The sequence below is a fragment of the Aquibacillus koreensis genome (assembly GCF_025154055.1).
GTDB lineage: Bacteria > Bacillota > Bacilli > Bacillales > Amphibacillaceae > Aquibacillus_C > Aquibacillus_C koreensis.
Genome location: NZ_JAOALK010000063.1, coordinates 1 through 115,343, shown reverse-complemented (window position 1 = coordinate 115,343; position 115,343 = coordinate 1). Strand labels below are relative to the sequence as shown.

Here is a 115,343-nt window from a genome sequence, read left to right as displayed (position 1 = left end):
GAAACGCTTCTCTGAAATGGAATCAGAATTGCCAGTGAGTGGTAGATTATTATCAGAGCGTTTGAAAATGCTAGAAAAAGAAGAAATAATCGAACGTAGAGTTTACTCCGAATTTCCTGTTCGAATTGAATATATATTAACAGATAAAGGCCGAGCATTAGAACCTGTGATCAAGGAAATACAAACATGGTCAGAAGGTTGGATAACGGAACAAGAATTGGAAGATGAAAACACGAAACCGTAACCGCTCCTGAACAAAAAGTGAGCGGTCTTTTCATTTTAGAAGGTGGGCTACAATATGGACAATTTTCTGTCTGAACTAGAACAACAAGTATTAAAACAAAAATCAATCATGGACCGAAAACAAAAAGGGCAATTCTTCACACCTTCTTTTATTTCAGAAATTCTCGGATTATGGCTCACCACTACATCTTCTCCCATAACAAATGTGTTAGACCCTGCGATCGGGTACGGTTCTTTAGTATCCCCTCTTCCACATGTATTACCTGTTGATGGCTATGATATCGACGAGGAGCTACTTCAATTTGCCGAAGACGCATTAAGTGATCATTCTTCCCTAAACTTAATCCACAAAGACTATCTTACTAGTGACTGGAACAAACAATATGACGGTATTGTATGCAATCCTCCCTATATTCGATTTAGAGAATTTAAAGACAAACAGAAGTACCTTAATTTATTTCAGGACAAACTTGGGTTAAAGCTATCCGGTGCAACTAATCTGTATGCCTTTTTCCTAATCAAAGCATTGCACCAGCTAAGTGAAAAAGGTCGGGCTGCTTTTATTATTCCTTCTGACTTTTTACATGCAGATTATGGTGAGATTATAAAAGAATATATGTTAAAGAAAGCAAACCTACACCTTGTAGTGATTGCAGACTTCCATTTAAATTGGTTTGATGACGCAGTAACAACCTCCGCGTTATTTTTCTTTGACAATGCCAAGCAAGTGGAGGAAACCGAGTTTGTTCATCTAACCAATCAAACGGAACTACCTATACTAAAACAGCACCTGATTAACTACTACGAGAATAAACCGATCGGAACTAGTATTCCATCTATTCAAATAAAACCCAATAAAAAATGGCGTATGTATTACCAAACACAAGGAAATACCATCTATAAAAACACGAAACCATTGTCTACCTTCGCCAAAGTAAGCCGCGGAATTGCAACGGGAGCCAATCACTTTTTTTGTTTAACAGAAGCTGATCTTGAAACATGGCATATCGATCAAAAATATGTATCGCCTTGTGTAACAAAATCACATCAACTTGCGAAACATTTTTTCACACAAGATGATTTTGAGGAATTAGTACAAATGAATGCCCCGATTTACTTGCTTGATATAAAAAAAGAGGATGCAGATGATCCCCATGTTCACACATACATTCAACACGGGGAACAGCAAGGATACCATGAGCGTTTCTTAACAAAAAAACGTAGGCCATGGTACAAAAATGAAAAGAGAAATCCTGCTGACATCTTGGTAAATGTATTTAGTCGCGGGAAAGTAAAGTTTATTCGAAATGAGGCAAATGTGCGGAATTTAACTGCTTTCCACTGCATTTTTGTACATCCTCAATATCGTGATGATCTTGAAGTACTTATGGCGTTTTTCATGACGGATATTTGCCAAAGCTTACTTGAGCAATATCATCGAGAATATGGGAAGGGTCTGAAGAAATTTGAACCAAATGATTTAAATCAGTCTGAGGTTGTTGATTTAGACATGATTCCCTCTGATATAAAAAACGCTATTAGAGAATTGTATCAACAGATTAGAATAAAACATATCCATCAGACAGAGAAAGATCACACTAAAGCGGTTGTTGAACTTAATCTAATATTTACCGATTTATTGATGCGTGGTTAAAATTTTTTTCAAGTTCCAAAAGGCTGAATGACATTAGTATCCCATTTAGCCTTTTGTCTAGTTCTATATGATTCTTTGCTTCTCTATTAATACATATCACCAATTGTAGACGCTCTATGAAAAATCATGTTTTAAAATCAACCTAATTCCTGTGGTGGACCGCTAACAACTGCGCTACTAGTGGATCTTTCTCCGTGGAACCAATCCTTTTTACTTTACATCCCTAGCATTGGCAGATGCTTTCGAGTATGGTAAGTGAGTGCCAATGAAATACACTGTTTTAATTCAACGACCGGAATTTCATCATTTTCCGAAAATACAATTGCTCGATTCCCTTCATAGCTGAATAAATCTGGATAAACGTCTCTAAATGTATCAACTAGGTTGGTATTGCAAATAAAGTACATAGCATATTGATCCGGTTTTGACGGTTTCCAGCCTATTCTAATCGTACTCCCATTTTTTGCAATATAACTAGGCTCACCCCATTTTAGTGCTTCTTCCACTTTTCCAACTCCTGCAGTCTCTATTGCTGTATCCAGGATAAATTGACGAAGTTTTAATAGCTTTGATTGAATGCCTACTGGATACTGTTCAAATACTTTCTGCACCTTGCTATTTGCACTCATTATGATCATCCCTTTTTAAAAAAGCTGAACGAGATTAATATCCCTTTCAGCTTTTTCTCTAGTTTGTTACATTTTAATAAACGTTACGCGACATCGATCGATCCTTATCACAACAATTATAATCGCGTTTTTTCATTCCAAGGAAAGGCCGTTCCGAAAGCATTAGCCATTTTCCAAGAATTTTTCCTGCGTTCTTTTCTTATTTCTGCTCGTCTCTCCGCTCCTGCAAAGAGCATCTTTTCCTCTTCTGATTCAGGATAAACACCAGGAACTGTCGTTGGTTTTTTATTTTCATCTAGTGCAACCATCGTGATAAAGGCCGTTGCACATACTTTACGCTCACCAGAAATCAAGTGCTCCGTCACTGCTTTGACAAACACTTCCATTGATGTTTGATGTGTCCAGGTAACAATTGCTTCTAGATAAATCGTATCTCCTTCTTTAACTGGGTACAGAAAATCAACGGAATCCGTTGATGCCGTTACTACAGTCTTTCTCGCATGCCGTGTTGCAGCTATTGCCGCTACCTCATCTATGTGCGCCATTAATTTCCCACCAAATAAGGTGCCATAGCTATTCGTGTCTGGCGGAAGTACATATGAATTTTTCACGGTTAATGATGCAACACATGGTTTCTTCTCCATTTAACCCCTCACTTTCTCCTATTACAATATTGGCGAGATCAGCCTTGAGACCGATTCCTTAAATCGAATCATTAATGACCGTTGTTTATATAGTGGTAGGGTTAATTGGGATGAATACATAATATCTGTTTTAAATTCCTTGACCAGGTCATTTGCAAGCTTCTCACTATATAAAAAAGCATTGACCTCGAAATTTAACCGAAAACTACGTACATCAATGTTGGCTGTACCTACCGAAGCGATTTTTCCGTCTACCACAATCGTTTTTGCATGTAGAAATCCATTTTGATAAATATATGCGGATGCACCAGCCTTTAATAATTCTCCTATGTAAGAATAGGTTGCCCAATAGACAAATGGGTGATCAGGCTTGTTAGGGATCATAATTCTTACATCAACCCCAGAAAGACTTGCAATTTTCAGCGCGTCAGCCAAGCTTTCGTCAGGAATAAAATACGGTGTTTGAATATAGACATATTCTTCCGCTTCCATAATCATTTTAATGTAGCCATTTTTTATTTGTTCCCATTCTGAATCCGGACCACTTGATACAATTTGCATACCCACATCGCCGGAAGGTTCAGCTGCATAATATCGTTCGTCATAAAAGATATCATTACGGGATGCTTGATTCCAGTCTAAAATAAACCTTGTTTGCATATGATGTACCGCACTCCCTTTTACACGTAAGTGCGTGTCACGCCAGTATCCAAAACGATGATCGAAGCCCAAATACTCATCCCCGATATTAAATCCACCAATATATCCAACTTTCCCATCAATGATTGCTAGTTTACGATGATTCCTATGGTTAATTTTTAAATTCAATTTTGGAATTAGTGGTGGGAAAAATGACTCCACTTCCGCTCCAGCATTCCGGATTTTTTTAATAAACTTTTTCTTTAATCTTCTCGAGCCCATATCATCAAATAAAACACGGACCTGGACGCCTTCTTTCGCCTTTTTAATTAAGATTTCCGCAATCCTTTCCCCTAATTGATCATTGCGAACAATATAGTAAAGTAAATGAATATGATCGGTTGCCTGCTCCAAGTCGGTCATCAGTGCATGGAATTTCTTTTGTCCATCCGTAAATAATTCCACTTCATTATCTTGCGTAAGAATCGCATCATCATTTCGTAAATGCAAATAAAACAAGTCTTTATACTTATTTAGATTCGGCTCTTTGATCTGCAATGTCCCATTTTCAATGGCTCGGAGTTGCATCTGTACAGCTTTCTTAACACCAAGTCTACTTTTGGTATCCCATGTGAAAATAGTTTTGTTACTAAGTTTTCTACCGAAAATCAAATATAATACGAATCCGACTACAGGAATAAATAATAAGACCATTAACCATGCCCATGTTGCTGTAGCATTTTTTCTTTCTAAAAAAACGATTGCCAATGCTAATAAAATGTTAAAACATAAAATAAAACCTAAAATATAAGGAAGTATATTCAATTGGTTTACCCCCTAAAGATGTGTGAACCTTACACTAATATAGCACAAATTGGACACAAAACTGTCATATTGGTTTCTGACTCGTGTTGAAACGACTTAATTGTATATGTTATATACTCCGCGCTTACCCTTTATATACGTCTTCAGTTAATAAAATGTTTCGTATTGTGTCGTAGGCTAATATTCTAAACTTAAAGACATACTATATGTGTTAAGGAGGGAATATAAATGAAATCCAATTCCAACAATCCAAACAATGCATCTCGTGAAATGTCTTACAATGAGGCAAAGGCGTATATTGCTCGCACCACTGGTGGGCATAATACAAGACAATATAGTACAACAGACATTGAAAAAGTAAGAAATGCATTGAAAAACCAATCTTAATTCCTTAAACCGCGGCAACTTGTTTGCCGCGGTTTTCCTCTTATATAGGAACATTTACCTTATAATAAACCTATCAAAACTTTATCGTTGCTTTTTTTAGCTATCAACTCTACACTTAACCATATTCCACACAAAAAGAAGGTTAATATATGGAAAATAAAACTTTGAAAATAGGGATCGCCTATGCAGCAGGCGCCTATATATTGTGGGGGTTCTTGCCAATTTATTGGAAGTCCATTCACGACTTTTCTGCGGGTGCCATCCTTGCTCACCGTATTGTTTGGTCATTTGTGTTTATGGTTTTCCTTCTACTTGCAAGCAAAAAGTGGCATGCCTTTATGCAGGAGTGTAAGCTTATTGTTCGTGATAAGAAAAAACTTTTCGGAATCACGATGGCATCTATCGTCATCAGTGTGAATTGGCTTATTTTTATTTGGGCAGTCAATAGTGACCATGTTATCCAAGCAAGTCTCGGTTATTACATTAATCCTCTTATCAGTATTGTGTTAGGGATGCTAGTGCTAAAAGAGAAACTTAACGCATGGCAAATCTTTTCATTTATCTTAGCAGGAATCGGTGTCATCTATCTTACATTTAACTTCGGTGTATTTCCGTGGATCTCCATCGTTTTAGCCTTCTCATTTGGCTTATATGGTTTATTGAAGAAAATCGTTGATATTAATTCCGTATTTGGCCTAACGATTGAGACACTCATCGTTTTGCCTATAGCTGTTATTTATTTAATCGTGAATCAAATCAATCTTGGTGGATTACCGCAAACTTGGACGATGAACCACCTACTTTTACTCTTTTCTGGGATTGCGACCGCTGTTCCCTTGCTGTTATTCGCTAGTGGTGCAAAGCGCATTCCATTATCGATGGTAGGGTTCTTGCAATATTTCGCTCCTACTCTTATGTTGATTCTTGGTGTTTTCCTATATCATGAAACATTTACACAAGCACATTTAATTGCATTTATCTGCATTTGGACAGCGTTATTGATTTATACTTTCTCCAGAACAAAGTGGTTTAAACAAATGGAAGCAAAGTATATGGTTAGAAGGAAGTCGTTGGAGCATTGATCTGATTTTCGTTGATTAGTAATTTGGTGACGTAGACACTACTTAGAAGCATAAATACCAGTGCACATAGTAAAAAGAACACTTGGATTTTTTAATCTAAGTGTTCTTTTTTATTGTTTGTTTCCTTTTGTGAAAAATAAAGATAGATATTAAGGCTAGTATTCCAATACTAATACCAAGGGGAATATATGATTTAGTATCATAAGTGATGAACGTATCCTTGTTTGCCTGCTCATCCATAAAACGTTGATAGACTTTTTTTGATTGTTCATCTATATGATCCGTTACTTTCCCATCCATCACCGGCACAACCCCGGTCCTCGATACAGGTGTTAAGTAATCTACATCATCTCTTTGTTCGAGAAATAACAAATATTCTCCACCCTCACTTTGATGTTGCTCGAATCCACCATCAAAATAATTATATCCAGCAATAATCACTTCTGAAGCTTCTCCTACATAAACGTTACGCACTTCGAATCTAGTCGCCATACTAAATTCACTAGATGGGTCACTTATTTGTTCTTCATAAGAAAAATCATATTTCCCTAGTACAACAACTTCCGCCTTTTCTATCACTTCCGTTGGATAAAGTCCAAACGAACTAGATGCTGTTAGACTAATACTTGTAAAGATAATTATTGAGAAAAATGCTAAGAACACTTGCCATACTTTTTTCATACAAGCCTCCCATCGAAATCGTATATATTTTTCCACCTTCAACTAGCTTAGTCGTTAATAAATGAAAGAATATCCAACCGCAATTTCTTTTATCTTTGAATAGCTCCACGCTTGTTTCTGCAATCAAATAGCAAATGAATAAGACTTTCGTAGTATGGGAGAAATTCTTGATGTTTGATCATCGTCAAAATTTCTTCCTTGTTTGCCCATTTCACGTTTTGAACCTCTTCATACTGCAAAGTGAGCATATGTAATTGCACATCTTTTTGGATTAAGTAAATGTCATCAAATCCATTGTCAAAGTTAATCGTTAAGTGAGGGCGTATATGCTGAAAGTCTATGTTTAAACCAATCTCTTCATACAGTTCTCTGTGCGCAGCAGTTTGACTTGTATCCCCAGCTACGGCACTCCCTCCTGCAGTGAGGTCCCACAGGTTAGGCCAACCCTCTTTGAAGGACTGCCTTTGTTGAATGAGCATTTCTCCTTTTGAATTAAAAATACATACATGAATAACTAAATGAAAATCCCCAGGTTCAAGCTCTTTACCGCGAACCCATGTACGATCTGTCTTGCTTCGATTTATATCATACACATCCCATAATTCCATCAATGTACCTCCAATTTGTAGTAATCATTCAGATTAATCCAGTTAAACTTTATTATATATCAAAAAAGACCATATCTAATTTTAGTATATGGTCGAATTATTTCAGTAAGTTTTATTTCGTTTTCACCTGGAAAAAGAATGGCTAAGATACATTACATAAAGTCCTTCTTGGACATAGAATTTAATAATTCAGAGGTAGTCATGCCACGTTTACTTTCAAACTGCTCCTGACTTTCTTTCAACATACGTTTAAGTTCAGGGTTTTCTTCAGCTTCAAACTGTATGGATTTTTCATCATCTTCTTGTAAAACAAGTGTAGACATTCCTTTACCAGGGATAGAAAACTGGAATATAGAGTTATCACTATTCATGGTCGAAATATATTTCATAAGTTCTTCTGAAGATTGAATTTTCCCATACTAACAAATCACCACCGTTGATTTTCTTGTTGTTATAATATCATATCAATTCACTCATGTAACGAATCAAAAATATACTTATTGTGGTAGTGCTCCGTTACTTTAACAAGCGTTCTTATCGGTGTTCTTTTTAAATTTTTACAATTCCCTAATAGAAATAATAAGAGACCAAACCATATGCGATTTGGACTCTTATTCGAATGCTATCTCTCATGTATCTCCACTGAAAAGAGACTACTTATCCATTAATCTATATCTAACTGGTGATCTGAGCGAGGTTTCTTAGGACCACGGATATCTAAGACACCATTAGCATATTTGGCTTTTGCCGTTTTTTTATCAACGGTATATGGCAAATGCACTGTACGCTCTGATTTGCGATAGCGTCTCTCCCTATGATAATACTCTGATTTCTCATCATATTTTTCAAGCTCTTGATCGTCCGCTATTTTAATTTTAAGACGATCTCCAACAACATCTACATGGATATCTTCTTTACGTAAGCCTGGTAAATCCACCTTAACAACCCACTCATTATCTGTTTCAAACACATCTACCGGAATTCTCGTTGGTGATGAACTGTTATAGAAAAAGGAATCAATCGAATTTAATATGTTTTTCGTTGGCTTGCTAGAAAAAAAGTCATCCATCATTCGCATTAGATCAGAACCCGCTTCATTTTCCTGCTTCTTTTTATGGTGTTTTGATTTTTCGTCCATCTTCCCTACCTCCTTAAAAATAGCTTCTATTGTAGAGTATGATGAAACCGCACAGGGTGTTATAGGTAATCGCGTATTTCTTTCATAGGCCCCGCCCGGACGCTTCGAATGGAGTTCTTTCTTACGCGTTAGCTCAAGGTTTTCGGTCTGACGCGGTCGAATGAACCTCTTTCTTACGCGTTAGCACAAGGTTCACGTTCTGACGCGGTCGAATGAACCTCTTTCTTACGCGTTAGCACAAGGTTCACGTTCTGACGCGGTCGAATGGACCCCTTACTTACGCGTTAGCTCAATGGTCCAGTGCTAACGCGGTCGAATGGACCTCTTTCTTACGCGTTAGCTCAATGGTCCAGTGCTAACGCGGTCGAATGAACCTCTTTCTAACGCGTTAGCTCAAGGTTCCGGCTATGACGCGGCCGAATCGACTCTTTTCTTACGCGTTAGCTCAAGGTTCCGGCTATGACGCGGTCGAACCACAACCTTTCTTACCCGTCATCTATAATTTTGATAAATGTTCCCCGAAATTACTGCGCATTTTCTTTCCGCCACGCAGTAGGATGAGATCTAAAGCATTCAAACATCCCACAAACTTGTCAGAAAATTTAACTAATACCTGTTGACGTTTCCTTTTTATTCCTCTATAATCCATCATAAGATCACATATCTCTTATCAAGAGCGGCAGAGGGAATAGGCCCTATGAAGCCCAGCAACCATCAAGACCAACTTGAAAAGGTGCTAAATCCTACAGGTGAAAAAGCCTGAAAGATAAGTTGAGGACTACGTATTTTACACCCTCTTCTTAGAAGAGGGTGTTTTTGTTTACAACCTCTCTTTCATCACATCCTGTGATAAGAAAACATCTAAGACAAATCCCATTCACTTCAAAATTATTTAGGAGGAATTTCTACAATGACAAAACCATTTGATTTTCAAGGAACTGAAACACTTTTACTTCACGGGGGACAAACACCTGATCCAACTACTGGTTCAAGAGCTGTTCCAATCTATCAAACTACTTCATACGTTTTCCGTGATACTGAACATGCCCAAAACCTGTTTGCCCTGGCTGAGCTTGGGAACATTTATTCACGCATTATGAACCCTACGGTTGACGCTTTTGAACAGCGCATGGCCTTATTGGAAGATGGCGTAGCAGCAGTTGCAACTTCTTCAGGTGCATCAGCTATAACTTTATCAATCTTAAACATTGCTGAAGCTGGTGATGAAATTATTACCGACAGCAACTTATATGGTGGTACATATAACCTGTTTAATAATACACTTCCGAAATACGGCATTACTGTTAAATTTGTGGATGGAACGGATCCGGAAAACTTCCGCAATGCGATAACACCAAAAACCAAAGCAATCTATGCGGAGACAATTACAAATCCGAGCTTAAATATTTTTGATATTGAAACTGTGGCAGATATTGCACACGAGAACAATATTCCATTAATTATTGATAATACATTTGCTAGCCCTTATGGATGTAAGCCCATTAGTTGGGGTGCCGACATTGTCATTCATTCCGCAACGAAATGGATTGGTGGACACGGAACATCGATCGGTGGGGTTGTTGTAGACGGCGGGCGATTTAATTGGAATAATGAGAAGTTCCCTGGATTTACGGAACCAGATAAGAGTTACAATGGCATTCGTTTTGGGATTGATATCGGCCCTCCTGCATTTGCTATTAAATTACGTGTACAATTACTTCGTGATATAGGGGCATGCTTAAGTCCTCAAAATGCATTCTATTTCTTGCAAGGGTTAGAGACATTAAACCTAAGGATTGATCGCCACAACGAAAATGCAAAAGAAGTTGCGTATTACTTGCAGCATCATCCGCAAGTAGAGTGGGTTAACTACCCAGGATTAGAAAATCATCCATCACATGAACTTGCTCAGAAATATTTAGGTGGTGGCTATGGCTCTGTTATCACATTCGGTATTCAAGGCGGACGTGAAGCGGGTAGAAAAGTAATTGATAACATTAACTTATGGTCCCATGTTGCGAACGTTGGGGATGCCAAGTCCTTAATTATTCACCCAGCATCCACGACACATCAACAGTTAGATGAAGCAGAACTAAAAACAAGCGGCGTAACAGAAGAACTAATCCGCCTTTCTGTTGGATTGGAAACCGTAGATGACATCATAGAAGACCTAGATCAAGCAATTGCTAAAGCGACAGACTCAGCCCCTAGCCTTACCAAAACGAAGGACCTAGCGATTGAATGGGCGTTAAGCTCTCCATTTGCTCGAGAAGATGGCCAACTTAGACAAAAAACCATAGCAGTTGCTGGCTTAACGAATGACTTAAGCAATGAACATTTCCATGCTGTGAGTCGATTGCAACGCCTTGGATTCAAAATTGTACCAATTAACCATAATGAGGAAACTATTTTAGGTGAAACAGCTTATCCTTCCGTAAGCGCAGTTCCAACGGATGTAGACATTTTCTATGTTTTAGACCCAGAGTTAGCGTTGCAGATAGAAGAGAGCAATACAAAGATTCTATGGCTAAACACATCCGTTGACGCTAATGAAGTGAAACAAAAAGCATTAGCCAAGGAAATTACGGTAGTTGAAAACCTAAATCCATATGATGAAGCAGATCGATTACGAAGAAAAGTTTCTAAAGTTGCAGTAAAAATTTAATTTAGATGAAGGCATACCTCCACGATAGGTATGCCTTTTCTGATTTCAAGCATACTTCTTTTTGTTTCTCATAATATAAAATAGAGCGGTCTCTCCAATCGTGTCCTCCTAAATATTTCATGATCATACAAAAGAATTCTATTGCTATTCTGCTATAAATTCCATACAATAAAGCATACTGTCTACTAAAATAATTACAAGGCTATTAGCCTTCTTTTTTTATCTGAAACGCTGGCTCTCATTCTATGAAAAGATGATGACTGGTTTGTTTGATCTTCTTATTTTCAGGGAAATAGATAGTATCTTTTGTGCTACTTTTTTATTTTTTGAATTAACGACAATTTTAAATATATATAATGGGTGATGTAAATGAACGGTAAAAAAACATTCTTAATCACTTCGGGTATTCTTTTATTCATCCTTGTGTTAGCAATTATTTTTATTAAATATCCTACTAGTAGTCCAGATCATGATGGAGCAACAATGGAGGAATCGGAACAAACGGATGATCAGGATATTGAAGAGGTTACAGAAGAAATAGAAGAGGAATTACAAGAGGAAGTGAATGAAAGCCACCACATAACAGACGAAATAAAGAAATCTTTTATTGAAATTATTGATGAAACAATAGATTTTTTCGTTAAAACAGAATTAGATATTGTTGCCATCGGTGATTCTTTGACAGAGGGTGTTGGAGATACAACAGATAACGGCGGTTATGTTGGTATTTTAAATGACAAACTTCATGTCTATAATAGTAAAACAACGCTTACGAATTACGGAAAACGCGGGAACCGATCAGATCAACTACTGAAACGATTGGAAGACGAAGAGATAAGCCAGTCCATGAAAGAAGCTGATATTGTTCTCATTACAATTGGCGCGAACGATATCATGAAAGTGTTACAAGATAATTTTATGAATTTGCGTGAAGAGCCTTTTAGGGAAGCGAGGAAGGATTACGTAATCCGACTTCGTACTATCTTTGATACGATCTTAGAACAAAATCCAGATGCCCATATTTTCTTAATCGGTTTTTACAATCCTTTTGAGCAATATTTTAGTGATATTAAAGAATTAGAAGTAATCCTTGATAATTGGAATCGCTCTGGTGAAGAGGTCACAAAAGAGTTCAAAGAAGTTGATTATATCCCTATGAAGGATCTATTTGAACAGGCTGATGAGAACCTATTGGCGGAAGACAATTTTCATCCGAATCCTAATGGATACGAAGTAATGGCAGCACGCATTTATAATCATCTACACTTATATATCGAACAAACGGAAGCCCAATTAGACCAGTCGGATGCAGAAGTTGAAGCAGGAGCAGAGCAACTAGATCCGGCTTCAGAACCGTTACAGAATGAATGAAACAAAGTAATTTTTTAGAAATGAAAGGTGACGAAATAATGATGGATAATCAAGGGAAAACACGCTTTAAGCAATGGAAACTTTTATTCTTAACCTTGTTAGGCCTTAATATATGTGTGTTCATTTCCCTATTGTTGCTTATCTTTTTCCCAACTTCCTCCGATGAGATCATACCTGAGAAAGAATACATTGAAGAGGAACCTGGAGCCGAATTTACCGTTCAATCTAGTAAGCAAAACTTAAACGAACTTGTAAACGGATATGTAGATAAGCTTCTAAAAGATGATGATGGGAATAAATATTCCGTTATATTGGATGAAGATGTGCAATTAATTGGCTCGATCAAGGCCTTTAATACCGATGTACCGATATCGATTCGCTTAGAGCCCATTGTGCAGGATAATGGCGACCTCATCTTAAAGCAAAAGGAAATTTCTTTAGGATTACTGCAGTTACCTAACGAGAGAGTCTTAAGTTACCTAAAAAAATCGTTACCAACCCCAGAGTGGGTAACGATCAACCCTAAAGAGGAAAATATATATGTGGAAGTAACGAAAATGGAGATGAAAAGTAATTTTAGAGTACGCGTACAGCAATTTAATCTTGCAGATGATAAGATTTCTTTTCGGATAAAAGTACCTAATAAAACACTCGGGTTGTAATCTTACCTTCACCCAAAAGGGTATTCACGCACTGCGTGAATACCCTTTTTATATAACAGTCAATTTCCAGAAACTTTGATTTCACCAATATCTGTTACTACCTCTAGCACTGGACCACCACTACCTATTTCTACAAATAAATCTTTACCCGTTGAGTCTTGAAAGCCGTTTATATTTTTCACACTGACATCTCCAATGTCACTTTGCAAATCTAACACAAAGTTGGTCGGTGACTCATGTAAGGATACATCAACATCTCCTATGTCAGACTGGATGTGGGTATTTCCTTTCAAAGCTAGCAAGTCTAATTCTACGCTTCCAGTATCCGTTTCAATCGTATATCCTCCCTGACCTGCAACAACATCAACATCTCCTACATTCGAATAAATTGATGCTTCTTCACTTTCTAGACGTTCTAGAGTAATGTCACCAACATCTGACCTAGCCATAAAATTCTTTACTGCCAATGCATTGATTGTCTGATCACCAACATTGGACCTTATGTCTACTGTTTCGTACATCTTTTCTGGGACTTTCACTTCCAAGTCTAATCCGCCGAATCCATTAAAGTTAAATAAGGATGGAATAGAAAAATCAAAATCCTTCTTACTTTCCACTGTAATAGATAGTATTTCATCCTGTTGCTCCACGTTAAAATTTAGATTCTGGTAGCTGGATTCAATAGCTTTTCCGCGAAGGTGTACTTCAATGTCTTTTCCGTCCGTGCTCGTAACTGTGACATCAGCCACGTCAACATCAATGTCAATACCGGTGATCTTACTACCTTCTATTGTCTTCGATTGGTCAACTGAATCCTTCTCCGATTCAAACGAAAATACTTGATGTCCAAAAGCGATCGTTCCAACTATACCAACAAGGAAACATACCAGTGCAACTAGTGCTACTTTTTTCATCACTTAATCTCCCCTAACGAAACGAACATTAAATTTAATATAAGAAACGAGTATGCGATACAAAAACTTACCAACATAGATCATACCGATTGTAATTAATACGCCTAAGCTAGATAGGCTTAGAATAATGAAAAATTCTCCTAGTATGCTTGTTGACTGTCCAAAAATAATAGAAGCAATCCAAGCAAGTGGGGTTAGTGAGAAACTAATGCCCACTGCTATAAATGCAAAATATGTGCCAATAACTGCAACGATTGGTCCTAACATAATGATTAGATTAAAAAACAGTAGTGCAATAGCTACTATAATTGCTCTTCCTACATTTGTTACAGAGGAAGAAGATTTTACTGTACCAGCGGCAGTATAGCCTACCACAGGTTCACTTGTCTTGAACTCTTTTAAAAAATCATTGGCAATTATTCTCGGACTACCTAACTCTAAAGCTACTTCTTCCTCTGTCTTATCATCAATGAATCCTAGTTGGAATTTATCTTCATAGGTTTGTAAAATTTCATTTTTTTCTTGATACGGTAATTTACGAAGATGGTATTCTAATTCCTTTAAAAATTGTGCTTTATTCACCGAAACCACCCCTCCTTTAATGGTACGTAACACATAAAATCCCTTTGCTGTTACGTATGTAAAATCCTAACTCTCCACCAACCCATGCTTATATGCATAGATCGCTGCTTGGGTTCGATCTTGCACCTCTAATTTACTGAGGATATTACTCACATGTACTTTTGTCGTTTTTAATGCGATAAACAATTCATCTGCAATATCTTGGTTCGTTTTACCGTCTGCAATTAATAATAAAATTTCCATTTCACGTGTTGTTAGCGTTTCGTGTAATTCTGTCACTTTTCGCTTTCGCATTTGTGATATAACTTTGTTGGTTACTTCCGCTTCAAATACGGATTCCCCATTATAGGTATCACGAATAGCATTCGCAATTACGCTTGCTTTGGATGTTTTTAAAATATAACTTGTAGCTCCAGCCTCTAATGCTGGGTACACTTTTTCATCATCAATAAAGCTTGTCACGATGAGTACCTTTGCTTCTGGCCAGGATTGAATGATTTGTTTCGTTGCTTCAATACCATCCATTTCATCCATTACTAAATCCATTAAAATAACATCTGGACGTAAATCCAATGCCAATTCCACTGCCTTTTTCCCATTTTCCGCCTCTGCGATTACATCAATATCAGGCTGGGTAGATAAAAAAGAACTTACACCAATCCGAACCATTTCATGATCATCAACAAACAATACTCTAATCATGCGCTTCATCCTCCGCATCTATAATTGGAACTCGTACTTCAAGCCGCGTACCTTTGTTTGGCACACTAATAATTCTTAACGTCGCACCGATCTCTGCCGCTCTTTCTTTCATGTTGGAAAGTCCATAAGAACTAGCTTGATGTTCTTCTACTTCAAATCCAACTCCATCATCTGCAACACGTAAGATAACAAAGTTGTCTCTTTGCATGAGTAAAATATCAAGGCTATGTGCTTTGGAGTGTCTTAGTGTATTCGATACAGATTCCTGTAATATTCGGAACAAATGGTCCTCCACACCTCGACTTAAGGATACTTGTTCAATCTCCCATTGAACTTCTATTGGAACCTTTTGTTTTAACTCCCCGAGTAACTGCTTCATGCCTTCTTTTAGTGTTTTATCTTTTAGTGGGACTGGTCGTAGGTGAAGTAGTAAAGCTCTCATTTCTAATTGAGCTTGCTGGATCATCGTTTCTACTTGTTTTAATTGCTTTGCAGTTATATCACTTTGATTGGGTAGCATTTCGTTAATGGCAGAAACCATCATCGAGGCTGCAAAAAGTTCCTGACTTACGGAATCATGAAGCTCTCTCGCCAAGCGATTTCGTTCTTGCGATACTACCTTTTCAATCTCTTCTTCTTGATTCTTCACACGTTCACTTATTAGATTTTGGCTACGTTTGGTTTGTTCAAGTATATAGTCCTTTACGCGTTTTAACTTATTAAAAATAGGAAGAAGTTCTGGATTCGTTGCTATGGGTCCTTCTAGTTTGGCATTCGTCCCTTGCTCTAACGTTCGAACAGCTTCTTCTATAATCTGGAGTTGTTTTTTCCAATAGAGACTAATGAATATACCAATCATTACTGCAAAAAGTACCGTTATGATTAAGATAATGATGACAAACGGGACTTCAAAAAGTTTTCTATACCATAACTCCCTCCAATGGTTGAAGGGAAACAAGGTAAATACAACAACCATGTTGAGTAACATAAATATAAAGAGGGTAAATAAACTTGCAAAAAGAGAGCGCCGAAAGATTCCATTCATCCTCTTTTCACCTCAAGCTTTCCAGTTAGGGTAGAGGTGAATAGCTTTACTTTCTGTTTGGATGATTGATAATCAGGCGATTCTAAATGAATAACTTGGTTCCACGTATTTTCAATCACATGGTCAAGTACTTCGATGGAGCCGACTAACACGGAGTGATTTACAGATACTTCCACATCATAAGGGACGATAATACGCACATTCCCGACGATACTGCGGACAATAATAACTGCTTCCTCTTTTGGTATAACCGTATAGGTTAGGTCAATAATGGTGTCTCCAATCGCATTTTGAATGTTAACATCTTGCCATTCATAAGCACGTTGTTGCGTAGACTGTCTTCCAAACCATTTATTAGCAAACAATCTTTTTTTGGAATGTAAAGATGCTTGTAGATCCTCTTTCACTTCAAAATCTGGTTGATAGTAAGAGGCTTCCTTGTTCGCTTTATACCATTTATATAAAAAGAAGACGACGATCGATACGAGTAAAAATTTAAATGCAAGTGTATTCATAATGGATAGCGCTAGTATGAAAACTCCAATCCAAAACATCGCTTTTCCGCGCGGCCTGTAATAGGACTGCTTACCAAAATATAATAACGCCGCCCCGATCGCAGAAAAGATAAGGAGTCCTTTTGCAATAAATATAAATTCAAATAAAAATAAAATTACAGTTACCACTAGAAAAATATCCACGATGTCCATCTTATTTTTACTCATAATCGGTCTCCTCTTTTTTCTTAATAGATTTAGTAGGACGAAGGACCAAAAGCGACTATCATCGCCTTTGACCCCTACCCCTTAAGATTACCATATTATTTGGCAGTAGCTACACTTTTTTCTAGTCCAGCAAGCCTTGCATCTAAGGTATGCAAACGGTAATCTGTCTTCACTTGTGTTTCTAATCTTTCAATGTAGCTTACCATTTCAGCAAACTTAGAAACACTCTTTTCTACTAAATCCGTTTGCAAGACTTTATTCATACCATTGTGCGCTCTTGCTACATTCTCTCTGGATCTTAATTCCAGGCGCTTTACGTAAAGGTCTTTTAACTTATGACGCATTTGCACATATTTCGATTCTAGCGTTTCAAGGTCATTTACCGTTTTATCGTTTAAATCTGTTAACTGTTCTACTCGTGTTTCATAATGCTTTACTTCTTCCATCGCTTGTTCATGCAACTCTTGCTCATTTGCTTCTAATGCTAGTTTAGCTTGACGCGTACGTTTTTCTAACATCACTCTCGCTTGATTTAACTCACGGGTAAACTCTTGTTTCATTGTGTATTGTTTTTCTACTAAGAACTTCATTTTCTTCACTTCATTTTCACACTCACGTACATATTGATTCAGGTGTGTAATTGGGTTCTTCTGCTCTTTCTGATCTAATACGCCATGAAAATCTGCTACAACCGTGTCTTTGATTCTAGTAAATAAATTTGCCATTGTTATTACTCCTTTATTATGATTATTTTTAGGTTGAAATCGATATATACGTTGTATGAGTTTTGCTCCTGAAGTGTTGATTCACCCTTCCTTTTGATGAAGGTCCAACCCGATGACATGCATAAAGTTATTCTTGTCTTTATGCATGTCATCGGATTGGAAGATGTTTTCGAGTCTCATACAAAATCTAGTTGGGGGTTACTTATTCGTCATTAGGAATTCATCTTCCGAGTAATGCTCTTTTCTGTCCTCTTTCCATTTCTTGTACGCATAGTACAAAATGACGAAGGAAGCAACACCGATTAACGCTGGTACATTTGATAGTGACAAAGATATACCGATTAGGATTACGAATCCCCAAAGGATCTTTTCTACCACTGAATCCGTCAAGATAAATTTTTTCACCGCATAGTACGATACAATAATGCTGACTGCCAGTAGAATCATGGGGCCTAGATTAGCTAGGATAATAATCCCGGCAACTACTGCTAGTGCAACGAGTAGGAATGTTTTCATTTTCACTCCCTCCTTTCTTGATACAATCATAATATTTATCCGGTTTCCGATTAACAGGCTAGCGCTATATTTTAGACTAAGACCTGAGGCTTATCTTGGTGTAGGTCTTGGTTTAGTGCGGTTGTTTATTGGGGGATTTGTATAAAGTGCGATGTAACTTAAACATCAAGAACTGGCGACAATGGCCATGCTAAGCGGACATTTTTTCCGCTATGTTTGCTAAAATGATCATTTTGAAACTTCTCGAGGACATTTTTTCCGCTATTTCTTCACTATGATGCATTCTTCTTACGTAATCTATGAAATAACGGAAAAAATGTCCGCCAGAAGGCTGGATCACTAAGAAATTACTAAGATAGCGGAAAAAATGTCCATTCAATTACTTTTTTAGACACAAAAAAAACTCGGCATGCAATATGCCAAGTTTAGCCAACTACCTTTTCATAACTTTGAATAATTTTATTAGTGCTTTCTTCATGAGATAAAAATGGATATTTGCTTAATTCACCTTGATACACCAATTGGAGTTGGTGCCAATCCATAAGGTCTTGCGGTTTGGTCAGGCAGGACGGTTTACTATTTTGATAGATCCCACATTCACTAAGGATTGTCGCAATAAATTGAGAACAGAAATATGCATTCTTTCTTTCTAACTCTTTATTTAGTGCTACCCCAAACAATCCTATAAAATTATAGCGATACTCATGCCTATGTTTTTCCATTTCTTTAATTCTGTAGAGCATCTGGTCGTAATCTGCCTCGGTTATTGTGAAGCTATACACCGCGCATCTCGCTTTGTGGAAAATTTTTGTCTGCAAATTCTCCCTTACAAATCCACCAATAAAAGGATTGTGCGGACGTTTTCTGCCAAAGCTATATACTTCTGTAAGCTCTAAATCAAATGCGATGGAAGCATGATTCAATGTTGTTTTTGTATATAGATTGATACATTTTGTAAGTAATGATCCAGTATCTGAAAACAAAAGGTAAACCTTTTTATTTCTCAATCTCATTCCCCCTTACCAACAAAAAACCCTTCACTTAATAAAGAACTTATTCGACGACATAAAAGTGTATTCTGCTATTTTGTATGTCAAATTGGAATCATAAATGTAAAAAAAAAGAAAAAATTCAACTTCTTAACTGTTTTAACTATATTATATACGATGGATAATGGCAAGGTATCTTTAAGTATAGTATTTTTATTATTCGAAATATTTTTAGCATATATTCTAGAAATTTATATGGATATGGAAATAAAAACACCCCTATTCATAACGTAGAATAAGGGTGTTAGAAGTAGCCTTATTTATTTTTCAATTTAGCCAGTGCTTCTGCCAAAGCAGGGTTAGTAAATTCTTCCTTGTCCTGTTTCTTAAGGTATTTATTCACATCATGCTTGGAAGCTTTGTTGTGCTTTTCTTTTTGTTTCCGTTTATTGAAAGTTGATAGCTTTTCGCGATGTCCACAACTACATGTAAAGGTTTGACCTTCTCCTTCGCCACGTAATTCCAACTTCTTATGACAATTTGGACAACGTGCATTGGTTTTCTTCGCAATATTTTTCTTTTCTCCACAAGATCGATCCTGGCAAACAAGCATACGTCCTTTTTTACCGTTCACTTCTAACATATGCTTTCCACATTCCGGACACTTAGTTCCCGTAATATTATCATGTTTAAAGGTAACATCGCTGCCCTTAATATCTTGGACAACCGTCATCGTGTATCCTTTTATTTCTTTAAGAAAGCTTTCCTTCTTTAACTTGCCATTGGAGATTGCCGCTAGTTTTTGCTCCCACTCAGCTGTCAAAGCCGGCGATCTTAATTCTTCTGGAACAAGCTCTAACAGCTGCTTTCCTTTTGAAGTTAAGTAAAGGTACTTCCCTCTTTTTTCCATGTAAAAAGTATTAAATAGTTTTTCTATAATGTCTGCTCGAGTGGCAACTGTTCCTAGACCACCCGTTTGTGACATTGTTTTGGTAAGGTGCTTGTCTTGTTGGTCCATGAATTTAACTGGGTTTTCCATCGCCTGTAGCAAACTACCTTCCGTGAAACGTTCTGGTGGTTGGGTTTGGCCATTTGTTAGCTTTAGCTTTAGATCAGTTAACTTATCACCTTTATTGAGGTTCGGTAATGTTTGGTCATTATCATCTTGATCATCATCAAAACGATTGTTATAAATAGCTTTCCATCCCTGTTTCTTTATATTTTTACCTCTGGCAGTAAAGGTTTCTTTTCCAATGTTTGCGATGATTGTAGTCTGTTCATATTCAAACGCGGGTGATAAAACTGCTAAGAATCGTTTTACAACTAGATCATAGATTTTGCGTTCTTTATCATCTAAATCAGATAAGATGACCGATTGTTCAGTAGGAATAATTGCATGGTGATCGGACACTTTCGTATCATCAACAAATGCTTTGTTTGCTTTTATCGGACTTTGGGCAATTTTTGTTGCAAAACTAGCATACTGATCGACACCGCAAGCATGCAAACGATCTTTTAACGTAGGAACAATATCCGTGGAAATATATCTCGAATCGGTCCTTGGATAGGTCAATACCTTATGTTGTTCATACAACTTTTGCATGATTGATAACGTTTGTTTCCCTGAATACCCAAACACCTTATTCGCTTCTCTTTGCAACTCGGTTAAATCGTATAATTGAGGTGCGTAGCTTTTCTTATATTTTTTATCAATATGCACTACAGTTGCTGGCATATTTTTCAACTCATCTACGAGGCTTGTTGCTTTTTCTTTTGAAAATAAACGTGTTTCCTTTTTATCGTTTTGCCATGTTAGTGTAAAACCTTTGTTTGTTTTGGCTTGGATGCCGTAAAAATCTCTTGGCTTAAACTGTTTAATTTCTTCTTCTCGTTTTGCAATCATCGCAAGTGTCGGTGTTTGCACACGACCACTTGAAAGCTGTGCATTAAACTTTGTTGTTAGCGCACGCGTTGCATTAAGGCCGACGTACCAGTCAGCTTCAGATCTTGCCACGGCTGATGCATATAGATTTTCGTAATGCTTTCCAGGTTTTAAATTTTTAAATCCGTCACGAATCGCTTTATCGGTAACAGATGAAATCCATAATCGTTTCACTGGTTTGTTGATCCGTGCTTTCTCAATAATCCAACGAGCTACTAATTCACCTTCACGACCTGCATCTGTTGCGATTACGACATCACTTACATCTTTTCTGGTTAATTGAGATTTCACCGCGCTGAACTGCTTACCCGTTTTTTTAATAACCACTAGTTTTAGATTCGGAGGCAGCATCGGCAAATCCTCTAGTTTCCACGTTTTATATTTATCATCATACGCTTCTGGGTCGGCCAAGGTAACAAGGTGACCCAGCGCCCATGTGACTATATATTTTGACCCCTCTAAGTAGCCATTACCTTTTTTGGAACAGTTTAATACTTTGGCAATATCTCTGGCTACAGACGGCTTCTCTGCTAATACGACTGTTTTACTCAATATCGAACATCCCTTTCTATTTCGCTCTTTCTACTTTATCATACTTTTGTTAGAAAACTTAAACACTGGCCTCAAGTGGGATATAAGAACCTCGCAATATACGGATTTGTTGCTAAATAAAGCGCATTTACGGCTTATCCATAGACTCCGCAGTAACTAATTTATTTTTTGGGGATTGGTGATAGGCCACCGCTACGGAAGAATGTTCCGCTTTCCACGGGCACGGCCTCAGCTAACTCAGAAGCGCACTTTGCTTCTGAGTTAGCTGAAGCCGTGCCTGCAAGAGGAATCTGAACTTAGAAAAATCAGGGGCTTGGGATTTTTCGTGATTCCTCCTCGGAAAGGGAGCCAATTGCACTTGCGGAGCGGCGTATTAGCTCTCATCTTTAACGGGTCAAAATGAGAAAATTAATGAATAAATGTTAAGTCGCATTTTCTATCAACTCTGAATTAAAATTATTCCCTTACAAAAAACCTGAGAGAAGAACTCTCAGGTTTTTGATGGCAACCATTAGGAATCAAAATCATAAAAACGTAATAAATCCCCGTAGACAATTTTATCTGAATAGTTTAATTCATTTTCCACTTGTTCTTTAATTGGTTTACATTTATTTTCGCCTTGGTCAGATGTTCCTAAGATGCCACTACCTTCTTTAGCAATCAACTCTCCTGTTGCGCGCTCATAGCATTGATCTTTTGTGTAAATATATTTTTCACTAATAAAGCTTCCATCACGTAAAGCGATAAAATCCTTTCGTGCTTCTTCACTAAACAAATCTGTTCCGAAAGCTATATCTTTTTCAATCTCAATACCTAATAAGTTTAACAAGGTTGGTTTTACATCTATTTGGCCTGCAACTTCAGATATCGTCTCACCTTCATGTCCAGGAATGTGAATGAGTAAAGGTACACGTTGTAGTTGGACATGATCATAATCATTAATTGTTTCCTTATCTAGATATTGGGACATTGCTTTATTATGGAAATTACTTATCCCATAATGATCTCCCATAATAATTAAAATCGAATCTTCATATATACCTGACTGCTTTAATTGTTGAATGAACTGCTCTAGTGCTTCATCCGTATAACGAACCGTTTGAAAATACTTATTTAAGGTGTTCGAGCTTGAATCAAAGCGATCAATGGATGCATCTTCTTCATCTAAGTCAAAAGGATAGTGATTCGTTAACGTAATAAACCGTGAATAGAAAGGTTGCGGAAGGGATTCTAAGTGTTCCATTGATTGTTCAAAGAAATCTTTATCTTTCATCCCCCAACCAACTGAATTTTCATCTGATATATCATAAGACTCTTCATCAAAGTACTTGTCATACCCAGTATTATCGTACATCACATCTCGATTCCAAAAACTCTTATTATTTGCATGAAAAACAGTAGAATAATAATCTTTTTCCCCTAATAGATTCGGTAAAGCATTGTACTCATTGTTTCCATGTGTAAAGTAAACCGCGCCTCTTGGCAATGGGTACAAAGAATTATCGATCATAAATTCGTGATCGGATGTTTTTCCCTGTTCTGTCTGATGATAAAAATTATCGAAGTAATAACTATCCTCTAGAAAATCATTTAAAAAAGGAGTAACTTCCTTGCCGTTTACTTTGTTGTTAATGACAAAGCTTTGAAAGGATTCAAGTGAAATAAGAATCACATTTTTTCCTTCTGCAACACCAAACAACTTGGAATTCTCTTTTTTCGGTTGGTTTTCTTGCACATATTCCTCAATCTCAGGCACTTCTTCCCCATTCGCAAAAACACGTTGGGTTTTCGTCTTGGACTGAAGCACTATATCATAAATGTGAAAGTTAAATACCCCAATGTTTTTCACTAAATATTCCCGATCAAATGCTCGTTGAAGCAATTGAGGACGTTCAATCTCTGCTAAACCGAGATTTAATATTAGTAGAGAAATGACTGTGATTAATGCCCTTTTTCTCACTCTTTTTTTATTTTCCGGTACGATAGCACCGACTCCACGTTTACTTAAATACCAAATAATTGCTACATCTAGAAAAATAAACAGATCAGTGACATAAATAAGTGCTAGAATACTAGATCCTAAATCAGCAGCATTACTTCCTTGGAACAATACCGGGATTGTAATAAAGTCTGTAAAATTCCGATAAAATATTAAATTAAAATAGAGAATAACGGTACCGACTAAGGCTGAATACCGAATAAATCCCATCTGGGTTTTCTTATTTTTAAATAAAACACTAATAGCAAATACAAAAAAGGCAGAAGCGAAAGGGTTTATAAATAAAATGATCTCTTGTAGCATATTCTCTATAGAAATGTTAAAAAGAAAGCGATATACAAGATACGTTTTTAATCCAAATAAAGCGCCTGCTATCGCATATAGCGGGATATTTCGCCTATCATAGTCCACGATGCTTCCTCCTATTCTTTAATTAAAAATAAAGGTGTTCAATTTCCATTTATATACCACTTATGTAAATATGTAAACCATTCTAAGCGAATTGTAAATAAAATGAAAACTGCATGTAAAGGTGTAATCTTTTGATATATGGAATAGTGTAACCTTGTTCAGTTGTGTGGGTATTATGCGGAGCTTAGTTTATTTAAATGAAAGCAGTTCAGTTAGTGGGAATGAACTACTTGTATCCTGTGATTTAGTTGCCTACTAAAATCGCGTAAAAATAGATGGCTTATCTTTGTGAATTGGCTCCCTACCCATTTTCTTAAACACGATGATGACCACGATTAAACCAATCACTTCTCCTAATGATGATGCAAGTGAACCATTTAATCCATTCCACTCTGGCACCATATTAACGAGAAATAGTAAAGCGATAACCACAGTAGTAAGATTTAAAACTTGCGCAATCAGTATTTTCTTAGTTTTTCTTCGTAACATAAAAAAGCCATTAATGAAATCCACCCAAGGAAAGATAAGTGTTTTTACAATAAATATCTGCAGGACAGTGATCGTTGCTCCCGCTAAGGCTTCATCAGCTCCCATCACAACACCCATAAACCAAGACCCAATTGGGGTAAAACAGAGAATACTAAGTAATATAGAAGGTATAAAGCTGATCACAATGGTAAACCTAGCTACCTTTTTACTATGCTTTTCATAAAATTGCAGGACTAATTGATGCGTGTACGAAAAGAAGCTTAATACCATTCCAGTAATACTAATCGCAAGTGCAAAGGAAGCTATAGCCAACTCCTTATCATTTGTTTTAGATAAAAATACATAAATAATAGGAACCAGCAAGGTTTGAGAAATGAAATAAAACAATAGCGGGAAATAAAACCGTGTTATTCCCTTCATTCTTAATTTGGATCGGTTCTTTTTTTTGTGATTAAGCAGTGACTGTCCTTTCCACACGCTAATGACCGATTCTACTGCCATACCAATTAAGAAAATCATCGCTCCAGTAAGGCTTGTGATATATCCAGACGCAACAAATAAATAAGAAACAATAAACATAGTTGCAAGTCTTACTACAACCATAATCGTTAACCACTTTGTTTTCTGCTCCCTAATAATTACTCCCTCGTAGATCCCTCTAATTCCAGAAAGGACCATAACGATGGATAGTATTTTAAATGTGTTTGATACCGTCTCAACCATATCAGATTCAGCATTAAACCATTGAACAAATACCCAATCCCCAATTGATGTGAAGCCTAAAATAAAACAGACAAGCAAAATAAAAGACATCACATAGAATAAAAATAGAAAAAGTACCTTAAACGACTTCTTATCCTTCACCAATGCAGAACAAGTTTGCCTAAAGATGATTAACGGTTTTTCAACAATTCCAAAGATAGCCATCGCAACCGCATAGCAGGCAATAATGAATGCAGCATTATCTCCTCTACTCATCGTCCCATTTATAATCACATGTGTAATAGCTGTTAAACTTGCTGAAAATCCTAAAGGAATAAAGAATGCCAATAGTTGATTATAGGAAAGATGTTCCTTACTTCGCAACGTCTATTCCGCCTTTCGAATTCACTCTCTTTATTGCTAACGTTAAGAAGTTATTGTACATCATGCTCTAGTTTTTATTCCTTATTCGTTGGATATCTCTACTTAACTTCACTAATATACAATAGAATTATTTTTCTGGGCGCATCTCTATAATTCGAACACATCCTACCTCTTTATTAGCACTTACATTTAACTTGTCATCTTTGGATTGATAAGTTAAATACATATCATTAAAAATGCAAAATACTTTTTGGCATGTTTTTTGTCGTTATTCGTGCAGCATAAGGACTGAAGTAATTGATTTCAATATCTCCCAGAATAAGCACTCACCACTTCCTCAATACCGAATTTATATCATATGGTATATTCACCCATTTAGGTGGAAATACTTGGATAACTATTATACACACAAGGATGATTTCATTGATAAAATCTGATAAGAACTTATTTATAGCAGCTTTTGTTCTTGGGTTAGGCCTACTTGGAGCAATTGATGGCATTGTATTTCACCAATTATTGCAGTGGCATCATATGATTGTTAGTCCGAATATAAAGCTCGAAATTATAACAGATGGATTGTTTACCGCAGCCTTTACAACCTTGCTTATCTGGGGTGGAGTGAAAATTTTTAAAGATGCTCGAAAAAATGAGCTTGGTGGTAGCTGGAGGGTTTTCTTCGGTGGCATCTTTATTGGTGGCGGTGTTTTTAATCTCGTAGAAGGAATCATAGACCATCACATCCTTCAGGTACATCGAGTGAAGCCTATGGCGGAAAACCCTTTACTGTGGGATTTAGCCTTTTTAGCGTCGGGTGTTTTACTAATCATCATTGGTTACGCCATCATGCGGATGTACAAAAGCACGAGGAACTATTCATGAGAAAACTAGTGGAGTTCACCTGTTTTTCTCTATTGTTTATAGGTCTATTTTTTTATTTTATCCATCAACATCCAGATATTAATGCAATTGTTGCCCCAGAGAAATACAATGCAACAAAGATGAATCATCATGCCGGAATGATTTATCAAGGATCAGCAGACGTGCCTGATTCGCTAAGTGTCGCGGATGATCCTACGTTTCCCATTGGCACCCAAGCTATTAGTATAGCCGACCATATGGGAGGGATGATGGATAACATCGACGTTACCATTGTTGGTGCTTATGAAACTACTGCTTACGCTACTACATTTACTTCTGCAATGAACGGGGAAGTAGTACAAAACCATAAATGGATTGTCCATGAGGAATTAGTTGGAGTAGGAGACGAAATTTTGTCACCAGGGACTAAGGTGGTCACTACCGCTGCACATATGATGGGTATGAAAGAAGCAACGCATACGATCAACTTTTCTGAAACAACAACGGTATATATGGTAGACTTCTTCGCAAGTAACGGACAACAAGTTACCAATCATAAGTGGGTAACAGAAGAAGAATTGCGGTGAATTGTCTAGAAAAACGAAACATTGAAAAACATTCTTTCTCTTCTTCGTTCGTATTTTGGTATAGTGAGTATTAAAGAGATAACATGATAAAGTATGGAATGAGGGAGATTAATGAAAATTGTTTCACCAAAAATTACAGAGGATTTACCTATAAAGCATTTCAATGATATTTTTAGCGAAGAAGATCTTGAACTAGAAATGTGCGAAGTGATTGATTCTATATTTGAAAACGAAACATTGGAAAGAGTGCGGTTATCCAATATGGTTATTAAAAATTGTAGCTTCTACAATACTGATTTTGGCCATATGGATCTGACAGATGTAAGGTTTGAGAATTGCGATTTTTCTAATGCGAACTTAAGAAAGTCTTCCATTCATCGCGTAACCTTTCAAAAGTGCAAATTATTAGGGGTGGATTTTACAGAGTCTCGCTTTGGCAATGTATCTTTCCATGATTCTAAATTGAACCTAGCAGCATTTGGGGAATCTAAGGTAGAAAAAGTACTATTTGAAGAGAATACACTAGAAAGTGCAGATTTTTATGAATGTAAATTTAAATCCATTGAATTTCAATATTGCAATTTAAATGATGCTAGCTTTGAACAAACATCGCTAAAAGGAATAGATATGAGCACGTCAACATTTGAAACACTTCGCGTATCTCTGCAAGATTTAAAAGGGTGTAAAGTATCTACTTTACAAGCCCTTCAGTTTGCGAGTCTACTGGGGCTTATTATAAAAGAATAGATGCTAACCATTACTTCTCTATGACTTAGGAACCTATCTAAAGTATTTTATCAACGAAGCGGCATTTATCTAACAAGCATATTCACATTCATTAAAAAGTCTTGTAAAAGTGTATTACTTTTACAAGACTTCTTTAGCCCTATTACTAGTTAGATTGATTTTAAGATAGCATCTGCAGTTGCTTTTGCGTCTCCAAAACACATACTGGTATTCTCTTTAAAAAACAGTGGATTTTGTACCCCAGCATAGCCAACACCCATCGAGCGTTTTAGCACAACAACGTTTCTTGCTTTCCACACTTCCAAAACTGGCATTCCACCAATCGGGCCATTTGGATCTTCTTGCGCAGAAGGATTGACTGTATCATTGGCTCCGATGACGAGCACTGTATCTGTAGCAGGGAAATCTTCATTAATCTCATCCATTTCCAATACAATATCATAGGGCACATTCGCTTCTGCTAAGAGCACATTCATATGACCTGGCAAACGTCCGGCAACTGGATGAATAGCGAAGCGAACTTCAATACCTTGATCACGGAGTTTTTTTGTCATTTCTGCAATCGGATATTGCGCTTGGGCTACGGCCATCCCATACCCTGGTGTAATAACAACTGAGCTAGACTCTTTTAGCATTTCCGCTACATCTTCTGCACTGATTTCACGGTGTTCACCTTCTTCACCACTGGCAGTTGCACTCGCACCAGAATCACCAAACCCTCCGGCAATCACAGAGATAAATGATCGGTTCATTCCTTTACACATCACATAAGATAAAATCCAACCAGACGATCCAACTAAAGCTCCCGTGATGATTAACAAATCATTGGAAAGCATGAATCCAGCTGAAGCTGCTGCCCATCCAGATAAGGAGTTTAACATCGAAATAACAACCGGCATGTCCGCTCCACCAATCGACATCACCATTTGCCATCCCATAAATAGAGCAATCGCAGTCATGATGCTAAGATAAATTAGAGCGTTTTGTGATCCTCCATCAATAATAAATAAAAACATAAGTACAACAGCTGCTACGATCAAGATTAAGTTAATCGTTCCCTTGAATGCATAAGAAAGCGGTTTTGATTTAATCATTCCATGCAATTTTCCAAAAGCGACAATAGATCCAGTAAAGGTTATCGCACCAATTAATACACCAAGATATATTTCCGTCAATTCAATATTTAAATGAACATCACGTACTGGCTCATGTGTCAAAATTTCGATAAAACTATTAAAACCAACTAATACAGCAGCTAAGCCGACAAAGCTATGTAAAGCGGCGATTAGTTCTGGCATTTCAGTCATTTTAACTCTTCTTGCTAAAATAGTACCAATCAGGGCACCAGCGACTACCGCTACTAAGATGTAGATCCAAGCCTCGAGATCAAGGTCTACACTTAAGACGGTTGCGACGATCGCAATCGCCATGCCAATAATCCCACACACGTTTCCATTCTTAGCAGTTTCTTGTTTCGATAGACCAGCTAAGCTTAGGATAAATAGGATACCTGCTATGATATACGCTACTGTAACTAACCCTTGAGACATTCCTTACACCCCCTGATCTTTTCTAAACATCTTTAACATACGGTGGGTAACCGTAAATCCACCAAATACATTTATAGATGCTATGAAAATACCGATGAATGATAAAATTTTAACTATGGCTATGTCACTGTTTATCTGCAATAACGCCCCTACTACGATAATACCTGAGACTGCGTTCGTAACGGACATTAGCGGTGTATGCAAGGCGTGCGTTACTTTCCAAATCACGTAATAGCCAACAACGATCGCAAGTGCAAAAACGGTGAAGTGCGATAAAAACTCTGGTGGTGATACTTGACCAATCCATCCGAATAAAATAATAGCAGCTATTCCGAAAGCATATTTCAGTCCAGATAGGTTTTTTGACTCTTCGGTATTTGTTTCTATCTCTGCTTGATTTGTTTGTTTTTTTACAGGTGCAGCAGACACGCTTATTTCAGGCGGTGGAAATGTTACATTGCCTTGTCTGGTGACCGTCATGTTGCGTATAATGACATCCTCAAAATCAATGTCAATGTTTCCGTCTTTTTCTTTACATAACAATTTTGTTAGGTTAACCAAGTTTGTTGCGTACATATCTGATGCTTGTGCTGGCATCCGACCCGGTAGATCAGTGTAACCAATAATTTTTACACCAGATTCTGTCACAACTAATTCATTTGGAACGGTGTACTCGCAATTACCCCCTGTTGAGGCAGCTAAGTCGACGATTACCGAACCTGGCTTCATGCTATCAACCATGTCTTTCGTTATAAGCTTCGGTGCTGGTTTCCCCTGAATTAATGCGGTTGTGATGATAATATCAACTTCTTTTGCTTGTGCTGCAAACAATTCCATCTCTGCTTTAACAAAAGCTTCAGACATTTCCTTTGCATAGCCGGATGCAGTAGATCCATCTTCATCGAAATCTAGCTTTAAAAACTGTCCACCCATGGATTCAATTTGTTCAGCAACTTCAGCACGTGTATCAAATGCTCGAACGATCGCTCCAAGCGATTTACCAGCACCAATGGCAGCGAGACCTGCTACCCCGGCACCAATAACTAAGATTTTTGCAGGCGGCACTTTACCTGCTGCCGTTATCTGTCCATTTAGAAAGCGACCAAAGGCATGTGTTGCCTCCATAACCGCACGATATCCTCCAATGTTTGCCATAGATGATAACACATCAACAGCTTGTGCCCGAGAAATTCTCGGCACCATATCCATGGCTAACACATTGATTTTTTTCTCAGTGAGACTTTTTATTATTTCTGGGTTTTGGCGTGGATAAATAAAGCTAACTATCGTTGCGCCTTCTTTCATTTTGGCGATCTCTTCCTCGTTTGGCGAATTTAATTTGTAAATGATGTCCGATTGCCAAACGTCTGCATCAGTTGTGACGATCGCTCCTGCTGTCTTGTATTGTTCATCTGTGAAACTTGCCTGCTCACCGGCTCCTTGTTCCACCGAGACATCAAAGCCGAACTTTTTAAGTTGTTCGACAGTTTTAGGAATTGCTGCAACGCGGGTTTCACCGGCGTAGCTTTCCTTTGGTATGCCTATTTTCATCGTAGTGCTCCTTCCTGCTTTATTTAATTATGTGAAGTATTTCACAAGTTTATGTATTGATATTCTCTTGATGTCTGTTTGTTTGGAACTGAATTTCCTTTTCATTATTTAGTTATAAATATGTTTATAAAATCAGTATATGCAATCTTAGTGTATTTTCATATGGACAATTTATGTCTATATGTAAAATATGGGTGAAATTCATAATTTTCACTCGCTATACTGGTGTATAAAGTACTTCATTCAATTTGCCTCTTGATTTCTTCGTTCATCCTATCAAGTTCATAATAAGTGTTTTTTCCACCTCTAACACAATGGAAGTTATTCATTAGCAATCTACTTATGGAACGATCAGAGATTGTTTGATTACACCAATCATAAATACTGCTTTTTGTTAATTTTTTCTGAGAGAAGAGGTTCTGAAATTCTTGTATCGTTCTTAACACACCTTTGTCTAATCCTTCCACGTGGTTACATGTAGGACATTTTAAAATAGCTCTATTAATTTTATTTATCTGTTGCCCACAAACTCGACACAACACACCCTTTTTTAAATCTTCATATTTATATGAAGGAACATTGGAAAAAGGGGATGGATGGATATGCATGTCCAACAATTTTTGGGCTAGTTTCATGTGTCTATGATTTGGATGTTGTGGTTGTTTTTTTAATTTTTCGAAAAAGTGATTTAATTGGGGATGATAAATGATTGGGAGATCAGGTTTAGCTTGATAAAGAAAAAATTCAGGGTTGATAAATATTAAATATGATTCGATATGGAGGTTACTATTACATGTTTGGAGTAGTTGCCTAAGTAGTGTTTCACTTCGTCTTACCTGAATCATGGGATTTTTCACTTCGGTCCCAGACCTTGTGAACCATCGATCACCTTCAACGAAATAGTCACCTTCGTGATTCTTGACTTCAAACATATATACTTTAGGATGTCTGATCATTAAGGAGTCAATTTGGAACTTAGTATTATTATGTTCGAGCAACAAGTCATTAAGAATTAATCCACCGGTTGGACGAGTCTCTAACCATTCATCAAATTTACATTCTCCTTGGTAGCCCCTTTCTAAACTTAAGTAGTATTGCTCCTCTTTTTCCGATAAATCCATGCGCTGACTGAGATATCTAAAAGTTAATAGTTCATCTGATTCACTTCTTGTTTTCAATAACATATATCCCATCCTTTCTTATTTAATAATACTATAATCGAAATCGACAATATTTTACAACTAATAAACGAAAAGAACGCAATCCATTTTTCTTTGGATGCGTTCTTTTCGTTTATATTCCACCAAAAAATTTCTTGAACTTCTCTAATTCCTCTTTACTATAATTCTTTGTTTTATCAAAGTATGGATTGTCTTCTGTCGGATCTTTAGGATCTAATTTTGAGTTCATTGAAAAACTCGGTTTTTGATTTCCTTCTGCAATAACACGATCGTCTAAGTCTTCAAATTTAGGCATATTATCATTATATTCATTAGCCATGCCACACACCTCCTCATAGTTGTTATGTTTTGCAGATATATCCATATTTACTCATTAAATCTTGACGCACTTTTTTGAGGGAAGGATTTTATTACTACGTCTATGTATTTATGGCATAACGTTGCTGATTATTTGGGTGTGCTAGAACTTGTAGCATGACTTTCCATTTAATCTTACGCGTTAGTTTATAGTTCTTGATCTGACGAGTTCGAATGCTGAGCTTTCGTACGTGTTAACTCATGGTCTGCTCCCTGTCACGTTCGAATCACGCGCTTGCTTACGCGTTAGCTCGGAGGACTGCCTCTGAAGCGTTCGAATCACACGCTTGCTTACGCGTTAGCTCGGGGGACTGCCTCTGAAGCGTTCGAATCACACGCTTGCTTACGCGTTAGCCCGGGGACCTGCCTCTGACGCGGTCGAATCACACGCTTGCTCACGCGTTAGCTCGGGGACCTGCCTCTGACGCGCTCGAATCACACGCTTGCTCACGCGTTAGCTCGGGGGACTGCCTCTGAAGCGTTCGAATCACACACTTGCTTACGCGTCAGCTCGGGGGACTGCCTCTGACGCGCTCGAATCACACACTTGCTTACGCGTCAGCTCGGGGGACTGCCTCTGAAGCGTTCGAATCACACGCTTGCTTACGCGTTAGCCTAAATAAAACAAAAAAACAGTGAAATCATATAAGACTCCACTGTTTCAAACTATCCTTCTTGCTTTTTCTTTTCTAAATCAATTTTTAAATCATTATGTGTACTTTTCTCCCAAAGTGGAACACCAACATGATAGGCAGCACGCGCCATAATAAAGCCACTAGCTGGAGATGTTAAGAATACAAATCCAATCGTTAACAATACTTTTCCGCTAACAATATCATCCACATATAAGAAAAATAAAAATACACCTATCATAACGCCTATAACACCTAATGTTGCTCCCTTTGTTGCAGCATTTATTCGAGTGAATGTATCTGGGAGGCGATTGATCGCGAACGCACCTAAAAGCATAAAGAAACCACCAAGCAGAATAAATATACTAATTATTATCTCGATCAACGACAATCCCCCTCTCAATGAACTTAGATAAGGCAATCGAACCGATAAATGCGATGATACCTAGTACTAGTAATACATCTACATATACTAACGTATCTTGTATAATCATGATTAGCCCAATGATCCCGATCATATTGATCCCAAGTAAGTCGATAGCGAGGATGCGGTCAGACATTGTCGGTCCCTTTACAACTCGAATAAAGCATAATAGAACTGCTATGGATAACATCACTAATACAATCCACAAGGTTGTCTCAAGCATTAATGAGTCACCTCCATAATCACTTTTTCAAAATTGGTCTTGATCTCATTTATAATCTTGTCTTTATCATCTATGTCTAGTGTATGGATGTAGATTGTCCGTTCATCATCGGAGAAAGCCATCACTAATGTACCAGGCGTTAACGTAATTAAACTAGATAAGAGTGTTACTTCTAATCCTGACTTTAACTCTGTTGGGTAGGCAATCACTCCAGGGTTCATCTTAAGTTTAGGACGCAAAATTAGCATTGCCACTTGTATATTTGATAGGATCATTTCTTTCATAAAAATTAATAATAACTTAATAGCCGCAATGACTCTGGACATATAAAAGTCAAACTGTAAAAACCTTCTAAATATATATAGCAAGATGACACCAACAATGTAACCAATGACAAAGTGGGAAAACGAATAATGATTGGTCAATAGCATCCAGATAATTGCTAAGCCAATATTTAATAGAATCTGCAAAGCCATAGCTACTACTCCTTCTATTTCGAAAAACCTATCTAAACCACAGGTTTTTCTTGTACTTGAAAATTTAATTTCTTACCAAGATACTATTTTCCGCTTAGGACCGCATCAATATAAATCGATGGATCTAATATTTGATCCGCAATAGCTAAGGCATATTGGAAGGCTGGTTCTGAACCTAGACCTAAAACGATCGATAATGCAACTAATGGGATAATCGGTCTAAGCAATCCAATCGATTGTTTATTTGTAATTTTTGGCTCTGTATCATTTTTCTCTCCCCAAAAGGCCTTCATGAATATACGCATCATAGAGAGTAGATTTAACAAGCTAACAAGTAGGACTACTGCAACAAGGATATATGCTAAGGTAGTTCCAACTTCAATACCACCTAAAACTAAACCGAATTTACCGAAGAATCCACTTAGAGGTGGAATTCCCACAAACGACATGGCAGTTATGAAGAATAGCCAACCTAGCCATGGATGTGTTTTTAGTAGACCACTCATCTTTTTCAAGTCGGATGTTCCAGCTACTTTTTCCGTAGCGCCAGCTGTAAAGAAGAGTGCTGCTTTAATAATAATGTCATGCACGATATAGTACACCGATGCAGCTATCGCAAGTGGAGAGTATAATCCAATTCCCAGCGCCATGAATCCTACCTGACTTATAATTTGGAAGTTTAATATCCGGTTTATATTAAACTGAGACAAAGCACCTAACACACCAAAGATCATTGTTAATCCTGCTAAGATAAGAATGATTGTATGTGTGAATTCGCGATCGTGAATAAAAATCAATGTAAATGAACGGAAAATAGAATAAATACCTACTTTTGTAAGTAATGCAGCAAATAGTGCTGTGACAACTGCTGGTGGCCCCGCATAAGCATTAGGCAACCAGAAGTATAACGGAAAGAATGCACCTTTCATCGCAAAAACAATAAGGAAGATAATTGCGATTACGTTAAGCATCCCATCTTGCCCAATTACTCCAACTTTTTCAGCCAAGTCTGCCATATTAAGCGTACCTGTTACTGCATAAATATAGGCAACCCCGACAAGAAAGAAGATGGATGCAACCATATTAATTACCATGTACTTAAACGATTCGCGCAGTTGAAACTTGGTTCCACCATGTACGATTAATACATAGGAAGAAATCAACATTACCTCAAAGAATACGAATAAGTTGAATAGATCTCCTGTTAGAAAAGCTCCATTTACCCCCGTTAACAAGAAGAAAAAGAATGAGTAAAAATAGCTTTTTTCTCGTTCCTCACCGATCGATTGGAACGCAAACAGTAAGCTAAATAAACCGACGATACCCGCTAGCGCAACTAATAGTGTGGCAAGCATGTCACCAACTAACACAATACCAAATGGCGCTTGCCAATTACCTAATTCTAGCGTTAATACTTGGCTATTGCTTTCATATGCTGCAAATGCTAAATAAACAGATGCAATTAGGAGCGCAAGGCTACCAATGACGGAAATTGCTCGTTGAACGCGTATGTTTTTTACAAAAAATATTAATATAACACCAATGAACATTGGGATTACGACAGGTAATAGTAATAAATTATTCATCCGAACTTCCCCTTAATTGATCTAAATCATCTGTTTTGTGCACCTTGTACGTACGATAGGCCATAACAAGTAAAAACGCAGTGACACCAAAACTAATAACAATTGCAGTTAGAATTAATGCTTGTGGCAAGGGATCCGTATAGGTTTCACTAGCACCCAATATGGGTGCATCACCTGTTCCCAATCCACCCATTGTCAAAATCAATGTATGTGCACCGTGAGAGAATAGAACAAGTCCTAAAACAACTCGTAATAGACTTTTTGTTAGTACCAAGTACGTGGCCACTGTGAATATTAAACCGACTAGTAATACCATTAATATTTCCATATTAGTCATCATCCTCCGCAATCGTTAGAATAACAAGTATGGTGACCCCGATGACCACTAAGAAGACGCCAGCGTCAAATAGCAAGGCCGTTGCCAACCCGGCTTTTCCTAACAACGGGAAATGGAAATACTCATAAAACTGCGTTAGGAAAGGATAACCGAATATAACACTAATTACGCCTGTTGCCATTGCGATTAATAATCCTGTTGCTATTAAGTAGGGAAAGTTAATTCGAATGACTTTGTTTATTTTTTTCGTACCGAAACTTAGATATAGCAAGACTAAAGCTGATGCAGCCATTAAGCCACCAATAAAGCCTCCACCAGGATTATTGTGACCTGCAAATAAGAAATACACGGAAAACAGTAAGATAATGAAAACAGCAATTCGCGAAATCGTTTGAAGTGATAAGCTATTTTTCATCATATGCTGTCCCTCCCCTTCACACGGAACTTAATTAGTGAATAGAGACCCAGGGATGCGATGCCTAAAACCAGAATTTCTAAAAATGTATCAAATCCACGGAAGTCTACTAGAATAACGTTCACAACGTTATCCCCGCCAGCTAATTTATAAGAATTTTCCAAGTGATATTCTGAGATAGCTTCAAACGGTCTATGACCCCTGGCTACAAGTGTACTTAGCGCAGTAATGGTCACTGTAGCACCTACACCAATTGCAATGATTAAGTTCGTTAATTTAAATTTCGGTTTACTTCTTTCTTTGCGCAGTTCAGGCAAGTGGTAAAAACATAGTAAGAACAAAGTTGTTGTTACCGTTTCTACTAACAATTGTGTCAAAGCTAAATCTGGTGCTCTAAAGATGACAAAGAACAACGCCACAAGGTAACCGACAATTCCCACAGCAATAATTGCAGCTACTCGATATTGAATAAATGGAACCGTAATAGTCGCTGCAGCAAAGACGAAAGCGATGATCCAGAAGTAGAAAGGAATTCCTTCCATGTTGCCTGTATCAATCGAAAATACGTCGTATCGAATGACACTGTAAAGCACGATCGCAATGACAAAGATGAACATGAACGCAAGATAGTCTCGCAGTAATCCTGTCATTTGCATGCTTGTTACTTTTTTCGCAAATCGAATGACTCCATCTAAGAGATAATCGTAGATGTAATTAATTGGGTCTTTTTTGTGCAAACGTAAGAACTCGTATATTTTTTGCCACTTGGTGAGAGTTAGATACATGATGACACCGAGTGCAATAACACCAATGGTCATCCACAATTCTGGTGCATCCCAACCATGCCAAGGGTATATGTGTATGCCAAAGTGTTCTCCCGCCGCTAATGCCGCTGGGTGAATTGCATGCACCGCAGGATCAATGATTGTATGTTCTAACAGTCCTGGGAAGAAACCAAATACAACTACTAGTGCTGCCAAGATAATTGGTGGAACTAACATGCCAATTGGAGCTTCATGTGGCTTTTTATCCAATTTCTCTGGCTGATATTTTCCAGTAAACGTCTTAAAGACAATAATCATCGAGTAGATAAACGTAAATACACTGGCAATCCACCCAATTACAGGGAAAAGAAAAGCCAACGATTGCATGTTAAATTGCGTAATATCTAAGGAATGTAACAAACCAGTAAAGAACATTTCCTTACTTAGGAAACCGTTAAACGGATAGATCCCCGCCATTGAAAACGCACCGATGATCGATAACGTAAATGTAATTGGCATTAACGTTATTAACCCACCTAATTTGCGGATGTCACGTGTGCCAGTTTCATGGTCAATGATCCCGACGACCATAAATAGGCTTCCTTTAAATGTGGAATGGTTTATCAAATGAAAAATTGCTGCATACGTAGCAATCACATAATAATCTTCGTAACCATAGTAGGCAGATGCAGAGCCTAAACCAAGTAAACTCATAATCATACCAAGCTGACTGATTGTGGAATATGCCAAAATCGATTTAAGATCTGTCTGTCTAACCGCATTAAATGATCCCCATAGTAGGGTGAAGATACCTAAACCAGCAACTAACCAGAACCATTCTGCTGCCCCTGCAAATACTGGGCTCATACGCGCTACAAGATAGATACCTGCTTTAACCATTGTTGCAGAGTGCAAGTAAGCACTAACAGGGGTTGGTGCTTCCATCGCATCTGGTAACCAAATGTGAAACGGAAATTGTGCAGATTTTGTAAATGCACCTAATAAGATTAACAGCATTGCTGGAATAAATAGGCTGCTTGCCGCAACTACATCGGCATTCGCAATGATTTCTTGGATGTTAAATGTTCCTGTAATCACATACAAGAATGAGAAACCGGCGAGCATAGCAAATCCACCCATTACCGTTACCAGCATAGATTTCAATGCACCATCTCTTGACTTTTTACGATGGTACCAATAACCAATTAACAATGCAGAAGCTAAACTTGTTAGTTCCCAGAACACATACAACACCATTAAGTTTCCTGACAGAACGACACCAAGCATCGCTCCCATAAACATCAGTAAATACACATAAAAGTTATGCAGCGCTTCGCCTTTTTTACCTAAATAATAAATAGAATAGAGCACCACGAGTGCACCGATTCCAGTGATCAATAGTGCAAATAATAAGCCTAAGCCATCTATATACACATTAAAATTGATGCCTAAGGATGGCACCCACTCGAATTGTTTCGTTATCACTTCACCTTTTGAAATGGTAGGTAACATCCGGATTAGGTAGATAAACAGTAAGGTAGGCAGAACCAACACGAACCAACCTGTATGAATTCGCGGTAAATATTTATAGAACAAGGGAATAAAGATAGCAAAAATAAATGGGGCTAGAATAGCGATATGTAATATAGACAACAGCCCATACCTCCTTATCAATATAAAACATCAGTTTCTTTATACTTTTACAAGCATGCCAAGATTATACTTGCTTAACACTTCCACACATTATGTAGTTTGTTACTTTTTTAACAATTTGAATTATACATGATTTTTTTATTATTCGCACCTAATCAAACCCTATACGATTAGCGATTCGACTGGTTATATTAAATAAGAAGAAATTCAGTAAAAACCCCTTAAAAAATTTTTTCGTTTACTACTTTTATATAGTAAACACTTACTACCGCTAGCTCATGATGGGTAATGATTGCTATTAATTTTATATTCCCCAAATTTAGTGTAACTACTCCAACTACTTGGACTTAAATCCCATCTAAATGACTAATATCAACGCTCTTCATTGACTTACACCTTTAAATGGCTTAAGCTAAGCTTTGATTACGTTTTTTTGGAGGAATAAAACCTATGTTACAAGCTACGAATGTAAGTTTACGCTATGGTGATAAAAAGTTGTTTGAAGACGTCAATATAAAGTTTACTCCCGGGAATTGTTACGGATTAATTGGTGCAAACGGAGCGGGAAAGTCTACCTTCTTAAAGATCTTGTCTGGTGAAGTAGAAGCTCAATCTGGTAACGTTTCACTTGGAAAAGATGAGCGTTTAGCTGTTCTAAAGCAGGACCACTATGAGTACGAAGAATATGAAGTGCTTAAAACAGTGATTATGGGACATGAACGCCTTTATGAAATCATGCAAGAAAAAGATGCCATCTACATGAAAGGCGACTTTTCTGAAGAAGATGGCATGCGTGCTGCTGAACTTGAAGGTGAATTCGCAGAACTTAATGGTTGGGAAGCAGAATCTGACGCAGCTGTTTTATTAAAAGGTCTAGGGATCGGTGAAGATCTTCATGAGAAGAAAATGGCTGATTTAACTGGTGGCGAAAAAGTAAAAGTGCTTTTAGCTCAAGCATTATTCGGTAACCCAGATATCTTATTACTGGATGAGCCGACAAACCACCTTGATATTCAAGCTATTCAGTGGTTAGAAGAGTTCTTAATTAATTTTGATAATACAGTAATTGTCGTTTCCCACGACAGACACTTCCTAAACAAAGTTTGTACGCATATCGCTGACGTAGACTTTGGTAAGATTGAGCTATATGTTGGTAACTACGATTTCTGGTATGAATCAAGTCAATTAGCTTTAAGAATGGCACAAGAGCAAAACAAGAAAAAAGAAGAGAAAATTAAAGAACTACAGAATTTCGTTGCGCGTTTTAGCGCGAATGCATCGAAATCAAAACAAGCAACTTCTCGTAAAAAGATGCTTGATAATATCACACTGGATGATATTAAACCGTCATCGCGTAAATATCCATATGTAGCTTTTACTCCTGGTCGTGAAATTGGAAATGACTTGTTACGTGTCGATGGTATTTCAAAAACAATTGATGGCGAAAAAGTTTTGGACAACGTAAGTTTCACTCTAAATAAAGATGATAAAGTTGCATTTGTCGGAAGAGATGAGATTGCAAAAACAACTTTATTCCGTATCTTAATGGGTGAAATCGAAGCGGATGAAGGTACGTTCTCTTGGGGTGTAACGACATCACAGTCTTATTTCCCTAAAGAAAACTCAAAGTACTTTGAGAATGGTGAACTGACACTAGTGGACTGGTTACGTCAATATTCACCTGAAGACCAAACAGAAACATTCCTTCGTGGCTTCTTGGGTAGAATGCTATTCTCTGGAGAGCAAGCGTTGAAAAAAGCGAACGTTTTATCTGGTGGAGAAAAAGTCCGTTGTATGCTATCTAAAATGATGCTAAGCAACTCGAACGTATTATTGTTAGATGAACCAACGAACCACTTAGATCTAGAATCAATCACTTCTTTAAACAACGGTTTAATTAAGTTTAAAGGTTCAATCTTGTTCACATCACATGACCAACAGTTTGTTAACAGTATTGCAAACCGTTTAATTGAGATGACACCACAAGGTATCGTTGATAAAGAAATGAGTTACGACGAATACGTAGCTGATAAAAAGCTCCAAAAAGAAATTGCAGCTATGTATGCTTAATATGAAATGTCTCGCTTCAATAGCGAGGCATTTTTTGTTTGGCGTCCTAAATTTTGACGTGTACAGCATTGATAATCGAGAAGCTAAGTCTATGAAAGTAGTGATGTTGATGAAGCGTATCAACGAATTGGGGTTTTTTACAGATTTCTACTCTGTCAGATACCCATACGTTTCATTTTGGTGTAGAAGATGATGGCACGCTAAAGGTGGTTACCCAAACTGAACTGGAGATTAGTAGGTATTAATTGAGAGATGAGCGTGCGTTTACGCTTGTCACACTATCGCAAACAGCCTTATTCATCCCCATCTCCTATGATGTTGTCACCAGGACCATCGATCACATCATCATGTGCTTTCACACTACCTTTTGGATCAACATTCCCTTGCATAAAACCCTTTAGTGATATGACTTGTAATGCTTGGACTCTATTAATCTTTAATAAAATGGCAAGAACGACCAAAAACAAGAAAATAATAATTCCCAACATGTCCTACACCTCCTTTGTTATAGATTATGCGCATGGGTTTTATATATAACCAGATGTTTGGATAAGCATGATTGCTTTTCGCAATTGTATGACGAGAGGACCTTAACTATAGTAACCGCGTATAGTTCATTTGAATAAGGCGGGTAGAAGGTTGTTATTATAGCGTTGAAGAGAATGAACATTTTATAAGAAATTAGAAAGACCGTTCAGAACTTAAAGCTTCTGAACGGTCTTTACTAGATTATGTTTGCGAAGTTATTTGTTGTTTCGAGCGAGATGTATAGAGTCTATAAAGAACCAATGCCAATAAGGATAGTATAATGCCTGATAGATATGGTAGAACGATCGCAACCGAGTACAACAACCCTCCAAGTACTGGACCAATTATTCTCCCTAGTGAATCAAATGAAGATAAGTACCCTGTCGTCGTGCCGTATCCTGCTTTTGATTTTTTTGTTAACAAAGAAGATACACTTGGTCGAATAACACCATTTCCGACTCCGAATATTGCGAGGAAAATAGCTGCCATTGTAAAGTTTTCAATAAAGAGAATCAATCCAAATCCAAGCGCTGAAATGAGAATGCCTGCTTGAATAATCGTTGTTTCTCCATACTTCTTTGTCAATCTCCCCATGGAGCCCTGCACAGCTGCACTAGCTAGTCCCATAATCATAAATATGTAGCCTAATGTCACGGAGTCTATGCCTGCTCTTTTTGCTGCAAAATAAGCAAAAGTCGCTTCTAGTCCAGACAATGATAAAGAAATAAATAATTGCAAAAAATAGAGTGTTGCTAATGGATCACGAACAATTCTTTCCCATGAAAGTTTCTCTCTCACAACCGCTTTTCGATCCGAATGATGTAACGATTCTTTCAGAACAAGGAACACAAGAATTAATGTGAGTAGCGATACGAAACCTGCGATATAAAAAGGGGTATGTAGATTAATGTTTGTAAAAACTCCCCCAATTGCCGGTCCAAAAATGAAACCTAGTCCCGTAGCCGCTCCTATAATCCCCATACCCTTTGCACGATCTTCTTCTGATGTTATATCTGCAACGTAGGCCATTACTGTTGGCATGTTCGCGGCTGATAATATGCCACCAATGATTCTAGCAACAAACAACATCCATAAATGTGTGGACAGCGCTAAGATAAAGAATGATAGAGAGAGTCCAAAAATACCAATCATGATCACTGGTTTACGACCAATTCGATCCGACAGGCGCCCCCACATAGGAGCAAAAATAAACTGCATTAACGAATAGATAGCCATTAGTATTCCTAATTCCGTAGGGGAAGCCCCTAATTCCTCTGCATAGAATGGCATGACCGGAATAATGATGCCAAAGCCAACCATGACTAGGAACATAATTAAAAATAATATAGGTAGTACTTTATTTAATTTCAAGCTGTTCACCCTTTGTATGTACAATTGGAACAAGTATTGTAACGATTAATGATATCACGTCAAGGCTTAGTTGAACAAGCAGAGCTCCCTAATCCAATTATCGATGAGTGTTGCGGGCATTTTGACAGTTCATTCTTGAATTTTATATCCTACCTGTCAAATACCTAATTCTTTTAACAACTAAGTACACTTTCAGATTTTGATACACCAACCTTGAAATGCACAATCCCTAAGCCACCATTTTGAAAAGATCAGAAAAGAGAGACACGAATCCCATCGAATTCGCACCTCTCCTTTTACAACCTTTATAAACTTGCTTTTTCAGATAGTTTTGCAGACTGGATCAATTCACGAAGCGTATCCTTTTCCCCTTTATGAAGTAAGTCAACAATACGACTACCTACAACTACACCATCACAGCTCTTTGTTAACTCTTCCACATGTTCCGCTGTTGATACTCCAAACCCAGCCAACACCGGCACACTCGCTAATTCTTTTAAATCTTGTAAATGCCCCGCAAGGTTTTCCTTAAAAGAAGTTCTTGCACCAGTTGTACCTGTAACGGTTACCGCATATAAAAATCCTTCTGTTCGTTTTGCAATTTCTACTAAACGTTCTTTTGGACTTGTTAGAGCAGCCAATCGAATTAACGCAATGTTAAACGCTGTTAGTTCATTTGCGATAATAGGCTCCTCTTCCATTGGCATGTCAGGAATAATCAATCCATCCACGCCCGCTTCATCACAAGCTTTTGCAAATTCCTTTACACCGAAAGCATAAATTGGATTAATGTATGTCATTAGTACAATTGGAATGGTACGAGTCTGACTAGATTCTTTTAATTTTTCCAAAACAGACCGTAAGCTCACACCTTCAGCAAGCGCGCGTAATCCTGCTTCTTGAATCGTTGGTCCATCCGCTACCGGGTCAGAAAATGGAATCCCAAGTTCTACTACCGTTGCTCCACTTTCCTCCAAAAAGGCTAAGTCCTCATCTAAGCGATCCAAGCCACCGTCTCCAGCCATGATATAAGGAACAAACGCCTTATCTCCTCTTGCTAGCACAGTTTCAAATGCTTGATCCATCTTTTGTTTACCCATTTACTTCACCTCCAAGCGCATCTCTTACAGTTTCCACGTCTTTGTCTCCACGCCCAGATAAACAAATGACCATAATTTCATCTTCCTTCATTTGTTTAGCTAGCTTCGTCGCATAAGCAATCGCATGTGCACTCTCCAACGCGGGAATAATACCTTCCGTCTTCGATAGCGCTTGCAGCCCTTCTAATGCCTCTTCATCCGTAATAGAATCATAAATCACCCGATCGATTTCTTTAAAGTGACTATGCTCTGGTCCAACACCTGGGTAATCTAAGCCCGCAGAAATAGAGTGCGCCTCTTGAATTTGTCCGTTTTCATCCTGCAGGAGATACGTCATCGTACCGTGCAAAATTCCTTTTGTACCATGGTTCAACGTTACCGCATGTTTCCCTGTTTCAACACCTGCACCACCAGCTTCGACGCCATAGAGTTTTACCTCTTTATCGTCCACAAACGGATAGAACATTCCCATCGAGTTACTTCCACCACCGATACAAGCAACAACCGCTTCCGGCAACTTACCCTCTTGCTCTAGGATCTGTTTTTTTGTTTCTGAACCGATACACGCTTGGAAATCCCGAACAATCTGTGGAAATGGATGTGGCCCTACAACAGAACCGATTATATAATGCGTATCTTCTACATTGCTTACCCAGTAGCGTAATGCTTCGTTTACCGCATCCTTTAACGTTCCACTACCTTGGTCTACACTCTCCACACGAGCACCTAAGAGCTCCATACGGAACACATTCAATTTTTGTCTACGAATGTCTTCTTTCCCCATGAAAATCACACACTCTAAGCCCAGAAGTGCACAAACTGTTGCTGTTGCAACTCCGTGTTGTCCTGCACCAGTTTCCGCCACTACTTTTTTCTTGCCCATCCTTAGCGTCAGAAGTGCTTGCCCAATGGCATTATTAATTTTGTGTGCACCAGTATGGTTTAAATCTTCTCTTTTTAAATAGATTTTAGGACCACCTAGTTTTTTCGAGAAACGCTCTGCATAATATAGTGGTGTTTCTCTTCCAACGTATTGCTTTAAATAGTAATCTAACTCTTCGTTAAATGCTGGGTCTTCGATTGCTTCTTTATATGCTTGTTCCAATTCTAAAACAGCTGGCATTAACGTTTCCGGTACGAACCTTCCACCAAAGGAACCGAAATGCCCCTGTTTATTCGGTTGCTGATAAGTTTCCATCTGTATCACCTTTCTTTGCCTCTTTGATAAAGGCGTCGATTTTATTGAGATCTTTTGCTCCATCTGTTTCTACACCGCTAGATACATCAATACCTTCTGGTTGTACTTCTTTTATTGCATCCTGTACATTTTCTGCGTGCAAACCACCCGCTAGGATTACTTTCCCATCAAGGTTTAAGTCTTTTGTTAGTTTCCAATCAAATGTTTCTCCATTGCCTCCTCGGTATTTACCTGCAGGACTATCTAATAAATAATAATTACAATTATAATTGGAAATTTCCTCTAAATCAGATTTAGACCGCACCTGAAATGCCTTTATAATTGGAAAACCAACTCGATCACAGAATTCTGGTGATTCGTCCCCGTGTAACTGTACATAGTCTAGACCAACCGTTTCCGCAATATCCTTGATGACTTCTACGTCTTCGTTCACAAAGACGCCAACCTTTTTAACGTTACTAGGGATACTTTCGGCAATTGCTTTCGCACGATCCTTATCTATTCTTCGTTTACTTTTCGCAAAAACAAATCCAATAAAGTCGGCGCCTGATTCTATCGCTTGGTCTGCTGCTTGTTGTGTCGTAATACCACATATTTTCACTTTCATGCTTACCGCTCCTCTATAACGATACCCTTAACTCTCCAAAGGTTTGCTCAAGATTCTTAGATCGCATCATCGTCTCCCCAACTAAAATCCCTCGAATACCAGACTTCTTGATTCGTTCGACATCATCCGTTGTTTGGAATCCACTTTCACTGATTACTAGTGTTTTATCCGTATCAACCAGCTTAGCTAGTCGTTCCGTGATAGCTAAATCTACTTCAAATGTTTTTAAGTTACGGTTGTTAATCCCAATGATATTTGCCCCAATATCCTTTGCAACCTGCATTTCTTCTTCATCATGGACTTCAAATAAAACATCAAGACCACGCTCTGTCGCATACGTATATAATGCTTGGAGTCTTTCTTTTGGCAAGGCCGCTGCGATAAGAAGAATTACACTTGCTCCATAGTCTTTTGCACGATCGATTTGAATCTCATCAATGATGAAGTCTTTATTTAATAACGGGACTTGGACTGCCGCGTGTACCGCTTGTAAGTCTGCCATTGTTCCTTTAAAAAATGGCTCATCTGTTAGTACGGAGATTAGTCCGGCACCATAGCTCTCATATTGCTTTGCTTGCTCTGGAGGATTTACATCCGCATTAATGATCCCCTTGGAAGGTGAAGCGCGTTTTATTTCGGCAATGATGTTCATACGATCCGATTGCATGAACACATCATATAGTGATGGCCGTTTCACCTGTTCCCCATCTCTACTCGGCTGGTAGCTTTCTTTTAAGACTGCTACTTCTTTCTCTTTTTCTATTAAAATTTTATCTAGTATTGTTGTCATCCTTACACCTCTTGTTTCGTTCGGCTACTAAAGTCAATTAAATATTCAAGCTTCGATAATGCCGCTCCAGAATCGATACTCTCTTTTGCCAATTTCACACCATCTTGGACTGTTTCTGCTTTTCCGTTTGCAAAAATCCCAAGACCAGCATTCATGAGCACGGTATCACGATAAGCTCCTTTTTCACCGTTTAATACACCATATAATATCTCTGCATTTTGTTTCGAATCGCCACCGATGATCGCTTCATTACTATAGACTGGCAAACCAACTTCCTCAGGACTTAAGGTGAACTGCATGATCTCGCCTCGCTCTAATAATACGAGGTGATTTTCTCCTGCAAGTGATGCCTCATCCATGTGACCTGCACCATTTAAAATTAACGCACGCTTTCGACCTAAACGATGTAACACGTTCGCCATGCGCTCTAACATGTCACGGCGATAGATGCCTAGTAGTTGTGTTGTTAATTCAACTGGATTGGTTAATGGACCAATTAAATTAAAGATTGTTGGAATACGTAAATCTTTTCTCACTTTCATCATCCGTTTTAACGCTGGGTGAACATGTGGAGCAAACAAGAATGCAATGCCATTTTCTTTTAATGCTTCGTGGGTTTGTTCAGGCGTTAATGCTAATGATACACCTAAATGCTCCAGCACGTCTGCACTTCCTGTTTTACTTGAGATACTTCTGTTCCCGTGTTTAGCGACGGTAACACCTGCTCCAGCAATAACAAATGCAGATGTTGTACTAACGTTAAAGCTTTGCGATCCGTCTCCTCCAGTTCCACAATTGTCCATCACCCCAGGGATTGAACTTGGCAATGTCATTGATTTTTCTCGAATGACGTTTACTAAACCTGCAATCTCATCAGCCGTTTCTCCCTTTACCTTCAACCCAGTTAAGAATGCACCAATTTCTGTATCCGATGTGCCTTCCTCAAACATTTGACGAGCTGCAACTTCCATCTCTTCCATTCCCAATGACTCATTATTGGTAATCTTATCAAGAAATTGTTTCATGTGCCTTCTCCTTTCTAATCGCTGTAAAGAAATTTTTTAAAATTTTCTTTCCTTCTTTCGTACCGATCGATTCTGGGTGGAACTGCAAGCCGTACACTGGTAAATAGGTATGTTTAACTGCCATGATTTCTCTATCATCCATCGTTGTAGCAGTTACGACTAAATCAGATGGGACTTGTTCCTTTTCTATAACTAGGGAGTGATATCGCATGACTTCTAATGGTTGCTGTAAATAATTAAATATTTCATCGTTTTGATGACTTACCATCGACGTCTTTCCATGCTTGATTTGTTTTGCGTGAATAATATTTCCACCATACGCCGCTCCTATTGCTTGATGTCCTAAACAAATTCCCAAAATCGGAAATTCCGTTGATAATTGTTTTACTACTTCGATACAGATCCCTGCATCTTGTGGCGTTCCTGGCCCAGGCGAAAGAATAATTGCCTCTGGTTTCCATTCTCTAATATCATCAATCGTAAGCTTATCGTTACGAATTACCTTCACTTCTTTTCCTAGTTCTGAAATATATTGGTATAAGTTATACGTAAATGAATCATAATTATCGATTAACAAGATCATGTTTATTTACCTCCAATAATGATTTTGCTTTATTTAACGTTTCTTGATACTCAGCTTCTGGATCGGAGTCATATACGACACCAGCGCCCGCTTGCACATACGCTTGATTTCCTTTGATGACCATCGTCCGAATGGCTAGAGCTAAATCTAAGTCCCCATTCATATTGATATAACCAACCGCACCTGCGTACACCCCACGTTTTTTTGTTTCCAAATTATTAATGATTTGCATTGCTCTTATCTTCGGCGCACCTGATACCGTGCCTGCTGGCAAAGTTGAAATCAGTGCATCTAATCCGCTATAATCTTTCGTCAATGTTCCTTGTACTTCCGATACAATGTGCATCACGTGTTGATAACGTTCAATCGTCATATATTTTGGAATAGAAATACTACCTATTTCGCAAACACGACCGAGATCATTACGACTAAGGTCAACAAGCATCTTATGTTCTGCTAACTCTTTTTCATCTGACAGTAACTCTGCCGCTAGTGCTTGGTCTTCTTCGGTCGTTTTTCCTCTTGGTCGCGTTCCAGCAATTGGATTCGTTACGACCTTTGATCCATCAATCTTAATTAAGCTCTCAGGAGAAGCACCTAACACGATATAATCATCAAAATCGATGAAAAACATATATGGCGATGGATTGGCGATTCTAAGTCTACGATAAAAAGTAAATGGATCGGCATCAAAGCTCGCTTTCATTCTTTGTGAAAGTACGACTTGAAAGATGTCTCCATCTGTTATATGTTGTTTTGCTTTGTTTACCATTTCTACAAAAGTTTCTTTCTGAATCGAGGCTTCGAAACTCACATCAAATGCTTGGCTTGGTGATTCTGCTTCCTGCTTTCCAATTTCTTTTTCTAACTGGTGTAAATTGTCTTCTAAATCTTGATCGGACCGAGATCCGTCAAGGTTAACAGTAATGACAGTGACTGTTTGACTTTTATGATCAAATACGACTACATCTTGATACATCATGACGTGCACATCTGGCATATCAATTTCATCTTCTAACGCTTCACCGATATATTCATATTGACGAATCGCATCGTAGCCAATATAACCAATTGCCCCTCCGTAAAATGCAAATGGTAAATCTAACGCCTCGTTTGGAATATGTTCTTTGACTACTTCTAATGGCTTTCTAGCTTCTACTTTCTTTTCACCATTTTTGAGGTTGTGTACGGTTGTTTGCACAGCATCCCCAACGATTTCCTTAAAAGGATTTAGTCCTATGAATGAGTACCGCCCTTTTTCACCATGATTAGCTGAGCTTTCGAGCATGAACTTTCTCTTTCCGTTCAATCGATTGAATACAGAAATTGGGGTCAACATGTCACCATTTAATTGAATGCTTTTATAGTTGAGATTGGATGTTGTCATTTTTCATTTCTCCTTTTTAAGGTTTTCTGTGTATAAAAAAAGCCCCCTACAATCACAGTTTACTGCGATTGTAGGGGACGATAAGTTTTTACCGCGGTGCCACCACTACTTGAAGGGATTTCCTTCCTCTTTCGTCCCGATAACGAGGGATCACCGTTTCTCCATACTACAACGTTCAGGAGAACTCTCGTAAGTCCATTCTGCCTACCTATCATACCGGTTCCCAGCAATCCCGGCTCTCTTTTATGAATTAGTAGCATACTACTCTTACTCAACGATTTTTATAAAATTAGGTAAACAAAAAGGGCTTCCACATCCGAAAAGGACGAGGAAACCCGTGGTACCACCTTAATTAGCTGCATAACAGCTCACTTTATGTATGAATCATTCGAGATCCACACTGTCTCGTGTAACGATGAGACATGTCGCCAAAGCCTACTATCCTGATATAGGAGTTCAGTTTGGAGCTCGGAAGTCCATTCACCCACATGCTACACTGATTCGCACCGCCATCAGCTCTCTTAAGTAATCATTATGAGTTACTACTCTTCGTCTTCGCAAAACCGTTTATTTGATGTTGCTTATTATCATAGTATGCATTGTTTCGTTTGTCAATGCTACGGGTTAAATTTTCTGAAAAATTATATAACTTTAGAATTGGTACAATAACATATGTACTTCTTTATTACGGATTTGATATAAAATGCGAAGTCCTAGCCACTAGCTACGTTTTCAACATTTAAAACTTGAATGCTAGAAGAGTACTGGGAAATGAACGGACATTTTTTCCGCTATTTTAGTAACTTCTTAGTGATTTAGCATTTTTGCGGACATTTTTTCCGTTATTTTACTGAAAACGTAAGATAAGTACTTCAAAGTGTTGAAATAGCGGAAAAAATGTCCGCGAGAAGTACCAAAATGATCATTTTATTGAAAATAACGGAATAAATGTCCGCATACAAATGTCATTGTGTCGCTAGGCTAGTTCCTAAGGTTACGTCGCACGCTATTTAAATAGCGTTACAGCCGTTAATTTGTATTCCCATTTTAAATTCAAGCATATCCATATGACCATATAGTTCTGCATCTAATGATTCATAGCTTAATTCGCACAACTTCCCTCAGCAAATGAGATTTCTTCATCTCATAAGGATAAATCCAATTTCTATGGCGACCGGTTAACCCTCGATTGGTCAAATCGCCTTGATCCGTAAACCAAAATGCTTGCCAGACAAACTTGGTACAATAATTATTTTTTATATTTTGTAACGTAGGGTGAAAGATATACCGCTGTACAATTGAATAATTAGACGCGGCCCATGCTGCAATTTCCATTGCACCTTTCTTTGGTCTATAAACAGTCATCGTCCCGCCATACTTATGCCTTGATACATACCCTTTCCATGAATCGGCAAAAGCCCCTTTTGGATGTGAATGATAAATACGCATGTCAGGTCCTACAATGGCTACGTGGCCAACGAGAAAGGTAGACCACCCCTTTGATGAATAAAGAACATCGCCAGGCGTCATTATTTCCTCTGAATGAGGATACTTCATTTGTTGCCTAACAGCGGTTTGATCCATTCTATCCACACCCTAAATTTCTTTTCGTTTTATTGTTCTTTTAATGCCTCGTTCGATTAATTTTAAATATTGACTGTCTTTTGATGCTACAAAAGTAACTGCAATACCCTCACCACCAGCACGCCCCGTTCTTCCAATCCGGTGGATATAGCTTTCTACATCTTGTGGAATATCGTAGTTAAATACATGGGTGACCCCTTCGACATCCAATCCTCTGGCAGCAACATCCGTTGCAACTAGATATTGGATTTTCATATCTCTAAAACGCTGCATCACTTTTTCCCGCTTTGCTTGCGAAAGGTCGCCATGTAATTCATCTGACAGATAGCCATTGCTTTGTAGCGCTGCATTTAATTTCATTGCTCTTCTTTTTGTACGGCAAAAAATCACAGCCAGAAACGGACGAAACTGATCAAGAACAGCCATCAGCTTATCTTGCTTCTCACGGTCTGTGGTTTCAATTACCATCTGTTTCACTTCATCAAGTGTGACATTATCCCCTTTTACGTGGACCTCTTTTGGTTTATTCATGTAGGTTCTGGCTAGTTTTTTCACTTCATTAGGCATTGTCGCAGAGAACAACATCGTCTGCCTATCATCTGGTAACGCTTGAATAATGGTTTCCACTTCTGGTAAGAAACCCATATGTAGCATTTGATCCGCTTCATCTAACACAAACATCGTTACGGTTGATAGATCAATCGTCTCTCTTCTAAGGTGATCGAGTAATCTACCTGGGGTTGCCACAACAATATGCACCCCTCTTTTTAGCTTGTTTAATTGGCCTTGAATGTCTTGACCACCGTACACTGCTAACGTGCCTACTTCAGAGGATTCGCCGGTTAACTTGTTTAACTCTGACGTGATTTGTAGTGCGAGTTCCCGTGTTGGGGAGATAATTAATGCTTGTATCTCCTTTTTACTTGTGTCCACTCTTTCTAAAATTGGCAATAAAAATGCCAATGTTTTCCCTGTACCTGTTTGCGCTTGGCCAATCAGATCATGCTTTTCTATTAGAATTGGTATTGCTTTTTCTTGTATCGGAGTTGGTTGAATTATACCTTGTTTATTTAACACTTCTATCTGTTGTTCTTTTACCCCAAGGCTTTTAAAATTCGCCATTAGAGTCACCTGCTTTCTGACTAGTATTAGTCTTCGTATTCCCGTTCTTGCCTTATCCTATGAGCGTTACTAGAACTCTGCAATTTCTTCTTCTATCTTCTCACCTAAATGGCGGCCTGGTTGGTCAAGAAGACAGATGATTTTATCGCCCATTTGCAGATCAATCACTGCTTTTGCAGCTCCATTTTCCGTCTGGACATGCACACTATCTGACTCTTGCAACGTTGCTGAAATTTCAACATCGTCCACTTTGCATATTACTCGGAGGAATTTCCGTTTTTCTATTTTCACTCTACCAACAGCAACCTGTCTTATTTCTTCGTCTTTCCTAATTGGTAGCTCTGAACCTGGTTTCACTTCTGATAGATAGGTTGTTTTACTTTCTCCAATGGAAACATATTGATGAATAGCCCCACCATTGATACGAAAAGGTCTTGCGGGGTATGTTTCTGTTGTACGATTTTCCGATAATACCTTAATATACCCATAACCCGTATTCCCTACAAAGATTCCTTCTAACGGATCTAGTTGGTCGATTAAGTCTAAACAAACTCTAGACCCTATCCCTATTGGCTCAATCGCTACGACTTCCGCTCGCTTTATTTCCTGTTCCACAAAGCATTTCCTCCTAAATCTATTTACACCTTACAAATATAGGTAAATATTGCTATAGTCATCTCTAGTGTAATCTTATACAATAAAAGATAGATTGACAAACAGGAGGAATGCATCGTGAGGAAATTACTAATTGTGTTATTTCTTCTATTAATCACTAGCTTTAGTGTAGTTGGTTTCATAAGCGCATCTGATAAAAATGGTGTACAAGTGGAACAACAAATAACTGATCATACTGATTCTCAGATTATTAAATATAAATAACGTACCACGCGGGGAAAATCATTTTATATAAAAGAAAAAAAGTGGAAGTTACGACTCTATGCGTAACTTCCACTTTTTTATTCCAGAATGGTAACTTCTACTGTTCGAACACCCCAGTTAAAGGCAATTTCTTTTGTAGGAACATGAATATCAATCTTGTTTCCTTTAATTGCACCACCGGTATCTCCTGCAATAGCTTCACCATAACCTTCTACGTGCACGCGGGTACCTAGAGGAATTACACTTGGGTCAACCGCGATCACTTTTTTATCGCGATCCTCTAGTAAATTAATACCTGTTGCCGTAATACCAGAACAACCTGTACATTCAGCCGTATATGCAGTTGCGGTCATCGTGTAAGTGGTACTTGATGTTTGTTTAATTGCAGGCTCGTCCGCTTCTGGTTGACTAGCAGTCTCTTGGCTTTGTTCAGGTTGAGCGCTTGCCACTACTACTTCTCGTGGCTCGGTTTGACTAGAATGGATCGATAGCTCTTGTCCAATTAAAATTAGATCGGATTCTAGCTCATTCCATTCCAATATTTCCTCTACTTCTACATCGTATGCAAAAGCAATTTCACTGAGTGTATCGCCTTTTTCAACTTCATATGTTTGTTCTTCTATTTCTCTATCTATTTGCAACACTTGCTTCGGATGTATAACATAAGATCGCAAACCGTTAATATCTATTATTTCTTGCACAGTAGTTTCATACATCTCCGCAATACGCCAAAGGCTATCACCCTTCACTACCTCGTATTCTTCTACTTCTACTTCGACTACTTCTTCCTCTTGATCTAGTTGAGCTATACTATTAGGAATGTCTTCATCAACATGGTACTCTACAGCAGATGTTGGCATAGCAGCTATACCCGCTACTACCAAACCGATAGCGATCGATACAACTGTTTTTTTCATCTGGTTTTCCCTCCTTTAAATTCGACAGCATGTAATAGGCATAAACACGAACCTAGTTAATAGGTTGCTAAGCCTTGTAAACTGTCACATTCGTCATTGTCGGAAAAACATACTAGATTTATACATAAAAATTAATAATATTTGCATTTTAGGATGATTGTAGGATGAATTGGGAGAGAAGGAAGGTCGAGACCACTGAAAAAGTCCGATTTTCTATAATTGAAAAGATGTTTAAAAATAAGCAAGCATCGCTCCAAGGCGACGTTCTAATTAGTTAGGAGAATTTTGACCTCCTAAATACTTTTATTTTTCATGATTTGACCTTTACATTACTATTACAAAATATTTCAAAGATTTTTAGTATTTTAGCTTTAAATCCTCAAAAAAAACGTGAATTTCAGCTAACCTTTCTTGTAATTACCCGCCCCTCTATTCCCTACAGAAAGGAGTAAAAATGATTTTGCTTAATGATTTTTAGCATGTGAAAAAAGACTCCTCTAATGTTTCCGAAAAATATTTCTAATTTTAACAAAAAGATAAAGTTCTATTTACATTTCATTAAAATTGAACTATCACTGTCTTTTTTATAGTAAAAATAGAATAACATATCATAGCACTTACATTTCGAGGTGAACAACATGAATAGGGAACCATTGTTGGACAACGCAAAATTTTTGTTGATTTTCTTGGTTGTATTTGGGCATGTCATACAACCTTTTAAATCCGACCTGAAATCAGTCGAAGTACTATACCATTGGATTTACTTGTTTCATATGCCCGCCTTCATTGTGTTAAGTGGTTTTTTTGCAAAAGGTTTTTTGGATAAAGGATATTTGAAGAAGCTTGCTAAGAAGTTGCTATTACCGTACCTAATCTTTCATATTTTCTACACGTTGTATTATTTACTGATCGGAGTAAGTGGTTGGCAGTTCACCATTCTTATACCACGCTGGTCGTTATGGTTTCTACTAAGCTTATTTTGTTGGCATATCTTGTTGACTGTTTTCAAGAGATTTCCACCTTTCATTGGTACTGTTCTAGCAATTGGAATAGGAGTAATTGTTGGATATATCGATCAAGTCGGTCATACGTTTAGTCTGTCTAGAACCATTGTTTTCTTTCCATTTTTTCTAATAGGTTATTGGATAACACATGATTCCCTAATAAAATTAAGAACAAATAAGATAAGAGCCTTCTCTCTTATGACCATGTCGTTTGTGGCAATAGGGATATTCCTATTACCGACTTTCTCATCTAATTGGCTACTTGCGTCACACTCTTATCATGCGATTGGATATCCTGTGTTAGGAGGAGCCATTCGCCTTGGAATCTATTCTTTATCCTTAGTTATGAGTATATGTTTCTTTTCATGGATTCCTAGTAGACAAAACATGTTTACGCATATTGGTAAAAAAACCATTTATGTTTACTTATTGCATGGTATTTTTATACACTTTTTCAGGCAGAGCAATCTTATAAAAATAGATACGATCTTGGATGTTATAGGATTAGTTATTATTAGCCTAGCTATAGTCATGATACTAAGCAGTAAGTATATACGTACCATTGCACAGCCTCTAATAGAAGCGAAAGCATCCAAACTTAAACAAAGGTTTGAAGAAAAAGCGAACAGAAATGAACCTAATCCGTCCTAATGTTCAAATACCTTTCATGAAAAAATGCACTCCTTGGAGTGCATTTTTTCTATGAACGAATGTCTATCAATAAGGATCCGCTTCATGGCCTTTCTTCGCAGCACCATCGGCTGCTTCATTCGCTGCTAGAGAACCTTGCCCGTATCTTGTTTGACCGGATTCACGGCCAGGAACTTTTCCTAGTTCCATATCCTTCATCTCTTTCATTTCTTTCATTTTCATTTCAATGCCTTCCTTCACACGACGACCATAGTCTTCATCTGCTTGTGTAAAGTGTTCAATCATGGCATCTTGAATTTTTTTGTCGCAAATAGAGAGCGCATCAGATAGGTTCTTTATTAATTCATCACGTTCCCAATCCTCAAAGCTTCGGTACGTGTCACCTGCTTGGCCATAGTTATTCGGTCGATCGATTGGTGCACTCATTGCCGCTGCATTATAGGTTGGTTGGTGAGGTGCTTTTCCTTTTGGATCTGCTTCCTTAAAGCCACCAAGCATTGATGGTTCATAGTTAATATGAGGATTCTCACCAGATTCTTTCGGATCACGCACATCCATTTGTCCCCGTTCTTGATTTGAGCGGACTTTTGTCTTTGGTGCATTGACTGGTAACTTCAGGTAGTTTGCTCCTACGCGATAACGCTGTGTATCAGAGTAAGAGAAGGTACGACCTTGTAACATTTTATCATCGGAAAAATCCATCCCGTCAACAAGAACCCCTGTACCGAAAGCAGCTTGTTCAATCTCCGCATGAAAATCGACTGGGTTGCGGTCAAGCACCATCCGTCCTACTGGCAACCACGGGAACTTATCCTCAGGCCATAATTTTGTATCATCAAGCGGATCAAAATCGAGTTCTTCATGATAATCATCTTCCATGATTTGTACAAAGAGCTCCCACTCTGGGTATTCTCCACGCTCAATCGATTCATATAAGTCTTGCGTTGCATGGTTTACATTTTTAGCCTGAATCATGTCTGCTTCTTCTTGTGTTAGGTTGCGAATGCCTTGCTTCGGTTCCCAGTGATATTTTACTAAAACAGCTTCACCTTTCTCATTTACCCATTTGTACGTATTAACACCAGAACCTTGCATATGACGGTATGTTGCAGGAATTCCCCAAGGTGAGAATAAAAATGTAATCATATGCGTTGCCTCAGGTGTACGAGAAACAAAATCAAACATCCGCTCAGGATTTGGAACGTTTGATGCAGGATCCGCCTTAAATGCATGAATCATATCTGGGAACTTCATCGCATCTCGAATAAAGAAAATCTTTAGATTGTTTCCAACCAGGTCCCAGTTCCCCTCTTCCGTGTACATCTTAACTGCGAAACCACGAGGGTCGCGATCTGTTTCCGGCGCATTTTTCGCTCCTGCCACAGTCGAGAAGCGAACCATCAATGGGGTTTTCTTGCCAGCTCCAGAAAACACTTTTGCACGTGTGTACTTTTCAACTGGCTCATCTCCAACTTTTCCATACGTTTCAAAATAACCAAATGCACCTGACCCGCGAGCATGTACGACACGCTCTGGTACTTCCTCTCGATCAAAGTGTGATATCTTTTCAATAAAGTGATAATTCTCAAGTGTAGCTGGACCACGATTACCGACCGTACGAATATTTTGGTTATCATAGACAGGATGACCTTGACGCGTGGTCAACTCCTCGCGATCTTTGTCTTGTTCCTTTGCATTTTTCTTGTTTTCTGCCAAAAGATTACCTCCCTAATATCGTTGTTCCATATTGATAGGACACAGCGCTGTATGTAAAACTTTGTACATGTTAATTATTATGTACAGGTAAATTCCAATTAAAACCCAAAGTTACTAACAATTAGCAAATCCAATCCCAATAAAAAAATCCCTCCTCAAGAAAAATATTCCTAACTACTTTTTCTCAAGAAGGGTATTTCTATTCCTTTTTTTCTATAATTACTTCACCACTTGCCAATTTTCATTACAGGTAGCGTTTATTTTTTTTCTTTCTAAAATGTAATTGGCAATTAACTCTGTCATATCAGTTGGGATGTCTTGTACTACTTCCTTCCCTTGATACATATAGAAGTTTCCTCCACCACCAGCACGATAATTGTTCATTACTACATCAAATTCCGCCGATTCATCGATTTGATTCCCATCATAATTCAGTTTTGTTACACGTGTTCCAACTGGGTTGGAGATCGTAAGCTCATAATCAATCCCTTCCCACATGTCATAATTGTAATGTTGGGGTTTTGGATCGATAAAGGATGGATTCACCGTTATCTTTCCTTGATCATCCAACATAAAGTACGTTGCCGACTGCTCTAGAGCCTCTCGAATATCCTTACCTGAGACACGAATTACTTTTAACGTATTCGGATAAACATAGTTAGACACGATGTCTCTCATTGTAATCGTACTGCCAAATCCAGGTGAGGCATTATTAAACAGAGACGTATTGGATATCGATACATTCGCTATATCCATTTGGACTTTATTAATAAATTCAATAAACGGATGTTCTTTTATTCGTACGTGAAACGGATCATTAATGGTCATATCCCCATCCACATCACCAATCGGTTGATCTAACCATGCTTGTGTAGCTTGCTCATAATCTTTTATTATGTGAAGAACGCCTTCATTTGCTTTTACTTTATCATCAACTTGGTGTAAGGATGCTGTACTCGTTGTGTACGTCCATTGATCACCTATTAACTCAAATTCCACATCTACTTCACCTAGTAACTGGCCATTATTACTCGGTTGCACGACTGTCACACCATTTAATTGTGTAGCAATTGATCGATGTTGGTGTCCTGTCACAAGAATATCGATCCCTTCAATCTCCATACACATTTGATACCCTTGGTTTTCTCCTGTTAGTGCTTCCGTTGGCTCACCAGACTCTAAGTCACGCTCGAATCCACCATGGTAGGAAACGATTAGCACATCAGGCTTTTCTTCTTTTCTAATATGTTGCACCCATCTCTTCGTTGCCTTCAAAGCATCTTCAAAAGCCAATCCTTTTATGTTCTTAGGATCTTCCCAATTCGGAATGTAGTGGGTCGTCACACCTAAGATCGCTACCTTTATCTCGTCTATCTCTTTAATCAGATAAGGTTTTCCAAAAGCTGGGGTTCGATCATTTTCGTACAATACGGTTGACGATAACCACGGAAAATTAGATTGCTCCACTACTTGTTGTAAATAATCTAGTCCGTAATTAAACTCATGATTACCAAAAACAGATGCCACATATCCCATATGATTCGCTACTTTTATCAATGGATTCGGTGTATCTCTTTTATATTTAGCATGATGAAAGGTCAACGGACTGCCTTGGATCAGGTCACCATTATCTAGTAAAATCACATTTGTTGTTTTTCTTTTTTCCTCTACAAGCGTTGCCACTTTTGCTAGTCCAAGGTGACGTTCTTCTCGATCACTATAATTGGTTGGATATACATATCCGTGAACATCACTTGTTACGAACAAAGACAGGTGTTTTTTATTTACCATTAAGCTTGTCCCCCTAAGAACCTAATTTCTTATCTTCTTCCTTTATTACTATTTTAATCGATAAGACGAACGAACGAAACCATATGATTCGTTACTTTGTTTCACAGGTTTTCCACTTCATGAAAAAATTTACATTAATTTAAACTTCACTTCACACTGGCTTTTCATCCAGATGATATAGTAAGGTTGTTCCAAACTAGAGTATGCTAGTATAATTAGCTCTCTCACAAAATGATAGCCCCTTTTTGTGTGTCTACTTTCATAGTAGGCATCTTTTTTTGTATTTTAAAGGAATAAAAAAAAACACAAGACCAATGATATGCATTAATCTTGTGCTTTCACTACTTAATTTAATTCGGTTATTCTCTCATGAGCATCCACTCTAGGTCTTTCTTTTGGCACCTTAGCTGGATAGCCCATTTGTAGCATTCCGACTACTTTTTCCCCAGGCTTTGCTCCAATTATTTTTCTGAATTCAGGATGGAAAGTGATAGCACCTGTTTTCCAAATCATACCGATTTCTTTTTCCCACGCTAACAAGCTCAAATTTTGAATAACACAGCTTGTAGCTGCATAGTCTTCTTCTCTAAGCTTCTGGTCCGGGTTTTCTTCCATTAACACCATTAACAACAATGGCGGGTTATTGATTTTATTAAATGCAATTTCTCCACTTCGTTGCTTTTCTTCTATTGTATTACCCTTGGCACCAACAATCCTATTAATCTCGGCAATTTGTTTCTTTGTTTCTCCACTTACAAAAACAAAACGCCAAGGTTCTGTCATTTTATGATTAGGTACCCAAATGGCTGTTTCAAGTAATTCCTTCATTAAGTCAACCGATACTGGTCTGTCTTCATAAAGCTGTATAGATCTTCTTTCTTTTATTAATTGGGATAAGTTCATGTTTCTACTCTCCTTTATTTCATCACACATCATTTTAATTGATAATCATTTTCAATTAAGTATAATAAAGGTCTTTCTGTCTGTCAAGAAACCCAAACTAAAGCATACATAATCGTATGAATTTCTGTTGGATAATATGTTCCAGCCTCACTATATTATCATCCTATTAAAAACCCTTTCCTAGTTAATTAGGAAAGGGTTTTTAGGTCGTTAATTAAATTGTTCTTCTTCTTTGATAGACATAGAACATAGCTCCAACTAGTACAAGGATCATACCAATTAACAGCATGTTAAATGTGTTTGTTGCTGTATCTGGTAATTCTTCATCTGATTCATTGATTTCCTCGTCACTCTCGTCAGAAGGATTGTCTCCTGAGTCAGATCCAGTGTCATCATCAGATTCATCATCTTGACCTGGTGTTTCTGGTGTTTCTGGTGTTTCCGGTGTTTCCGGTGTTTCCGGTGTTTCTGGTGTTTCTGGTGTTTCCGGCGTACTGTCTTCAGCAACTTCAAATACCCCAAAGATACTAAAGTGACTAGTTTTAGCTGTAATAAATTCACCATCTAATGTTCCACCAATGGATTCCCATTCACCGGTTTCTTCATTATAGTAGAATACTTCATATTTCTTATCTTCATCCACTTTTGATGTATCCACACGGAATGTTAATTCGGCTGTTTTACCATCCTTAAATTCGTGTACATCATCCCCATTAATTGTGAAATCAAATATTTTACTTACTGTGTTTTCAGCACCATCCATATTTGTAATCTCTTCAACCTTTACAGAGACGTTTCCATCAGGTAGAATACTAGCCGGTAAAGATACATGCGTTTCCTTGTTTTTAATCGTGAGTGTTGCACCCTTAGCTTTTAGTTTTTCTACTTGATCACCAGCAAGTTCTAACTCTACTTCTTCCTCTTCCTCAACATCCACAGTTAATTCACCTTGATCTTTTATTTGATCAATTTTATCTGTGTCAATTTTGGCTTTACCATTCTTAATTTCCGGCTTCGTCGATACTTGTTCTTTCTGCTCTGGTTGCTCAGGCTCTGTTGGCTCTGTTGGCTCTGTTGGCTCTGTTGGCTCTTCTTCTATTATATGTTCCGTAATGTCTTTTGATTTTGTTGGCTTTAACTGATATGTTCCATTATGAATACTCGCTACACCTGAAATGTCTACTACATCTCCATCTTCAAATGTAAAGTCATCATACGCAAGACCTGTTCTATTATCTACACGTACAAGGATACTCTCACCATCTTGTGTAGCAGTGAATTCAAATGTACCATAATTATTAACTTCCTCAAGTGCAGAAATTGTAGCACCTTTAATTGTAACTAATTGACCTTGGTTAGAATCGTCAATTTCTGATGGAGTGAGTATGATTGAATCTGGTTCTTCTGTATTTTTAATAATTTCTACATTAGAAACATCTGTTAATTGGAATTCCCCACCATAGCTTCCTGTCTTAGCTGTTACTTTTACTACGTCTCCTACTGTTACACGATCATCACCAAACACATATGTTCCCGCTGTTTCATCTTGCATATAGAAACCAGATCCACCCCAAGCGCCTGGTTCAGTTGTAACAATACCTTCTACTGTTACTTCTGTACCTGCTGATGCAGTTCTTGCTTCTGCAATAGATACTTCTCCTAATTCGTCTCCAGAGCCAGTATCTACTTCAACTATTCTATCTTCAGGACCATAGTCAATTGGGTTCTCTTTTGAACTATCTAAGTGTTTTACAAAATCAACAAATGAATCTAAATCAACTGGACCCATTACTACGTTTTCACCAAGGTCCTTAATCGGGCCTTCTGAAGTACCCATGTAATTGTTGACTGTTAACGTATATGTTTCATCTTCATCGATTGGAGTTCCATCCATAAACATGATATCGATCGCTTGATTTGTGGAAGAATCCCATGTATATTTCAATCCACTCACACTGTAGTCCGGACCATATTGAGGTGATAGCTGTTCATCAATAATATCGAAAATATCTTCGCCTGATACTTCTACTGTCATCAACGTGTTACCAAATGGCATAACGTTATATAAGTTACCCCAAGTAACTTCACCTTCTAATAAATGGTCTCTGATTCCTCCACCATTCATCATTGCAAAGTCACTATCCATTGACCATTTCATGGCATCTGCAATTAAATTACCTAACCCATGATCACCGTCACCAGTATAACTTCCTGTCATATCATTTGCATTATAGCCTAGTACTTCATTCATTTTAGGTGCAATAAGTTCTTCGTATTTGTTTAAAATCTCTGTTACTGCCGGATCTGGATCCATTTCACTTTGATCTACAAATACAATTTCGGCTTCCTTATTAACAATATCACCAGTTGCACGGTCAATCTGAATGTCAACATCTGCAAATGCTTTACCATATTCAGATGCTTGCACGATTAACTTATTATCAACAACCGCATCAACAATTTGGTGGTTATGTGCAGCAAAGATAATATCAACTTCATCATCTACTTCTCTTGCAAGGTCAGCTGAAGCACCTGTTGCGGACTCACCGCTTTGATCAGCTGGCATGTGTGCTAGTACGACAATTGCTTTAACACCTTGCTCTTTTAATTCAGCAACTGCATCGTTAACAGCATCTGCCTCATCCGTGAATTCAATATCTTCAATTCCTGCAGGCATTACCATGTTTGCTGATTCTTTCGTATTGACACCGATAAAACCAATCTTTTCTCCATCTACTTCTTCAATTACATATGGATCAAGAATCGGATCACCGCTATCTTTATACACACAGTTCGCACATAGGTTATCAAAGTTCATTCCATCATAATTATCGGTACCCAATCCATCAGGATGTTCTCCGCCATTAACCATACGAAGTAACTCCGCAGTACCTTCATCAAATTCATGATTACCAACTGTACCTATATCAAAGCCGATTTCTTCCATGATTTCCACAGTTGGTTCATCTTGATATAAACCTGAGACTGGTGAACTTCCACCAATCATGTCACCAGCATGGACGATTAATGTATTTGGATTATCTTGAGCTCTGTCTTTAATAAACGCAGACGTATAATCCATACGACCGAATAAACCGTCATCTTCACCGTCACCATCAAGATCAAGCTCGTATTCCTGATCAATTTTACCGTGAAGGTCGTTCATGCTTAATAGTTGTAATTCTAGCAATTCACCAGAAGGTGGTTGTTCCTCTCCATCACCATTAGTTGGAGAATAACCTTGTGCTTCTGCTTCTTCTTTACTAGCAAAGAAAATGCGTTTATCTACAGGTACATCCTCCCACGCTGTTGGTTCTACATATTCCTTTGTATCAGAGTTACCAACATATCTGTGGAAATCTCCACCCTCTAAAGTAGCTCGGTATTCAAAAGGTAGTTGTGTTAGTGAATCTGTTGGGTTCCAAATCCCTAACTGATTATCTTTTGCTTGTTTAACTGCATTTTGGTATAGTTCGTAATCTGCTTCATCACCAACAGGCCAAATGAAATAGGATACTGCATACCCTTTTTTAACCATCTCTAAATTCGTATTAATATCATCTTTGTTAATTACTTGTGCCAATAAGCGACCATATGCATCCGTAGGCTCTTCCCCTACTTTTAATGTCACTTCATCGCCTTCCTGAAGTAAAGACTTTAGATACGCTGAAGCTTTTTCACCGTGATAATCTTGATTGTCACCATCTGCTCCATTCTTAGAACCCATATCTGTCTCTGGTGTATCAATATTCACAAAGCGAACACGGTCAGCTCCTAGAACTGGTGTATTTAATCTAATTGTATCTCCGTCAGTTACTGAATGTACGGTAGATGTGTACTCACCTGCAGCTGTTGGAGCTTCGGGTTGTTCTGACGCTAACGTAATATCAGCTGCTTTACGAGGTAAAATTTGATAACTATCATATTGACTTAAGATAGCTGTTACATCAAACCATTTTCCTTCTTCTAATGCATCAATTGCATTCGTACCTTCCATTACACGAAGCGTTGTACTGTTATAGTCCGCATCTAGGAAAGATACATTATAACCACCACCAGCTGGTGAATCTGGAACGCTTGATACATAACCAGTTACTTTAACAAGCTGACCTTCTAATGGTTCAGCAACTGCACTATCTTGTAAATCTTCCAATGTAATTTCCACTGGTTGTGGTAGAGTTTCATTTGTACTTAGTTCTTCTATATTTGTTGGCTCAATTTCTTTTAAGCCTCTATATTCTGTAAGCGTACCGGTAACTTTAACCTTGTCGCCTTCTTTTAGATCTTGTGGATTATAATCATAAAGATTAATTCCGCCAGTTTCATCTTGAATATACGTGGAAAGCTTGCCTCCACCAATTGCAGCATTATCAGCTGTTATAACACCTTCTATTGTTACTTCAGTCCCATTGCTTAAAGCACGAGCCTCTTCAATAGCAACAACTTCTCCAGGTGTAGGTTCTGGTTCTGGCTCAGGAGTTGTCCCTGCTTCTATGATTTCATAAGCAGATGGACTTTTTAAACCAGGGATTGTAAAATAGGCCGCTAGATCACCTGTGATTTCCACTTTTGCCCCAAGGTTAATTGGATTGTCTACTAGATTCAAAGCACTTCGAATGCTTCCTGATGGTAGCTGTACTGGAATCATTTTGCTTATATCTGTTTCATTTGGTGAATCCGCTAATGCAAGATTAGTCTTTATTTCGAATGGAGCTTCCAAGTCAAAATTTGACCCAGAAATTACATCTCCAACAATATAACCTCGCACAGTTGCTTCTCCTGAGTTATTTTCAATCGCTTCTGCAACAGTAATATAATCTGCTTCTTCTGCATTTACAGTTACTGCCTTACTTGGGAAGTTTGCCAGAATCAATACGGCAATTAGCAAAATACTAAAATACTTTCTGATTGATAGATGTCCCATTTGTTACCTCCTAATGTCTCTATGTATTTTAATCAAGCATCTATCATTCTATCATATATTTTACGAACAATATTACCGTTTTGTTAAATAATCTCCGTGTTTTGTAAATTTTCTTTTACAAAACCGTTTAATTAATATAAAAATTACATTAATTTAATAGAGTTAATAAACTATTAACAATAAATTAATAAGCTGGCATAAAACAAAAATAAAAATAGTATGCGCGTAATCTATCACTTCACATAAAACACGAACATTAACTAGATAAAGCTAAAAATATATACCGAAGTTACAAACACTCGCTTCCATCAGATAAAATTGGTAAAATAGTGATTAGTTAAGGAAAGAGTTCACAAAGGTTTGTAATGAAATATGAACGTAATCAATCTTATAAAAGATATAGGAGGAACGACGATGCAAATTAAAACAGAAGATATTGCAGTTGCAGATCACAACTGGAAGCAATACACATTAATCAATGACCACAATTTTGAGGTTAGTTGTTTAAACTTAGGTGGAATTATCACGAGGATTATGGCGCCTGATCGTAATAACAAGTTTGAAAACGTTGTCTTAGGCTTTAAAGATTATGCAGACTATGCCAAGAATCCAACTTTTTTTGGTGCTTTGATCGGTCGTGTTGCTGGAAGAATTGATGGCGCATCATTTGAACTTGATGGAAATACGTACACACTTCCTGCAAACGATGGTGAGAATCATCTACACGGAGGGGACCCTGGATTTCACAATGTAATTTGGGATGTAACTCCATTTGAGGAACCAAATCAAGTAGGGATCGTACTTACTTACACAACTCCCGATGGCGAGAATGGATACCCTGGCACTGTAGATATGAAAGTTACATACACACTAGATAACAATAATGCTTTCACGATCACTTACGAAGGAACTTCTGATCAAACAACCGCTTTAACAGCAACCAATCATTCTTACTTCAATTTAAGCGGAGATTTAAAAGCGGATATCCGTGACCACGAGGTGATGATTGATGCTAGTCAGTTTGTTGAATTAGATGCACATCTGATACCAACCGGAAATAAAGTTGATGTAGATGATACGGTATTTGACTTCCGCAACGGTCGGTTAGTTAAAGATGGGACTACTTCTGATTATAAGCAAAATGAAGTGGCTACAGGTGGATATGACCACTTCTTCTTATTTGATAACAACAAGCGGGATGATGTGGTAGTGAAAGAAAAGGAAAGTGGTCGTAAATTAACCGTAAAGACAGATCAACCCGGAATGGTGATGTTTACTTCTAATACAATGGATGATAAATTACAGTTGTTAGAAGGACCTTCCAGACGATACTTAGGACTGTGCTTAGAAACACAGAGTTCTCCTGCTTCTTTACATCATGAAGGATTTCCTTCTGTGGTGTTAGAAAAAGGGGACACATACAAAGCAAAAACTACATTTGAATTTGGATTGATCTAACCTAAAAAATAGCTTACCTACATAAAAGTAGGTAAGCTATTTTTCTTAATATGGTCCACGAATATGGTCGTGTACTTCTTTTTTATAAAAGTCTTCTATTTTTTTCATTTCTTCATCCGAGAAACTTTTAACATCAACAGCAGCTAAGTTATCTTCCACCTGTTTTACTGTTTTAAAGCCAGGAATAACTGTTGAAATGGCATCATGCTCTAAGATCCACTTTAAAGCAGCCCTTGTCATGCTACCTCTTCCATCAGCAACCCATTCTAATTGGTTACTAAGTTCCACACCTTTATTAAATTCGAGTCCACCAAAGGTTTCGCCAACATTAAATGCAGCTCCGTCCTTATTAAAGTTACGGTGATCATCTGCTTCAAATTGGTGATTTGTTGAAAACTTTCCTGTTAACAAACCACTCGCTAATGGCACACGTGCTAAAATTCCTACACCCTTCTCTTGCGCTTGCGGGAATAGCTCATGTACTGGTTTTTGTCGCAACATATTAAAGATTACTTGTAAGGTGCTAACATTTGGGTTTTCTAAGCAAAGTAATCCTTCTTCCACCGTTTCGACACTTACACCATAATAGCGAATTTTACCTTGTTGCTTTAACTTATCTAACACCTCAAACACAGCGCCATCTCTTAAAATCTCAATTGGTGGGCAATGGATTTGCATGAGGTCTAGCTGATTGCGACCTAAGCGTTTTAAGCTTGCATCCACATAATCTGTAACAGACTTTTCCGAATATGTATTCGGATCATGGATGTCACCAGCACGACAAAATTTCGTTGCAATATAAATTTCTGATTCTTTCCCTTTTGTCGCCTTGTTTAAAAGCTCTTCACTATGACCATCACCGTAAACATCTGCTGTATCAAAGAAGTTTACACCAGCATCCATGGCGCGATGAAGACCTTTTAGCGATTCCTCATCATTCGTCTTCCCCCACGCACCACCAATTGCCCATGTACCAAAGCTTAATTCACTAACCTTCATATCCGTCTTACCTAATTGACGATAGTCCATGCTTACACCTTCCTTTTCGATTTTTTTATGTTAAACAAAGGAATGCATTAATCTACCTTCACGTAATCACGCCAGTTATGAACAGGTTGCCAGTCTAGTAATTCTTTGGCCTTTTTATTGCTGTACAACGTTTCATAACCTGTTAATTCCCCGCGGATTTCTACATCTGGATAAACAGAAGCCATTAGTTCACTACTCTTCATATCCATGCTTGAATTATCAGCTGCTACGTTTAGAGCTACTGCACCTAGGCCATCTTTTTCTACTGCTAAACGGTAAGCCTTTGCTGCATCTCTTGCATCAATATAACTCCATACAATTGTTTTTCTTACTTCCGGGTCATGGATAAAGCTTGGGAAATCTTTGTATGTTTCTGGCGTAATAACGTTACCTATACGTAACGATACTACTTGCATGCCTGTACGATTATGTATCATTTCGGCATTCTCTTCATTTACTATTTTGGATAGACCGTAGCTATCTTGTGGTAGTCTTGGATGATCTTCATCTAGTGGAACATACTGTGGTTTGATTGGATTTTTTGCAAATACAATACCATAACAAGATTCACTAGATGTAATGACAGCCTTTTTAATACCTAAATTACTAGCTGCCTCTAAAATATTATACGTGGACATCACGTTATTTCTGAATGTAACATCATTGGAATAAATGAATGGTCTTGGCACTGCAGCCAAGTGTACTACTGCATCCGCATCAGAAAGAACATCATACACTTCACCTAAACTAGTTAAGTCCGCAATGATCGTTTCACATAATTTTTCCTTCGGTAATTGTTGATCGACATTTAACACTTCATATCCATTATCTAAAAATTCTTTTATAACAGAGGGACCCAACAAGCCACTTCCGCCAGTAATTACTACTTTTTTCACTTCCGATTCACCTCTTCTAATTGTCTACGCTTCCACTTCATTATACTATTGATAGATTTAATAGGAAAAACAAACGGCTTGAAAAAATATGGAATTATTGTGAACCCTTTTCGTTTCCTTCACGAAAGGCAATCTTTCTTCCCAAGTAGTGGTAGACGCCATCCTCATCACACGTATATTCAGTTACCTCATCTACTACTTGCTTTACACGATCTGAAGCATTTTTCATTGCTACCGAATGACCTACCAGTTTAAACATCGGAAAATCATTATCACTATCGCCGATTGCTAAAACCTCTGATTTATGAACACCAAATCTATCTAGTAAATATTGAATACCAGAGGCCTTATTTACATTTGCAACCATTACTTCTACGTTGTGTTCGGATGAGATAGATGTTGTGAAGTTGATGCTTTTTTTGATTTGTTCGAGCTCATCCTTCCAAGCATTAATTTTATCTTTTGTACGACTAAAAAAATAAAACTTCGAAAACTTGTCTGAATCTAATGTTACTTTCCATTCGATATCTCTATCGATTGCTTCTTTTCGAGATAACCATTCACTGATCACCACATCATCTGGTTTCTCGCCGTCTACTTCTCGCTCCATGAAAGGCCTGTCCTCAACCAACGTTACTCTTGGACCTTCCGTCGGAAACACTTCATAATACACCTGTTTTTCTCTAGCTTTTTCTATTATGAGATTTACCAAGTCTATTGGAAGCGTGTTTTCGACTAGGCGATCCTTGCCTATATGTACACTCATCCCATTCGAGCTAATAATTCCGTCTACAACTAGGTTTGGCGGGAGGATTTCCTCCACTTCCCCATACGACCTTCCTGTTGCAATAGCCACTTTTACGCCACTCTTTCTCACGCGTTCAATTGCCTCTACTGTTTTTAATGTAACTTTATTTTGATGATTTAAAATCGTGCCATCCATATCCAAAAATACTACTTTAGGCTGCAAGACCATTCCCCCTGAAATTTTTTCTGTCTATTATTTAGGTATTTATTTAAGGTTTATGATTATGACGAACTTATTAAGTGAGCGTCAGAATCAACTCTAACTCGGTCGGAGGCTTTAATTTCTTACGCGTTAACTCATGGTTCTCGCTCTGACGCGTTCAAACGGGCATCTTGCTTACACTTTAGCTCAAGGTTCTCGCCCTGACGCGTTCGAACGGGACTCTTGCTTACGCGTTAGCTCATGGTTCTCACCCTGACGCGTTCGAACGGACCTCTTGCTTACGCGTTAGCTCATGGTTCTCACTCTGACGCGTTCGAACGGACCTCTTGCTTACGCGTTAGCTCATGGTTCTCACCCTGACGCGTTCGAACGGACCTCTTACTTACGCGTCAGCTCAAGGATCTCACTCTGACGCGTTCAAACGGGACTCTTGCTTACACTTTAGCTGAATTTTGATACCATTTTATAAAAATAACTGTGCACTTGATATCAAGTTCAACATTATTGCAGCCATATATAAAGTTATAAAAGTGACTCTGCCCCATCAATAAACACTTCTGTTCCTGTTATATGACTTGAGGCATCTGATGCAAGAAAATGAACTAAGTCTGCTACTTGCTCAGGCCTACCTGGTTTATGCTCGAGTGGCTGTGCTCCTTCTGGATATTTTACAGGGATTTCAATCTTTTTCAACTCTTCTTCTTGAAATGTATTTTCCCCGATATTCGTGGAAATCCAACCTGGGCATATTATGTTTACACGGATCTTGTATCTTGCCAATTCTAACGCCGCCATTTTACCAAAAGCGACCTGACCCGCTTTGGATGAACTGTAAGCTGCCCTACCAAAACCAGCAAAATCTCTTGTACCATTTATTGAGCTCGTAATGACAATGCTACCACCTTTATCTTTCATGTGTGGAATTGCATATTTAACAGTTAGAAATGTACTCTTTAAATTTGTCGTTAACGTTTGATCCCAGTCCTCTGGGGATAAATCTTCTATCGGTGTCCATCTACCATTAATACCGGCATTAGCAAAAACAAAGTCGATCCTTCCCCATGTTTCCATTACTTGCTTCATACTATTTTCTACTCGTTTATAGTCAGAGACATCTGTGTCCAAAATGATGGCTTCTGATCCTATCTTTTCTACTTCTTCTCTCACAGACTCTGCATTCTCTTCTTTCAAGTCGACAAGCGCCACTTTTGCACCAGCTTCAGCCAATCGAATGACAGAGGCTCTTCCAATACCTGAGCTTGCACCTGTTACCACTGCTACTTTTCCTGCTAAGCTATCTTTACTCATCATCATTCCTCCTTGATCCATAGGTTTTCCTATTCATTTCCCCTTATGTGCAATTTAAACCCATCAAATAAAGCATGAAGAATCAAATTCATTTGTGGTACAATACGGTGGAGCAAACTTTCAATATGAAATTTTTTAGGAGAATACGATGAAAAAAATACTTTTTCTTTTTATATTTGCTTCCGCTTTTAGTACATTACTCGCCCAACCTGCGGCTGCAAATGGGACCTCTTTTTTTGAAGACTCTGCATATCCAACCGGCCATGTGTTACCTCTGGAAGAGGATCGCGTAAGCATCGTCAGCGAGGAACTAATCATTGAACTTGAAGAAAAGCTTCCAAGTTTTTTTGAAATCGCTAATGGAACAATGGTAGCAAATATTCAAGTAACGTATCAGATGCTTAATCAAACAGATGAGGATATAACTATTCCGATTGCTTTTCCACAACCCGGAGAAACGAAAGGATGGAATATTACTTTAGACGAAAATGAAATAAGCTTATCAGGAGTTCGTGATCTTTACTTAGATGATGTTATGGGGCAGCATAAACAAGAAAAGTGGATACACCCACGCACCGGTGAAGCCTATACATTTGGTGGACAAGATGTCATATCGGATACGAACACAATGGAAGCAAAGACTTTTGATGTAACTTTAAAGGCGGGAGAGACGCACGATTTAGTTGTAGCTTACTCGACCAAACTTGGTATAGATGAAAGTATAAACTTACACCCGGTGTATCGCTTAGATTACCTTTTACACCCTGCATCATACTGGAGTGACGTTGAAGAACTCTTCATAGAGATAACAGCTCCTAAGTTTTCAGATGTAAATGTTAATTTGGATCTAGCAAAAATAGAAAACCATATTTATGCTGGCGTATTTGATACTTTGCCTGAAGAAAATCTTGTTCTTTTTGTTACGCCTAGTTCTGGCATACTGACGGATTTATTTGATTCTAGGGTGTTAGCATTACTCTCGATCATCGTCCTTGTGCTTCTCTATGTCGTGATCATACGAAAGTTAAAACGGAAAAAGCTCCTCACCTTATTTTTGCTTATTTTATTTGTTCTTGCAGGTTATGATCTGCTAAGTCATAAGATCTTGGGATATCCGTTCACATTTGTACAATACGTGTTATTTGTGATTTATGTTGTGTTGCTCTCGGTTATTAGAAGACGGTACACACCAAAAACCAAACGTAATGCGGCTAAACAAAAAAAGTAATATAGAATGACAGGAAGAGCCCTACATGCCAATTGCACCGTAGGACTCTTTTTTGTTACTTCAATCCAACTACACGAATCCTTTTATAATCGGCGTACCATGTACCATTTTGGTATAATACTTCTCGCAGGTTTTTTTCCACTTCTGATATAATGCGCGCTTTCTGTTCTGAAGGTTGATTAGCAAACATGCCACCAGCAAACATCTGAATCCAATTTCTTAAACCATCTTCTCCCTCTAAAGGCGTTGGCCTATCGATATGTTGTGCAAAGACGACGTGAAACCCTACTCTTTCCATCAATGTCGTGTACTCCGCTATACTTGGAAAATACCATGGAAAAAGTTGTTCATTGTAATCCATCCCCATCTTCTCACTTTCCCTAATGATTTCATTTGAAATGGCTTCAATGTTACCCTTACCTCCAAATTCTGCTACGAACCTCCCACCAGTTTTCAAAGTCGTGTACATACGGCGAAGCGCTTGTTCTGGTTGCTTCACCCAATGTAAGGTAGCATTTGAGAAGATTGCATCATATTCTTCCATGTCATCTAAATCTAATATATCTTTTACAAAAAACTGTAGATGCGGGTATTTCTCCACTGCTTGCTTAACCATGTCTGCTGACTGATCTATGCCAACTACATTCGCTCTATGTTCACTTATCTCATTTGCCAAATCCCCTGTACCAGAACCGATATCTAGTATTTCTTCTCCCGGTTTAGCTCCTAACATTTCCACTAATTCATTCCCATATTCCGAAACAAACGAATGCTTCCCATCATAAAGTTTTGCGTTCCATTTATAAGTCATCTTACACCCCTCCCTTGTTTTCTTACGTGTGTAATCAAATATTGTAATAGTATTATATAAAAATAGTTATATAATAAAAATTAACGAAAAGAAGCGCTTTTGATAACGAAGTGTTATTAGTAGGGGGGATTAACGATCGATATAAGATGGCTTCAGACATTTGTCATTGCTGCAAAGTATGAGAATTTCAGAAAAGCTTCCGAAGAACTATTTTTAACACAACCTGCAATAACAAAACACATCCACAGATTAGAAGAGCACCTACACACTTTACTTTTTGAACGAAAAGGCAGATCGATTTACCTTACTTCAGCAGGAATTAAGTTTCTACCTTATGCAAAAGCGTTCATAGCCAACTACGAACAAAGCATGGACCATTTTGAATCCTGGAAACAAGGTTATATACAAAAGGTAGTAATTGCAACCGCACCTCAAATCGCTTCATCCTTCTTACCATCACTGCTACGCGATTTTATGGATCAACATCCAGACATTGAAGTTATCATTAATGTGATAAAATCATTTGATATTGGAGAGGAAGTAGGTAGTGGAAAGGCTGACATCGGTCTATCAAGAATTCACCCTGTTCAATCAAACGTAAATACCGTTATTGTTCATGAAGAACCCGTTATTCTAGTAAGTCCGTATCAGGGACAAGATACAAGTCATACTAGCGAAAAAGATATCCTAACAAAATATAGATTAATCACCCATAATCATCCAGACTATTGGGGCGGTTTACTACATGATATAAAACAAAACTATCCAACACTTCGAACGATGGAAGTAAATCAAGTCGAGGTAACGAAGAAGTTTATTGAAAACGGACTTGGCGTATCCTACTTACCGTATTCCATGGTTAAAGATGAGTTGAGCACCGATCGTCTTTCTGAAATAAAACCTGATAAGATCGCACTACCCAAATCAGCAACTTATGTTTTATCCAAAGTAGAAACGAAAGAGACTGCTAGTTTTATCGCTTTTTTGAAGCGTTATTTTGTATTTCAGGAAAATATATCGGAGGAATGAACATGACAGACGCTTTTTTCAATAAAGAAATCATACTTGAGAATGATCGAGTAAAGTTGATCCCATTTGATGGATCCTATAAAGATCAATTAAAGCAAATCATCTTTGATGAAGACATTCATTTTACAGTTGCCTGCAAAACTGATAATGATGTTGATCAATACATAGAAGAAACACTTGATCAAAGAAGATTGAAAAAAGCATATCCTTTTCTAATTATCGATAAAAACACAAATAAAGTTGCTGGTGCAACAAGGTATGGAAATATCCAGTTTAACAACAAGCGATTAGAAATAGGTTGGACTTGGTACGGTAAGCTGTATAGAGGGACGGGTTTAAATAGCGCTTGTAAATACGAGCTATTAACATATGCATTTGAAGAAATGAATTTTAGAAGAGTACAGTTTAGTGCAGACATAGCAAACATTCGTTCACAGAAAGCGATTAAAAAGTTGGGAGCTACACAAGAAGGGATATTTAGAGCAAATTATATTGATGCTTCTGGTCTTAGCAGAGATGACGTTTACTTTAGTATTATTCATACGGAATGGGCTGAGATTAAAGAAACAAGATTTAAGTGAAAGGAGATACTAAGATGAAAATTAATATGGTTATTTTTCTAACAACAACAAAAGAACAAGAAAATAATAGATCCGAAGTAGTTATAAAAACATTTGAGTCAACGATTCGCCCCGTGAAAGGAGATATCATTGATGATCCTGGATTTGACTCAAGATTTCATAATGGGTACGAGGTTGTAAAAGTCACGATTAATTATGCGAAAAATGAATGCTATGTATCCCTAGCACCACTTGTGCTTGAGTTAGAGGATATTAGCATCCATGACTATATAGACAAGCTTGTTGCAAATGGTTGGCGGATTGTTTCGAAAGAAGAGTTATAGGAAAATGCAAAAGGAACCCAGGGCAAACGCCTCGGTTCCTTTTCTCCCTTATCAAACTCATTTCGTTGTATCCAATGGCATAAGTTTAGCTTCGATTGCTTCTCTTTTGTCTTCTAAAAACGGCGGTAACGCAACTGTTTCTCCTAAATGTTCCACATCTTCATCGGTTGCAAATCCCGGACCATCCGTTGCCAGTTCAAATAGAATTCCGTTTCGTTCTCTAAAATATAAGGATTTAAAATAGTAGCGATCGACTAACCCAGAGTTTGGCATTCTTGCTGCACGGATTTTATCTCTCCACGCCGCCAATTCTTCTTCATTATCAACGCGAAAGGCTACATGGTGCACACTACCTCTACCAGGCCTTTCTTTTGGCAAGTCGGTTCGATGCTCCAGATGTACTTCCGCACCTGTTCCACCTTCGCCCGTTTCAAATACTTGAACATCTGGTTGCCCTTCCACATAAGCAGGATAGCTACCTACATAGGTAAAGCCCATGATGTCCGTTAGTACTTTTACGGTTGGCTCCGGTTCTGGTACTGTTAATTTTACCGGACCAAGTCCAGTAATCCCTTTATCTTGGGGGACAGGACTCTTCGCCCATGGTGTACCAGCAGCGACACCTTTATTTTTCTCATCGGACACTAACATCAGACGCTGACCCTCAGGATCCTTAAAGAAAAGCACGTTACGTCCAAATTGCTCTTCAATCTCACCATGCTCCACTTCATATTTCTCAAATCTCTTTTTCCAATAGGTTAACGCTTCATCATTCGCTACACGTAATGATGTAAGCGAGATACTGTTGTTCCCTTCATACGTGTGGCCAGCACGAATTATTTCAAAAAAGGTAAGATCTGTACCAGGTCTTCCTACTTCATCAGCATAAAACAGATGATACATACTCGTGTCATCTTGGTTTACTGATTTCTTCACCAGACGCATTCCAAGAAAATTTGTATAGAAATCATAATTATTTTTAGCAACTGCTGTAATAGATGAAACGTGATGAATCCCTTTTAGTTCCATAGTTTACACTCCTAATTTTCAACATTCTTATATTATTCTTTCATTAATAACTATAATAATTCATATATATCTCGAATTCAAGATATTAACTCATTATTGGGTGTTTCTATTTTTCTAACAGTATGTTACGCTTAGAAAGGAAATTTTATATTTTTCACTACTAGGGGTGCCTATGAGCGTAGGCTGAGAGAAAAGCGCGACAATGCTTTTTAACTCTTAAGGACCTGATCTGGTTTATACCAGCGGAGGGAAGTAGCTAATGCTGATGGCTAATTACCAGGTCCTACTTATCTTTGGGCCTGGTTTATTTTTATACAATTATTCACTTAGCTTTTTTTACGGTCCTATGCTATGCATCTTAAAACATCCTAGAAAAAAAGGGAGAGGTTTTATTTGAATAACAGAACTAGATTATTAACAACCATGGCAGTATTTGTTTCGATTGCAATTATTGGGTCTACTTATCTATGGTTCCCAGCAGGGATCGCTAAAGCATTTCCTGTACAACACGCCGTCAATGTCATGGCAGCAGTCATCCTTGGACCAATTCCTGCCGTGATCATCGCCTTTGTTACAGGGTTAATTAGAAACTTACTTGGATTGGGGTCACTACTCGCATTTCCAGGTGGTATGATTGGTGCTTTACTTGCCGGTTACCTTTACCGTTTCACGAAGAAAAAGACAATGGCAGTAACTGGCGAAATTATTGGTACAGGAGTAATCGCATCCTTATTAGCTGTTCCTTATGCAAACCTACTTATGGATACATCTTACGGCGCGCTTTTCTTTGTACCTGGATTTCTAGTAAGTAGTGTTACTGGGGCACTGATTGGTGTCTTCGTATTATCACGTATCGAGAGAACACAATTAGTTCCGAAAGAGCTACGTAGTTAATTTAAAAAGCACATTGGTCTGCTTAGACCAATGTGCTTTTTATTATTTTTTCACAACTGGAATCCAAATCTGCGTACGATATCCTGCAGAGTTGGGACTAATTTCTTGTGGTAGGTACACTTCCATTTCTGGTGTACCTGCATGTTGATAACCTGTAGCAGGAAACCATTCTGCATGTATTTTCTTTGTCATATCTTGAATTGCATCAGGCATGGCACCTGTTACATCAAATACAGCCCATGTTGATGAAGGGATCTCTTCCACCTCTAACCCTTGTGGTAAACCGTGCGCCCCTTTTTCTATACCAATGAAGTAAGTGAATGAATCTTGTTCTGGAGAGAAATGCATACAAATACCGAGCATACCAAAATCAATTGCTAAACCTTCGAGCAATTCTCCTGTACTACTATTGTTCATGTCGTTCCAAAACTCAGGGATAACTTTGAAGTTTTCTCCCCCTTTCATCGCTATTTCCTTTCATTAGGCTTAGGTTCCCTTCTGAGACCCTCCATAATCAATTCGAGCATCATAACCCACATTTGATTCCTTTTTCAGGTCCTCCACCATCATTTCGGGCATCACAACCCACATTTGGTTCCCTTTTCAGGTCCTCCACCATCATTTCGAGCACCATAACCCACATTTGGTTCCCTTTTCAGGTCCTCCACCATCATTTCGAGCATCATAACCCACATTTGGTTCCCTTTTCAGGTCCTCCACCATCATTTCGAGCATCATAACCCACATTTGATTCCCTTTTCAGGTCCTCCACCATCATTTCGGGCATCATAAACGACTTTCTATTTGAATATGGTTAACTACAACAGAGTCTATACAAAACATCCACAAAAAAACGCATGGATTAATACCTAAACCCATGCGTTAATAATCAATTATGCTTTATTAAATTCATCTGGATCAGCGAATGCGCGTTGATTCGTATCTAACTCATCAATCAGATCCATTTCTTCTTGTGTTAATTCAAAGTCAAACACATCTGCGTTTGAAATAATACGATGCTCTTTTGTTGATTTTGGAATCGTTACTACTCCACTTTGCAGATCCCAGCGAATAATCACTTGTGCTGTTGACTTTCCATGTATCTTTGCAATCTTCGTTAACGTAGGATCGTCTAAAAGTTGACCTTGTTTTAATGGCGACCAAGCTTCTAATTGAATCCCGTGTTCTTTACAAAATGCACGTAATGATTTTTGTGCAAAATTCGGATGAAATTCCACTTGGTTTACCATTGGCTTAATCTCAGCATCTTTGATTAGTTCTTCTAAGTGATGCTCTTTAAAGTTACTTACCCCAATAGCACGGATTTTTCCGTCTTTGTATAATTTCTCTAAAGCTCTCCATGTATCTTTAAATTTACCTTGTGCTGGCACCGGCCAGTGAATTAAATATAAATCTAAATAATCTAATTGTAATTTTTCTAAACTTGTTTCAAATGCCTGTAACGTCTCTTCATAACCATGATCACTATTCCAAACCTTTGAAGTAACAAATAGTTCGTCGCGAGGAACACCTGCTTCTTTAATCCCTTGCCCTACACCTTCTTCATTTTGGTAGATAGCAGCAGTATCGATACTTTTGTAGCCATTCTTAATCGCAGCTTTTACAGAATCAATCGCTTCCTGACCGTCTTCCACTTTAAAAACACCTAAACCTAACCACGGCATTTTTACGCCATTATGTAATGTCGTTGTATCTTGTAAATTCTTTGGCATAGCGAATTCCTCCTTATCGATTGCGTTCCTTATTATTTTTACACAATATAGCTCAAAATAAAAATGAGATGCTTATAAACTACTCACCTAAATGATGGCGAAGTTCTGTTAGAAACGCACAAAAAAAACCTCCTGTACAAGACAGGAGGCCAAGATATATTTCGCTACTTCGAATTCTTCGGATCAACAATCTTTTGTTCAACAGCCAACTTCTTCGCAATTTTCACTGCTCCCCATAATGTCGGTAGCATAATGATCGAAACGGGAACGGCTGTCACAACGATCGAGTTTTGTATTGCCGATATACTATTTTCACCAATCGCTAATAGCATAATCGACATTAATCCAAAAATGATAACCCAGAACACACGAATAATCTTCTTAGGTTTATCATCTCCTGTTAAGGAAACGGCAACCGTATAGGAAATCGAATCGACTGTTGTCGTTACGAAAACAAGTGTTACGAGTAGAAACCCAATTGCCAAGAAAAAGCCTAACGGCAACTGATCCATAATCGACATAACCGCAGCCGGCATACCACCTTCACTGAACGGCACCGAAATCGCGCCAGGTTTATCAAGTTCGATTTTAATTCCAGTACCACCAACAACGGTGAACCAAAAGTTTGTCACTAATGGCGCCACAATCGACACAGCAATAATCAATTCGCGAATTGTTCTGCCACGAGAAATTCTACCGATAAAGATTGCCATCATTGGTCCATAACCTAGGAACCAGCCCCAGAAGAAAACAGTCCACCAACCAAGCCAGTCTTGGTCCCCTTGGTATAGCGCCATCGTTAACATATTTTGAATATGGAAACCCTCGGCAGATACAAATTTATTTAAGATAAACATCGTAGGACCTAAGATTAGGATACATACCGCTAAAAACACGGTTAGTCCTACATTCATTCGGCTTAAAAACTGAATACCACGATCGACACCAGAAGCTACCGATATCGCAGCAATTACGATTAGTGCACTTACAATAACAATGTTCGTCACTAATGTATTAGGAATATCAAATAACCAATGCAGGCCATATCCTAATTGTAAGCCAAGAAAGCCTATCGGTCCCATTGTACCTGCAGCCACAGCCACAATCGATATAATATCAGCTATACTACCGACTACGCTTTTATGAAATATTTTTTCACCAAAGATCGGATATAAGAAAGCTCTTGGTTTCATTGGATATCCTTTATGATAATGAGCATACATAAGCACAATTGTTGCTAAAGTCCCTAATATTGCCCAGGCAAGAAATCCCCAATGGAAAAAGCTTTGTGCTAAGGCAGGTTCCACTCCGGCTAACGCGGATGAATTATCAGGAAATAATGGGGGGGTCGTAATGAAATGGGTCATTGGCTCCGATGCCGCCCAAAACACGCCTCCACTCGCAAGCAGTGTACACAAAATCATTGAAACCCAACGGTAGTAACCATTTTCCGGCTTGCTCTTCTGACCTAATCGCACTTTTCCGTACTTAGAAAAGGCTAATGCTAATCCAATCACAAAATTGGCTAAGAGCAACACTTCCCAATAGGCCCCAAAATATTTTGCTGAGAAGCTGAAGGATGTATTAATCCAGTTCTCCACCATGTCTAAGTCAATCATTGCTAAAATTACAAATGCTATAAGTAGTCCACCACTAATGAAAAACACTGTCTTATCGATCGTATTATTTGCTAAACTCTTTTTATCTTTCTGCACTTTATTCCTCCTATTTTTTAAAGAAGCAAGTGCCTACAATAACTTTCCCCATTCTCTCTATCTGACTAGTCATTGCAGAACTTTGATGGGAAATTTTTTAGTCCTATCTTTCTCAAAAATTCTTCACCTTAACAACCAGGTAATTGCTATAATCAAAGGAACTATAGCATCCATTTCAAGTCCGAACACCATCGGCTTGCTTTTCTTTTCGTGTTTACTATTCTGCTCTTTCTAATGAGAAAAGACCTTCATATGCCAACACATAGTTTTCAAGTATAGCGTTATGCCTTGCATCCGTCAAATAGAATATGCCTACACTTATTCTTATCAAATCGAAAAAAGTAATGCACAAAAGGACAGTAAAAAGTAAATTTTACTGTCCTTTACGGATCGCGTGTATTTTATAGTGGGTGTACTTTTCTCTTGGTACTTCTTTAATAAATGCACTCGGTTCTCCTAAAGAAATCATGAGCAGATCATGCATCGCCCTTGTGCACGCAGTATAAAATAGATTTTTCTCCAATTCTTTATGATAAACTTGGTCAGATGCATCATGAATAATAACAGCATCAAATTCAATACCTTTCGCTAAATAGGCCGGTATCACTAAGATACCTTGTTGAAAAGTATGTGTTTCTTCATCCATTAGTCGTACATCAAACTTGTGCTTCAACCTGTGATATACAACGTTGCTTTCAATCATCGTCTTACAGATAACAGCAATTGTCTGGTGACCCGCTGTTTGGAAGTCCGTGATCGCTGTTTCTATTTTATCATTGGCGATAGCTGTGTTTTCCACTTCCATCAACACCGGTTTTGCTCCATCTCTATTGAACGGCTCAATCAAATGACCATTTGGCATGAATGCTTTTGTAAATTCAACAATTGGTTTTGTCGACCGGTAACTTCTTGTTAATGTAATTCTTTCATGCTTTGTTTCGATATTTTCTGAAAGAAGCGTTTCTTCCTCTATTGCATGTGCGTAAATTGCTTGGTTTATATCACCTAATAGCGTCATTCGGCTACTCGGAAAAATCTTTTTCAAATAAGCAAACTGAAACGGAGAATAATCCTGCGCCTCATCAATAAATACATGTTGGATTGTACGATTGGCATTGAAGCCTAACAACATTTTTTGAAAATACAAGTAAGGTGTAGCATCTTCCCACGTTAAGTAATTTTTACTGATAAACTTCTCGGTTTGTTTACAGATCTCTTCCCATTTTTCCGGAAGGTCCAAGTGATCGACTTCTGTTGGCTTAAGTGTTGTAAACAGTTGTATATACGTCTTTTTTACATCGACAAAGTATTTGCGCTTCACTTTTTCTTTAAGTGGTCTAATTTTATCCGCAACAACCTTTTTTCGTAACAGATCTTCTTCTCTTACATGATCATCGAATGTATCTTCAGAAAATCGAGTCTCATCCTGTAATTCATTGTGAACCTCAAGGTAGTCAGACTTATCTAGTAATTCCATTTCTTCTATTACCCAATCTTCTTCCCTTTGTTCACGCTCTAATTCCGTTAGCTTTGTCAGTAACCATTTCGCTACTTCCTCCATACGAAGTGGAATTGACATCGTCTCTTCTAATGAATAAAAGTAGTCTTTGATTTGTTGTTTTGATATAAACATATCGCCTCTAAAACGAATGTTTCGGAAAATGACACCATCCTGTTCAAGGCTTGTTCCAAAATCGTCAATCATTTGTTTAAAATTTAAGCTTGCTTTGTAGCTCATCGCCTGTACTCTTGCTGCATAATTTTTACCAGCTTCACTTAAATAATATTCCATTTGCGCAAACGGCGTTTCTACTGTTAACTTATTACCAATTTGCGTATCTAAGTATTGAAACAATGTCGTTTGTTTCATATTTTCTTCACCAAGTTCTGGCAACACCTTGGCAACATAACTGTTAAACAATGGATTTGGAGAAAATAGGACGATGTTTTCGGATGACAACACTTCTCTGTATCGATATAACAAATAGGCGACACGTTGAAGTGCTGCTGATGTTTTCCCACTACCCGCAACACCTTGCACAATTAATAAATCACTTTTCTCATTTCGAATAATTTGATTTTGCTCTTGTTGAATGGTGGCAACGATGCTTTTCATTTTCGTATCTGCGGTATTACCAAGTACTGATTGCAAGAGATGGTCTCCAATCGTAAGCCCTGTGTCAAACATTCCCTTAATCACTGAATTTCGTATGATAAACTGTCGTTTTAACGTTATTTCTCCTTCAATCTCTTCATCGATCGTTTTGTATTTGGCTTCCCCGGGTGGATAATCATAATACAAGTTGGAGATCGGTGCCCGCCAGTCATAAATTAAAAAGTCATCATCCTGTTCGTCCATTAAAGAAGCAATGCCAATATATATAGATTCCGGCTTGTCATATCCTTTTTCCACAAAATCAATCCGTCCAAAGTAAGGCGAATCCTCTAGGCGTTGTAACGTGTCAATTTGCTTACTCATGTGACCATGGCTTCTTTCACGCTCAGATAAAAACTCCGCTTGTTGTTTCAAACTCGCTTGTGTTTCAATGATATCGTCTGGATCATCTAGATTAACCGTCACATCATCCCAGAAATCTTTCCGGATATCAATGACTTTTTCCTTTAGATCTCCAGCTTTATCCTTTAATTGTTCCATTTTATTTCTTATAACATGAATGACTTGATCTACTCTTTGTTTCTCGTCTTGCCAATCCTTTTCTTCACTCAAAACAACACCCCCAAATGTCAGGATCTCTCTAAGTTTCTATCATGTCGCAAATCAGAAAAAATTTGGCATCCGTTAAGGACAAGCCAAATGTCGTTTTCTCTGTTTATACTATTTTACCCTACAATATAACTAGAATCATACGCGCTTGTTTCATTTCCTTCAAGTAATATTATATCCTTTCCATTTACAAGGCAAAACAAACCGATTAGTCCTTTAATCCAAACGCTTTAGCTAGAAGTTGATAGCTTTTTACTTTCGCGTGAAAATCATGCATGATACTAGCTAGCATAAATTCATCTGTATTATATTCCTCACTTAACGTTTCAAGCTTGGCTTTCACCGTTTCTGGTGAACCAACTAACATTTTATTTCGATTTTCTCGAACGATCTGATGGTCGGTTGGGGTAAAAGGATATTTAATTGCTTGTTCAGGTGATAGAATTCCATCACTCTTTTCCCCTTTTGCCACTTGAAGAAACTGCACATCAATCGAAGTTGCAAGTTGTTCTGCTTCCTCATCCGTTTCTGCACAAACGAGGAAAAATGCGATCATTGATGCAGGTGTACGCTGCATTTCAGAAGGTTGAAAACTTTGTTTGTACCTCGATACGACAGAGCCACCATGTTGCCCACTAATAAAATGCGCAAAGGCATAAGAAATGCCATTGCTCGAAGCTAGCCCTGCACTGCCTCCACTCGAACCAAGTACCCATATCGTTGGTTTTGTATCAATGTCCGGCATTGCCTTTAACCCTCGAAAACGGTGGTTGGGATCTTGTGAGCCTGTTAGGTAATATATGAGGTCCTTTATTTGCTCCTCATATGTATCATGATAGGTATGTTTATGCTCTTGTAACGCATTTGTTGCTAGTGGAATGCCACCTGGTGCTCTCCCAACTCCAAGATCAATTCTTCCCGGATACAAGGCTTCTAATAACCGAAAGTTTTCCGCTACTTTATAGGCACTATAGTGTGGTAACATCACACCGCCTGAACCAACTCTAATCGTTGATGTATGGGAGGCTATATGCGGAATCAGGATTTCCGGGCTAGAATGCCCTAGTGTTTCCAGATGATGCTCCGACACCCAAAAACGATGATACCCTAATCTTTCTGCAATCTGAGCTAGTTTTGTTGTATTTTCAAGTTCTTCTTGCGCACTACTTCCCAATGGGATTGGCGTTTGATCTAGAATACTAAGTTTAAGCATAACCATTTCCCCCTCAATTTCATTACTAATAGAAAATGCGATGGATCAAAGCACTTTTGATACTCCCTAATTTCGGGAGGCAGGAAATAAGGTCTGTCATGACCGCATAGAAATCGAATGAGATTTTGTCGGCTAAGAGTTCCCTTATTTGATCAAAATGTAAGCTTATAAGATTTTATCGGTCACCAGAGCCGTTATTTGCCCTGATTGTATTGATTTCGATGGCATTTTGTTAAAATAGAGTACTGTATGACCGCTCGGATTCAAAATTGTTCAAAAACAGGAAAATAAGGTCTGTCATGACCGCTTGCGTTGTTTCCCCTAATTATCTCCGCGTTACATCGCAGTCTAAACGTTCAACACCAAGTAAAATGTATTCGCATTAACCTTTCATAGTAGGCTCTCTATAGTTTAGTATGAAAGTCCAGTAATCATGCACTTTTAGCTTGATTGATTTGTATTTTGAGAGGTCACTAAATTGGCATAAAAACCTCTACTCTGTAGTAATTCTGCATGGTTACCTTGTTCGATCACTTTTCCATGTTCAAGCACTAATATTTTATCTGCATGCTTAATTGTATTTAGTCGATGGGCGATAACAAAAGTCGTCCTTCCTTCCATAAGTTTCGAAAGAGCTTCGTTAATCTTGATTTCCGTAATGGTATCAATACTACTTGTTGCCTCATCCAAAATGAGAATCGAAGGATTGGCAAGCATCGCTCTAGCAATCGAGATCAACTGCCTTTGCCCTTGACTGATCGCCGAACCATTGGAATCCAACATCGTATCATAGCCTTGGTCTAGTTGTGTAATAAAAGTGTGTGCATTGGCAGATTTCGCCGCCGCTATAACCTCTTCATCTGTAGCTTCTAAACGGCCGTATCGAATATTTTCTTTAATCGTCGTATCAAACAAGAAAGAATCTTGTAGAACAATCCCCATCTGCTCTCTTAATTCATTTCTTGGGAACTCCCTAATATCTTTGTTATCTATATATATCGTTCCTTTTTCTACTTCGTAAAACCTAGATAGAAGGGAAATAATCGTCGTTTTCCCTGCACCAGTCGGACCAACTAATGCAACTACCTCCCCTGGCTTCGCGTGAAAAGATACATCTTCTAACGTATCTATACCTTGTTCATAGGAAAAGTAGACAGATGCAAATCGGACATCTCCGCTTAGTTTTTGTTGTAATGAATTAGGCGCATCATGTGCATCCTCTTTTGCTTCATCAATAATATCAAACACCCTTTCCGCCCCTGCTACAGCGGAAAGAATCGTGTTAAACTGGTTAGCTAAATCATTCAACGGTCTTGTAAATTGTCTGGCATAGGTGGTGAAAGCTACAATAATCCCAATCGTAACCCCTGTACCATTAAATGCAAGTAATGCACCAACCCCAACAATGATTGTAAAGCTTAGATTGTTTAGTGAGTTCATTAATTTCGGGATAAAACCTGAATATACCTGTGCCCAATATCCTGAATCTCTCAAACTTTGATTTCGTTCTTCAAATTTTCTTTCCACTCGCTCTTCTTGATTAAATAACTTTATAATGTGGTGTCCTGACAACGTTTCTTCTACATAACCATTTAATTCACCTAAGTCTTTTTGCTGCTTTTTAAAATATACATTTGTTCGTGATGTAATCCACTTCATACCCCAAAACATTAATGGAACAATTGTAAAGGTTAATACTGTTAACAAAGGACTTAATAGCAGCATAAATACGATTGTTCCAACAAGCGTTAACAAGCTTGTAGCAAGTTGAATAACCGACGTATTCAACGTCCGACTTACATTCTCAATATCATTCGTCAATCGACTCATTAATTCACCACTCTGTCTCTTTTGAAAAAACAAAAGTGGCAAACGTAATACATGATGAAACAAATCTTTTCTAATATGATAGACTGCTTGTTGCGCAACCGTAATCATCCAATAGTTTTGGAACCAAACCGTTACCGACTGTAGTAAAAAAACAACTACTAGTAAGCCTAAGAGAAGCAGTAACGTTTGTTGATCAACGCCTGCAAGTAACGTATCGACTGCCTTCCCTAACAAATATGGTCCAAGTAAAGATAATATAGAGCTAATAACCACTAAGATAATTACAATCACAAATAACTTTTTATAGTGACGCATATATTCCCAAATACGTCGAACGGTTCCTTGTATGTTACTAATATTCGGTTTTTTTAACTTTACTGGTTGATGACGTGAAGTAGCCTGATTTACATTTCGTTGTTTAGTATCTTTCATCGATAAGCCCTTCCTCATGTAATTGAGATTTGTAGATTTGCTTATAAAGCTTGTTATTGGTCAAAAGCTCTTGATGGCTCCCTGTTGCAACGATTTGGCCATGCTGCAGTAACATAATGTGATCTGCATCAATCACAGAACTAATCTTTTGCGCCACAATGATCGTCGTGCATTCCCTTTCTTTAATAGCCTTTAGTACATGTACTTCCGTATTTGCATCTAGTGCACTCGTACTATCATCTAATAAAAGAATAGCTGGGTTTGCAATGAGTGCTCTCGCAATCGAGATTCTTTGTTTTTGTCCACCTGATAGATTTACACCACGCTGCCCTACCTGTGTTTCATACTGATCTGTTAACGTCATAATAAAATCGTGGATATTTGCATCTTTAGCAGCTTTAACTATTTCGTCCATCGATGCCTGTTCATTTCCCCACGCTATATTCTCTCTAAGTGTTCCCGTAAATATATACCCTTCCTGTGGGACAAGGGTGATTTTATCACGAACACCTGGCCCCCATTCTTCTATCCATTGATCATCAATATAAACCTTTCCGTCACTTGTCGGGTATAGCCTCGGAATCAACTGTAGGAAAGTAGATTTACCTGATCCTGTTTCCCCTAAAACACCTACTGTTTCACCAGCTTTTACATGAAAAGACAACTGCCGTAATGTTTCTTTCGTTGCGTTAGGGTACGAAAAGGACACTTGATCAAAACGAATACTCCCGTTCATTTCTGCTTTCGCCTGCGGCTCCTGAACAGTAACGAAATCTTTCGCATCCGTTTCCAACACTTCATTAATACGTGATGCAGATGCTTTACCTCTAGAATACATCATTAATAAAAATCCAAATACACCAAACGATGCCATCATTCTTGTCGCATAGTTTAATATAGATACAATTTCACCTGGTTCGGCATCGCCAACACGTAGCTCTACGTACCCAAACCAAAGGAATAACACGATACCAACGTTCATTCCTAGCATCACGATTGGCATCGTTAGTTCCATAAATCGAAGAGCTGTTTTATTATCTTCCATTAGCTTACTATTTTCTTTCTTAAATCGCTTTTGTTCATGGTCATTCCGATTGAACGCCTTGACTAATTTTATGCCTAATAGATTTTCTCTAATCACATTATTTAATTTATCTAGGCGCTTTTGCACCCTTTGGAACATTCCAATTCCCTTTGTCATAATCCATAGCATGATAACTAATAGAACAGGGACAACAATAACAAGAATCGTAGCTAACTGAACATGAACAGTAAAGGACATGATCAACCCACCAATAATGAATAACGGAGCCCTGAGCATGATTCTCATAAACCCAAAGAGAAATCCCTGCACTTGTGTCACATCATTTGTTATTCGCGTTAATAGAGAAGAAGCAGTAAACGTTTGCATTTGTAACGTTGAAAACTCCTGCGTTCTCTGGAACAAGTCCTTTCTTATGTCGTGCCCAACTCCTTGACTCACTCTGGCCGCAAAATAGGAACTCGTGATTCCAGCAGCAAAAGCCACTAATGTTAATCCTAGCAATATAGCTAGCCAGAAGATAATTGTAGAGGAATCCTGACCTTCAATCCCTTGATCGACAATGATACCCATAATAATAGGTTGAATCAGTTCTACAGCTAGTTCCACTCCCATAAGCAATAGGGCAACAGCCATTGATAGTTTGTATGGTGAAACGTAACGAAATATTTTCCTCATGCTCTCCCCCCGTTTTATACTTTCATATGTATATTTATATTATATAGGAAAAGCCCCTCTACATTCTAACTTCATGACTCCCCTAAAACACGAACGTTATTGTCATAAAATCTAACAAACATAAACTTTTAGGAATTTTTTTTGTAAAAAGTTTGTAAATGGACTAGCCATAATTCGTTAAATAGTGCATAATGAAAATTGTTAAGACACAAACACAACCTAAGGGGGATAATTAACAAATGAAGAAAAAGCTTTTATCAATCATTTTTGCAGCAATTGCAGTACTATTTATTGCTGGGTGTGGAGAAGACGACACACTAGTAATGGGGTTTGTACCATCTCAAGATTCTGATGAAATAGCAGATACAGTAGCACCTTTAGCTGAAAAGCTTTCTGAAGAGCTAGGCAGAGAAGTAGAAGGTAAAGTAATGACTAACTATACTGCACTTGTTGAAGCAATGGGAACAAATGAAGTTCAAATTGGTTTTATCCCTGCTTTCGGATATGTGCTAGCTAGTCAAGAACATGACGTAGAAGTACTTCTTAAATCCGAGCGTTTTGGTAGTGGATCTTATGTTGCACAATATATTGTTCGTGCTGATTCAGGAATTGAATCTTTAGAAGATCTTGAAGGAAAAACATGGGCTTATGGTGATCCAACTTCTACTAGTGGATACTTATTCCCAGCTGCACAAATCATGGATGAGTTTGGTGTAGAAGATCCATCAACAGAATTCTTTGGTAATACTGTTCAATCTGGTGGACATGATCAATCTGCAATTGCTGTTTTAGAAGGCGAAGCGGATGTAGCAACAACATTTGATGACGTAAGAACTGGACTTGAAGAAGATTACCCTGAAATCATGGAAGAAACAAAGATCTTAGGTTATACGGATGAAATTCCAAATGACACAATTTCTGTAACAAAAGAGCTAGATGATGAGCTTGTTGCTGAAATCAAAGAAGTATTTTTAAGCTTTAATGATGATGAAGAAATGATCAAAATCATGAATGACGTTTATAACTGGGATAAGATAATTGAAGCAACCGACAGTGAATACGATATCGTTCGTGACACATATAGCAAGTTTAGTGATCTATCAATTGATGACTTGTAAAATTTAATGTTTTTTAATATTCTTGTCAGGAGAGAAGCTATCTTCTCTCCTGTTTTACCGTATATGCTAGTAGATCTTTAAGGTTTTACTCGTTTCTTAGAAAAAGATATTAGCAACTTTGAAGACGACATCATTGTTATTATGGAGGGAAATCATGATTGAATTTAAAAATTTGTCGCTAACGTATCCAAATGGAACAAAGGGACTTAAAAATATAAATATTAAAATTAATGAAGGCGAATTTGTCGTGATCGTTGGTTTATCTGGTGCAGGTAAATCTACATTCATTAGAAGTATCAATAGACTTGTAACACCAACAGAAGGCGAATTAGTTGTTGATGGAGAGAACATTCTGAATCATAATGGCAAATCACTACGAGAACTTCGCAAAAAAGTTGGTATGATCTTTCAGAGCTATAACCTTGTAAAACGTTCCACTGTTTTGAAGAATGTTATTTCTGGTAGATTAGGTTATACAGGAACACTAAAAAGTATCTTTAATATGTTTCCTAAGGAAGACATGGAGTTAGCATACGAAAATTTAAAGCGTGTAAATATAGAAGAAAAACTATACAACCGTGCAGATGAATTAAGTGGTGGACAACAACAACGTGTAAGTATTGCTCGCGTATTAACACAAAAGCCGAAAGTTATTTTGGCGGACGAGCCTGTTGCAAGTTTGGACCCTCCAACATCACACCAAGTGATGAAATATTTAAAACAAATTAATCAAGAAGATAACATTACGACTATTGTTAACCTTCATTTTATTGATATGGCGATGGAATATGCAGATCGTATTATCGGCATGAGAGCTGGTGAAGTTGTCTATGACGGTCCTGCCTCCGAAGTAACAGAACAAACATTTGAAGAGATTTATGGTCGTGCGATCCGCGAGGAAGATATGCGGGGAGGCGAGGAAAATGAATAAACCTGATTTCGTACCTAGTAGTCTTTATCCAGCAAAGACTAAGCGTACGTTAACACTATCTTTTATAGCGGTATTGGGTTTCTATTTAATTAGTTCCATAACAACTGAATCATTTATCATAAATTTCTTTTTAAAGATTGGTAATATTACCGAACTGGTTGGTCGTTTCTTCCCACCTGATTGGAGTTATATCACGGTTATTTATCCAAAGTTGTTTGAAACCATTCATATGGCTGTTATTGCTACGACCGTAGCAGTTATTATTAGTATCCCTTTTAGTCTTTTAGCCGCTAATAATATTACGACTAACAAATGGTTATATAACGTGATGCGTTTTATCCTTAACATTATTCGTACGATTCCAGATATCGTTTTAGCAGTAGTATTTGTTGCATTATTCGGGATTGGTGCTTTTTCAGGGATTATTGCACTTATTGTATTTGCAATTGGGATTTTAGTAAAACTAATGAGTGAAATCATTGAAGCAATTGATATGAGCCCATCCGAAGCGATTAAAGCGTCTGGAGGTAATACCATTCAGACCATTTGGTATGCGGTAGTTCCACAAATATTACCACAGTTTATCTCGTTTAGTTTGTATGTATTTGAAATTAATATTCGAGCATCTGTTGTACTAGGTTTAGTTGGTGCTGGTGGTATCGGTCAATTAATCAACCAAAGAATAAACTTTTTAGATTACCAAGCTGTATCAACGACTGTTTTAGTAATATTCGCAGTTGTAGTTGTCATTGATTGGATCAGCGGTAAATTAAGGGAGGGACTAGTATAATGAGTAATCGCATTCCTCCTAAACCTAAGAGTCCTGCTAAAGTCGTTAAAAGAATCATTATCGCTATAGCAGTAATCGCATTGTATGTTTGGACAATCACTAGTGTTAATATTGATTGGGGCAAAATTTTCAGTCAGCGCACAATTGATAACTTTGATCGTATTATTCCGAAGTTTTTCGATCCTGCATTTGGAGAAACTGGAGAAATACTAATAAAAATGGTTGAAACCATATTCATTGCCTATACAGGTTCTTTAGCGGCAGCTATTATTGCTATTCCACTTGCCTTTTTATGTGCAACAAATATGGTTCGAAATAAGTTTCTGAATACAATAGGCATGTGGATTCTCGGAGCTGTTCGTGCTTTTCCTGAAATCATTCTGGCGATTATTTTCGTTGCTGCAGTTGGACCAAACCCGTTTGCCGGTGTACTTGCGATTGCAATTGGATCCACCGGGATGTTAGGTAAACTATACTCTGAAGTTATTGAAGGCATTGATATGCATATTATTGAAGCGATGGAAGCAAGTGGTGCGAATAAACTACAGATTTTATTCTATGGTATTATGCCACAAGTTCTTCCTGAGTTTCTATCTTATGCAATCTACCGTTTTGAAATTGACGTGCGTGCATCGTCTGTACTTGGTATCGTAGGTGCTGGTGGTATTGGTACGTTAATCCACTTTGCTTATTCAAACCGTAACTGGGATGAAGTTGGTATGATTTTACTTGTAATTATCGTTACTGTAACAATCATTGACCAAATCTCTAGTTTTATCCGCAGACGTCTGGTATAAGGATTATGATGAAAACTACTCTCTTATTGAGGGTAGTTTTTTTATTGTGCTTTTTCTATCAATATATTGTTTATGACTAATTTTGTATAAAGTGTGATGTAACACAAGATAATGCGGGAATACAACACAAGCGGATATGAGATCCCTTATTTTCCTGTTTTTAACCAACTTTTAGTCTGAGCGGTCATACAGTACGCTATTTTAACAAAATGCCATCGAAATCAATGCAATTAGGGCATATAACGGATCTGGTGACCGCGAAAATTTGGTAATCATGGATTTCAGGCAAATAAGGTCTCTCATAGCCGCCAAGATTTCTGAGCGGCTATGAGAGACCTTATTTGCCTATTTTAGGCCAATTTAAAATCTAAGCGGCTATACAGTACGCTATTTTAGCAAAATGCCCACGTAATCATTGAAGTTAGCGCAAATAACGGATCTGGTAGCCGCTAAAATAATATAAACGAAGATTTCGGACAAATAACGGATCTCATAGCCGCCAAAGTCGACCATAGACTTCCGGCTTCTATAGTTACTTCGCATTTTATTTCAAATCCGACATTTCTTATAAAGCTTTAGACTCCTCAATTTCATTATCCCCATAGCAAATTACTTCCTATATAAACAGAAATGCGTTACCATAATTACTTAGACTTACGAAATACTTTGAAAGAAGGGCTTTGTTATCAACGAAGAAAAGAACATTCGGAAAAACTTATGGATTATGTGGTTCGCGAACTTTTTTATTGCAGGTAGCATTACGATGGTGCTACCCTTTTTATCCCTATACATTGAGACACTTGGCGATTTTTCTGATACTTACGTACAACGATGGTCAGGATTAACCTTTGGGGTAACATTTGTGACAGCTTTTATCTTCTCCCCTATTTGGGGCAAAATTGGGGATCGTTATGGGAGAAAGTATATCCTTGTTTTTGCAGCTTTCGGCTTAGGCATATCTGTTATTTTAATGGGGTTCGTCACCTCTGTTTGGCAATTATTTATGTTACGGCTATTTATGGGTGTGTTTACTGGATTCATATCCATGTCCCAAGCTTTAATCTCGACACAAACACCAAAGCATATGGCTGGTCAAGTACTAGGTACTTTACAAACTGGTAGTGTTACAGGTTCTTTAATGGGACCACTTTTAGGCGGAGTATTAGCAGATGCAATTGGCTATGAAACTACATTTATGTCAATTTCCATTATCCTATTTCTATCTGCGTTTCTAGTGCATATTGGTATTAATGAGCAAAAAATTAAAGTAGAGAAAGGGGCAAAGGCTAGTTATTCAAGTAAAGAAGTAATCATGCACATTGTCGGTAATCCTATGCTACTCGTTGTGATGCTTGTATCGATGTTTATTCAAATTGCTCATTTTAGCATTCAGCCTATTCTATCTTTATATGTTGGAGATCTACACGGCCCGGCCAACCTTGCATTATTTTCAGGTATTGCTTTTTCTGCAGCTGGTTTAGGTAATCTAATGATGGCGCGGAACTGGGGTAAGATTGCAGATAAAGTTGGTTATATAAAAATTTTAACCTTGTTACTTATTTTAGCGGCTGTGTTCTATTTCCCTGGTGCTTTTGTTACGAATATCTGGCAGCTTGTCGCCTTAAGATTTTTACTTGGTGTCTCCATTGGCGGAATTATACCCGTACGTGTGGCATATATTCGCCAGGAAGCCCCACTCGCTATGCAAGGAGAAGTACTTGGATACAACACGAGCATCCGCTTTTTTGGAAACATAATTGGGCCGGTCTTAGGCGGAGTGCTCGCAGGATATTACGGGATCTCCTCTGTATTTATCGTCACAAGTATCTTGCTTCTTGGTTGTGGGTTGACGCTATTGGCAATGAATCAGCGACATCCACAGGTAGTGAAACAAACGTCAGAGTCGGTGTAATTTAATATTTACATCAAAAAAAGCATGCGAATTTTATACGCATGCTTTTTTCTAATTAACTAAACAAATTACTTATTCCTTCAAATAAATCTTTAAAGAATTGTTGTACATTTTGCCAAAATCCTGTATCTCCTGTAACTTCTTCGATCTTCCCTTTTATATCTGCTGCAATGTCTTCTAACTGTGTTTGTACATTGGAAAAGTCAATATCAATCGCTCGCATTTTTTCAAACAGATCCGTTAGCATTTGAATATCTTCTTCACTAAGCTGGATGTTTAGATTTTCTAATTGTTGTTGAACGATTTGCTCTACATCTTCCCTTGTGGCAGGGTTTTGTTCAGAAATGGCCTTTTTGATTTCAGTCAAAAGTTCACTAACCTTTTCTTGGTCCATTCCCTCTTCATCCGCAAGGTCTGTCGCAACGACTAGTTCATCATTCGCCACTTCCATTCTGTCTTTATCCAACGCTTCCCCATCCACGTTATACGCCTTATAGATTCCTGTTAGAGCTGAATGGCCAGATACTTTTAGAGGTGAAGCAACTTCAACAAGTGCATTCTCAATCCCAGCTGTAAGCAGTGCGTTCGCATACATCTCACTGGTAACCTGCGTAATATTCTCAGGGTTTACCACATCTACTACAATTCCACCCTCATCTTTACGTGTGATTTTAGCAGAGGAATACATGTTTGAATCCGGATCTCCATTAATAAAGTTAACCAAGTCTTCCGCAGTAACAATATATTCATTTACCATTTCGGGATCATCAACACCCAATAACTCTCTTACTTTATCCTTTTGCTCATCCGATAATGCTTCACCTAAAACTAGTTTTGGTAATCCATACTTCTCATCAATGGCACCACCATTATTATCGTCAGCTGCTTGTACACTACTTCCAAAAGAAAATGCCAACAACAAGACTAGTAACATAGGCAATAATTTATTTAACCGCATAGTCATGCTCCTTTTTTATTCATATATTCATTCATGATGTCTGATATTATTATAGTATATTCCGACTCCATAGTAATATTTTAACAGAAATAAGAAAAGGGTATATTTGACTACAACGGAAACGTACTAGCCTATCTTTAATCTATTTGCATAGTCTAATAGGAACAAATTAGAAGCATTCTACTTCAACCTTTACATAATAAGGAATACACATACATTCTCCGTCACGACCTATTAATAGTAATGTCATACCATACTCACATTGGCTATTAATCAATTGTCTTTCTGCAATCCAACCAAAAGATAAACCTTTTACATCAAACAATAAACGGCTTTTGTCTTTTTGATTCGTTAAAAATAATCGTAGTCCACCCTCATCACAAGTATGCCCAACTTTTTCCACATCGATAACGATCGTTACGTGTTTATCAGCATTTTCTTTTGTTTGATGGAATACTTCCTTAACTAAATGATTGATTTGTTCTTCTTTCGTATCACCAGGAACGAATAAAAACTCCGCATCGTTCACCTTTTGTTGCTTTGCTTTTGTTTTCCACTCAAGAAACTGGGATATCTCTAAGCCATGTTGATTTAAGTAAGCAAATGTTGTTTTACTATCTAATAGGTGCAGGGCGACACTAGCAATGCTTTTTGGCATGCCTAATTTCTGTAATATGTCTATTGTTAGATAAGGCTGAAATTGATTTGATACTTTCACCACTTCCATGCCGTTCACATTATAAGGAGCCTTGCTATAGATCGGAAAAGCTTTGTTCGAATATATCAATGAATCTCCTCCTAATTTATTTACCTATATTACTATGTGTATGTTCAATGTACCTTAAAATATTGTATGTTTGGTTAACTTAACGTGAAGAATACGTTAAGTTTTCTTCATGTTATTTGGTTGAGTATCAAACTATAGGGTAGGATTAGAGGGACTAGTAGGGTTATGTGTATAGTGTAATAGAGGATGGTACTATTCCCTTAAAAACAAAAAAGACAAAACCCTGTGTATGAACAGAGTATTGTCTTTTAACTTTGTTTATCTCCTTGCAATAACATCCATTTCTATGCCAACGCCTTTAGGTAATTTACTTACCTCCACGGTAGCTCTCGCAGGGTATGGCTCAGTTAAAAATCCTGCATACACCTCATTAATTTTTGCGAAGTCATCCATGTTCGTTATGTAGATGGTGATTTTCGCAACATTAACAAATGTTAAGTTCGCTTCTGTTAGGATTGCTTCAAGGTTCTTCATTACTTGGGCTGTCTGATTTTCTATACCCTCGGCGATTTCTCCTGTTTCCGGGTTAATTGGAATTTGGCCTGATACAAATACTAAATCCCCTAAATCAATTGCTTGTGAATACGGACCTAATGCTTGTGGTGCATTGTTCGTATGAATTGCTTTTACCATAATCAACATCCTTCCTTTTCCATGTACTAAGATTTTAACATATTATCGTTTTTTAGTAGAATATAAACAAAAGGAAACATGAAAGGATGATGCATTGTGGAAAATACATTTAATCTAAGAACATCAAACCATTCCGATATGGTGGACGTTACTTCGACAATTGAAAAGTGGATCAGAGATAACGGCATTGAAAGCGGGCTTTTAGTCGTTTCTTCTTTACATACAACTGCTGGTATCACCGTCAATGAAAATGCCGATCCTGATGTGAAAACAGATTTTCTGCGCCGTTTGGATGAAGTGTACCCTTGGGAGCATCCAAAAGATCGCCACATGGAAGGGAATACTGCAGCACACTTAAAGACAAGCACAGTGGGACATGCGCAAACACTGGTGATTTCGAATGGTCGTTTGGTATTGGGAACATGGCAAGGTGTGTATTTCTGTGAGTTTGATGGGCCAAGACATCGTAAGTTTTATGTGAAGGTGATTTCTTAAAAAGACCTACGTTAAATCGAATAACTGCGCGATGAAAAACTCGGTGTCAATTCACCGAGTTTTTCACATCCATGCACTTAAATGTTTAACCACTCCAACAAGATCATCATGAATGACGAAATCAAATAAATAGTCCTTTGGTGTTGCTTCACGATTCATGATTGCCATAGGTAATCCACATGTAAACGCCGCGTAGTCCGGCAATATATTAAATGGGGTGACTAACAAAGAAGTGCCCATTACCAACACTAGTTCACTTTGCCTTATTCTTTGTTCTGCTTCTTCATGCTTCGTGATCGGATCACCAAACAATACGATATCCGGTTTCAGCACATCTCCACAACCAGTTTTATCACAATAAGGTGTCTCATGCTTCATTACGTATTCCAATGCATACTTGGATTGACAATGCGGGCAGGTAGCTGTGTTTAAATTGCCATGATACTCAATAATATCTTCGTTTCCTGCCGTAGCATGAAGGCCGTCAACATTCTGTGTAATAATGGACACTTGTTTCCCGCTAAGCTCCAAATTCCTGAGAAACGTATGCACACTGTTCGGCTCGTAATTCTTTAACAACTTTAAACGGAAGATATCTTTATACTTCGCCCAAAAATCAACCGGATCTTTGTAAAAATACTCACTAGACATGTAGTATTCACGAGAGCGATCATAGGTCCAAACCCCTTGAGATGACCTGAAATCTGGAATTCCACTTGCCGTTGAAACACCTGCACCCGTTAAAACAACGATAGAATATGCCGATTCAATTTTATTCGCAAGCTCCTTCATCTGTGCCATATCCATACTCCTCTAATCATTTCATTACACGTACTATACCATTTATTTATCCTCAAATGGAAACAAAGGGACGGTTCTTGTGTTCACACAAAGTGTGTACACAAGAACCGTCCCCATGTTTACTATTTCTTTAAACGGATCACGTTCCAAGATGTTTTGGCTACGTTTATTTCTAATTTTCCGTTATCTAGTTTTGCGTTTCCGTTGTTATGTGGTTGTACTGCTTGCTTGTCTGCTGTATTTACAGCTTTTAGGTCGTCATTTTCTAGAACGATGTGTTCTACGAGACTGTAACCTTCAAAGCTTCTTACGTCTGCAGATAGCTCAATTGAATCTTCTAAATGTTTGTTCACAATGAATAGTGTTACTTCTTCTTTCTCTTCATTGTAGACTGCTGCACTGTCGATGTAAGGAACATCTGTAAATTCCTTACTGTCATACTTTGGTGACGAAAGCATTGGTTGTAATGATACACCACGACCAAACACTGATGCATGCATATACGGATAGAAGATCGTTTGCTTCCATGCACGTCCATTGTTTTCTGTCATAATAGGTGCAATAACATTAACTAACTGTGCTAAACAAGCCATTTTTACACGATCCGCATGTCGTAAGAATGTAATTAACATACTTCCAACAAGAAGCGCATCTTCAAAGTTATAGTGGTCCTCAAGCTGTGGTGGTGCAATGGACCATGGCTCAATCTTCTTATCAGATTCATTGGAGTGGTACCAAACATTCCACTCATCAAAGCTTAAATACATCGTCTTCTTACTTCTCTGCTTTGATTTAATATAATCACATGTCGCGGTTACTGTTTTAATAAAGTTATCCATGTCCATTGTTTTTGCTAGATAGTTTGCTGGGTCATTTTCTTGATTTCCGTAGTAAGTGTGAAGAGAGATATAATCAACTTCATTATACGTATGATCTAGCACTGTTGCTTCCCATTCAGGGAATGTTGGCATACCGGCACCTGAACTACCACATGCAACTAGTTCAATCGTTGGGTCAACTAAGCGCATCGCTTTTGCTGTTTCTCTTGCAATTCTGCCATATTCTTCAGCAGTTTTTTGGCCTACTTGCCAAGGTCCATCCATTTCATTACCTAGGCACCATGTTTTAAAATTATGTGGTTGTTCATAGCCGTGTGATTTTCTTAAATCACTATAATAGGTTCCACCTGGTAAATTAGTATATTCAATCAAGTTACGAGCAGCTTCAATGCCTCTTGTTCCTAAGTTTACAGCCATCATTACCTCAGAACCCGCTTTTTTAGCCCAATCTGCAAATTCATTCGTACCAACTTCATTTGTTTCAATTGTACGCCAAGCTAATTCTGTTCTACGAGGACGTTGTTCTTTCGGTCCTACACCGTCTTCCCATCTGTAATTGGATACGAAGTTACCGCCAGGATAACGAATAATCGGAACTTGTAATTCACTAACTAGGTCAATCACATCTTTACGGAAGCCGTGTTCATCCGCAAGCTCATGTCCTGGCTCATAGATTCCACCATAAACTGCTCGCCCTAGATGTTCAATAAAAGATCCGTAGATACGATCATCTACTTTAGCAATCTTATAATTCTTATCCAATACTAGACTTGCTTTTAAGTCTTTTCCCATTGTTAGCACCTCATTTTATTTTATAATTAATTGGAATCGGTTACACTTTATCATTTTAGATGTGTTCATTATACGAATATTGGATAATATAAAATATATCCTAAGTTGTTCGTACAAGTTAACAGTTTCATTATAAATAACTTCTATTAGTATGACAAGCATTTCATTTAATATGATCCGAATTCCTTAAATACAGGCCTTTATTTTATATATTGACATGATTATTACAACTGTTTAGGCTAAGAATAGCGCGTTATAGATTAATTCATACATATATTTGTACGTATAACTTTACCGCATCTGTAACTAACTTGATTTTAATATGAAAGAAGCCGTTACCAAAGTTTCATTTTTAAATGTTATAATATTGTAAAGACTTACACGAATGTGTGCAGATTTATGAGGTGTGTTTATGCAAACAAAATATAATATGGTCAAGCAGGCCATTAAATCAAAAATTCTTGAAGGAGCTTTTCAACCGCATCAAAAAATTAGCTCTGAAAGCGAACTTATGAAGCAGTTTGAAGTCAGTCGCCACACTGTTCGATTGGCAATAGGTGAACTCGTGAATGATGGATGGTTATATCGAGAACAAGGTGCCGGAACTTTTTGTGCGGATCGTTCAAATCTTAACGAGAAGAATCATTTTACACCCCAGAAAAATATAGCGATCATCACAACCTATATCTCTGATTATATTTTCCCATCGATCATACGAGGTGCAGAGTCTTATTTAAGTGAGCATGGATACCATGTTAGTCTGTTTAGCACAAATAATGATCATGACAATGAAAGAAAATTTCTAGAAAAAATTCTAACCCAACACTTTGATGGGGTCATTATAGAACCTACGAAAAGCGCGATCTCTAACCCGAATATTAACTATTACTTAAACCTAGAGCGCGAGAATATTCCCTACATCATGATTAATGCCTATTATGATGAATTAGAGCCGTTAAGCATTATGATGGATGATGAAAAAGGCGGATTTATTTCAACGGAACACCTCATACAGCAAGGACATTCTAACATTGTTGGCTTTTTCAAAAATGACGACATACAAGGTACTAAACGGTTAAAGGGATATATTAAAGCGCACCGTCAACACAACATCCCAATTAACCCAAACAACATCGTAACCTATAGTTCTGCAGAGAAGTTCAGTAAGCCTGTAGAAGAATTACGCAAGATGTTAGAGCCTAGTTCGGACAATAGACCTTCTGCCATTGTTAGCTATAACGACGAACTTGCAATAAAATTACTGGATGTACTTCGCGACTTCCAATTGAAAGTACCTACTGACATTTCGATTGTAGGGTATGATAATTCCTTCTTGGCAGAGGTATCGGAAGTAAAGCTCACAACAATTGAACACCCAAAAGCAGCATTAGGCACATTAGCTGCAGATATGATCTTACAAATAATCGAACAAGATAAGACTGGAACAGGAAAGCAAACAGAACTATCATCTGTTTTATACCAACCGGAATTGGTTATTCGAGATTCAACCAGATCATTGGAAAATGACTAATCATGCATTAAAGGAACTCAATCAAGGGATTGAGTTCCTTTTTTAATCGTCTTTTTTATGATGCTTATCCCATTTCGGAATATAATTATCTTCTTTTAATTTTTCATGGAATTTAGCCAAGTGTTCTTTCATCATAGTTGCATCCTTTTCACTAAGTACACCAAGCTCCTGGTATTTGTTGATAACACCAATTCGCTGGTTAAGCACATCTTCGTACATTGTTGCTAGTTCTTTGACCTGTGCATCTGTTAGCTCGACTTCTTTAAACTCTGGTTTGTGGTGGTGATCTTTTTCTGCTTGGATGCTATTTGCACCAACAGTAACAATGGTGAGCGCAAATAAACCAACTAGCATTTTCTTCATAAGGTTTTTCATATGCATAACTCCTTTCCAACTTTTCAATTTAATGTTTGTAATTGGAAAGCATCCTATACACGGATTATTAAGATTTTATCATTCGTTCCCAGAAATGCATACCACCGTTCTACCTAAAGCTTTGCCCTTCAAGATCGATTGCAATGCATCAGGAAGTTCCTGCAAGCTAATCTCTTTACTAATTTTCTCTATTAGACCTTCAGGCTTCATATCTGTTGCCATACGCTCCCATATTTGCTTTCTTAACTCCATTGGACAATATACCGAATCTATCCCCGCTAAGGTTACGCCGCGTAATATAAAAGGAAATACAGTCGCTGGAACTTTGGCTCCACCTGTTAATCCACTAACCGCAACACATCCACCATAGTTTATTTTACTCAATATCGAGGCTAATGTTTGTCCACCTACTGGGTCAATCGCACCCATCCACGTTTGCTTATCAAGCGCACGAACCTTGTCTTCGTAGACATCTTCTCTCGCTATAATCTCATTAGCACCGATCTCATTTAAAAAGCTGTGCGCTGTTTCTTTTCCAGTACTCGCAACAACCTGATAGCCTAATTTATGTAACATAGCAATCGCAAGACTTCCAACTCCACCAGTTGCACCAGTAACGAGTACTTTCCCCTTGTCTGGAGTAACGCCGTTTTCTTCTAAACGATGAATGGATAACGCTGCCGTGAAACCAGCTGTACCATATACCATCGCTTCTTTCAGTGAAAGGTTTTCCGGTAAAGGAACGATCCAATCCGCAGGTACACTTGCATATTCGCTATAGCCACCGAAATGAGAAACACCAATATCATAGCTTGTGGCAATCACACGGTCTCCAGCTTTATATCGAGTATCTTTAGAATCAACCACTTCTCCTGCTATATCAATACCTGGAATAAAGGGGTACGTTTTAACAATCGTGCTGTTTGGTACACTTGCAAGTCCATCTTTATAGTTCACACTTGAATAATGGACTTTAATCAAAACGTCGGATTTTGGTAACTCATCATATGTAAGATTGTCCACTTTTGCAACAAACTCATCGTCTTCTTGTGTTAACTTAAATGCCTGGAAAGTACTCATATAAATTCCTCCTTATAAACTTACTATAATATACGTAGCGCGATGTTTCACGCGCTACGTATTTAACTTAAACTCTACATCTTCATGTGCATAGACTGTTTCAAATTCTTCATTTTCTTTTAATTCCGTATATAAGTCTTCCGGTGAATACCATAGATGGTCATTCTCTAATTTATAATCAGCACCATAGTAATAGCTTAACCAAATTAATTTGGAGCAATATATATATTCCCACGGATCTTCCAATGATTGACTTAGGTTAAATGAAAATACCGGTTTATTTTCTCCTTGCTCTAGATTTGCCTTGTAGGAAGCGAGATACTCCATCGCATAGCTTGCGGCCGCTTCACCCATTCCTTCCTTTTTTGGACGAAATTGTGCGTGGATCGGATGCTTTTCTAAAAACTGTTGAATCGTATCCTTACGTAGAGACGGGTGCAGGCCAGGAGATTCAATCACTTTATTCTCATCCACCACTAAAGCAGCATGACCCATATACCCCGTTAGTTCTTGAAACACATTATCACTTGCAACAAGAATATCACCCGGTTTAAAATTACGCTGTCTAGAACCTTCCCTTACTGAAGCTGGTAAAGTATATTGCTCTGCAATCGGGATGATCATTCCATTAGAAATAGAACCGCCAACTACTATCACAAGATTATTTTGGTATAGGTTTGGAAGCTTCACATAAAACGTATTACCTTGAAAGAATGTAGCAACTAATTGATGATTCACATACACATGATAATAGTGAAATTTGATCGGGGATTTTTGTTGGATTTGAATCCAATCCCGATATTGCGTTAAATGAAAATGCGCTTTCATTTTACCACCGCCCAAAACTAATGTATTCATAGGCGATGGATTGTGTGACTACCTTATTTATTTTATTAGTGTACTAGTTTCATGAGGAACAGGCAGTTACAATTGTCACAAAGATGACCATAACAAAAACAGGTGATACTTAGAAACCACCTGCTTTTTTATTTATATTATTCGTTGGGGATTTATATTGTAATTATATCTAAAAAGGTTGTTCGGATCACATAGCTTCTTTATTTCTACTAATCTCTGATAGTTGTCAGCAAATGCATTTTTCATCACTTGCTCATTGATTCTTTTATAATTTTCTTATCAACTTCTTATCTGGAATTTTGAGATTGATTGTTGCAATTCCTCCGCTAAGAAAGATAAAGACTGGGCTGAGGAAGAAACCTCTTCCATTGTCGCTAACTGTTCTTGTGTAGAAGCTGAACTTTCTTGACTTGATTTTACACCATTTTCTGCAATAACCTTAACATTCTCTAGCGCTTCTGAGATATTCAATGCTATTTCTTCAATATCTTGAATCGATCCAGAAACATCAGTTACCTTATTAGATACATTTGTCATTGATTCTTCTATTTTGCCAAACGCTTGTCTAGCTTCTGTTGTTGAAGTTATTCCCTCTTCAACTTTTGCATTTCCCTCATCAATAGAAACAACCGCATTTTGGGTCTCAGATTGAATGTCAGCAACCATTACTGTTATTTGATCGGCAGACTTCTTTGACTCTTCTGCTAGTTTCCTAACCTCATCTGCTACAACAGCAAACCCTTTTCCATGTTCACCTGCTCTTGCAGCTTCAATCGCCGCATTTAAGGCTAAGAGATTTGTTTGATCCGATATATCTGTTATTAAATCAATTACACTTCCTATTTCTGAGGATCTACTTTTCAGTGCGTTTATTGTGGAAGTCATGTTATCAAACGATAGCTTAATATCTTGAATACGCTCAACTACTTTTTCTATAGAAATGATTCCCTCATGAACATAACCTGTAGATTCCTTTGTAGAGTTCTCCATTTCTTCACGATTTTCATTTATGCTGTCAACGTTTTCTACCATATGTTTTAAGGATGCTGAAACATGACTAACTTTATTTAATTGTCCTTCTGCACCCTCAGCATTACCTTGAACCAAATTAGCGAGAAGCTCTGTTGAATAAGTACTTTGTTCAGCACTGGCTGTTAATTGTTCGGATGCTGATGCAACCTGAAGTGCTGACTCACTCGTTTTTATCAATGTTTCATTAAGATCGTCAACCATCTTATTTAACGATTGAGCTAGTTCACCAACTTCATCTTTTGATTTCACTTGGACCTTATCAATGGTAAGATTTCCTTCGGCTATTTGCTTTAAGGCCTCAGACACAGATGAGACAGGTTTTGATATTACTTTGATAAGATATACAGTGATTAATACAGTCAACACTGCGATTATTGTAAATATTACAACCATAGATATCTTACTTTCGCTACCTATCTTCTTAACCTCTACCCAAGCATCATTTGTTAACTTTTCTGTATCCGCAACAATAAGACCATGTGTTTCTCTATAATTATCAAAAAACTCTTTACCTTCTCCTATGTTACTTCTAGCGCCTTCGATGTCCCCTTGCTTGACCTGTTGAATAATGGATTCAAAGAAACTCTGCACATCTGTAATTTGGGGTTTTGCTTCTTCAATGAGTGATGCCATAATCGGGTGCCCGTCTAAATGTGATTCAATTATTTCTAGATTTTTTTCAATATTTTCTTGTCCTAAATAATAGGGTTCTAGAAATTCTTCATCACCGGTAACTAAATACCCTCTTACCCCTGTCTCTTGATTAACTAATGCTGTTAGAATTGCATTAGCTGCATTGGATAATGGGATAGCATCATTTACGATATTATTGGCCTCAGATTCTACGTTTTGAAGTCCATACCAACTCATACCAAATATACCTACAATTAATAATAAAATAATTCCAAAGCTAACGATAATCTTTTTACCTATCGACATAACACTGCCTCCCAAATCAGATTTGTGAAAATATATAGATTTCCCCCACCTCTTGCATCCATTTTGAAAGTAAAAAAAACGACATAAAAATGCCGTTTTCACTCAATCAATAGAAATATGATTGCATTCGGCAACCCAGCCGCCATAGATTTTATCCTTAGACCTGTGGTTTTGCGTACCTAACTTTCATTAGGATTGCTAGTGTCGTGCATACAAATTATAATTGCGTCTTGATAGTAATATAGTATCACGGTTTGTCATCCGCAGGAAGATAATTTATGTGTTTTTCGCAAAATTCGACTTTTTTTGTCATGAATTTATTTGTTTTATGTAAATATTTGTATATATGATGGTTAATAGGAACTAAAATCCCTCTTCAATCAGTGTCATGATCGACATTAATTGTTATATAATTTTATCCAAAAAGAAAAGACCAACTATGGTAAGTTGGTCTTATGAACTGCATTATTTGTCTACAATGCATAAAGTTCTCTCATGTTAATTGTTAGTTACTCGCTTCTTTATATAGCCTTTGTTTCCACTTTAGAATTATATAATAGTTCATGTTTATGATTATTCCTAGCCCACTTCACCAATGCATATACGATCGGTGTGTCAACAATGGCAACAAGTAGCTTGAATACATACTGCGTCGCAATCATTGTTAGTAAAACAGACGTTGGGACTGTTCCCGCAAAAGCAATCGATATAAAGATAGTTGTATCAACTAGTTGACTGGACATCGTCGACAAGTTATTTCTCAACCATAGTCTTTTTTCACCGTGCTTTTCTTTTAAGCGATGGAAGATCGTCACATCTAGATTTTGGCTGATCACATAAGCTACTAAACTAGCTAGCATGACGCGGAAGCTTCCACCTAGAATGGACGCAAACTCTTCTTGCATGCCAAAAATAGGTGCTGCAGGTAATTCAATTGCGACAAATATAAAGACCAAAGCAATGACTTGTGTGAAAAAGCCTGCTTGCACTGTTTTACGTGCTAAATCTTTTCCATATACTTCACTAATCACGTCTGTGATCAAATACGTAACTACGTAGACAACTGCAGCTGCCGGGAGCATATAGTCACCCACACTAAACAATTTCACACCTAAAATATTAGATAAAACTAATAATCCTACAAATAAAGCATTTAAATAGATAAACAATTTATTTCCTCTCCTTTTCGTTGGGAGGAACTAGCTAACCCTCTTAGCGATTATCGATCTTTTCTGGATACATATCGTGATTCATCATTCTGTGATCTGCCATTTGTTCGTATTTCGTGCCTGGCTTCCCATAATTGCAATATGGATCAATCGAAATTCCACCTCTTGGTGTGAATTTACCCCATACCTCAATATAACGAGGATCCATTAGTTCAATTAAATCGTTCATGATAATATTCATGCTATCCTCATGAAAGTCACCATGGTTTCTAAAGCTAAACAAATATAACTTTAATGATTTACTTTCCACCATTTTCACATCAGGAATGTAACTGATATATACCGCACCGAAATCTGGTTGTCTCGTTTTCGGACATAGCGTAGTAAATTCAGGACAATTTAATTTAACAAAATAATCTCTGTTAGGATGTTGATTATCAAAGGTTTCTAAAACCTCTGGCGCATAGTCAAAGCTATATTCTGTTCCTTGACTCCCAAGTAGTGTTATATCTTTTAAATCTTCATCTCTTCTTCCAGCCATTGTTGTACCTCCTTGTTGATTGATTATTAAATCCAAGCATAAGAAAAGCCGCATCCTAAGGGACACGGCTGTAATCACGTCATATGTCCTTAGTTTTTTATAGAGGGTTTGTAGCTAAGAACCTCTCCCGTATTGAATACGGAATGTTATTGGTATTCATTCACTCGATTTATTATATAGACGTGTGTTACTTCTGTCAATTGTAGATTTTTACCTTGCTAACTTCAGATTATCGAAATTGAAAAACCGCTTTTCAATACGCTCAAGTAGATAACTAGCCGCAAAAAGAGCGAATACTGCAATCTTTCTTATACTAGATACATCAGATCCTACAACGAAAAAGATACCCCATGTGACCAATGCAATGGCAAGCAATACCGTAATGATCTTTCCACTTTTGGATTGTCGGAACTTAGCATTATCTCTATTTCCAAATACAAAAAGAAATACTGTTAGAATCAACGCTCCTGTTAAATCATTAAACAACAAAAAGATCGCAATACCAGGTAATAATGCATATAAAAGTCTAAATATCATTTTGTATAGCAATCCTATCCTCTCCTAACTACCCAACATAATGAAGAACTATCCGATATAATGCGATACAAAGACCCAAAACACTCGCCTTCATTTTAGAAGGATGATAACCTCTGCTATTTAATAGATAAATGAGAACAACTATGAATCCTAAAGGAATGTATAATTCAAACGTACCTGTTTTATTCCCCCATGAAAAAATGGGTGCGATCCATGTACTAATGAAGAAATAAATGAAGATTTTAAAAAAATTCCGTTTTTCTAACTGCTTGTTCCACCGGACTAACAAGATAATAACAATAATGGCAATAATCGTAATATGTAGCTGGGGTAAAAAGATGGTAACGTCTCCAATTCTAAATTCCATCAGGCTTCCCTCCATTAAATAGATCCACAATTATCTCTTAAATTCTGGACACTACATATTAATATTAACATATAATCCCAAATAGTCTTATTAAAAAACAAAACAAAAGACCAAATCCCCTGATTTGGTCTTCTAGATAAACTTCTATTAAAATACAATCGTCTTATTCCCATGCACAATAATCCGATCTTCCAAGTGCCATTTCACCGCTCTTGCCAATACACTTCGTTCCACGGACTGGCCAATTTTCTTCATTGCCTCTGCACTGTCTTTATGGTCAACCCGACTAATGTCCTGTTCTATAATTGGCCCTTCATCCAAATCATCGGTGACATAGTGTGAAGTTGCACCGATCAATTTTACACCACGATTATACGCGCGCTCATATGGATTTGCTCCAATGAATGCTGGTAGGAAAGAATGGTGAATATTAATGATCTTGTGTTTATGCACATCAACAAAATGTGGCGTTAAGATTTGCATATAACGCGCGAGCACAATCACATCGACATCATATTGCTTCAAAAGTTCTATTTGTTTTTGTTCTACTTCTGCTCTTATATCCTTGTTTGCCGGTATGTAGTAGTAAGGTATTCCTAGCCTTTCTACCATGTCGCGTGATGTTTCGTGGTTACTTATTACCAGGGAAATATCGGCCATTAAATCCCCACTTTGCCACTCCCACAGCAGTTCGAGCAAACAATGTGGTTCCTTTGACACAAAAATAGCCATTTTCTTGATCTCATCTACATACGTCAGCTTCCAATCCATGGAGAAAGCCCTCGCGATTTCTTGGAAATCCTGCTTAATTTTCTCTGCTTTTTCTTTTAAGTCAGGAGCTTCAAATTCAATCCGAATAAAAAACTCTCCACCCTCGGGATCGACAGAATATTGATTTGACTCAATAATGTTGGCTTCATGTTCATAAAGAAACTTGGAAACCGCAGCTACAATTCCTGGTTGATCCGGGCAATTGATTAATAAACGTGCTCGGTTCTCATTTTGTTGTTTAAATGTATCTAGCTTTTCTTGCATATAACTCTTCATTCAATCTACCTCTTTACTACCTTATTAAGCTGCTTTAACTTTCCTGAAAGACAACTTCTAATGACTGGATACACTGATCAACTTCAGCTTTTGTTGCCGTCAACGGTGGTAGAATTCGAACGACCTTTGGACCAGCAACGAGTATAAGCAAGTTTTGGTCTTCTCTTGCTTTTGTTACATAGTCAATTGCGTTCCCCTTTACTACTAAGCCAACCAGTAATCCTTTGCCACGCACCTGTTCTATACTATCATACTTTTCCACTAATTTATGCAACGCTTGATGCAAATAACTCGCCACTTCATTTGACTGCTCCAAGATGGACGACTCTGTCATATATTCAATTGTTGCAGCGGCTGCAGTAGTGGCTATTGGATTCCCACCAAACGTGCTTCCGTGCGATCCAGGTACAAACGCTTGTGCAACAGGCTCTTTCGCAAGCATGGCACCAATCGCAACACCTGATCCGAGTCCTTTGGCTAATGTAAATACATCCGGTTCAATCCCGAATTGCTCGTAAGCAAAGAGTGTTCCAGTTCGACCAACACCAGTTTGAATCTCATCCACCATCAGTAACAAATCATAGTTTTTACATAGTTCCCCTAACTTATCCAACCAAGCCTGATCAGCTGGAACAACGCCACCTTCTCCTTGGACAAGCTCTAACATAACCGCACATGTCTGTTCTTGAACCAGATCCTCTAATGCATCAAAATCATTAAAAGGTAAATAGCGGAACCCTGGAGTCAATGGTGCAAATCCTTGTTGAATTTTTTCTTGTCCCGTTGCAGACAACGTCGCTAAGGTTCTACCATGAAAAGAATTAGAAAACGTAACCACTTCATATTTAGATGTACCTTTTACATCTTGGGCATATTTTCTCGCTATTTTAATCGCGGCTTCGTTAGCTTCTGCCCCACTATTACAGAAAAAAACTTGATCAGCACAGCTATTGTCTGTCAGTAGCTGTGCTAGTTTTTCCTGTGATGGGATCGTATATAAGTTCGAGCAATGCCATAGCTGATCAAGTTGCTCGTTAACCTTATTCTTGATTACATCAGGCACATGACCGAGGTTACATGTCGCAATACCTGAGGTGAAATCTAAATACTTCTGTCCTTGATCATCCCATACATAACTGCCTTTTCCTTTTGTAAGCGTTAGAGGAAAACGGCTGTATGTTTGCATGACCGAGGTTTGATTTTTTGTTTGAACAGTCTCAGACATACGGCATCTCCTTATCCAATGAAATTCTTGTACCCACGTTTTTTCCGTCCATGAAATCAACCAAGCTATTCGCTTCCAGTCCATTCACAATCGAAACTTCAGGCACTCTATGCGCTAGTGCTTTCAAAGCAGATTGTACTTTGGGAATCATTCCACCATAAATCACCTTAGAGGATATTAATTGTTCGATTTTTTCTTTTCCCACTTGGTGCAATGTTTGCTTTTGACCATCTTCTTCGACACAAATACCAGGGATATCGCTAATAAAGCACAATTTTGCCCCTAATGCTTGCGCGATTGAAGAAGCAGCCATATCTGCATTAATATTATAACGTTGTCCTTCATCATCAATACCAATCGGAGAGATGACAGGGATATAGCCTTGGCTTGAGATCTGCTCAATCAGTGAGGTATTAACCTCACTCACTTCTCCTACAAATCCTAATTGATCCGCTTTGTCTGTTGGTGTTGCTTTAAGTAACGTACCATCGACACCACTAATGCCATAGGCTTTCCCATTTTCCTTCATCAGATTACGAACGATTTGTTTATTCATCGACCCACTTAGAGCCATTTCAACAACATCTAGAACCTCATTGGTCGTTACTCGAAGTCCGTTAATAAAAGTTGTTTGTACGCCCATTTGGGTCAACAAAGAGGAGATCAATGGACCCCCGCCATGGACAATAATTGGTTGCCATTCTCCACTTTGATGTAAGTCCGCTATATTTTTATAAAAAGATGTTGGTAAATCCTCAAATACACTTCCGCCGCATTTGATCACCACATAATTCACTTTTCTTCCTCCTCACGTACGATAAGAAGCATTGATTCTGACATATTCATAAGAAAGATCACAGCCCCACGCAGTTGCCTTGCCGCTTCCGTCTCCAAGATTTGCTTGAATGACAACCGTATCTTGCAGAAGATATGCTTTTGCCTTTTCTTCATCAAACGGGTAAGGGATACCATTTTCAACTACTTTAATAGGCCCGAGTGACACATTCACTTTGTCAGGGTCTAACTGCTCGCCACTATATCCTATTGCGGTAATAATTCTTCCCCAGTTTGCATCTGCGCCATGAATCGCTGTTTTTACTAGATTCGAAGAGATGACAGACTTACTTATGATTTGCGCTGCACGATCCGAGTTGGCACCATTCACTTGCACCTCTACTAACTTACTAGCCCCTTCACCGTCTCTAGCAATCTCTTTTGCTAAAAGCTCACAAACTGTGCTAAGCGCTTCTACAAAGACGTTCCACTCTGGGTGTTCTTCTGTTAGTTTTGCGTTTTCCGCTTTTCCATTTGCCATCACTAATACCATGTCATTCGTACTTGTATCTCCATCAACCGTGATCATGTTAAATGATGTATTCGTAATGGATTTTAATGCACGTGATAATGCTTGATCATCTATATTTGCATCTGTTGTAACGAAGCTAAGCATTGTCGCCATGTTTGGGTGAATCATACCGGACCCTTTTGCTGCTCCGCCAATAGATATTTGTTTCCCATCAATTTCAAACTGTACTGCAATCCCTTTTTCACGTGTGTCTGTTGTAAGAATCGCTGTTTCAAAACGTGAAGTATCATTATTTTCTTGTTCATGTATTTGACTTATACCCGTTTGGATTTTTTCCATTGGTAACAGTTCACCGATTAGACCGGTAGAAGCAACCGCTGCTAAATGTTCAGGTATTTGTATTTTCTCAGAAAAGCTACGTCTCATTTCATAAGCATCTTTCAAACCCTGTTCGCCCGTACATGCATTAGCTATACCGGAATTAACGAGGATTGCTTGTAATTTTTGTTCTACTGCAATACTTTCTTGCGTTACCTTTAAAGGAGCTGCTTGGAAAGCATTTGTAGTATATACGCCTGCTGCATGTGCTGGTACGTCCGAATATAACCAACCTAAGTCTAGCTTTTGCTTACGTATGCCACAATGTAACCCACCTGCTGAGAAGCCTTTTGGTGTTGTTACATTCCCCCCTGTTACCAAACCAATCTTTTCCTTTGTTGTCACGCCATTCACTTGCTCCATTCCGCACCCTCCTTAAGGATAAATAGGGATTTGATTTAACCCTGTTGTCGCTTCCCATCCTGCTAATAGATTCATATTTTGAATCGCCTGACCAGAAGCACCTTTCACCAAATTATCAATCACAGATACAATCATCAGTTTTCCGGTTCTTTGATCTGCGTAAATACCAATATCACAATAATTGCTGCCATATACTTCTTTTGTTGACGGAATCACGCCTTCAGGTCGGACCCGCACAAAAGGATGATTTTTATAAAAATCTTGGTACACTTCCACTATTTCTTTTGTTGACTTTTCTATTATAAGATTTGTGTACATCGTGCTCATAATACCCCTTGTCATCGGAACAATGTGAGGAGTAAAGACCACTTGCATCTCTTGCCCCGACTCGTTTGTTAACACTTGTTCAATTTCAGGAATATGTTTATGCTCCCCTAGTTTATAGGCTTTTAAATTCTCGTGCATTTCTGAGAAGTGCACGTTCAGCGATAAACCCCTACCTGCACCTGATACACCAGTTTTGGCGTCAATAATAATTTGTTCTTTGCTAACTAAGTTATGTTTTAAAGCTGGTATTAAGCCTAATAAGGTAGCTGTTGGATAACAACCTGGATTTGCAATTAAACTTGCATTTTTAATCTCATCCTCATAGATTTCGCTTAATCCATAGATTGCTTGATTAATATATTCCTGATCTGCAGGTGTGGATTGATACCATTTTTTATATGCTTCTGGCTCTTTTAGTCGGAAGTCACCTGATAAATCAATACATTTCACACCGTTCTCCAAAAATGATGGAATTAGATCTTTACTCACATTCGATGGTGTAGCAAAAAACACCAAGTCTACTTTTTCACTTAAACTTGTAATATCTAAAGCATCCATTGTCATATCAACGACATCCACGGTATGTGGATATACGGATGCTAAATCCGTACCACTTTGCGAATGTGAGATAATTGCTTCTACCGTAACGTATGGATGATTATGTAATAATCTAATTAATTCAACTGCTCCGTAACCAGTACCACCTATAATAGCTACTTTCACGTTGTATTCACTCCTAAGTCCGTATGGGATTGGTTTATTATTATACTTTATAATGCATGTTTATACAACATTATTTCCGTAATTTTTTTATTATTTCGAATGATTTTTATCTATAGTTATACAAAACAAACACATTATCAATCTACATCGCTATAAGCATCTTTTAAACCAAAGGTAATTTAACTACTAATAACACACTAAAATAAAACAAATGCATAAAGTGAATAAATATCCAAACTCTATGCATAAAGCTACTATATGTTTGCGTTTTCCAAATGAGCTTGACTGTATAAAAAAAACATCACAAACTCTTATCCAAGAATTTGTGATGCTTTCACACTATTATCCTATTATGTTGAACTTTTTATACCCGACTCACCAATATGCTATAGAGATCATTCCACCGTATTTTCTAGCTCGCCAATGCCTTCAATTTCCATTGTAATGACATCTCCACTTTGCAAGAACTGTGGTGGGTTCATACCAAAACCTACACCATCAGGGGTTCCAGTTAGGATAACATCACCAGGTTGAAGCGTCATTAAGTTCGAAATAAACGATATAATAGTTGGAACATTAAATATTAAATGCTTCGTGTTGGACGATTGTCGAACCTCGCCATTAATTTTCGTCTTTAATTCTAAGTTAGATGGATCTGGAAGTTCATCTGTCGTTACGATCCATGGTCCAATTGGCGTACTCCCGTCTAGGGATTTGCCTTGTAACCATTGCGGGGTTCGCTTTTGTAAATCGCGTGCAGATATGTCATTCCCGATTGTATATCCCGCAACATATTCTAACGCGTCCTGTTCAGGTACCTCGCAGGCTTCTTTTCCAATCACAACAGCCAGTTCAATCTCATAATCTAATTTAGTTGTTTGCTTGGACTTTTTAATCTTATCTTCTGGACCAATTAATGCATTGGCAAACTTCGAAAAAAGAACCGGATAATCAGGAATCGTGCTTTTCATTTCAGCTACATGATCTTTGTAATTCGTTCCGATACAAATAATCTTTGAAGGATTTGGAACTGGTGTACCAAGCGAAACATTCTGTTCAGCAATAAAATACTTCGATAATTCTGGTTCTACTAGGAAGTCACTTACATCCACCGCTTTTTCAATCCCAAACTTACCTAATTTATAAAATGCATCTGGATGAGATGGGAGCAGTATATCTACAGCTAAAGCCTTTTCTCTTTCGCCTTTCTTTACTAACAGATCCCGATACGCTTCCTGCAGATCCACTACACCATGCGGGTACATGATCCCCATGCGATAAGAACCAAAGCTCTTTTTCGTTTTATAGCTTACAAGTTTCATACAGCTCACTCCATTCCAATTAAATATGTACCATTGTATCATTTTTTATAAAGAAGACGTCTAATAGAAGCACAAAGATGTCCCATATATAGTTGACAGTCTAAATATTTCCACCTATATTTAATAATACATAACAGAAAATTCAAACAATTACAAAGGAGGGCTATCATTGTTTTGAAATCAAACGCAGATGCTAATATGGGAATGTTCGTGACAGAAATGGAGGATATCCACTTCTTTGGAAGGGATAGGGAGATCCGTTTATTTAAGCAATGGCTTCTGAACACTGAAAGTAATAATAAGATTCTTAACATTTATGGCATTGGTGGTTCGGGTAAAACATACCTACTACATGCTTTTGAACGAATGACAGATCATGAGAATGATTTGTTTCTACACATTGATTGTCGGGATTTCATCCAAACTCCACTAACGCTTGCAGAAAATCTCCTAATTCAACTCTATAACAAGTATCCCAATATCGAACAAAACAAATCCTACACACTGCAGGAATGCCTCTTCTTATTACAACATATCAGCCAAGAAAAAAGAATTGTTATCGCCGTAGATGCATATGAGCAGATGAGAGAACTGGAACGGTGGTTCAGAAACACGTTCTTGAAAAACCTACCAGGAAACACCTATATTGTAATTTCTGGACGGAATCCTTTAAAAGGAGAGTGGGAAGAATCACCCGCTTGGAGGAAAATCATCACTCGTATGAAACTATCAGATTTTAGCTATTCCGTTACGAAACAATACTTATCACACTACGAAATTGATAGAGAAGATTTGTTAAAACGTATATGGGTGATTACGAAAGGAAACCCCCTCGCATTATCGTTAGCCGTCTTATCAATCGAAAAAATTAACAAAGAAACAAAATGGATTAACAGAGACAAAAGTAACTATTCTCCTGTTTTATTACAGCTCACGCGCGCCTGGCTTGCAGAAACACCTGACTTCTCCACGGGGCAAGCCCACGTGGGTTCTACATACTGTTTCTCTCTATTCGTACATGTAGCAGCTATGTTTAGAGTACAAAAACTACAC

The 115,343-nt window shown here is 37.9% G+C and carries 105 protein-coding genes, 2 pseudogenes, 4 riboswitches and 2 other annotated features (1 of these 113 running past the window's edge); of the genes and pseudogenes, 28 read left to right on the top strand and 79 right to left on the bottom strand.

Going from position 1 to position 115,343, the window contains the following annotated elements; all coding sequences use genetic code 11:
• Both NYQ66_RS21040 and NYQ66_RS21035 read left to right on the top strand, forming a co-directional pair.
• Positions 1-244: the 3' portion of a winged helix-turn-helix transcriptional regulator gene (locus NYQ66_RS21040; protein ID WP_259872384.1), read on the top strand. It extends 92 nt beyond the left edge of the window; 244 of the gene's 336 nt are visible here — the last part of the coding sequence; its start codon lies beyond the left edge, outside the window; its stop codon occupies positions 242-244.
• Positions 245-298: 54 nt separating this feature from the next.
• Positions 299-1,897 (top strand): SAM-dependent methyltransferase, encoded by a 1,599-nt coding sequence (locus tag NYQ66_RS21035; protein WP_259872382.1) that lies wholly within the window; start codon positions 299-301, stop codon positions 1,895-1,897.
• Positions 1,898-2,112: 215 nt separating this feature from the next.
• Here NYQ66_RS21035 and NYQ66_RS21030 read toward each other — a convergent pair whose 3' ends face one another.
• The 3 genes from NYQ66_RS21030 to cls all read right to left on the bottom strand — a co-directional run bounded on the left by NYQ66_RS21030 (position 2,113) and on the right by cls (position 4,634).
• Positions 2,113-2,526 carry a DUF1801 domain-containing protein gene (locus NYQ66_RS21030; RefSeq protein ID WP_259872380.1) on the bottom strand — a complete coding sequence of 138 codons (414 nt, stop codon included), beginning with the start codon at positions 2,524-2,526 and terminating at the stop codon, positions 2,113-2,115.
• Positions 2,527-2,642: 116 nt separating this feature from the next.
• Complete coding sequence (locus NYQ66_RS21025) at positions 2,643-3,170, bottom strand: acyl-CoA thioesterase (RefSeq protein ID WP_259872379.1); 528 nt, start codon at positions 3,168-3,170, stop codon at positions 2,643-2,645.
• A 21-nt stretch (positions 3,171-3,191) separates the two neighbouring features.
• Positions 3,192-4,634: a cardiolipin synthase gene (gene cls / locus NYQ66_RS21020; RefSeq protein WP_259872378.1), complete on the bottom strand. Its 1,443-nt coding sequence runs from the start codon at positions 4,632-4,634 to the stop codon at positions 3,192-3,194.
• Between the two features lie 228 nt (positions 4,635-4,862).
• On the opposite strand from cls, the gene NYQ66_RS21015 reads away from it, so the two are divergent.
• The gene (locus NYQ66_RS21015; protein WP_259872377.1) at positions 4,863-5,021 is read left to right on the top strand and encodes a gamma-type small acid-soluble spore protein; all 159 of its coding nucleotides are present in this window, start codon (positions 4,863-4,865) and stop codon (positions 5,019-5,021) included.
• Between the two features lie 149 nt (positions 5,022-5,170).
• Complete coding sequence (gene rarD, locus NYQ66_RS21010) at positions 5,171-6,103, top strand: EamA family transporter RarD (protein ID WP_259872376.1); 933 nt, start codon at positions 5,171-5,173, stop codon at positions 6,101-6,103.
• 96 nt (positions 6,104-6,199) lie between these two features.
• On the opposite strand, the gene NYQ66_RS21005 is transcribed toward rarD, so the two are convergent.
• The 4 genes from NYQ66_RS21005 to NYQ66_RS20990 all read right to left on the bottom strand — a co-directional run bounded on the left by NYQ66_RS21005 (position 6,200) and on the right by NYQ66_RS20990 (position 8,530).
• A complete protein-coding gene (locus NYQ66_RS21005; protein ID WP_259872374.1) occupies positions 6,200-6,784 on the bottom strand; it encodes a hypothetical protein in 585 nt (194 codons plus the stop codon).
• Positions 6,785-6,873: 89 nt separating this feature from the next.
• Positions 6,874-7,392 carry an NUDIX hydrolase gene (locus NYQ66_RS21000; protein WP_259872373.1) on the bottom strand — a complete coding sequence of 173 codons (519 nt, stop codon included), beginning with the start codon at positions 7,390-7,392 and terminating at the stop codon, positions 6,874-6,876.
• 152 nt (positions 7,393-7,544) lie between these two features.
• Complete coding sequence (locus NYQ66_RS20995; protein WP_259872372.1) at positions 7,545-7,781, bottom strand: hypothetical protein; 237 nt, start codon at positions 7,779-7,781, stop codon at positions 7,545-7,547.
• A 275-nt stretch (positions 7,782-8,056) separates the two neighbouring features.
• Positions 8,057-8,530, bottom strand: coding sequence for an Hsp20/alpha crystallin family protein (locus tag NYQ66_RS20990; RefSeq protein WP_259872371.1), 474 nt, complete (start codon positions 8,528-8,530; stop codon positions 8,057-8,059).
• A gap of 664 nt (positions 8,531-9,194) precedes the next feature.
• Positions 9,195-9,303, top strand: a riboswitch (SAM riboswitch).
• Positions 9,304-9,440: 137 nt separating this feature from the next.
• Between NYQ66_RS20990 and NYQ66_RS20985 the strand changes: the two genes are divergently transcribed.
• The 3 genes from NYQ66_RS20985 to NYQ66_RS20975 all read left to right on the top strand — a co-directional run bounded on the left by NYQ66_RS20985 (position 9,441) and on the right by NYQ66_RS20975 (position 13,228).
• A complete protein-coding gene (locus NYQ66_RS20985; RefSeq protein ID WP_259872370.1) occupies positions 9,441-11,195 on the top strand; it encodes a PLP-dependent aspartate aminotransferase family protein in 1,755 nt (584 codons plus the stop codon).
• Between the two features lie 369 nt (positions 11,196-11,564).
• On the top strand, positions 11,565-12,566 hold the full coding sequence (locus NYQ66_RS20980; RefSeq protein ID WP_259872369.1) for an SGNH/GDSL hydrolase family protein: 1,002 nt from the start codon (positions 11,565-11,567) through the stop codon (positions 12,564-12,566).
• 38 nt (positions 12,567-12,604) lie between these two features.
• Entirely contained in the window at positions 12,605-13,228 is a 624-nt protein-coding gene (locus NYQ66_RS20975) for a YpmS family protein (protein ID WP_259872368.1), read from the top strand.
• A gap of 59 nt (positions 13,229-13,287) precedes the next feature.
• Here the strand turns inward: NYQ66_RS20975 and NYQ66_RS20970 are convergent, their stop codons facing one another.
• The 11 genes from NYQ66_RS20970 to NYQ66_RS20920 all read right to left on the bottom strand — a co-directional run bounded on the left by NYQ66_RS20970 (position 13,288) and on the right by NYQ66_RS20920 (position 25,902).
• Entirely contained in the window at positions 13,288-14,142 is an 855-nt protein-coding gene (locus tag NYQ66_RS20970; RefSeq protein ID WP_259872367.1) for a DUF4097 domain-containing protein, read from the bottom strand.
• 3 nt (positions 14,143-14,145) lie between these two features.
• Entirely contained in the window at positions 14,146-14,724 is a 579-nt protein-coding gene (locus NYQ66_RS20965) for a DUF1700 domain-containing protein (protein ID WP_259872363.1), read from the bottom strand.
• A 66-nt stretch (positions 14,725-14,790) separates the two neighbouring features.
• Positions 14,791-15,426, bottom strand: a complete 636-nt coding sequence (locus tag NYQ66_RS20960; RefSeq protein ID WP_259872362.1) for a response regulator transcription factor — start codon at positions 15,424-15,426, stop codon at positions 14,791-14,793.
• On the bottom strand, positions 15,419-16,471 hold the full coding sequence (locus NYQ66_RS20955) for a sensor histidine kinase (RefSeq protein WP_259872361.1): 1,053 nt from the start codon (positions 16,469-16,471) through the stop codon (positions 15,419-15,421). Before NYQ66_RS20955 ends, NYQ66_RS20960 begins: the two co-directional genes overlap by 8 nt.
• A complete protein-coding gene (gene liaF / locus NYQ66_RS20950) occupies positions 16,468-17,193 on the bottom strand; it encodes a cell wall-active antibiotics response protein LiaF (RefSeq protein WP_259872359.1) in 726 nt (241 codons plus the stop codon). The genes NYQ66_RS20955 and liaF overlap by 4 nt, the downstream gene beginning before the upstream one ends.
• 95 nt (positions 17,194-17,288) lie before the next feature.
• Positions 17,289-17,918: a PspA/IM30 family protein gene (locus tag NYQ66_RS20945; RefSeq protein WP_259872358.1), complete on the bottom strand. Its 630-nt coding sequence runs from the start codon at positions 17,916-17,918 to the stop codon at positions 17,289-17,291.
• A gap of 198 nt (positions 17,919-18,116) precedes the next feature.
• Positions 18,117-18,434, bottom strand: a complete 318-nt coding sequence (locus NYQ66_RS20940) for a lmo0954 family membrane protein (RefSeq protein WP_259872357.1) — start codon at positions 18,432-18,434, stop codon at positions 18,117-18,119.
• A 425-nt stretch (positions 18,435-18,859) separates the two neighbouring features.
• Positions 18,860-19,441: a hypothetical protein gene (locus NYQ66_RS20935; RefSeq protein ID WP_259872356.1), complete on the bottom strand. Its 582-nt coding sequence runs from the start codon at positions 19,439-19,441 to the stop codon at positions 18,860-18,862.
• A 298-nt stretch (positions 19,442-19,739) separates the two neighbouring features.
• Complete coding sequence (locus NYQ66_RS20930; RefSeq protein WP_259872355.1) at positions 19,740-21,917, bottom strand: DNA topoisomerase III; 2,178 nt, start codon at positions 21,915-21,917, stop codon at positions 19,740-19,742.
• Between the two features lie 511 nt (positions 21,918-22,428).
• Entirely contained in the window at positions 22,429-24,327 is a 1,899-nt protein-coding gene (locus NYQ66_RS20925; protein ID WP_259872354.1) for an LTA synthase family protein, read from the bottom strand.
• Positions 24,328-24,582: 255 nt separating this feature from the next.
• Positions 24,583-25,902: a multi antimicrobial extrusion protein MatE gene (locus NYQ66_RS20920; RefSeq protein WP_259872353.1), complete on the bottom strand. Its 1,320-nt coding sequence runs from the start codon at positions 25,900-25,902 to the stop codon at positions 24,583-24,585.
• A 423-nt stretch (positions 25,903-26,325) separates the two neighbouring features.
• Between NYQ66_RS20920 and NYQ66_RS20915 the strand changes: the two genes are divergently transcribed.
• From NYQ66_RS20915 to NYQ66_RS20905, 3 genes are all read left to right on the top strand, one after another.
• A complete protein-coding gene (locus NYQ66_RS20915; RefSeq protein WP_407652133.1) occupies positions 26,326-26,781 on the top strand; it encodes a DUF2243 domain-containing protein in 456 nt (151 codons plus the stop codon).
• A complete protein-coding gene (locus NYQ66_RS20910; protein WP_259872351.1) occupies positions 26,778-27,347 on the top strand; it encodes a YdhK family protein in 570 nt (189 codons plus the stop codon). The genes NYQ66_RS20915 and NYQ66_RS20910 overlap by 4 nt, the downstream gene beginning before the upstream one ends.
• A 111-nt stretch (positions 27,348-27,458) precedes the next feature.
• Complete coding sequence (locus NYQ66_RS20905; protein WP_259872350.1) at positions 27,459-28,094, top strand: pentapeptide repeat-containing protein; 636 nt, start codon at positions 27,459-27,461, stop codon at positions 28,092-28,094.
• Positions 28,095-28,243: 149 nt separating this feature from the next.
• Here the strand turns inward: NYQ66_RS20905 and pntB are convergent, their stop codons facing one another.
• The 11 genes from pntB to NYQ66_RS20850 all read right to left on the bottom strand — a co-directional run bounded on the left by pntB (position 28,244) and on the right by NYQ66_RS20850 (position 39,243).
• Positions 28,244-29,644, bottom strand: a complete 1,401-nt coding sequence (pntB, locus tag NYQ66_RS20900; protein ID WP_259872348.1) for a Re/Si-specific NAD(P)(+) transhydrogenase subunit beta — start codon at positions 29,642-29,644, stop codon at positions 28,244-28,246.
• A 3-nt stretch (positions 29,645-29,647) separates the two neighbouring features.
• Positions 29,648-31,195 carry a Re/Si-specific NAD(P)(+) transhydrogenase subunit alpha gene (locus NYQ66_RS20895; protein ID WP_259872347.1) on the bottom strand — a complete coding sequence of 516 codons (1,548 nt, stop codon included), beginning with the start codon at positions 31,193-31,195 and terminating at the stop codon, positions 29,648-29,650.
• 239 nt (positions 31,196-31,434) lie between these two features.
• Positions 31,435-32,379 carry a nuclease-related domain-containing protein gene (locus NYQ66_RS20890; RefSeq protein WP_259872346.1) on the bottom strand — a complete coding sequence of 315 codons (945 nt, stop codon included), beginning with the start codon at positions 32,377-32,379 and terminating at the stop codon, positions 31,435-31,437.
• 109 nt (positions 32,380-32,488) lie between these two features.
• Entirely contained in the window at positions 32,489-32,695 is a 207-nt protein-coding gene (locus NYQ66_RS20885) for a hypothetical protein (RefSeq protein WP_259872344.1), read from the bottom strand.
• A gap of 704 nt (positions 32,696-33,399) precedes the next feature.
• Positions 33,400-33,750: a monovalent cation/H(+) antiporter subunit G gene (gene mnhG / locus NYQ66_RS20880; protein WP_311202044.1), complete on the bottom strand. Its 351-nt coding sequence runs from the start codon at positions 33,748-33,750 to the stop codon at positions 33,400-33,402.
• Positions 33,731-34,012: a Na(+)/H(+) antiporter subunit F1 gene (locus NYQ66_RS20875; protein ID WP_259872331.1), complete on the bottom strand. Its 282-nt coding sequence runs from the start codon at positions 34,010-34,012 to the stop codon at positions 33,731-33,733. The genes mnhG and NYQ66_RS20875 overlap by 20 nt, the downstream gene beginning before the upstream one ends.
• Positions 34,012-34,488: a Na+/H+ antiporter subunit E gene (locus tag NYQ66_RS20870; RefSeq protein WP_259872329.1), complete on the bottom strand. Its 477-nt coding sequence runs from the start codon at positions 34,486-34,488 to the stop codon at positions 34,012-34,014. Before NYQ66_RS20870 ends, NYQ66_RS20875 begins: the two co-directional genes overlap by 1 nt.
• A gap of 83 nt (positions 34,489-34,571) precedes the next feature.
• Positions 34,572-36,074, bottom strand: a complete 1,503-nt coding sequence (locus NYQ66_RS20865; protein WP_259872327.1) for a Na+/H+ antiporter subunit D — start codon at positions 36,072-36,074, stop codon at positions 34,572-34,574.
• A complete protein-coding gene (locus NYQ66_RS20860) occupies positions 36,067-36,402 on the bottom strand; it encodes a Na(+)/H(+) antiporter subunit C (RefSeq protein ID WP_259872326.1) in 336 nt (111 codons plus the stop codon). Before NYQ66_RS20860 ends, NYQ66_RS20865 begins: the two co-directional genes overlap by 8 nt.
• A 1-nt stretch (position 36,403) precedes the next feature.
• On the bottom strand, positions 36,404-36,829 hold the full coding sequence (locus tag NYQ66_RS20855) for a Na(+)/H(+) antiporter subunit B (protein ID WP_259872324.1): 426 nt from the start codon (positions 36,827-36,829) through the stop codon (positions 36,404-36,406).
• Positions 36,826-39,243, bottom strand: a complete 2,418-nt coding sequence (locus tag NYQ66_RS20850; RefSeq protein WP_259872322.1) for a Na+/H+ antiporter subunit A — start codon at positions 39,241-39,243, stop codon at positions 36,826-36,828. The genes NYQ66_RS20855 and NYQ66_RS20850 overlap by 4 nt, the downstream gene beginning before the upstream one ends.
• 450 nt (positions 39,244-39,693) lie before the next feature.
• Here NYQ66_RS20850 and NYQ66_RS20845 point away from each other — a divergent pair, with 450 nt between their 5' ends.
• Positions 39,694-41,313 (top strand): ABC-F family ATP-binding cassette domain-containing protein, encoded by a 1,620-nt coding sequence (locus NYQ66_RS20845; protein ID WP_259872321.1) that lies wholly within the window; start codon positions 39,694-39,696, stop codon positions 41,311-41,313.
• A gap of 293 nt (positions 41,314-41,606) precedes the next feature.
• Here the strand turns inward: NYQ66_RS20845 and NYQ66_RS20840 are convergent, their stop codons facing one another.
• The 12 genes and pseudogenes from NYQ66_RS20840 to NYQ66_RS20785 form a co-directional block, all read right to left on the bottom strand.
• The gene (locus tag NYQ66_RS20840; RefSeq protein ID WP_259872320.1) at positions 41,607-41,801 is read right to left on the bottom strand and encodes a hypothetical protein; all 195 of its coding nucleotides are present in this window, start codon (positions 41,799-41,801) and stop codon (positions 41,607-41,609) included.
• A gap of 241 nt (positions 41,802-42,042) precedes the next feature.
• Complete coding sequence (locus NYQ66_RS20835; protein WP_334313811.1) at positions 42,043-43,212, bottom strand: MFS transporter; 1,170 nt, start codon at positions 43,210-43,212, stop codon at positions 42,043-42,045.
• A 305-nt stretch (positions 43,213-43,517) separates the two neighbouring features.
• Entirely contained in the window at positions 43,518-44,312 is a 795-nt protein-coding gene (gene trpA / locus NYQ66_RS20830) for a tryptophan synthase subunit alpha (RefSeq protein WP_259872319.1), read from the bottom strand.
• Positions 44,305-45,510 carry a tryptophan synthase subunit beta gene (trpB, locus tag NYQ66_RS20825; RefSeq protein WP_259872318.1) on the bottom strand — a complete coding sequence of 402 codons (1,206 nt, stop codon included), beginning with the start codon at positions 45,508-45,510 and terminating at the stop codon, positions 44,305-44,307. Before trpB ends, trpA begins: the two co-directional genes overlap by 8 nt.
• A complete protein-coding gene (locus NYQ66_RS20820) occupies positions 45,485-46,117 on the bottom strand; it encodes a phosphoribosylanthranilate isomerase (protein ID WP_259872316.1) in 633 nt (210 codons plus the stop codon). The genes trpB and NYQ66_RS20820 overlap by 26 nt, the downstream gene beginning before the upstream one ends.
• Positions 46,118-46,130: 13 nt before the next feature.
• Entirely contained in the window at positions 46,131-46,907 is a 777-nt protein-coding gene (gene trpC, locus NYQ66_RS20815) for an indole-3-glycerol phosphate synthase TrpC (RefSeq protein WP_259872315.1), read from the bottom strand.
• A gap of 2 nt (positions 46,908-46,909) precedes the next feature.
• Entirely contained in the window at positions 46,910-47,932 is a 1,023-nt protein-coding gene (gene trpD, locus NYQ66_RS20810; protein WP_259872314.1) for an anthranilate phosphoribosyltransferase, read from the bottom strand.
• On the bottom strand, positions 47,916-48,515 hold the full coding sequence (locus NYQ66_RS20805; RefSeq protein WP_259872313.1) for an anthranilate synthase component II: 600 nt from the start codon (positions 48,513-48,515) through the stop codon (positions 47,916-47,918). The genes trpD and NYQ66_RS20805 overlap by 17 nt, the downstream gene beginning before the upstream one ends.
• On the bottom strand, positions 48,496-49,902 hold the full coding sequence (gene trpE / locus NYQ66_RS20800; protein WP_259872312.1) for an anthranilate synthase component I: 1,407 nt from the start codon (positions 49,900-49,902) through the stop codon (positions 48,496-48,498). The genes NYQ66_RS20805 and trpE overlap by 20 nt, the downstream gene beginning before the upstream one ends.
• Before the next feature lie 70 nt (positions 49,903-49,972).
• Positions 49,973-50,186 (bottom strand) — a binding site (T-box leader).
• A 34-nt stretch (positions 50,187-50,220) separates the two neighbouring features.
• Positions 50,221-50,467 (bottom strand) — a binding site (T-box leader).
• A 530-nt stretch (positions 50,468-50,997) separates the two neighbouring features.
• Positions 50,998-51,486 (bottom strand): hypothetical protein, encoded by a 489-nt coding sequence (locus NYQ66_RS20795; RefSeq protein ID WP_259872311.1) that lies wholly within the window; start codon positions 51,484-51,486, stop codon positions 50,998-51,000.
• Positions 51,487-51,501: 15 nt separating this feature from the next.
• Positions 51,502-52,608 (bottom strand): annotated as a pseudogene (locus NYQ66_RS20790) (DEAD/DEAH box helicase); the annotation flags it as partial.
• A gap of 69 nt (positions 52,609-52,677) precedes the next feature.
• Complete coding sequence (locus tag NYQ66_RS20785) at positions 52,678-53,223, bottom strand: 3-dehydroquinate synthase II (protein ID WP_259872309.1); 546 nt, start codon at positions 53,221-53,223, stop codon at positions 52,678-52,680.
• 117 nt (positions 53,224-53,340) lie between these two features.
• Between NYQ66_RS20785 and NYQ66_RS20780 the strand changes: the two genes are divergently transcribed.
• A complete protein-coding gene (locus NYQ66_RS20780; protein WP_259872308.1) occupies positions 53,341-53,487 on the top strand; it encodes a hypothetical protein in 147 nt (48 codons plus the stop codon).
• Between the two features lie 77 nt (positions 53,488-53,564).
• Here the strand turns inward: NYQ66_RS20780 and NYQ66_RS21460 are convergent, their stop codons facing one another.
• Complete coding sequence (locus NYQ66_RS21460; RefSeq protein ID WP_272479976.1) at positions 53,565-54,404, bottom strand: 3D domain-containing protein; 840 nt, start codon at positions 54,402-54,404, stop codon at positions 53,565-53,567.
• 638 nt (positions 54,405-55,042) lie between these two features.
• On the opposite strand from NYQ66_RS21460, the gene NYQ66_RS20765 reads away from it, so the two are divergent.
• A complete protein-coding gene (locus tag NYQ66_RS20765) occupies positions 55,043-56,059 on the top strand; it encodes an acyltransferase family protein (protein ID WP_259872307.1) in 1,017 nt (338 codons plus the stop codon).
• A 66-nt stretch (positions 56,060-56,125) separates the two neighbouring features.
• On the opposite strand, the gene NYQ66_RS20760 is transcribed toward NYQ66_RS20765, so the two are convergent.
• The 4 genes from NYQ66_RS20760 to NYQ66_RS20745 all read right to left on the bottom strand — a co-directional run bounded on the left by NYQ66_RS20760 (position 56,126) and on the right by NYQ66_RS20745 (position 65,393).
• Positions 56,126-57,775, bottom strand: a complete 1,650-nt coding sequence (locus tag NYQ66_RS20760; protein WP_259872306.1) for a catalase — start codon at positions 57,773-57,775, stop codon at positions 56,126-56,128.
• A 219-nt stretch (positions 57,776-57,994) separates the two neighbouring features.
• Entirely contained in the window at positions 57,995-59,566 is a 1,572-nt protein-coding gene (locus NYQ66_RS20755; RefSeq protein ID WP_259872304.1) for a bifunctional metallophosphatase/5'-nucleotidase, read from the bottom strand.
• Positions 59,567-59,911: 345 nt separating this feature from the next.
• Positions 59,912-60,469 (bottom strand): nitroreductase family protein, encoded by a 558-nt coding sequence (locus NYQ66_RS20750; protein WP_259872302.1) that lies wholly within the window; start codon positions 60,467-60,469, stop codon positions 59,912-59,914.
• Positions 60,470-60,683: 214 nt separating this feature from the next.
• Positions 60,684-65,393: a DUF6359 domain-containing protein gene (locus NYQ66_RS20745; protein WP_259872301.1), complete on the bottom strand. Its 4,710-nt coding sequence runs from the start codon at positions 65,391-65,393 to the stop codon at positions 60,684-60,686.
• Between the two features lie 414 nt (positions 65,394-65,807).
• Between NYQ66_RS20745 and NYQ66_RS20740 the strand changes: the two genes are divergently transcribed.
• Positions 65,808-66,851 (top strand): aldose epimerase family protein, encoded by a 1,044-nt coding sequence (locus tag NYQ66_RS20740; protein ID WP_259872300.1) that lies wholly within the window; start codon positions 65,808-65,810, stop codon positions 66,849-66,851.
• Positions 66,852-66,896: 45 nt separating this feature from the next.
• Here the strand turns inward: NYQ66_RS20740 and NYQ66_RS20735 are convergent, their stop codons facing one another.
• The 4 genes from NYQ66_RS20735 to NYQ66_RS20720 form a co-directional block, all read right to left on the bottom strand.
• Complete coding sequence (locus NYQ66_RS20735; RefSeq protein WP_259872299.1) at positions 66,897-67,880, bottom strand: aldo/keto reductase; 984 nt, start codon at positions 67,878-67,880, stop codon at positions 66,897-66,899.
• A gap of 47 nt (positions 67,881-67,927) precedes the next feature.
• Positions 67,928-68,776, bottom strand: a complete 849-nt coding sequence (locus tag NYQ66_RS20730) for an NAD-dependent epimerase/dehydratase family protein (RefSeq protein WP_259872298.1) — start codon at positions 68,774-68,776, stop codon at positions 67,928-67,930.
• Positions 68,777-68,870: 94 nt separating this feature from the next.
• The gene (locus tag NYQ66_RS20725; RefSeq protein ID WP_259872297.1) at positions 68,871-69,752 is read right to left on the bottom strand and encodes a Cof-type HAD-IIB family hydrolase; all 882 of its coding nucleotides are present in this window, start codon (positions 69,750-69,752) and stop codon (positions 68,871-68,873) included.
• A gap of 516 nt (positions 69,753-70,268) precedes the next feature.
• Positions 70,269-71,054, bottom strand: a complete 786-nt coding sequence (locus tag NYQ66_RS20720) for an SDR family oxidoreductase (RefSeq protein ID WP_259872296.1) — start codon at positions 71,052-71,054, stop codon at positions 70,269-70,271.
• A gap of 148 nt (positions 71,055-71,202) precedes the next feature.
• Here NYQ66_RS20720 and NYQ66_RS20715 point away from each other — a divergent pair, with 148 nt between their 5' ends.
• Complete coding sequence (locus NYQ66_RS20715) at positions 71,203-72,282, top strand: DUF4424 domain-containing protein (protein WP_259872295.1); 1,080 nt, start codon at positions 71,203-71,205, stop codon at positions 72,280-72,282.
• A 55-nt stretch (positions 72,283-72,337) separates the two neighbouring features.
• Here the strand turns inward: NYQ66_RS20715 and NYQ66_RS20710 are convergent, their stop codons facing one another.
• Positions 72,338-73,093, bottom strand: coding sequence for a class I SAM-dependent methyltransferase (locus NYQ66_RS20710; protein WP_259872294.1), 756 nt, complete (start codon positions 73,091-73,093; stop codon positions 72,338-72,340).
• 135 nt (positions 73,094-73,228) lie between these two features.
• On the opposite strand from NYQ66_RS20710, the pseudogene NYQ66_RS20705 reads away from it, so the two are divergent.
• From NYQ66_RS20705 to NYQ66_RS20690, 4 genes and pseudogenes are all read left to right on the top strand, one after another.
• Positions 73,229-73,399: pseudogene (locus NYQ66_RS20705) on the top strand (LysR family transcriptional regulator); the annotation flags it as partial.
• A 63-nt stretch (positions 73,400-73,462) separates the two neighbouring features.
• Positions 73,463-74,122 (top strand): substrate-binding domain-containing protein, encoded by a 660-nt coding sequence (locus NYQ66_RS20700; protein WP_259872293.1) that lies wholly within the window; start codon positions 73,463-73,465, stop codon positions 74,120-74,122.
• Positions 74,123-74,124: 2 nt separating this feature from the next.
• Positions 74,125-74,703 (top strand): GNAT family N-acetyltransferase, encoded by a 579-nt coding sequence (locus tag NYQ66_RS20695; RefSeq protein WP_259872292.1) that lies wholly within the window; start codon positions 74,125-74,127, stop codon positions 74,701-74,703.
• A 14-nt stretch (positions 74,704-74,717) separates the two neighbouring features.
• Positions 74,718-75,026: a hypothetical protein gene (locus tag NYQ66_RS20690; protein ID WP_259872291.1), complete on the top strand. Its 309-nt coding sequence runs from the start codon at positions 74,718-74,720 to the stop codon at positions 75,024-75,026.
• Positions 75,027-75,083: 57 nt separating this feature from the next.
• Here the strand turns inward: NYQ66_RS20690 and NYQ66_RS20685 are convergent, their stop codons facing one another.
• Positions 75,084-76,055 (bottom strand): ring-cleaving dioxygenase, encoded by a 972-nt coding sequence (locus NYQ66_RS20685; RefSeq protein ID WP_259872290.1) that lies wholly within the window; start codon positions 76,053-76,055, stop codon positions 75,084-75,086.
• Between the two features lie 152 nt (positions 76,056-76,207).
• Positions 76,208-76,323, top strand: a riboswitch (TPP riboswitch).
• Positions 76,324-76,448: 125 nt separating this feature from the next.
• Between NYQ66_RS20685 and thiW the strand changes: the two genes are divergently transcribed.
• Positions 76,449-76,949 carry an energy coupling factor transporter S component ThiW gene (gene thiW / locus NYQ66_RS20680; protein ID WP_259872289.1) on the top strand — a complete coding sequence of 167 codons (501 nt, stop codon included), beginning with the start codon at positions 76,449-76,451 and terminating at the stop codon, positions 76,947-76,949.
• A 42-nt stretch (positions 76,950-76,991) separates the two neighbouring features.
• Here thiW and NYQ66_RS20675 read toward each other — a convergent pair whose 3' ends face one another.
• The 7 genes from NYQ66_RS20675 to NYQ66_RS20645 all read right to left on the bottom strand — a co-directional run bounded on the left by NYQ66_RS20675 (position 76,992) and on the right by NYQ66_RS20645 (position 88,317).
• Complete coding sequence (locus NYQ66_RS20675; protein ID WP_259872288.1) at positions 76,992-77,414, bottom strand: GyrI-like domain-containing protein; 423 nt, start codon at positions 77,412-77,414, stop codon at positions 76,992-76,994.
• 428 nt (positions 77,415-77,842) lie between these two features.
• Positions 77,843-78,682 (bottom strand): aldo/keto reductase, encoded by an 840-nt coding sequence (locus NYQ66_RS20670; protein ID WP_259872287.1) that lies wholly within the window; start codon positions 78,680-78,682, stop codon positions 77,843-77,845.
• A 164-nt stretch (positions 78,683-78,846) separates the two neighbouring features.
• On the bottom strand, positions 78,847-80,397 hold the full coding sequence (locus NYQ66_RS20665; protein ID WP_259872286.1) for a BCCT family transporter: 1,551 nt from the start codon (positions 80,395-80,397) through the stop codon (positions 78,847-78,849).
• A 373-nt stretch (positions 80,398-80,770) separates the two neighbouring features.
• A complete protein-coding gene (gene helD / locus NYQ66_RS20660) occupies positions 80,771-83,125 on the bottom strand; it encodes an RNA polymerase recycling motor HelD (RefSeq protein ID WP_259872285.1) in 2,355 nt (784 codons plus the stop codon).
• Between the two features lie 205 nt (positions 83,126-83,330).
• Positions 83,331-84,335: an LLM class flavin-dependent oxidoreductase gene (locus tag NYQ66_RS20655; protein ID WP_259872284.1), complete on the bottom strand. Its 1,005-nt coding sequence runs from the start codon at positions 84,333-84,335 to the stop codon at positions 83,331-83,333.
• Positions 84,336-84,776: 441 nt separating this feature from the next.
• Positions 84,777-86,597 (bottom strand): ABC transporter ATP-binding protein, encoded by a 1,821-nt coding sequence (locus NYQ66_RS20650; RefSeq protein ID WP_259872283.1) that lies wholly within the window; start codon positions 86,595-86,597, stop codon positions 84,777-84,779.
• Positions 86,584-88,317 carry an ABC transporter ATP-binding protein gene (locus tag NYQ66_RS20645; RefSeq protein WP_259872282.1) on the bottom strand — a complete coding sequence of 578 codons (1,734 nt, stop codon included), beginning with the start codon at positions 88,315-88,317 and terminating at the stop codon, positions 86,584-86,586. Before NYQ66_RS20645 ends, NYQ66_RS20650 begins: the two co-directional genes overlap by 14 nt.
• 239 nt (positions 88,318-88,556) lie before the next feature.
• Here NYQ66_RS20645 and NYQ66_RS20640 point away from each other — a divergent pair, with 239 nt between their 5' ends.
• From NYQ66_RS20640 to NYQ66_RS20620, 5 genes are all read left to right on the top strand, one after another.
• Positions 88,557-89,435, top strand: a complete 879-nt coding sequence (locus NYQ66_RS20640; protein ID WP_259872281.1) for a phosphate/phosphite/phosphonate ABC transporter substrate-binding protein — start codon at positions 88,557-88,559, stop codon at positions 89,433-89,435.
• A 154-nt stretch (positions 89,436-89,589) separates the two neighbouring features.
• Positions 89,590-90,366 (top strand): phosphonate ABC transporter ATP-binding protein, encoded by a 777-nt coding sequence (gene phnC / locus NYQ66_RS20635; RefSeq protein WP_259872279.1) that lies wholly within the window; start codon positions 89,590-89,592, stop codon positions 90,364-90,366.
• Positions 90,359-91,156 (top strand): phosphonate ABC transporter, permease protein PhnE, encoded by a 798-nt coding sequence (gene phnE, locus NYQ66_RS20630; RefSeq protein ID WP_259872278.1) that lies wholly within the window; start codon positions 90,359-90,361, stop codon positions 91,154-91,156. Before phnC ends, phnE (NYQ66_RS20630) begins: the two co-directional genes overlap by 8 nt.
• Positions 91,156-91,953 carry a phosphonate ABC transporter, permease protein PhnE gene (gene phnE, locus NYQ66_RS20625; RefSeq protein ID WP_259872277.1) on the top strand — a complete coding sequence of 266 codons (798 nt, stop codon included), beginning with the start codon at positions 91,156-91,158 and terminating at the stop codon, positions 91,951-91,953. The genes phnE (NYQ66_RS20630) and phnE (NYQ66_RS20625) overlap by 1 nt, the downstream gene beginning before the upstream one ends.
• Positions 91,954-92,677: 724 nt before the next feature.
• A complete protein-coding gene (locus tag NYQ66_RS20620) occupies positions 92,678-93,865 on the top strand; it encodes an MFS transporter (protein WP_259872276.1) in 1,188 nt (395 codons plus the stop codon).
• 55 nt (positions 93,866-93,920) lie between these two features.
• On the opposite strand, the gene NYQ66_RS20615 is transcribed toward NYQ66_RS20620, so the two are convergent.
• The 3 genes from NYQ66_RS20615 to NYQ66_RS20605 form a co-directional block, all read right to left on the bottom strand.
• Positions 93,921-94,829, bottom strand: a complete 909-nt coding sequence (locus NYQ66_RS20615) for a DUF1002 domain-containing protein (protein ID WP_407652131.1) — start codon at positions 94,827-94,829, stop codon at positions 93,921-93,923.
• A 163-nt stretch (positions 94,830-94,992) separates the two neighbouring features.
• Entirely contained in the window at positions 94,993-95,610 is a 618-nt protein-coding gene (locus tag NYQ66_RS20610) for a phosphonate C-P lyase system protein PhnH (RefSeq protein ID WP_259872274.1), read from the bottom strand.
• A 258-nt stretch (positions 95,611-95,868) separates the two neighbouring features.
• A complete protein-coding gene (locus NYQ66_RS20605) occupies positions 95,869-96,243 on the bottom strand; it encodes a RidA family protein (RefSeq protein WP_259872273.1) in 375 nt (124 codons plus the stop codon).
• Between the two features lie 96 nt (positions 96,244-96,339).
• On the opposite strand from NYQ66_RS20605, the gene NYQ66_RS20600 reads away from it, so the two are divergent.
• Entirely contained in the window at positions 96,340-96,738 is a 399-nt protein-coding gene (locus NYQ66_RS20600; protein ID WP_259872272.1) for a secondary thiamine-phosphate synthase enzyme YjbQ, read from the top strand.
• Between the two features lie 63 nt (positions 96,739-96,801).
• Here NYQ66_RS20600 and NYQ66_RS20595 read toward each other — a convergent pair whose 3' ends face one another.
• Both NYQ66_RS20595 and arfA read right to left on the bottom strand, forming a co-directional pair.
• Positions 96,802-97,539: an NAD-dependent protein deacylase gene (locus NYQ66_RS20595; protein ID WP_259872271.1), complete on the bottom strand. Its 738-nt coding sequence runs from the start codon at positions 97,537-97,539 to the stop codon at positions 96,802-96,804.
• A 122-nt stretch (positions 97,540-97,661) separates the two neighbouring features.
• Positions 97,662-99,170 carry an arabinosylfuranosidase ArfA gene (gene arfA, locus NYQ66_RS20590; protein ID WP_259872269.1) on the bottom strand — a complete coding sequence of 503 codons (1,509 nt, stop codon included), beginning with the start codon at positions 99,168-99,170 and terminating at the stop codon, positions 97,662-97,664.
• Between the two features lie 412 nt (positions 99,171-99,582).
• Here arfA and NYQ66_RS20585 point away from each other — a divergent pair, with 412 nt between their 5' ends.
• Complete coding sequence (locus NYQ66_RS20585; RefSeq protein WP_259872268.1) at positions 99,583-100,701, top strand: GntR family transcriptional regulator; 1,119 nt, start codon at positions 99,583-99,585, stop codon at positions 100,699-100,701.
• A 42-nt stretch (positions 100,702-100,743) separates the two neighbouring features.
• On the opposite strand, the gene NYQ66_RS20580 is transcribed toward NYQ66_RS20585, so the two are convergent.
• From NYQ66_RS20580 to NYQ66_RS20515, 15 genes are all read right to left on the bottom strand, one after another.
• The gene (locus NYQ66_RS20580; RefSeq protein ID WP_259872267.1) at positions 100,744-101,076 is read right to left on the bottom strand and encodes a YckD family protein; all 333 of its coding nucleotides are present in this window, start codon (positions 101,074-101,076) and stop codon (positions 100,744-100,746) included.
• Between the two features lie 78 nt (positions 101,077-101,154).
• Entirely contained in the window at positions 101,155-102,156 is a 1,002-nt protein-coding gene (locus NYQ66_RS20575) for an NADPH:quinone oxidoreductase family protein (protein ID WP_259872266.1), read from the bottom strand.
• A 54-nt stretch (positions 102,157-102,210) separates the two neighbouring features.
• Positions 102,211-102,984 (bottom strand): C40 family peptidase, encoded by a 774-nt coding sequence (locus tag NYQ66_RS20570; protein ID WP_259872265.1) that lies wholly within the window; start codon positions 102,982-102,984, stop codon positions 102,211-102,213.
• A 162-nt stretch (positions 102,985-103,146) separates the two neighbouring features.
• Entirely contained in the window at positions 103,147-103,275 is a 129-nt protein-coding gene (locus tag NYQ66_RS21590; protein ID WP_407652137.1) for a BBE domain-containing protein, read from the bottom strand.
• Between the two features lie 18 nt (positions 103,276-103,293).
• Positions 103,294-104,985 carry a methyl-accepting chemotaxis protein gene (locus tag NYQ66_RS20565; protein ID WP_259872263.1) on the bottom strand — a complete coding sequence of 564 codons (1,692 nt, stop codon included), beginning with the start codon at positions 104,983-104,985 and terminating at the stop codon, positions 103,294-103,296.
• A gap of 126 nt (positions 104,986-105,111) precedes the next feature.
• Positions 105,112-105,195, bottom strand: a riboswitch (cyclic di-GMP riboswitch).
• 311 nt (positions 105,196-105,506) lie between these two features.
• Positions 105,507-106,154: a queuosine precursor transporter gene (locus NYQ66_RS20560; RefSeq protein WP_259872262.1), complete on the bottom strand. Its 648-nt coding sequence runs from the start codon at positions 106,152-106,154 to the stop codon at positions 105,507-105,509.
• Positions 106,155-106,197: 43 nt separating this feature from the next.
• Positions 106,198-106,695, bottom strand: coding sequence for a preQ(1) synthase (gene queF, locus NYQ66_RS20555; RefSeq protein WP_259872260.1), 498 nt, complete (start codon positions 106,693-106,695; stop codon positions 106,198-106,200).
• An 83-nt stretch (positions 106,696-106,778) separates the two neighbouring features.
• Positions 106,779-106,826: riboswitch (PreQ1 riboswitch) on the bottom strand.
• A 79-nt stretch (positions 106,827-106,905) separates the two neighbouring features.
• Positions 106,906-107,244: a hypothetical protein gene (locus tag NYQ66_RS20550; protein WP_259872259.1), complete on the bottom strand. Its 339-nt coding sequence runs from the start codon at positions 107,242-107,244 to the stop codon at positions 106,906-106,908.
• A gap of 16 nt (positions 107,245-107,260) precedes the next feature.
• Complete coding sequence (locus tag NYQ66_RS20545; RefSeq protein ID WP_259872258.1) at positions 107,261-107,599, bottom strand: hypothetical protein; 339 nt, start codon at positions 107,597-107,599, stop codon at positions 107,261-107,263.
• 147 nt (positions 107,600-107,746) lie between these two features.
• A complete protein-coding gene (purU, locus tag NYQ66_RS20540) occupies positions 107,747-108,646 on the bottom strand; it encodes a formyltetrahydrofolate deformylase (RefSeq protein ID WP_259872256.1) in 900 nt (299 codons plus the stop codon).
• A 34-nt stretch (positions 108,647-108,680) separates the two neighbouring features.
• The gene (locus tag NYQ66_RS20535) at positions 108,681-109,871 is read right to left on the bottom strand and encodes an acetylornithine transaminase (protein ID WP_259872254.1); all 1,191 of its coding nucleotides are present in this window, start codon (positions 109,869-109,871) and stop codon (positions 108,681-108,683) included.
• Positions 109,864-110,667, bottom strand: coding sequence for an acetylglutamate kinase (gene argB / locus NYQ66_RS20530; RefSeq protein ID WP_259872252.1), 804 nt, complete (start codon positions 110,665-110,667; stop codon positions 109,864-109,866). Before argB ends, NYQ66_RS20535 begins: the two co-directional genes overlap by 8 nt.
• 12 nt (positions 110,668-110,679) lie before the next feature.
• Positions 110,680-111,918, bottom strand: coding sequence for a bifunctional ornithine acetyltransferase/N-acetylglutamate synthase (gene argJ / locus NYQ66_RS20525; RefSeq protein WP_259872251.1), 1,239 nt, complete (start codon positions 111,916-111,918; stop codon positions 110,680-110,682).
• 12 nt (positions 111,919-111,930) lie between these two features.
• Positions 111,931-112,968, bottom strand: coding sequence for an N-acetyl-gamma-glutamyl-phosphate reductase (gene argC, locus NYQ66_RS20520; protein WP_259872250.1), 1,038 nt, complete (start codon positions 112,966-112,968; stop codon positions 111,931-111,933).
• Between the two features lie 395 nt (positions 112,969-113,363).
• The gene (locus tag NYQ66_RS20515) at positions 113,364-114,290 is read right to left on the bottom strand and encodes a fumarylacetoacetate hydrolase family protein (protein ID WP_259872249.1); all 927 of its coding nucleotides are present in this window, start codon (positions 114,288-114,290) and stop codon (positions 113,364-113,366) included.
• 174 nt (positions 114,291-114,464) lie between these two features.
• Here NYQ66_RS20515 and NYQ66_RS20510 point away from each other — a divergent pair.
• A partial coding sequence (locus tag NYQ66_RS20510) for an AAA family ATPase (protein ID WP_259872248.1) occupies positions 114,465-115,343 on the top strand: 879 nt, incomplete at its 3' end.

Excerpts from the sequence above, each read along its gene's own strand:
- NYQ66_RS21035 (WP_259872382.1), top strand. The coding sequence starts at position 299 with ATGGACAATTTTCTGTCTGAACTAGAACAACAAGTATTAAAACAAAAA.
- NYQ66_RS21030 (WP_259872380.1), bottom strand. The coding sequence starts at position 2,526 with ATGAGTGCAAATAGCAAGGTGCAGAAAGTATTTGAACAGTATCCAGTA.
- NYQ66_RS21025 (WP_259872379.1), bottom strand. The coding sequence starts at position 3,170 with ATGGAGAAGAAACCATGTGTTGCATCATTAACCGTGAAAAATTCATAT.
- NYQ66_RS21015 (WP_259872377.1), top strand. The coding sequence starts at position 4,863 with ATGAAATCCAATTCCAACAATCCAAACAATGCATCTCGTGAAATGTCT.
- rarD (WP_259872376.1), top strand. The coding sequence starts at position 5,171 with ATGGAAAATAAAACTTTGAAAATAGGGATCGCCTATGCAGCAGGCGCC.
- NYQ66_RS21005 (WP_259872374.1), bottom strand. The coding sequence starts at position 6,784 with ATGAAAAAAGTATGGCAAGTGTTCTTAGCATTTTTCTCAATAATTATC.
- NYQ66_RS21000 (WP_259872373.1), bottom strand. The coding sequence starts at position 7,392 with ATGGAATTATGGGATGTGTATGATATAAATCGAAGCAAGACAGATCGT.
- NYQ66_RS20995 (WP_259872372.1), bottom strand. The coding sequence starts at position 7,781 with ATGAAATATATTTCGACCATGAATAGTGATAACTCTATATTCCAGTTT.
- NYQ66_RS20990 (WP_259872371.1), bottom strand. The coding sequence starts at position 8,530 with ATGGACGAAAAATCAAAACACCATAAAAAGAAGCAGGAAAATGAAGCG.
- NYQ66_RS20985 (WP_259872370.1), top strand. The coding sequence starts at position 9,441 with ATGACAAAACCATTTGATTTTCAAGGAACTGAAACACTTTTACTTCAC.
- NYQ66_RS20980 (WP_259872369.1), top strand. The coding sequence starts at position 11,565 with ATGAACGGTAAAAAAACATTCTTAATCACTTCGGGTATTCTTTTATTC.
- NYQ66_RS20975 (WP_259872368.1), top strand. The coding sequence starts at position 12,605 with ATGATGGATAATCAAGGGAAAACACGCTTTAAGCAATGGAAACTTTTA.
- NYQ66_RS20970 (WP_259872367.1), bottom strand. The coding sequence starts at position 14,142 with ATGAAAAAAGTAGCACTAGTTGCACTGGTATGTTTCCTTGTTGGTATA.
- NYQ66_RS20960 (WP_259872362.1), bottom strand. The coding sequence starts at position 15,426 with ATGATTAGAGTATTGTTTGTTGATGATCATGAAATGGTTCGGATTGGT.
- NYQ66_RS20955 (WP_259872361.1), bottom strand. The coding sequence starts at position 16,471 with ATGAATGGAATCTTTCGGCGCTCTCTTTTTGCAAGTTTATTTACCCTC.
- liaF (WP_259872359.1), bottom strand. The coding sequence starts at position 17,193 with ATGAGTAAAAATAAGATGGACATCGTGGATATTTTTCTAGTGGTAACT.
- NYQ66_RS20945 (WP_259872358.1), bottom strand. The coding sequence starts at position 17,918 with ATGGCAAATTTATTTACTAGAATCAAAGACACGGTTGTAGCAGATTTT.
- NYQ66_RS20940 (WP_259872357.1), bottom strand. The coding sequence starts at position 18,434 with ATGAAAACATTCCTACTCGTTGCACTAGCAGTAGTTGCCGGGATTATT.
- NYQ66_RS20910 (WP_259872351.1), top strand. The coding sequence starts at position 26,778 with ATGAGAAAACTAGTGGAGTTCACCTGTTTTTCTCTATTGTTTATAGGT.
- NYQ66_RS20905 (WP_259872350.1), top strand. The coding sequence starts at position 27,459 with ATGAAAATTGTTTCACCAAAAATTACAGAGGATTTACCTATAAAGCAT.
- pntB (WP_259872348.1), bottom strand. The coding sequence starts at position 29,644 with ATGTCTCAAGGGTTAGTTACAGTAGCGTATATCATAGCAGGTATCCTA.
- NYQ66_RS20895 (WP_259872347.1), bottom strand. The coding sequence starts at position 31,195 with ATGAAAATAGGCATACCAAAGGAAAGCTACGCCGGTGAAACCCGCGTT.
- NYQ66_RS20890 (WP_259872346.1), bottom strand. The coding sequence starts at position 32,379 with ATGTTATTGAAAACAAGAAGTGAATCAGATGAACTATTAACTTTTAGA.
- NYQ66_RS20885 (WP_259872344.1), bottom strand. The coding sequence starts at position 32,695 with ATGGCTAATGAATATAATGATAATATGCCTAAATTTGAAGACTTAGAC.
- NYQ66_RS20875 (WP_259872331.1), bottom strand. The coding sequence starts at position 34,012 with ATGCTTGAGACAACCTTGTGGATTGTATTAGTGATGTTATCCATAGCA.
- NYQ66_RS20870 (WP_259872329.1), bottom strand. The coding sequence starts at position 34,488 with ATGGCTTTGCAGATTCTATTAAATATTGGCTTAGCAATTATCTGGATG.
- NYQ66_RS20865 (WP_259872327.1), bottom strand. The coding sequence starts at position 36,074 with ATGAATAATTTATTACTATTACCTGTCGTAATCCCAATGTTCATTGGT.
- NYQ66_RS20860 (WP_259872326.1), bottom strand. The coding sequence starts at position 36,402 with ATGGAAATATTAATGGTATTACTAGTCGGTTTAATATTCACAGTGGCC.
- NYQ66_RS20855 (WP_259872324.1), bottom strand. The coding sequence starts at position 36,829 with ATGATGAAAAATAGCTTATCACTTCAAACGATTTCGCGAATTGCTGTT.
- NYQ66_RS20845 (WP_259872321.1), top strand. The coding sequence starts at position 39,694 with ATGTTACAAGCTACGAATGTAAGTTTACGCTATGGTGATAAAAAGTTG.
- NYQ66_RS20840 (WP_259872320.1), bottom strand. The coding sequence starts at position 41,801 with ATGTTGGGAATTATTATTTTCTTGTTTTTGGTCGTTCTTGCCATTTTA.
- trpA (WP_259872319.1), bottom strand. The coding sequence starts at position 44,312 with ATGGGTAAACAAAAGATGGATCAAGCATTTGAAACTGTGCTAGCAAGA.
- trpB (WP_259872318.1), bottom strand. The coding sequence starts at position 45,510 with ATGGAAACTTATCAGCAACCGAATAAACAGGGGCATTTCGGTTCCTTT.
- NYQ66_RS20820 (WP_259872316.1), bottom strand. The coding sequence starts at position 46,117 with ATGAAAGTGAAAATATGTGGTATTACGACACAACAAGCAGCAGACCAA.
- trpC (WP_259872315.1), bottom strand. The coding sequence starts at position 46,907 with ATGACAACAATACTAGATAAAATTTTAATAGAAAAAGAGAAAGAAGTA.
- trpD (WP_259872314.1), bottom strand. The coding sequence starts at position 47,932 with ATGAAACAATTTCTTGATAAGATTACCAATAATGAGTCATTGGGAATG.
- NYQ66_RS20805 (WP_259872313.1), bottom strand. The coding sequence starts at position 48,515 with ATGATCTTGTTAATCGATAATTATGATTCATTTACGTATAACTTATAC.
- trpE (WP_259872312.1), bottom strand. The coding sequence starts at position 49,902 with ATGACAACATCCAATCTCAACTATAAAAGCATTCAATTAAATGGTGAC.
- NYQ66_RS20795 (WP_259872311.1), bottom strand. The coding sequence starts at position 51,486 with ATGGATCAAACCGCTGTTAGGCAACAAATGAAGTATCCTCATTCAGAG.
- NYQ66_RS21460 (WP_272479976.1), bottom strand. The coding sequence starts at position 54,404 with ATGAAAAAAACAGTTGTATCGATCGCTATCGGTTTGGTAGTAGCGGGT.
- NYQ66_RS20765 (WP_259872307.1), top strand. The coding sequence starts at position 55,043 with ATGAATAGGGAACCATTGTTGGACAACGCAAAATTTTTGTTGATTTTC.
- NYQ66_RS20755 (WP_259872304.1), bottom strand. The coding sequence starts at position 59,566 with ATGGTAAATAAAAAACACCTGTCTTTGTTCGTAACAAGTGATGTTCAC.
- NYQ66_RS20750 (WP_259872302.1), bottom strand. The coding sequence starts at position 60,469 with ATGAACTTATCCCAATTAATAAAAGAAAGAAGATCTATACAGCTTTAT.
- NYQ66_RS20745 (WP_259872301.1), bottom strand. The coding sequence starts at position 65,393 with ATGGGACATCTATCAATCAGAAAGTATTTTAGTATTTTGCTAATTGCC.
- NYQ66_RS20740 (WP_259872300.1), top strand. The coding sequence starts at position 65,808 with ATGCAAATTAAAACAGAAGATATTGCAGTTGCAGATCACAACTGGAAG.
- NYQ66_RS20735 (WP_259872299.1), bottom strand. The coding sequence starts at position 67,880 with ATGGACTATCGTCAATTAGGTAAGACGGATATGAAGGTTAGTGAATTA.
- NYQ66_RS20725 (WP_259872297.1), bottom strand. The coding sequence starts at position 69,752 with ATGGTCTTGCAGCCTAAAGTAGTATTTTTGGATATGGATGGCACGATT.
- NYQ66_RS20720 (WP_259872296.1), bottom strand. The coding sequence starts at position 71,054 with ATGAGTAAAGATAGCTTAGCAGGAAAAGTAGCAGTGGTAACAGGTGCA.
- NYQ66_RS20715 (WP_259872295.1), top strand. The coding sequence starts at position 71,203 with ATGAAAAAAATACTTTTTCTTTTTATATTTGCTTCCGCTTTTAGTACA.
- NYQ66_RS20710 (WP_259872294.1), bottom strand. The coding sequence starts at position 73,093 with ATGACTTATAAATGGAACGCAAAACTTTATGATGGGAAGCATTCGTTT.
- NYQ66_RS20700 (WP_259872293.1), top strand. The coding sequence starts at position 73,463 with ATGGACCATTTTGAATCCTGGAAACAAGGTTATATACAAAAGGTAGTA.
- NYQ66_RS20695 (WP_259872292.1), top strand. The coding sequence starts at position 74,125 with ATGACAGACGCTTTTTTCAATAAAGAAATCATACTTGAGAATGATCGA.
- NYQ66_RS20690 (WP_259872291.1), top strand. The coding sequence starts at position 74,718 with ATGAAAATTAATATGGTTATTTTTCTAACAACAACAAAAGAACAAGAA.
- NYQ66_RS20685 (WP_259872290.1), bottom strand. The coding sequence starts at position 76,055 with ATGGAACTAAAAGGGATTCATCACGTTTCATCTATTACAGCAGTTGCT.
- NYQ66_RS20675 (WP_259872288.1), bottom strand. The coding sequence starts at position 77,414 with ATGAAAGGGGGAGAAAACTTCAAAGTTATCCCTGAGTTTTGGAACGAC.
- NYQ66_RS20670 (WP_259872287.1), bottom strand. The coding sequence starts at position 78,682 with ATGCCAAAGAATTTACAAGATACAACGACATTACATAATGGCGTAAAA.
- NYQ66_RS20655 (WP_259872284.1), bottom strand. The coding sequence starts at position 84,335 with ATGCTTAAACTTAGTATTCTAGATCAAACGCCAATCCCATTGGGAAGT.
- NYQ66_RS20650 (WP_259872283.1), bottom strand. The coding sequence starts at position 86,597 with ATGAAAGATACTAAACAACGAAATGTAAATCAGGCTACTTCACGTCAT.
- NYQ66_RS20645 (WP_259872282.1), bottom strand. The coding sequence starts at position 88,317 with ATGAGGAAAATATTTCGTTACGTTTCACCATACAAACTATCAATGGCT.
- NYQ66_RS20640 (WP_259872281.1), top strand. The coding sequence starts at position 88,557 with ATGAAGAAAAAGCTTTTATCAATCATTTTTGCAGCAATTGCAGTACTA.
- phnC (WP_259872279.1), top strand. The coding sequence starts at position 89,590 with ATGATTGAATTTAAAAATTTGTCGCTAACGTATCCAAATGGAACAAAG.
- phnE (WP_259872278.1), top strand. The coding sequence starts at position 90,359 with ATGAATAAACCTGATTTCGTACCTAGTAGTCTTTATCCAGCAAAGACT.
- phnE (WP_259872277.1), top strand. The coding sequence starts at position 91,156 with ATGAGTAATCGCATTCCTCCTAAACCTAAGAGTCCTGCTAAAGTCGTT.
- NYQ66_RS20620 (WP_259872276.1), top strand. The coding sequence starts at position 92,678 with ATGTGGTTCGCGAACTTTTTTATTGCAGGTAGCATTACGATGGTGCTA.
- NYQ66_RS20615 (WP_407652131.1), bottom strand. The coding sequence starts at position 94,829 with ATGACTATGCGGTTAAATAAATTATTGCCTATGTTACTAGTCTTGTTG.
- NYQ66_RS20605 (WP_259872273.1), bottom strand. The coding sequence starts at position 96,243 with ATGGTAAAAGCAATTCATACGAACAATGCACCACAAGCATTAGGTCCG.
- NYQ66_RS20595 (WP_259872271.1), bottom strand. The coding sequence starts at position 97,539 with ATGGCACAGATGAAGGAGCTTGCGAATAAAATTGAATCGGCATATTCT.
- arfA (WP_259872269.1), bottom strand. The coding sequence starts at position 99,170 with ATGGGAAAAGACTTAAAAGCAAGTCTAGTATTGGATAAGAATTATAAG.
- NYQ66_RS20585 (WP_259872268.1), top strand. The coding sequence starts at position 99,583 with ATGCAAACAAAATATAATATGGTCAAGCAGGCCATTAAATCAAAAATT.
- NYQ66_RS20580 (WP_259872267.1), bottom strand. The coding sequence starts at position 101,076 with ATGAAAAACCTTATGAAGAAAATGCTAGTTGGTTTATTTGCGCTCACC.
- NYQ66_RS20575 (WP_259872266.1), bottom strand. The coding sequence starts at position 102,156 with ATGAGTACTTTCCAGGCATTTAAGTTAACACAAGAAGACGATGAGTTT.
- NYQ66_RS20570 (WP_259872265.1), bottom strand. The coding sequence starts at position 102,984 with ATGAAAGCGCATTTTCATTTAACGCAATATCGGGATTGGATTCAAATC.
- NYQ66_RS20565 (WP_259872263.1), bottom strand. The coding sequence starts at position 104,985 with ATGTCGATAGGTAAAAAGATTATCGTTAGCTTTGGAATTATTTTATTA.
- queF (WP_259872260.1), bottom strand. The coding sequence starts at position 106,695 with ATGGCTGGAAGAAGAGATGAAGATTTAAAAGATATAACACTACTTGGG.
- NYQ66_RS20545 (WP_259872258.1), bottom strand. The coding sequence starts at position 107,599 with ATGGAATTTAGAATTGGAGACGTTACCATCTTTTTACCCCAGCTACAT.
- purU (WP_259872256.1), bottom strand. The coding sequence starts at position 108,646 with ATGAAGAGTTATATGCAAGAAAAGCTAGATACATTTAAACAACAAAAT.
- NYQ66_RS20535 (WP_259872254.1), bottom strand. The coding sequence starts at position 109,871 with ATGTCTGAGACTGTTCAAACAAAAAATCAAACCTCGGTCATGCAAACA.
- argJ (WP_259872251.1), bottom strand. The coding sequence starts at position 111,918 with ATGGAGCAAGTGAATGGCGTGACAACAAAGGAAAAGATTGGTTTGGTA.
- NYQ66_RS20515 (WP_259872249.1), bottom strand. The coding sequence starts at position 114,290 with ATGAAACTTGTAAGCTATAAAACGAAAAAGAGCTTTGGTTCTTATCGC.